Raw genomic sequence first — 114,129 nt, forward strand, 5'->3', positions numbered from 1 at the left:
GCCTTCCTGATCGAGTTCGAGGGCGCACATCTCGACGATCAATCCGCGGACGAGTTCGCCCGCGGATTGATCGACAGCCTGCTACCGGATTGATCGGGCAGGTTCCGACCCCTCTCCCCCGTGGCCGGAAGCCGCGCAGTCGTACCGGGTCGCTAGTCGAGCTTGCGCACGGCGCCCCTGTCGGCGGACTGGGCCAGGGCGGCATAGGCGCGCAGGGCGGTAGAGACAGGGCGCGCACGGTCGTGGGGACGGTAGCCGGTGCTGTTCTCCAGCCGGATGCGGCGAGCGGCGAGTTCGGCGTCCGGCACCTGGAGACGGAGCACGCGGCCCGGGATATCGATATGGACGGTGTCGCCGTCCTCGACCAGGGCCAGCGGTCCCCCCGCGGCCGCTTCCGGAGAGATATGGCCGATCGCCAGACCGGAACTGCCACCGGAAAAGCGGCCATCGGTGACGATTGCGACGGAACCAGCGAGGCCGCGACCCTTCAGATACGCGGTCGGATAGAGCATCTCCTGCATACCGGGGCCGCCGCGCGGGCCCTCGTAGCGGATCACCAGGACCGAGCCCGGGACCACTCGGCCGGAAAGGATCGCTTCGCTCGCCTCCTCCTGCGATTGCGTCACCACCGCCGAGCCGGTGAAGACGGCCATATCGCCGGGCACTCCGGCCGATTTGACCACAGCGCCGGCGGGAGCGACGTTGCCACGCAGCACCGCCAGGCCACCGTCGGTGGAGTACGCGTGCGCGGCATCGCGGATGCAGCCACGCGCCGCATCGAGATCCAGCGACTGCCAGTGCGCCGACTGAGAGAAGGCCGACGCGGAACGGGCACCACCGGGCGCGGCGTGGAAGAGCTCCACGGCCGGCCCGGCCGGCGATGCGCCCCGCACATCCCACCCGTCGAGCCACTCCTTCAGCGACTCGGCGTGCACCGCGTGAACATCGTTGTGTAACAACCCGGCTCGGTTCAGCTCGCCCAGGATCGCCGGGATGCCGCCGGCGCGGTGGACGTCCTCCATCAGATAGGTGCTGCTCGGGGCGACCTTGCACAGACAGGGGACCTCGCGGGAGCGGGCCTCGATATCGGCGAGGGTGTAGTCGAGCCGGGCCTCGTGGGCGGCGGCGAGCAGATGCAGGACGGTGTTGGTGGAGCCGCCCATCGCCAGATCCAGGGTCATGGCATTGTCGAAGGCCGCGCGGGAGGCGATCGCGCGGGGCAGCACGGAGAAATCGTCCTTGCGGTAGTAACGATCGGCCAGGTCCATCACCGCACGTCCGGCGGCCTCGTAGAGGGATCGGCGGGCGGTGTGGGTGGCAAGGATGGTGCCGTTGCCCGGCAGGGCCAGGCCGAGGGCTTCCAGCAGACAGTTCATCGAGTTGGCGGTGAACATACCCGCGCAGGAGCCGCACGTCGGGCAGGCCGCCTCCTCGATGCGGGCGATATCGGCGTCGGAGACAGTCGGATCCACCGCGTCGGCCATGGTGGTCACGAGGTCGAGGCCGGCACGGACCGTGCCGTCCCCGAGCACCGTCCGGCCGCCTTCCATCGGGCCACCGGAGACGAATACCGTCGGGATGTCGAGACGAAGGGCTGCCATCAGCATCCCCGGAGTGATCTTGTCGCAATTGGAGATACAGACCAGGGCGTCGGCGCAGTGGGCCTGCACCATGTACTCGATCGAGTCGGCGATCAGGTCCCGGGAGGGCAGCGAGTAGAGCATCCCGCCGTGCCCCATCGCGATACCGTCGTCGATGGCGATCGTATTGAACTCCCGCGCGATTCCACCCGCCTGCCGGATCGCCGCGCTCACGACGCGTCCCACCGGCTGCAGATGGGTGTGTCCCGGCACGAACTCGGTGAAACTGTTGGCCACGGCTACTACGGGTTTGGTGCCGATATCCGCCGACGGGACCCCGGAGGCCCGCATCAATGCGCGGGCTCCGGCCATATTCCGCCCGTGGGTGACCGTACGAGATCTCAGTTGTGGCATGCCCTCGATACTCACCGGGAACCGCCGCGCGGCGAAGACGGCCGTAGTACTAGCACTTCCACCACCAGCACTACCCTGAACGGATGGACACGGCGGCACAACGACGCGCGGAACTGGGCGGATTCCTGCGCGCGCGGCGCGCTCGGCTGGATCCCACCGAGGTCGGTCTGCCGCCGGCGGGGCCCCGGCGCCGCGGCGGGCTACGCCGGGAAGAGGTCGCCACCCTCTCCGGAGTGAGCGCCACCTGGTACACCTGGCTGGAACAGGGCCGTGAGATCCAGCCGTCCCGGCAGGTCCTGTCCGCGCTGGCCCGGACACTGCGGATGACCGCGACCGAAACCACCTACATCCTCTCGCTGGCGGGGTACGCGCAGCTCCCCGCCGACGCCGACCCGGTCGCGCCGGCGGCGCCGGCCCATGTGCAACGACTGCTCGACGCGCTCACCGGGTTCCCGGCCTACGCCGTCGCGCCGGACTGGACGATCACCGGCTGGAACGCGGCATACGCCGACCTGTACCCCAATGTCGCCGGGGTCGCACCCGCCGAACGCAATCTGCTGCGGCTGGTGTTCACCGACCCGTACGTCCGGGACCTGCTGCCCGACTGGGAGGACACCAGCCGCCGGTTCCTCGCCGAGTTTCGCGCCGAGGCCGGGCCCCGCCTCGGGGATCTGGCCCGTTCGCCGATCATCCAGGAGCTACTGGGAGCGAGCCCGCACTTCCGTGAGGGCTGGCGCAGTCACCACATCGAGGGCTTCGCCTCGCGCACGCGGGTCTTCCGGCATCCGGCACGCGGGCTGCTGCGCTACGAGCACCATCGCCTGGCGCCCGCCGACCATCCGGATCTGCATCTGGTCGTCTACGTCCCGGTGGGGTGATCCCGGTGCGGGAATGCGCCGCCGCCGATCGTTCGGCCGATCAGTGCCGCGCGCGCGGATTCGGCCAGCCGGGCGGGCCGCTCGGTCAGCTCCGTCACATCGATATCCTGTTCGCCCATCACTCCGGCGCGGAAACGCGCGGCCACTCCCTCGGCGATGGCCGCCAGCCGCCACAGCGCGAACGCCTGGTAGTAGGCGAGGTCGTCGAGGGCCCGGCCGGTGGCGTCCGCGTAGCGGGACAGCACCGTGTCGATATCGAGGTAGCCCTCGGCGGGTTCGGGAGCCCAACCGAACGGTTCGGCCGAGGTCCAGGCCGCGGCGAGCCAGCCGATATCGGCCATCACATCGCCCACGGTCCACAGCTCCCAGTCCAGCACGGCCCGGACGGTGCCGTCGGGCCCGATCAGCAGGTTGCCCGGACGGAAGTCGCCGTGGGTGATCCCGGTCCAGCGCTCGTCCGGCATCCGCCGGGCGAGGAGGTCATGGACTTCCCGAAGAGGTCCGGGTACGGCGCCGCCGGCGGTGAGCTGACGGCGCCAGCGGCGCAGCTGGCGTTCCAGATAGCGACCGGGTCTGCGCAGCTCGGCCAGCGGCCCGGTGGTGGTGTCGACGGCGTGGACGGCGGCGAGCGTATCGATGATATGGCGGGAAGCGGCAGCGCGACTCTCCCGCGGGATCGCGGCGGCGGAGGCCGCGTCGTCGGGAACGACGCCGTCCACGTTCGCCATCACGTAGAAATCGGCGCCGGTCACGGCGTGGTCGGTGCAGCAGCCCAGTACCGGCGGAACGGGAACCGGACTGCCGGCGAGCAGCTCGAGGATCCGGAACTCACGGACGACATCGTGGGCGGAGGCCAGGACGTGTCCGGTGGGCGGTCGACGCAGTACCCAGCGGCCGCCGGACTCGTCGTGGACACGGTAGGTGAGATTGGACCGGCCGCCGGTGATCAGCGCGAACCGCAGGGGCGGCGCCACCGCGGGAACATGCTCGGCGAACCAGGCGGTGACCCGCTCGACATCGATACCGGCGGCGACGCTCGGGACCGCCGGGAGTTCACTTCCGTCCTCGCTCATCGCCCAGCCATCTCTTCGGGTTCGGCCACCGGTGCCGCACCACGGTCCGTCTCATCGCTGCCCAGTCTGCTACATATGAGACGTTTACCGCTAGTGCCCCATACTACGAACACGCACCGTTCGACAACGCGCCGAGTTACCGCAGGGAACCCGAACGTGCCGCGCCGGCCCTGGTCGAGGCCGTCCTCCAACCGGCGACGCGGGGAGAGCGGGTACCCGAGGGGCTCTCCGCCCACGCCGCCGGACACTACGACGACAAGGCCCTGGCCGCCCTCGGCGGGGCCGGCGACAGACCGGTGGCCTATGCGCCGGCCAGTGGCACGTTCCAGGCGTCGTACTCGTACACCCAGTCCCCGTTGCCGGCTGTTTTCAGCCATTCGTTGGACCGGGAGCCGCGCTGGATCCGGGCGGTCCGGTCCATCCGGGTGTGCTCGTACCCGGCCAGGGCGTCGGCCGCGCCGGCGTAGGTGTCCGACCCGAGGCAGCGCGCCAGCACCACCGCGTCTTCGATCGCCTGTCCCGCCCCCTGCGCCATGAACGGCATCATCGGATGACACGCGTCGCCGAGCAGTGTGACCGTGCCCGCGGTCCACGCCGGCAGTGGATCACGAACGTACAGGGCGGATTTCAGGACGTCGTCACAGGCGTCGAGCAGGGCGCGCGCCTCCGGGTGGAAGTCCCGGTACAGGTCGCGTAGTTCGTCGGCGCTGCCCGGGGTCGTCCACGACTCCTCGGTCCACTCGTCCTGCGCGCAGGTGGCGAAGATGAAGATGTCCTTGCCCTGACTCAGCGGGAACGTCACGATCTGGGTCGCGGCGTCCGGTCCCCACCATTTGGTGAAGCTGTCCAGATTCGGCACCGCGGCGACCGCCGCCGCCGGGACGACCGCGCGGAACGCCACGACACCGGTGAAGGTGGGGTGCTCCGGGCCGAACAGCGCGGTGCGGACCGCGGAATGGATACCGTCCGCGCCGATGATCACGTCGGCTCGGTGTACACCGCCGTCGGCGAAATGGACGGCTCCGTCGCGGATATCGACGACCTGCCGGCCCAGCGAGATGTTGTCCTTCGGCAGCGCCGATTCGAGGGCGGACATGAGGTCACCACGGTGCAGGGTGAGCTGCGGTGAGCCGTAGCGTGCCTCCGCCGACGAGCCCATCTCGAGCCGCGAGGTCTCCGCACCCGTATCCCAGGTCCGGCTGATCCGGAACTGCGGCCGGGCCGCCGAATCCCGCAGTGCCGAGCCCAGGCCGAGACCGTCCAGCGCCCGGACGGCATTCGGTGTGAGATTGATATCCGCGCCGACCCGGGCGAATCGGCTCGTCCGCTCGAAGACCTGCGCGTCGATGCCGATCTTCCGGAGCGCGAGGGCCGCGGTGAGACCGCCGATACCCGCCCCGCAGACGGCCACACTCGGTGCCTTGCTCATGATTCTTTCCTCAACTTTCGAGAGTGTGCGTGCGATCCGAACCGGCGGCGGATCAGGTGCCGCTGTGTGACCCGATGACCCCCTGGGCCTCGATCTCCACCTTCAGGCCGGGCTCCACGAGCGCCGACACCTCGACGAGCGTCGAGCACGGGAAGTCGCCGGAGAACATCTCGGCGCGCGCCCTGCCGACCACTGCCCGGTCGGCGATATCGGTCAGATAGACACGCAATACGAGGATGTCGTCCACGACGGCCCCGCACGCCTCGGTGAGCGCCCGGACCCGCCGGAACGCCTCCTTTGCCTGTAGGTAGGGGTCGGCGCCGCCGACGATCCCGCCGGGCCCGCCGGCATGCATTCCGGACAGGAAGAACTGATCGCCGTGCATCCTGGCGTTGCTGAACATGCCCGGCCGCGGGGCTTCCGCGACCGTTTCCGCCGCGACCCGCGTCATGCGCCGCGCCGCTCGTCGGATTCGCGGGTCAGCCGCTCGCGCACCGGCACGAAGTCGTAGGTCGGGTAGAAGTCGGTGTGGAACACACCCCACGCCCGCCGTTCCAGCTCGACATTCACGGCGGCGAGCTGCGCCACCGGCAGCCGCAGTGTCACGATCTGTCCCACGCCCATCGCCACCACCCAGGAGACGATTTCGCAGCCCGCGGGCGGAAAGTGCTGCCACCAGCCGGCGTCGTCGAGCCGGCCCTGGATCTGCTCCAGGTTCTGCGACTGGTCGTGCCGCAGGAACACTGTCAGCATCATGGTGTCGGTGGAATCCGCCCGGGCCGCGCTCATACCGGTTCGCCCGCCAGGATCGCGGCCTGTTTCCGCGCGTCCGCCCGGTAGATGCGGCGAATACGCGAGACACCGAGATCGTGCTGGTACAGGTGCTCCTCGTGATCGGCGTCGGCGGCCAGCGCCTCGAGCACCTCGCGGTCCTGTTCGAGCACCTCCCAGTGCCGGGCCTCGAGCCGGGTGCGGTAGAGGAAGCGCCACACCTCACGCTCCCAGCCGTCGACACGCCGGGTGCGCCAGTGGAAGATCGCGGAGTTGTCCGCGTCGATCGGGGTGGCCATACCGACGATGCCGAAGACGCCGCCGGGGCCGGCATTCGGCGCGTAGGGGATCTCCAGGTCGACGTAGTCCATGGAACCGCGCACGTACTCGACCCAGTCGAAGTTCACGCCGACCTGATCGGTCTTCTCGAAGAAGAAGCCGCGGTCGGTCTCGCGGATACGGAAGCGCGCCGAGGTATCGCCGCCGAACATCGAATGCGAATCGCGGTGCAGGAACGCACCGTGCATCGGATCGAGCACATTGTCCATGTAGAAACGCCAGGGCCCGGCCCATTCCGCGAAGTTCGGGAACCAGGACACGGCCTCGTCGGTGAGCCGGTCGGGCAGGACGAACGGCGTGGGTTCGGAATCCTGGGTCAGCGGCACGAACGCGAAGATGGTGTCGGCGGCCTCGACGACCCGCAACGACACCGTCGCCCGCTTACCCTCGAGCGTGCAGCCGGGCATACCCGGCACGGAGACGACGGTGCCGGTGCCGTCCACTTGGACACCGTGGTATTTGCAGGCCAGCCGGTCGCCGAGGTGCTGTCCCACCGACAGCGGTGCGCTGCGATGCGGGCAACGGTCCTCGAGCATATGGACGGTCCCCTGCGGATCCCGGAACAGCACCCAGTCGACGGACAGCCGGGTGACCTTCTTGGATTCCCCGGGCTTCACCATGCGTGAGGGCAGGATCGGATACCACCGGTCGCGCAGCCCGGTGGCGGCGATATCCGCGGCGGTCATCTCCTTGCGGACGCCGACTGCGCGCTTCTTCGAACCGCCGGTCGCGGTCGGGGCGGATGTGGTCGCGGTGGTCATCTCAGTCTCCCAGTCGTCGCATCTCGGCGCGGAAATTGTCCTCGGTCCAGGCCTGCCCGTCGGGCGCGTGCAGCCCCAGCTCGTTCAGTCCCGCGATCAGTCCGGGCAGATCGTGGGTGCCCCGGCCGAAAACTTCCATGATCGAGCCGGACAGTTTGGTCTCGTAGGGGCTGATCGGTTCGGGGTGGGTCTGATTGGGCTCGAGGTAGTGCTCGGTGGTGTCAGGCATGGGTTTTCTCCTGTTGCTGCGATGCCATGGCATCGAGACCTTCGGCGATGACGGTGAACGCGGTGAGCCATTCGTTGAACGAGGCGGCGCGTTCGCGGTGGGCCGGGATCGTGCCGCCGTCGATGACGACGAACACCCCGTTGTCGATACCACCGGCGATGCTCTGGGCCTGCGCGATATCCGCGCGCTCGTCGGGGACCGAGGCGATCACCAGGGTCGGGGCGGCCACCTGCGCCAGCAGTTCGCCGTACCCGGGAGCGTCCGGATCGACCTCCGGGTCGCCCAGCACGAGGCTGGTGACGAGCGCGGGGTACCGGGCGGCGAGGGCGATGGCGCCGTATGCGGTGGCGCCCGTGGCGAGGAGGTGTACGCGGTCGTGGCCGAGGGCCGTCACGCCGGCGGCGACTTCGTGCGCCCAGGCGTCGACGTGCTCCGGGTCGGCCGGGGGCGGCGCGGCGGACCGGTGCGCGATCGCGCCGAGCGTTTCGACCTGGTCGGCGAACCAGCGGGCCGGATCCGGGCCGGCGTGCAGGCACACCAGCGCGTGCGCCGGGGTGTCGTCGTCCCATTCGTTACCGGTCATCGGATCAGCCCTCCCGAACCGGGATGTGCACCGGTGGGGTGAAGGGGCCGGGCGGCGGTTCGACCGCGGCCACATCGACCTCGATGATGGCCGGGCCGCGGGTCGCCACCGCGTCCGCGAACGCCTTCTCGAAACGTCCCGGGCCCTGGACCAGGGTGTAGGGCATATCGAGGGCGGCCGCGAGCAGATCGAACCGGGGGGTGAACAGGTCGACACCGGACCGGTCGAAGCCGTTGGCCGCCTGCATGTTCCGCAGTACGCCGTAACCACCGTCGTTGAAGATCACCACGACGCACCAGGCGCCGCTGCCGGCGAGCGAGGCGAGTTCGCCGAGGTGTACGGCGAGACCGCCGTCCCCGGCGATCACGGCGGTCGGCACCTCGGGCCGGCCGAGCGCGGCGCCGATCCCCATGGCCAGCCCCTGCCCGATACCACCCCCGAGAGGGAAGATATTGGTCTCGCGTTCGTAGAAGGGCAGCAATCGGTTGCCCCACTGGCTGGAGGGGATGGTCACATCGCGGGCGACCACGGATTCGCGCGGCAGTACCGACCGCATCCCTTCGCAGATCTCCGCGTACCCGCCGATATAGGCGGTGAGCGCCGCGCGGACCGCCACCCTCGTGTCGGTGACCCGGCCGGACCACCCCGGGTTCACCGATGTGCTGGTCAGGCCGTCGTTGATCGCGGCGAGGGTCGTCGCGGCATCCCCCACGAGGCCGACCTTCGCCGGATAGATACGGCCGATGGCCGCCGGGTCCACATCGATCTGGATCTGCGTATCCGGTAGCCGCAGGTGGTAGCTCTTGGTCTCGTTGGAGCGGAAGTGGGTGCCGATCGACAGCAGCAGGTCGGCGTCCGCGAGCAGGGGCGCGACCTCCGGGGCCGTCGCGAAATTCCCGATCACGAGCGGGTCGTCCTCGGGCACGATGGCGCGCCCCGAGTTGCTGGTCAGCAGGCCGGCCCCGAGGGTGTGCAGCAGGGTGGCCAGCTCGGATTTCGCGCCGGCCGCTCCCCCGCCGACCCAGATCAGGGGACGCTCGGCCGCCGCCAGCAACGCGACGGCCTCCGCGATCGCGTCGCGCTCCGGTACCGGGACGTCGAAGACCGGTGGCTCGTCTCCGCGCTGATCCGCCGGGCGCGCCAGATATTGCAGGTCCGAGGGCCATTCCACGCTGGCCGGGCCCTGCGGAGCGGCCAGGATATGGGCGATGGCGGTCTCCAGATCCGCTTCGACGTTCTCCGCGCGTTCGATGGTCGCCGCATAGCGGGAGACGGCATCGAGCATCTGCAGCTGTTTGGGCACCTCGTGGATAACACCCCGGGTCGAGCCGCCGGAACCGAGGTACTCGCTCTCGATCTGGCCGGTCACATGCAGCACCCGGCTCCCCGCAGTCAGCGCTTCGAGCATCGAACCCGCGGCATTACCGGCGCCGGTTCCGGTGCTGGTGATCGCGACACCGATCTTTCCGGTCGCGCGCGCGTACCCGTCGGCGGCGTTGACCGCCGCCGCCTCGTGCCGCACCTCCACGAAGTTCAGCTCCCGCGCCACCGCTTCGACGAGCGGCAGATTGTGGATGCTGATCACGCCGAAGGCGGTGTCGATGCCGTGCCTGCGCATCACGGCGACGAGCACATCGCCGCCGGTGGGCTCCTTCGCGCCGGGGCTGTCGGTGGTCGTCATGGGTGTGTCCTCCGGAGAGATCTGGGAACGGCGGATCCGCCGGGCCGGGCTGATGGTCAGATGTAGCGGCCGACGCCACCACCGACATCGATGCTGGTGCCGGTGGTGTAGCCGCTCAGTGGCGAGAGCAGGGTGACGATCGGGAACGCGACCTCCTCGGCGGTGCCGAACCGGCCCAGCGCGATACCGCGGTCGGCGGCGATCTCGGCACTCCACGCGTCGTAGTCGAGTGCGGTCCCCGAGGTCTCGAACCGGCGGCGCCACTGGCCGGTATCGACGAGCCCGAGCAGCACCGAGTTCACCCGGGTGCCGTCCGCGGCGAGATCCTCGGCCATGGAGTGGGTGAGGTTGAGCAGCGCGGCCCGCGCGGCCGAGGTGACGGCCAGCCGGGGCTCCGGCTGCCGGGACAGGATCGCGTTGACATTGACGACGGCGCCGCGGTCCGCGGCGGCCAGCGCACTGCGTGCCGCGCGCACCAGATTCCAGGAGCCGAAGATCTTCAGGTCGAATTCCGCGCGGATCTGCTCGTCGGTGGTCTCCGCCAGCGGCGCCATCAGGGAGCGGCCGGCATTGCACACCAGCCCGTCGATACCGCCGAAACGCTCGGCGGCGGCGCCGATGAAGGCTTCGGCCGCGGCGCGGTCGGTGACATCGCAGGCCGCGAGGTGGACCGCGGCGGGATCGATATCGCCGATCGAATCGATCGCGGCGCGCAACCGGTCCAGATCGCGGGCACAGGCGGCGATCCGGGCGCCCTCGGCGAGGAGCATCCGGGTCGTCGCCAGTCCCACCCCGGAGCTCGCGCCGGTGACGACCACGGTGCGGCCGGTGAGTTGCAGATCCATCGAGGGTCGGTCTCCTTGTGCGGGGGAAGGTTGGGAAAGCCGGGCGGACGGTCAGTTCATGACGAATCCGCCGTCGACCACCAGGGTCTGGCCGGTCAGGTAGCTCGCCGCGTCCGAGAGCAGGAATTGCACCGTGCCCGCGACATCGTCGGGCGTCTGTTCGCGGTCCAGCACCTGGTTGTCGGCGTAGAGCCGATACCGCGACGCCGGTACCGTGGCGGTGGCCTCGACCCGGGTCAGGCCGGGGGCGACGGCATTGACCCGCAGCCCGTGCGGGCCTCCGTCGCGCGCCATCGTGCGGGTCATCGCCATGACCGCGCCCTTGGAGCCGACATAGTGCACCAGGCGTGGCGAGCCGTACAGGGCGGCGTCGGAGGCGATATTCACGATGGCGCCGTGGCCGCCACGTGCCAGCTGGGCGAAGAGATGTTTGCTGACCAGCCAGGTCCCGAACGCGTTGACGGTCATCACCTTCTGGAAGAACCCCTCATCGAGTTCCCAGAACGCGTCACCGCCGACACCGTCCGCGAGCGCCGCATTATTGACCAGCGCGTCCGCGCCACCCAGCGCCGCCACCCGGCTCGCGAGGGCCACCACCGAATCGCGGTCGGCGATATCGGTGACCACCGCGGTGACGTCGTAACCCTTGTCCCGCAGCGTCTTCTCGGCGCCTTCGGCCAGTTCGGCGCGCATCTCCGCGATGACGACCCGGTCACCCGCGGCGGACAGCCGCTCGGCGATCGCGAAACCCAGTCCCCGGCCGGCCCCGGTGACCACGACAAGTCTGCTCATTCGTCCAGTTCCTTCCAGAACCGCAGGATGTGCGCGGCCGTCTCGACCGGCTTCTCCTGCACTGCCGCATGCCCGGCGCCCAGGATCAGCCCGAAGCGGGCGCCGGGAATCGCGTCGGCCAGCAACCGGGATTCGTCGACGCCGGTGACGATGTCGTCCGCCCCGACCAGCACCAGCGTGGGTGCCGCCAGGGTGGCCAGGCTCGGCCCGGTATCGGTGCGGGCCATGAACTCGGCGGCGGCGGTGTAACCGGGCAGCCGGACCCGTGCCATATCGGATTCCACAGCGCGGGCGATCTCGTCACCGCAGGCGGGCGAGACCAGTCGTGGCGCGCGGGCCGCCGCGAACGCCGGGCCGCCGAGTTCACGCAACTCGCCGACACGTGCCCGCATCGCTTGCGCCCGCTCCGGGTGCACACCCGAGCCACGGGTGCTGTCGGCCAGGACGAGCGAACGGACCGATGCCGGATGCGCGGCGGCGACCGCGGTCGCGATCACCCCGCCCCACGACGTGCCGAGCAGATGTATCGGCCCGCCACCGAGCTCGGCGATCAGTTCGGCGACCACCGGCGCGTGGTCGTAGCCCGCGGTGGAGCCGTCCGCACCCGGCGCCGGATCGGCGGACCGCCCGTATCCCGGTGCGTCCCAGCAGTACGTGCGGTAGCCGTGCGCGCTCAGTACCTCGGCCAGCGCACCGCAGGCCGCGGCACTTCCGCCGATACCGTGCAGGAGCACCACCGGATCGCCCGTCCCGCGAACCTCGAGCGAGATCCCCCGCGCCGAAACCCATCGGGTCGCCCGGGCCGGCGCGGCCGTGCCGGTCACGGTTGCACCCGCCGCATCACTGTCCGCCGTAGAAGTAGTCGTCGATGCCCGGGGTGACCAGGTCGCGATGCCCGAGGTCGGGTACGCCGGCCATCGCCGCGCGGACCGTGGTCGTCGGCGGACCCGCCGTCCCCCACTGGTCGGAGAGTTCGGGCGTACGCTTCCAGGTCCGGCACAGCCAGCGGTCCTCGTCGATCTGGGCCACCTCGGAGGTGTATTCGCATACCAGCCCGGCCGGGTCGGTGAAGTACGAGAAGGTGTTGTCGCCCGGGCCGTGCCGGCCGGGACCCCACTGCGGGGCGATGCCGCTGCGTTTGAGACTGCCGAGCCCCCGCATGAAATGGTCGAGGCTCTCCATCTCGTAGGCCACGTGGTTGATCGACGGGAAGCCGGCCTGGTTCAGGGCGATGACGTGATGGTCGGAATTACAGCGCAGGAAGGTCATCTGGTGTTCGGACCAGTCCGAGATCCGCATACCGAGCACCTGGGTGTAGAAGTCGGCGGTGCGATCGATATCGCTGGTGTTGAGCACGACATGCGCGAGTTTGCGGGGGATCGCCCGGCGGCCGGCGGGTTCCTGCGCCGAGACGGCGAACGTATCGGCGGACAGTTCCAGGCAGCGGCCCTCCGGATCGACGAGTTGCAGACCGTAGCCGCCACCCGCGTCGTCGAGCGGACCGGGTTCGCGCAGGAGCGGGATGCCCAGCTTCTGCAGTGCGCGGGCCGCCTCGTCGACCTCACGCGGAGTCCCGAGCGCGAACGAGATCCGGTCCAGCGCGTTCCCGGCGCCGGCGCGCAGCTGCAGCACGTGGTGCTCACTGCCCGTGGCACGCAGCCAGAAGGTGTCACCGTCTTCGTCGACGGTGCTCAGCCCCCAGGCCTCGTGATAGAAGTCGCGCGAGCGGACCGGATCGGGCACGGTGACCGATACCGACCGCAACGCCCGCAGAGTACAGACCGGTGTTCCGGAGAATCGCATGATCGACCTTTCTGTCGAGGGTGGCCGGTTACAGGTCGAGGACGAGTTCGGCGGAGCGGCACCGGGAAACGCAGACGAACATGGTGCCGCCGGTCTGCTGTTCCTCGGGCGAGAGCAGGAAGTCGCGATGCTCGATGTCGCCCTTGACGACGCCGACCTCACAGGTCCCGCAGATACCTTCGGTGCATGAACTCTCCACCGGCACACCGGCGTTCTGCAGTGCGCTCAGAACCGAGACCTCCGGGCCGACCGGGATCCGGCGCCCGCTGCCGGCGAGGATCACGTCGAATGCCGTGTCCGCCCCGGTGGCGACCGGTTCGGGTGCCTTGAATCGCTCGATACGCAACTGTCCGGGATCCGGGAGCGCGTCCCGGCAGGCGGACATCAACGACTCGGGACCGCAACAGTAGGCGACGGCATCGGCGTCGATATCCCCGAGCAGCCCGGCGAGGTCGGGGAATCGACCCGCTGCCTCGTCGTCGGCGTGGATCGTCACGCGATCGGCGGGCAGGGAGTCGATCTCGTCGAGAAACGCCATCGTCGACCGGGATCGTCCGGTGTAGAGCAGCGTCCAATTCGCACCCGCACGGTGCAGGGTGCGCACCATCGAGAGGATCGGGGTGATACCGATCCCGCCCGCGACCAGGATGTGGCGGGCCGCGGTGTCGAGCGCGAAATTCTGGCGGGGCCCTTCGACCTCGAGCAGCCCACCGACCGGCAGGAGGGCGTGGAGATGGGTGCTGCCGCCCCGCGAATCCGGTGTGCGCAGCACCGCCACCGTCCAGCGCGACCGGTCCGCCGGGTCCGAGCAGAGCGAATACTCCCGGACGAGCCCGTTCGGCAGATGCAGCGCGAGATGCGCGCCGGGTTCCCAGGCGGGCAGCTCCGCACCGGACGGGTCGACAAAGGTCATGCTGATGACGCCGTCGGCTTCCCAGGTCTTCTGCTGGACGCGCAGCGTCCGCCTCATCGGCTCGTCCATCGGGCTCTCCTCGTACTTCTTCCGGCTCGGATCAGCGGGTGACGCCGAACATTTCGGAGCTGGGCGGGTAGGTGGGCAGCTGCGGCTTGGGGGTGCCGATGATGACGCAGAACAGCGCGTCGGAATCGGAGACGTTCGCGAGGCTGCGCGGCACCCCGGCGGGGACTCGGATCAGGTCGCGGTAGCCGAGCGTGCGCACCGCCTTCTTCGTCCCGTCCTCGACATCGTGCACGGCGACCTCGATCTCGCCCTCGAGCACGTAGAAGACCTCTTCGACGTCGTGATGGGTGTGCTCGGGGCCGACCGCGCCCGCGGGCAGGCGCATATTGGAGAAGGTGAAGTGGTCGGCCTTGATGATGTTGTTGTCGGTGTCGTGATTGCCGGTGGCACCCGAGCCGATGTAGCGGATCTGTGCCCGCTTGAACCGGTCGCCGCCCTTGGCCGCCTGGAACCCGAGCGTGTCCCAGTCCTCGTAGCGGGTGTCGGCGGCGGCGATGCAGGAGTCGATCAGGGCGTCGAGATCGACGCCGGTCTTTTCGGTGCTGGACATGATGTGTGCCTTCCTCTGGGGGTGATCCGTGGGACGCGGGTGCGTCACCCGCGGTGGGCGATGGCCTCGATCTCGACCGTCGCGCCGTAGGGCAGCGCAGCGACCTCGACGAACGACCGCGCTGGGCGCGGTTCGGCGAACACCGCCTCGTAGTGCCGGTTCGCCTCGTCACGCAGGGCGACGTCGGTGACGAAATAGGTGGTCTTCACGACGTGCTCGAGCGTCATATCGATGGTCGAGAGCCGCTCGCTCAGCCGCGCCATCGCGGCTTCGAGGGCTTCCCGGCGGCCGGGGACCGCGACCCCGTCCGCATCGACCGACAGTGCGCCGGAGACGAATCCGAAGCCGGCGATACCGAAGGCCGGGCTATAGGGATGAGCGCTCATGGTGCTCCCTTCTCACAGACCTGCCCAGGGCAGCGGCTGCCCGGACACGTCGAGGTAGATGCTCTTCTGGTTCATATAGGACCGGATTCCGTCGCGGCCCTTCTCGGTCCCGATACCGCTGTCCTTCAGCCCGCTGAAGGGGGTCGAGATGCTGAACTGTTTGTAGGTGTTGATCCACACCGTTCCGGCCTGCACGGCACGGGCCGTGCGCCAGGCGCGCCGGTAGTCGGAGGTCCAGATTCCGCAGGCCAGGCCGAACACCGTGTCGTCGGCCTGGGCGACGACATCGGCCTCGTCCTCGAACGGGAGCACGACGGCGACGGGCCCGAAGATCTCCTCCTGGCAGATCGTCGCGCTGTTCGGGACACCGGTGAGCACGGTGGGCAGGTAGTAGGCGCCCGTGGCGAGGGCGGGATCGGCGGGGACCGCGCCGCCGCACAGCACCGTCGCACCCGCGCGCACCGCGTCGTCGACCATCGCCGCGACCCCGTCCCGATGTTCGTGGGAGACCATGGGCGCCACCTGGGTGCGCGGATCGGTACCCGGTCCCACCCGCAGTGCCGTGGTCGCCGCGACGAGCCGGTCGACGAACTCGTCGTACACCGCGCGCTGGACGAAGACCCGGGAACCCGCGATACAGCTCTGACCCGACGAGGAGAAGATGCCGTACAGGACCCCGGCGAGTGCCTGCTCGAGATCGGCGTCGGCGTAGACGATGGTGGGCGATTTCCCGCCGAGTTCGAGCGTGATCGGCATCAGCTTCTCCGCGGCGATATGTGCCAGCGCGCGACCCGTCCCGGTGCCACCGGTGAACGAGATCTTGCCGATGCCCGGATGCCGGGCGAGCGCGTCGCCGACGGTCCGGCCCGGGCCGGGCAGCACCGACAGCAGACCGGGCGGCAGACCTGCCTCCTCCGCCAGCCGGGCCAGCAACAGGGTCACCCACGGCGCCCATACCGGCGGTTTGGCGACCACCGCGTTGCCCGCGGCGAGAGCCGGGGCGATCTTCTGCGCATCCGAGGCGATCGGCGAATTCCACGGGGTGATGGCGCCGACGACGCCCATCGGTTCGTGGGTCGCGAAGGTGAGGAACGGACCCCGCCGGGGCGTGATCGCCTCTTCCATCGTCTCGAGCGCCGACGCCATGAACCGGAAGGTGCCGGCGGCGCTGCGCGCGAGTGCGCCGGTCTCGGCCAGCGTCTTTCCGGTGTCGACGGTTTGCAGGGCGGCGATGCGGTCGGCGTTGGCCTCGATCGCGGTGCCGATGCGGTACAGGACGGCCGCACGCTCGTGCGGTAGCAGTTCGGTCCAGCCGGAACTCGCGACGGCCCGCAGGCCGCCGTCGACGGCCAGGTCGACATCGTGTGCCACGGCGCCGTGCAGGCGGGCGAAGACCCGGCCGGTGGCCGGATCGACCGATTCGATGACCTTGCCCGAGCCGCGTACCCACCGGCCGGCCACGAAGATCTCGTCGGTCGTGTCGGGGACCGGTCCGGCCGCCCACGAACGGTCGAGGTCCGCGGTGTCGGCGGGCACGGTCCGGGGTTCCGGCCCGAAGGCGGAGGTCCCGCTCGCCGCCTGCGGCGAACGAGTGCTCGTGCTGCTCTGTAAGTCCATCGGAGTCTTCATCCGTTCCCTCTGTCGCAGCACTTGTCCGGGGCAGTCACAGCTCCGAATCCCTCCAGTAAAAGAGTCTGAGCTAAAAGATACTTTGCGTCAAGATGTCTGCGTGAAATTGTGGTGCCGGTCCGGCCCGGGCCTCTTCCAGATACTCGCCGTAGCGTCGAACGGGCCGGTCAGGCGATGAGATTCGGCGAGCCGGTCAGGTGCGCCAGCGTCCGCAGGATCGAGTACGGCACCACCGCGCTGGTACGCGGATTATCCGCGCTCGGCAGATTCTCGATCTTGATCGAGTACCTGCCGATCGGCCCCGAAGCCTCTATCTCGTGACAGGTCAGCTCGGCGTCCGGATCGGCGTACAACTCGACCGATACCGTCTCCCAATCGCTCACCGCGAAACTCACCGCGGCGGCGACATTGAGCGATTTCGGGAACAGCCGCGCCGCTTCGGCCGAGCTGCCCGCGAATACGCGCAGTCGCGTCGCGGTGGTACTGATCCGGTGCTGCTCCGCCGCGTCCATCCACGGTTGCACCAGCGACCGCGGCGATTTCGTCGACCGGACGAGCACGCGGTCGAACGGCGCCGCGTCGCGTGCGGCCGCGAGCAGGTCGAGACCGCCGACCGCACCGTGTGTACACACGACCCGACCCGGTCCACTACCCGCGACCTGTTGCGCGAACGCGGGATCCGACAGCGCGCCGACCGACGACACCAGCAGGTCGCACCCCGCATCGACCACTTGTCGCCCGACTTCCCAAACCGCCTCCTGCGAGGCGCATTCGACCACCACATCCGCGATCTCGAGCGCGTCCGCGAGCGAGAGCGCGGGCGCCGGGAGGTCCTCGACCGGAGACCGATTGACGATCCCGACCAGCTCGGCGCCGGGCACATCGCCGCGGCCGAGCCGATCGGCCACAACCGCGCCGATACTCCCGTAACCGAGCACGCACACCCGCACCGGTTCCCGGCCTTCGAGCACCGCGGTGGTGCGGCGCGCGCCGTTGTACCCCGAAGTCATGGCGCTCCCTTGGAAAGAGTTACATTCGGCCGGCGGAGACTGCGCCGTAGGCGGAGGTATCGCCTCATAGCGCCCCCTCGGAATCGATCGGCTGCGGACGGCAGAGACCGCAGCGTACACGGAGGTGTCGCCTCATCATGCCCCTTCCGAAACGGTTGTATGCGGACGGCGGAGGCCGCAGCGCAGGCGGAGATATCGCCTCATGACGCTTCCTCCGCTCCGCGCGCGGCAATCGCCGCGTAGACCCGTTGCGGTGACAGCGGCAGTTCGGTGAGCTGGACACCCACCGCATCGGCGACGGCCTGGGCGATGGCACTGGCGACGGGTAACATTCCACCCTCCCCCATACCTTTGCTGCCGAACGGTCCCGCGCCGTGGCCCTGCTCCTGCGTGATCGAGACGAACCGCTCGGGGATGTCCTCGGCGAGTGGCACCCGGTAGAGCAGCGCCTCGGCGTTGAGGAGTTCACCGTCCGGGTCGTACCGGAGTTCTTCGAACAACGCCTGTCCCAATCCGAATACCGCGGCCCCTTCGTCCTGACCACGGCACGCGATCTTGTTGATCACCTTGCCGGCGTCACCGCTGACCGCCAGTTGCAGTACCGTGATCCGGCCCGTCTCGGGGTCGACCTCCACTTCGGCGGCCGCCCAGCCGATCTCCCAGAACACACACGGTGCCTCGAGCGGCGCCCGGTGATCGTTACGCGCCTTGTAGAAACCGTCGGCGGAGAATTCGAACCCTGTGTTCCCGAAAACCTCCATGATCATCGGGAACAGATCGTGCACGGTCCCGTCGGGAGTGCGCACATGCCAGTCCACGAGCTCGAGCCCGGCGGGATCGACGGCGAGTTGCGTACCGGCCCAGTCGAGTACCTCGTCCCGGAGCTTCTCGGCCGCCGTCCGCACCGCCTGACCCATCACCGCCACACCCGACGACGCGTTGGTCCCCTGGTCGAACGGAGTGTTGTCGGTGTCGATACGCGCGTAGGCCACCCGCGCGGGATCGCAGCGCAGCACCTCGGCGACCAGTTGCGCCATCGCGGAGTGCCCGCCCTGACCCATCTCGGTGAGCGCGCAGTTGAGCAGGATGTCACCCCGCGTGGTGACCTTCACCCTGGCCATCGCCGGTTTGTTGATACCGCCGCCGTCCTTGACGCCGACCGAGACGCCCATCCCCCGGTTCCCGGTGCGGGCACGCCCGTGATAACCGATCGCGTCGGCCACCAGCCGCATCCCCGCCACCAGGTCGGAGTCGATCCCGGACTCGCCCGGCACGAACTCCTCCCCGAGCGCCTTGAGATTGCGTACCCGCAGTTCATACGGATCCAGGCCGAGGCGATCCGCGATCAGATCCACCTGCCGCTCACTGGCCCACGTCGCCTGGGTGCCACCGAAGCCCCGGTAGGCCCCGGCCGGCACGGTATTGGTGGTGACGACCTTGCACACCGAATCGATATGCTGCCAGCGGTATGCGCCGGGCATCCGGTAGCCGGCCTTCTCCGCGACCGCCGGACTGTGCTCGGCATAGGCGCCGCCGTTGAGCAGCACCGTCGACTGCCGTGCGACAAAGGTCCCGTCGGCACGCACACCCGATCTCACGATGAGCGTCGCCGCGTGCTGCGAGACCGTGAGGAACACCTCCTCGGTGGTCATACAGAACCGGACCGGACGTCCACCGCTGAGCTGGGAGAGCCGGATCGCGACCGGATCGGCCTTGGGCCCGTTCTTCGCGCCGAAACCGCCACCGATCAACGGGACGTGGACGCGGATCCGGTTCTCCGGCAGCCCGAAAACGCGCGCGAGTTCCTTACGCAGGTTGAACGGCGCCTGCGTGGAGGTCCACACCTCGATCTCGTCGGCGCTCGCCTCGGCGACGGTCACGAACGGTTCGAGATGCATATGGTTCATCCGCGAGAACTCGAAGGTGTCCTCGTAGATGTGGTCACACATCTCCCAGACGTCGGGCGAACCGGTGCGGTACCGGAACTCGTAGCTCACGTTCGGTTCGCTGCGCAACGACGCCGACGCGCCCTCCCCGTACTTCGGGATCACCCCGAACGGCTCGTCCGGATGGATGACCGGCGCCGATTCCGCGAGGGCCTCGTCGACGGTGAATGCCGCCGGCAGCACCTCGTACTCGACCCGGATCAGGTCCAGCGCCGCGAGCGCGGTGCGCTCGTCGACGGCCGCGACCGCGGCCACCACGTCACCGACGTACCGGACGACACCGGTCGCGACCACCGGCTGGTCCTTGACCATGGTCCCGTAGCACTGCAAACCGTCGATCTCGTCCTGGGTCACGATCGCGGTGACACCCGGCAGCGCCCGTGCGGCCGCCGTGTCGATGGAGACGATGCGGGCATGCGCGTGCGGACTGCGCAGCACCTTCGCGTGCAGCATGCCCGGGCGCACGATATCGGCCCCGTACACGGCCCGTCCGGTCACCTTCGCCGTCGCGTCCGCGCGCGGGCCGTCGCGGCCGACCACCCGGTGTTCCGGTGGTGCCGTCGGCAACTCCCGGATCCGGTACCCGCCGACCGTTTCCCCGCCGTCGACAAGGTGGGTACGCGCCTCGACCAGCGGGCCGGCGGCCGCCGACCGATCCGATACCGCTGTCATTCGCGATCCCCGTCCTGCGCGGCCGTCAGTTCCGCCGCGCGTTCGACGGACTCCATGATCATTTCGTAGCCGGTACAGCGGCAGGTGTTCGAACTGATCCATTCGCGAATGGTGCCGCGGTCCGGACAGGGTTCCCGGCGCAGCAGACCGGTGGTCAGCATCAGCATCCCGGAGGTGCAGAAACCACACTGGTAACCACCGCATTCCGCGAACGCGCGCTGCTGCGGCGAGAGGGTTCCGTCCAGGGCCGCCAGTCCCTCGACGGTCTCCACCGCGGCGCCGTCGACCGCGAACGCGAATGTCGAGCAGGAGGCGACCGGCACATCGTCGACGAGTACCGTGCAGGCTCCGCAGACACCGCGCTCACACGAACGCCGCACACCCCGGCAGCCGAAGTCGTCGCGCAACACATCGAGCAGGACCGCGCTGGAATCGATTCTGCAGTTGTGTTTCTCGCCGTTCAGGCTGAACTCTATCGAGGTGTCGAGCGCGCTCGGCGGAACTTCCGCGCCGGCCGGTCTCGTCTCGGCATCGGGATCACACATGCGGTTGGTCCTCACGCTGGGGAGTGGCAGCGGCTGCCTCGTGGAGCAGCCTGCGGGTCAGCACCGCGACGAGGTGCCTGCGGTACTCGGCGGACCCGGTGTAATCGCCGATATCGTCCGGGAGTTGCGCGGCGAGGGCCGCGGCGGTCGGCACCGCGTCGATACCGGCCGCCGACGTGGCCTCGGTGTCGACGCGCAGCGAGATACCGCGGCGGTACTCCGACCCCGCGGTGGCGTGGACGGACAGGGTGGCGCCGGCACCCCGCCGGATCGCGAGCGCGACCGTCGTGGTCGGGCGCATCGACCGCTCGTACCCGAACCACACCAGATCCGCGGTGGACACCTCGATACCGGTGAGCAGGGCGGTGGTGTCGTCGGTCCACAGGTCGCCGGGTGCGAGAGTGCGGTCGTCCGAAATCGACAAGCGGGCGTCGAGGGCGCCCAGCAGCAGCGGCATCTCGTAGCGATGGCGCCGGGCCATCAGATTCCCGCCGACCGTGCCGGTGTACCGGATCCGGACGGTGGCGATCCGCGACCATGCTGCCGCGAGTCCGGGGATCGCCGCCGCCACGGTCGCACTGGTCGCCCCCTCGTGATGAGTGACCATCGGCCCCAGGTGCAGGACACCGTCGTGGTGTGTAATCGCTTTCAGGCCGGCGACTTTCCGCAGCGATACCAGCGCCCCGGGCGTACAGCCCTCCCGGATCCTGGCGACGAGATCGCTGCATCCGGCACCGATCACCGCCTCCGGGTCGGCGGCGAGCACCGCCTCCACCTCGGCGACCGATTCGGGGCGGTACAGCCGGAACGGCGCGAGAGCCGATTGACTCTGCGCGACGATTCCGGATCCGTCGACCGTGGCCCGCATCAGTGCGCCTTGCTCGCAACCGAATCGCGCGGACCGTCGGCTGCCACGCCCTCACCGCGAAGCAGCCTTGTCACGTGCGAACGGATCTCGACGAATCGTGGATCCGTCTTGGTGGTGATGTGATCGCGTGGCCGCGGCAGATCGACCTCGATCGTCTCGGCCACGATGCTCGGCGGTTTCGACAGCACGATGATGTGATCGGCGAGGTAGACGCTCTCGTCGATATCGTGGGTGACCACCAGGACAGTGATCCCGAGCCGCGCCTGGATCGCCAGGAGCAGATCCTCGAGTTCGGCGCGGGTCTGGGCGTCGACCGAGGCGTACGGCTCGTCCATGAGCAGCAGTTTGGGATGGCTGGCCAGCGCCCGGGCGATGGCGACCCGCTGCTGCATACCGCCCGACATCTGCCAGGGGTAGAGCTTCTCCTTGCCCGACAGGCCGACCGCGTCGATGGCCTCCTGGACCCGGGCGGCGCGCTCCGGCCGCGGCAGCTGCTCGAGCGGGAAGGCGATGTTCTTGTCCACCCGCATCCACGGGAACAGCGAGCGCGCGTAGTCCTGGAACACCATGGCCAGGCCGTCGGGCACCCCGGACACCTGCCGGCCGTCGAAGGTGACCGCACCGGTCGTCGGCACATCGAGCCCGCTGATGATCCGCAGCAGGGTCGACTTGCCGCAGCCGGAGGGCCCGACGATCACGCTGACCTTTCCGGCCGGGGCGTCGGCGGTGATATCGCGGACCGCGAGATTGGTTCCGTAGGACTTCGAGATGCCGGTGAGGACCAGCTCCGCGGACGTGGTCGTCACATCTGTACTAGTCATTTTGCTGAGTCACTCCTCGGTGCCAGGCCAACGCCCGCCGTTCGGCGAATACGAAGATGAAGTTGAGTGCGACGCCCAGGGCGGCCAGCACGATCAGGACCGACCAGAATCCGGTGTAGTCGAAGTCGCGCTGTGACCGGATCAGGAGATAGCCGAGACCGTTCTCGGCCTTCTGCAGTTCGGAAATGATCATGATGATGAGCGACAGCGACATCGCGGTCCGCACACCGGCGAATATCTTGGGCCCGGCGCCGGGCAGGATGATCTGCGTCAGCACATTCCAGCGCGAGATCTTGAACACCGCGGCCGCCTGCATCCGGCCGGTTCCCACGCTCTGCACACCGTCGATCGTGTTGAACAGGATGGGCCAGACCACGGAGAACGCGATGAGGAAGATCTTCGGGCTGTCCCCCGTTCCGAACAGGAAGAAGAACACCCCCAGCAGGGCCGGGCTGGGCAGCGACCGCCCGAGATGGATAAGCGGCTGGAACAGGGCCGTGAGCACCGGAACGATACCCAGCGCGACCCCCAGCGCGACCCCGAGCACGACGGCCAGCAGTAGTCCCGCCATCGCACGGTAGACGCTGGGGAAGAAGTGGTCGAAGGTCGCGTCGCCGAGGAAGAACCGGCCGGCGTCGGCGCTGAAGAAGTCGGTGAAGACCCGCTCGAACGCCTCGAACGGCGGCGCCACGATCAGTGAGCCGACCTCCGACTGCGACAGACCCCACCACGCGGCGAGGATCAGCACCGGGACCAGCAACCGGATACCCGTATTGCCCAGCAGCGCCGCCAGGGAGCCGCGGGTGCGCGCGGCCGAGGCGAGTGCGGGAGACTTCGGACCCGGCCGCACGGCCGGCGCGGCGAGTCCCGTGTCGTCGGTCGATGCGACCATCACTGGGCCAGCCCCTTCTTCCAGGCGAACACCTTGTTGTCGAGGGCGGTGAAGACGGTGCTCACCGCCAGGCCGAGGACCCCGGCCACCAGTGTCGCGGCGTATACGGTGTCGAGATTGGTGGCGTTGGCGCTGTTGAGCAGGATGTAACCGCCGATCCCCTGCCCGTTGCCGATCAGCAGTTCCGCGCTGACGGCGACGATGAGCCCGATCGACGCGGCGATCCGGATCCCGGTGAACGCGAAGGGAAGTGCGCTGGGGATCTTGATCCGGCGCAGGATCGCGATCCCCGAGAGGCCGAAGGTCCGGGCCGTCTGCACGGCGGTGGCGTCGGTGGCGCGGACGCCGTACAGGGTGTTCAGCAGGATCGGCCACATACAGGCGAGCGCCACCGTGATCGAGAGCGGCAACATTCCCGAACCCAGCAGCAACACCAGCACCGGACCCAACGCGACCGACGGCAGGACCCGGAAGACCTCGACCGGGAGTTCGAACGCGAGGAACACCTTCGCGAAGGCGCCCATCAGGCCGCCGAGCACCATCCCGGCCACGGTCGCGATCAGCAGGCCGAGCATCCATTCGCGGAGGGTGAACCCGACCTCCTGCCAGAAGATCTGATCTCCGAACAGTGCACCGGTCTCCGCCAGCACCCGGCTCGGCACGGGCAACCCGGGCGTGGAGATCACTCCGGTCCGGATGACCACTTCGGTCAGCGCGGCCGTCCCGAGCACGCCCACGATTCCACAGGCGATCTGCTGTTTCCGGCCGAGCGGCTCACTGAGGAGATTCATCTCAGTCCTCGAGCGTGATGAGGTGCGGGGTGACGTCGAAGCCCTCGGGGATCCGCCCCTGGGCGGCGAGCATCTCGGCGACGGACTGCATCTTCGCCGGATCCATACTCGACGCGAAGATCGGCAGTGACATCGACTGGGCCACCTCCGCGGGGACCTTCGCGACACCGGGCAGCCAGCTGCGGAAATCGGCCTCGTGGGCGGAGATATCGGCCCCGGCGGCGTAGATCGCGCGCGCGAACGCCGCGGTGGTGTCCGGGTTCGCGTCCACGAAATCGTCACCCGCGACGAAGATCGACGCCGGCAGGGCATTGTTGGTGTCCGTCGTGAGGTCCGCGATCTCCCGCATCCCGGCGCCGCGCGCGGCCGAGGAGAACGGCTCGGGGGCGTATCCGACGTCGATCGATCCGGCCTGCACCCCGGGCAACATCTCCGGGAAGGGCACCTCGACGTACCGCGGTTCGATATCGACGCCCTGGTCGGCCGCGAGGTTGCCGATGGTGACATCGCCGATGTTGTTGGTGGTGTTCACGCCGACGGTCTTACCGTTGACATCGGCCAGCGATCGGATCGGCGAATCCGGCTTCACATACAGGATTCCGCTGCCGTCACCGAGGGAGGCCGTATGCGCGACGGTCGTGATCGGCGTCTTGCGGGACTGCGCGATCGCCGCGGAGATCGAGTTGGCGATGCTGAAGTCGAGTTCCCCCGAGGCGACCTTCTGGATACCGATGGGCCCGCCCTGGATCGGCTCGAGCGTTACCGTGAGCCCCTCCTTCTCGAAGTAGCCCTTCTCGTCCGCCCAGTACACCGCCGCATAGTCGGCCAGCGGCAGAACGCCCACCGAGACCTCGGTCTGCTCGAGTGTGCCGTCGGTGGCCGCGGCGGTGCGCTCGCCCGAACCGCTGCACGAGCTCAGAACCAAGGCGGAGCCGGCCAGCAGGGCCGCGGCCGCGAGGCGGATTGTCGTCATGAACGTCTCCTGTCGGGACGATGGTGGCGACCGGGCTGGATTCCACCGCGGTTGCCGAACATCTTGGCTGCAAGAGATTTGTACTTCCTTACCGCTAAGAGGTCAACGCCGGATGGCCGGGAATTCGATGATTAACAGGCGGTTAACCCCCTCGGAATCTGACGTCTCAAACGGAGAGATGCAGGTCACACCCCGGATTTCAGTGTGACGGCCCCCACAGAAGATGCCGGAAAGGTTTCGCGAAGACGCCCCCGAAAACGACGAACGCTCCCAGATCGTGAGATCCGGGAGCGTGCAGAGCGGGCGCTCAGGCGGTGCGATCGACCGCGGCGCCCTCCCCCGCCGGCAACGCGGCCATTCGCAGCGACCCCTCCAGCACCGTGAGCAACCCCGCCAGCTGAGCCTTCTGATGGGGGTCCAGGCCCACCAGCATGTGCGCGAGTTCGGCGAAGTGCGCATCGGCGACCCGGTCCACGAGATCGCGCCCCGCGTCGGACAGGGTCACATAGACCACCCGGGCATCCTCGGGGTCGCGCTCCCGCAGCACCAGCCCGGCCTCCTCCAGCCGGTTCACCCGCAGCGTCAGGCCACCCGTCGTGACGAGCGTCTGCTTCGCCAGCTCACCCGCCGTGCGCCGGAACTCCGGCTCCGCGCGGCGCAGGCACGCGAGGACATCGAACCCCGCCTCATTGGTGCCGAACTGCTCGAACACACCGTTGATCCGGGAGCGATAGAGCAGGAAGCTGCGATGCATGCGCCCGAAGATCTCCAGCGCGGAGACATCGAGTTCGGGCCGCGACTGGGCCCATTGCCGGATGATCTCGCCGACACCGTCCGAGTTTTCCGTCACTGCCTCTGCCACAACCCATCCCTCGTCGCCGACCGGCTTACCTTTGCGCAAAGGTACTGTACGATCTTTTCTATCATCCCACCAGCGCGGGACTCCGGCGATCGTCTCGCCGGGAAAGCTCGGTCGCCGAGTCGACGCGAACGCCGATAGCGGCCACCGGCCGCGAACCGCGTATCGGTCGACGGTACGCGGACCGGCACGACAAGGCAGAGGGTAGCCCGGATGCACGAGGTGCTGAACACAGTGGCCCGATGGCAGGCAGCCGGAATCGACTGCGCCCTGGTCACAATCGTCCGATCGGCGGGCTCGATTCCGCGGCCCGTCGGCACCGTCATGGCCGTCGCGCGAGACGGGACCGTCGTCGGCAGCATTTCGGGAGGCTGCATCGAGAGCGATGTCTTCCATCTCGCCACCGAGGTGATGACCACCGGACAAGCGACCGTCCGCCGGTACGCGGTCGACGATGCCGGCGCCGGATCTGTCGCGCTGATGTGTGGCGGCTCGATGGATGTCCTGGTCCAACGCGCGGGGCCGAGCGATATCCCCGGTCTCGCACTGGTCGCGGACAGCGTCGCGGCGGGCCGGCCGGTCGCGACGGCGACCGTCGTCTCCGAGGGCGCCCACCTGGGCAGGTCGATTGTCACCACCGGCACCGTCCGGTCGGGCACCTGCGGCGATCCGCTCCTGGACGCGGCCGTCGTCGCCCGGGCCACCCGGCACCTCGAGGCCGGCACGGTGACGACCGTACAGCTGGGCGAGTCCGGAGACTGCGCCGAAACCGCGCTGTCGGTATTGATCTCGTCCATCGCGCGGCCGCCGAGCATGCTGGTGTTCGGCGCGGTCGACTTCGCCCACGCGCTCGTCCGGGCGGCGAAACTCCTGGGGTACTCGGTGACACTGTGCGACGCCCGGCCGGTTTTCGCGACTCGCGAACGCTTCCCGGAAGCCGACGAAGTGGTCGTGATGTGGCCCCAGGACTACCTGAAGCAGGCGGCGATCACACCGTCCACCGCCATCTGCGTTCTCACCCACGATCCGCGCTTCGACGTGCCGGCCCTCGAGATCGCCCTACGTTCCGACGCGGGCTACGTGGGCGCCATGGGCAGCCGGCGGACACACACCGACCGGATGGAACGTCTCCGCGCCGCCGGGGTGACCGACGCCGAGCTGAGTAGGCTGTCCTCCCCGATAGGTCTGGATCTGGGCGCCGCGACACCGGAGGAGACCGCCGTCTCCATCCTCGCCGAGGTCATCGCCCTGCGCCGCGGCGGCAGCGGGGGCCGGCTCGGACGCAGCGCCGGACCGATCCACCCACCGGAGCCCGCCGAGACGAACCACCGAGATCTCCTCGACACAGCGTAGGAACCGCGGCCCGCCCACCTCGGCCGACCGGCCGAGTCACGCGTGCCGCCTATCACTCCGGGCGTCCGGGCCCGGCGAAGGCACCACGGAAGCAGATCAGCGCCGACGAGCGTCGCGAACGGCTTCTCGCCGCGTCGCTGCGGGTGCAGCGGGAGAGGATCGGCGCGGCGACCACCCGCGCCCGCTGCGACCTCGATGCCGCCCGGCCCGAAGTCTCCCCCGGCGTGACACCGGCGGACAACATCCGCACACTGCCGATCGGTGTAGATCAGAAGTACTCGGCGGCGACTCGATACAGTGCCGGGTGAGCGGTGGCGATCGTTCTCGCTTCGTCGGCCGAAGCGACGACCGTGGGATTCAGACCGGCGGCCTCACACGCTTCGGCGCTGTCCCAATGCGCGATATCGACGAGCTGGAACCGCGCGTCCGGCAGTATCGCCCGGTGCAGGCGGACATCGCGGAATCCGGGTGCGGTGCGCATGCGTGCCGCACGGGCACGCCACTGGTGAACGAATTCGTCGATCAGCTCGGCGGGGAGTTCGATGGCATTGACGAATGTGACGCCCTCGGTCGTCCGAGGTTCGTCTCCGTCATCGACCGGCGGCACCGCTGCGACCGGGGTGTCCCGAATCGTTCGCCCTCGATCGCTGCTACGGTTCGCCGTCCAGGCATCACCGCGACGTTCGTGCTCGAGCACCTCCTCGGCGAGCGCCGCGGTCTCGGCGCCGAACAGCCGCTCGACAAGCCACAGCCCGAGATCGATACCGGAGGTGACCCCGGCCGAGGTGACCAGATCGCCGTCGTCGACGACGCGACCGCCGACCACCACCGCCCCCTGCTGCCGGAGATCGTGCTCGGCGATGTGATGTGTCGTGCACCGTCGTCCGGTGGTGATCCCGGCCGCCGACAGCAGCAGCGTTCCGGTGCAGGTGGCCGCGAGGATCAGCCCCGGACGCCGGGCCGCGATCAACGCACCGGGCACAGCGCCGCGGCGGATCTGCTCCTGGACGGGAGACCCTTCGCCGTAGCCGCCGCCGGGCACCACGATCAGATCGGCGCGGCCCGGGGACCACGGGGTGCGGATGGTGATCTCGAGACCTGCCGCGGTGGTGACGGTGCCCGGACCGTCGACGGTGACGAAGCTGTGCTGCACCTCGCCGACCACGCCCAGCGCAGTGACGGGGCCGATGAAGTCCTGGTCTTCCACCCCGTCGTAGAGCACCGTATGTACACGAAGAGTCATCGAATCCTCCGGTAGGAGTTGCGGTTACCTCCTGAGTATCGCGGTGGACGGACGAGCCGAACAGTGGCTTGATCGCCACAGTTACGTAAGATCTGGCCATGCATTCTGTCGCTGTGCTGGCTGTTGACGGAGTCGTGGGTTTCGAACTGGCGATTCCGTGCCAGGTCTTCTCCCTCGCCCCCGGCTACCGCGTCCGCGTGTGTGCCCAACGGAAGAAGAACATGATCGCGACGGCCGCCGGGGAGGAAGTGTTCGCCTTCTCCTCGCGCTACGGCCTCGACGATGCGCTCGACGCCCAGACGGTGATCGTCCCGGGCGCCGACCCCGATGCGGTGCCCGACCCGCGCGTCCTGCGGGCTGTGCGGGCGGCGGCAGACCGTGGCGCCCGAGTGGCCTCGATCTGCACCGGAGCCTTCATCCTTGCGGCCGCGGGACTATTGGACGGCCGGAAGGCGACAACGCACTGGCTGCTCGCCGACCACCTCGCGGACCGATACCCGTCCGTGACGGTGGACCCGTCGGTCCTGTTCATCGACGACGGAACGATCCTGACCTCCGCGGGCGTCGCGGCGGGCCTGGATCTGTGCCTGCATCTGGTGCGCCGCGACCGGGGCGCGGCGGTGGCGGCCGACACGGCACGGCAGATCGTGATGCCACCCCAACGGGCGGGCGGGCAAGCACAATTCATGGCGCGGCCGGCGCCCGCCGCGCCATCCGACGACCTCGGCCCGACATTGCGGTGGATGCAGGACAACCTCGCCACACCGATATCCCTGGCCGACATCGCCACCAAGGCCTCGATGAGCACCCGCAGCCTGTCACGGCGATTCCGAGCCCATACCGGTACGACGCCTACGCAATGGCTGCTCGACCGCCGCCTCCACCGGGCCCGGGAACTACTCGAGACGACCACGCTCCCCATAGAGAGCATCGCCGCAACGGCAGGATTCGGATCGATCGAAACCTTCCGGTACCACTTCGTCCGGCACGTCGGCACCACTCCCGCGGCATACCGGTCGACATTCCGGACAGCGCCGACCGCATAGCCGGCAATCTCGGCACTCGATTTTTCCCGCTACCACTGGTCGCAAACTGTTGCCGGTGCGCCGCACCGGCCGAACACGGCGGCCGTGTTCGCAGCGTGCCGGGTTCGGACCGGCGCTCATCTCCGAGAAGGACACGATCTAGGCTCCCCATCATGATCGGTGATCTCGGCTTCCGCTGCTCGTGCTGCGGAGCGCACCACCCCGAATTGCCCATGAGCTACACGACCGACGCCCCCGCTGTATGGGACCCGGCTTTCGCTACCGCCGACGACTGCCTGCTCTCGTCGGACCAGTGCGTGATCCGCGCACAGCACTACTTCGTCAAAGGTCTGATCGAGATACCGGTCATCGACAGCGACGAAACATTTTCGTGGGCGGTCTGGGTGTCGCTCAGCAGCGAAAACTACTCCCGCGTGACAGACCTGTGGAACACCGCCGGCCGCGAAGCCGAGAAGCCCTACTTCGGCTGGCTCACCACCGACCTCTCGGTCTACTCGCCCACAACCCTCGATCTGAAGACCCGACTCCACACCCGCCCGGTCGGCGAGCGTCCCTTCATCGAGCTCGAACCCACCGACCACCCCCTCGCCGTCGAACAACGCACCGGCATAACCCGGGACCGGGTACGCGACATCGCCGAGGCGATGCTGCACACTCCGCACCACAGCAAACGGCAATGAGGGACGATGCGCGAGCGCAGCTACCCCCTCGGCCACCGGCACGCCTGAGTCGCCGGGCCCGGTACTTTCTCGAAGCACACGCGGTGCGTGTTCCCCACCAGGACCTCCGCCGCTGTCGGGACGTGTGGCTCGCGCACGGGATACCCGCGGCGGAGATCGACCGGGCCGTGGCCTTCCAGGACGCCTGGGGCGGCACCGCCCTCCCTCCGGCCCCCGCCTACGAGGGCGGCCCCCGCGTGCTGGACGCCGATGTTCCCGAGGCCGCCGCGGAGGGGTGGCGCTTTCGGGCCGGCGACTGCCGCGTGTCCATGGCCTACGGATTCGTGATCGGGCCCGGCGGCGAATTCGGAATCGATGCCGAGCGTTGGACCCCTCTGCATGCCGGCCCGCAGGGATGGGTGGAAGCCCTGGCACTGGCCCACCACGCCGGTCGCTGGGCCCGGACTGTCACAAAGATCACGGGCGACGCCGTCGAACAGCTGGATCTCGACGGCTTCGAACCGGTACCCGAAGTCCAGGGACTCACCGATACCTGGTGGCGCGGCGCGGATTCCCTCATCGCCATCTACGACGGTGAAGCCGTCGGCTTCGCCGCCCCGCACTGCCGGGAGGCACATATCTACGGCGGACTCGACGCGTGGGGCCTCGACGGCCACTGACTCGGGGCGATATCCGGCTACTCGGCGCCGCGAGAGGTGAAGTCGAAGGATCCGCCGTCGATACCCCAGGAGATGACCCGCTCGGGGTGAATTCGGATGATCGCACGTTCCTGGGTCGGGAACGGCGGTTCTTCGTCATCGAGCGCTTCGGCCGTGCCGCGCACCTCGATGCCGCGAATCACGTACGGGTCCAGCGAGACCTGCTGATCGATGACGAACGACACCCGGCTACCCGCCTCGATATTCCGGAACTTGCGACTGGCACGCATCCGCATGCCCCCGATGTCGATCGTGCCGTCGGTGTTCACCCGATAGCCGGTCGGGTTGTTCTGCACCACACCGTCGTGCGACACCGTCGCCAGCCGTCCGATCCCGGCCTCCGCGAGGAACTGCTGTTCATTACTGGTGAAGGACATGTCGATTACTCCTCGGTGAATCCGCTATGAGGTGTGCCCCGGCAATCAGCCGGATGTTGTCGGATGCGGGAAGGGCAAGCTGTTGCCTGCCACGACCCGCCCGTCGATGTTCCTAGCATCGCTAGGAACCAGAGCAAAGGTACCATTCGTTCGCTACCTTGTCTAGCGATGCTAGTTTTCAGAGGGCTTCCGCGAAGCGCTGCCGGCGGATCAGCGAGATAAAGGTGGAACCCGCCTGGATCCGCAAGGATCGACCCCTGGCGGCTATGTTGAGCGAAGGCCGGATGGCCGGATAGCGCTGGACAAGGGAACGCAATGAGAGCCGTCGTCTACCGCCGCTACGGCGGGCCTGAAGTGCTGTCGGCAGAAGAGACCGCGAAACCGGACCCCGGGCACGATCGAGTGCTCGTCCGGGTTCACGCCGTATCGATCAATCTGTCCGACTGGGAGTGCCTACAGGGCACACCGTTGTACGCCCGAATCGGCGGGCTGCGCAGGCCCGCAAGACAAGTGCTCGGGTCCGATATCGCAGGAGTCGTCGAATCCGTCGGCGCCGGTGTGACCCGGTTCCGGCCCGGCGATGCGGTGTACGGGGACAACCTCGGCCTCAAAGGCGGTTTCGCGGAGTACGCCGTGGCACCGGAGTCCGCCTTGGCCCCCAAACCCGATTCGCTGACCTTCGCCCAGGCCTCGACACTGCCGCAGGCGGGAGCGATCGCGCTGCAGGGCATCGCGGGCACCGGTCCCGGCGATTCGGTGCTGATCAACGGTGCGGGTGGAGGTTCGGGGTCCTTCGCCGTCCAACTCGCCAAACGGCTCGGCGCGCACGTGACCGGGGTCGACAACGGCGAGAAGCTCGACTACATGCGGTCCGTCGGTGCCGACGAGGTGATCGATTACCGCGACCAGGATTTCACCCGGGCCGGCACCTACGATCTGGTGCTCGACCTCGTCGCCCGGCGCTCTGTGTTCGCGTACCACCGGGCGCTCGCCCGGGGTGGCCGGTACCGCTGCGTCGGCGGAACCACAAGGACCCTGGTGAGGCTGTTGACTGCGGGAACCGTCGTGGGCGGGCTGACGGGCCGGCGAATGGGGGTGCTGGCGGTGAAGTCGGGGCCGGCGCACTTCACCCCACTCGCCGGCCTGTGTGCGGCCGGGGAAATCCGGATTCATATCGACCGCCGTTTCGCGCTCGACGAGACCCCCGAAGCGCTCGCATACGTCGGAGCCGGGCATTCGCTCGGCAAGGTCGTGATCGAGGTCATGTGATGACGTACACGTCCGGCCTCTGATCCGCTTCGAGTGCGGTTCGATCCCGATGATCAGCACTGCCCGGCCGGGTTTCGGTGTTCGAGCCTTCGAACTGTGTGGCGTACGGACCATTTGATTCGGCACCGCCTAAGGTCTCACTCGGTCCGCCCATCAGGGGCAGCTGAGTGGAGGGGTTCGAAGTATGAAGTTCGAGAAGACGACTGCCGCCGTTTTCATGACCATCTCGGCCATGGGTATCACCTCGGCAACCGCCCGTGCAGAGCCTGCCGTAACGAGCCAGCCGACCGCCGTGACCGTGGGGGACACCACTTCCGGTGTCGATCACGGGATCAACTACCGGATCACCGTTTCGCCGGTCGACGGGGTCGTTGTCACCACCGTCGAGAATGGCAGGTTCGGGCCGGCACAAAACGGTGCGGTGGTGCTCGAAGCCGGCGACGGAACGGCCGTGGCCGAAGTGCCGCAGTGGTACGCCGCGAACGGCCGTTGGATATCGATTGCGCAGCACATCAGTGCGGACGGCCACACCCTGACACTGACACCGGCCACGACAGCGGACGATAACGCGCGAGTGCAGGACATCAGCTCCTACAGCCGACTCGTGGAGCAGATCGACAAGAATCTGCCCGGCGTCGTCGGCGGTGCCATCGTGGGCGGCATCCTCGGGGCATGTCTGTTCCTGATCTGGGGAGTCAGCATTCCTGTGGGTGTGCTGGTCGGTGGGACAGTCGGCGGATACGTCATGGGCGGCCCGGAGTTCCTCGACGCGGTACAGGCGTTCGCCACCGGCCGGCCGTGATCACGGGCAGGTGAAACAACGGCCGACCGGACGCTCGCCCGATCTCGGCCGGATCCTGCCGCACGTCACGGATTCGAACCGGTCGGCGCCATGACGCACCATCGACTACCCGGACCCGCGACACCGCGCGCCTGGAGCCGACGGCGAGCGCCCGGACCCTGTGTAGGGCTTGTCGGGTCAGATTGTCAGCGGCGCGGATTCGGGAAACTCCACCGGCAGTGCGGTCAGCGCACGCTGGAAAGGCCCGGGGCGCCAGGTGAGCTCCTCGGCCGGTACGGCGAGACGCAGTTCGGGTAGCGCGTCGAGCAGCTGGTCGATGGCCTCCTGCGCCACCAGGTAGGCCACCTCTTTCGCCGGGCACATATGCGCTCCGATACTCCATGCGAGGTGGGCACGGTTGTCGGTGTACGCCCCGGTATCGATGGCCGGATCGTTGTTGCACGCGGCGAGGCTGATCATCACCGGCTGATGAGCGGGCAGCCAGACCCCGTCGATCAGCACCGGCTGGCGGGGGAAGGAGATCGCGTAGTTCGCCACCGGCGGGTCGGTGAACAGCACCTCGTCCACGGCGTCCCGGGTCGACAGGCTCCCGCCGAGGATGCCGCCCGCGAAACGCTCGTCGGTGAGTATCAGCCGCAGCGAATTGACGATCAGGTTCTGTAGCGGTTCGATCCCTGCGCCGAAGAAGCTGTAAACGTTGTGCAGCATCTCCTCGTCGTCGAGGTTCGCCGGGTCGTTCACCATCCGGGTGACGATGTCCTGACCGGGCTTGCTCTTCTTGAGGCTCACCAGATCGGCCATGGCCTGTTCCAACATGGCGTTGCCCTCGGCGGCGGCCGCTGTCGATCCTTCGATCATTGTGGCCATTCCTGCCGCCGCGCGTTGGCTGATGTCGGCCGGACAGCCCAGTATGTCGTTGAGGAGCGCGAAGGTCAGCGGGAACGCGTACTGCTCGATGAGTTCCGCCGAACCGGTGGTGCAGAAAGCGTTGATGAGCGGCACGGCGATCTTTTCCACTCGGCTGTGCAGCGAGTAGAGATCGACCCCGTTCACCCCGGCAACGGTTGCCTGCCGGTAACGGGCGTGCACAGGGCCGGAGTTCCGCACAGCCGACGGACGCCATTCCAGCAGGGGAAGAACGGGGCAATCGCGCGGGATATCTCGCTGCCAGATACGCGAATCCGCCGGGAAGTGCTCAGGATCGTTGAGGATGCGCACCGCGGTGTGGTAGCCGACGACGAGTGTCGCCGGGACGCCGGGAGCCAGCTCGACCGGCACCAACGCGCCGTACCGGCGGCGCATTTCGCGATAGGCGCGGTGCGGTGCCTGGGCGATCTCCTCGGCGTAGAACGGAACCCGGGGCCCGTCGGCGCTCTGGGGTGATCCGTGGATGAGCGGAAGTGCGGTGGACTGAGCGTCGGGCGGCGGCGGAAACAACTGTGTCACTCCATATGTGCAGACGGATGTGGCGCCCGGAGGCAGCTCTGCCGACGCCACCGGAACGCCCGAGGCGAGACTACTCGAGGGCGGCGCCCGATCCGAACCGACCGCCCGGCATCGACCACTTCGTATCCGATCTGCAATGCGCGGTTTCGTACTCGCCCACAGGTATTGCCGCAGGCTTGCCGTGCGTATTCGAACCGATCGTCGAACAGGCTCTCTTCGTCCCGCTCGCCCTCATCGGACAGCCACTGCCCGGCCGCCCGCCGGCACCGCGGGTTCGCCCGACGTCAGGGAGACACCGACGCTCGATTCACTCGGCCGCTGCGGGTTCACCGGCAATGTCCGGTCGCATGGCTTTGAGGAAAACCTCTACGAGGGCGTCGGCGTATTCGGTGGTCAGCGGGCCGGACCGGAGCAGCCATCGCTGATAGACAGGCGCGTAGAGCAATTCGAGGGCCAAATCGAGGTCGGCGTCGGCGTCGAGTTGTCCGGCTCGTTGCGCGCTGCGCAGCCGGTCCTTCTTGGCCTCGTCCACGGGACCGGCCAGCTTGGCGTGGTACTGGGCGGCGAGGACGGGATCGTTGATGATCTCGGTGTTGAGCGCGCGGATCGGTCCCTCGAACGCGGGATCGGCGAATTCGGCCACCGTCGCCCGCATCACGGTCCGGAGGTCGGCTTTCAGGTCGCCGGTGTCGGGCAGCGCCATGCTCTGGTCCGGCCCCTCTTCGCTCAGCGCCAGGAAGGCGTCCAGGACCACCGCGCCTTTCGAGGGCCACCAGCGGTAGATGGTCTGTTTGCCCACGCCGGCCCGGGCCGCGATGGCCTCGACGGACAGCTTCGTATATCCCAACTCGGAGACCAGCTCACGGGCCGCGGCGAGGATGGCCTGCCGGGAGCGCTCGCTGCGGCGCGCGGGGTCGGGTTGTTTGACCATTCTCAGAGCGTAACACCTAGACGAGACGATACGAGTCGTCTCGATATGGCGAAGGGCGCGACCTACCGCCCGGTCTCGTTACGGCGCATCGAACAAGAGGAGGCGAAGCCCACGTCGCAGCGGATCCCACCGACCTCACCTGCGTGCCGTCTGCGCTCACCGGTGAACCCATCCCTGGTATCCGGTTGCCGGGCGTCCATGCGGAGTGCTGAACTCCCCCGATGCTCCTGATCTGCGGGAACTGGGCAGGAAGTTGAGGCGCGCGGTCCATATGTACTCAGGGTACGGCGGCAACAGGGCGCAGGCAGCTGTCCGGGGGGTCGACGAGAAAGCAGGGTGCCACGCCCCGGGTGGGTCGATAGTCCCCGGGCACACCACCTTCCGCGATGGTCCGGGTGTACGTGCCGACAGCGTCGGTCGGGCGGCGAGTGAGGCCCGGGTCGGTGGTGGTGTCGACGGTGTAGAGGCCGAACCGGGGTCGGAAGCTCCCCCATTCGTAGTTGTCGGTGAGACTCCAATAGTTGTAGCCCATCACGTTCATACCGTCGGCCTTTGCGCGCTGGATCCAGTAGACGGTGTCCTGGAGATGGGCACTGCGAGTGAAACCATCGGCGCGTGGATGTCCGTTGTCGGTGGCCATACCGTTCTCGACGATGTAGAGAGGTTTACCCGGGAAGCGGTCGGCATAGTGCCGGAGGGCGAAGTAGATCCCTTCCGGACGGATCGGAAGCTCCCAGATCGACGGTCCGGGCGGGACGGCGGATCCGACGGCGCCGCCCAGGTACTCGATAATCGTCCGCGCCGCGTCGTAGCCCCAGTAGTAGTCGATTCCGACGTAGTCCAGGCGGGCGGCGATACGGTCGACGAGGGCGCCGTTGATCCGGTCCTCCGCGCCGGCGACGTAGCCGACATTGCTGGTCACCTGCGCATTCGGCCGGACGTGATGGATATGGTCGTAGATACTGTTGTGCGCCTGCGCGATCCGGTCCAGCATCTGCGGGGCGTCGGCGTTGCCGCGGCCGGACTCGTGGGCGATATAGGCGACGGGTTCGTTCACGGTGACCCACAGCGGGTCGCGGGCGGCATAGCGGTCGACGACGGCGCGCATATTCGCCAGCCAGTCCTCGACGATGGTCGGGCTGCGCCAGCCGCCCCGGTCGGCGATCCAACCCGGATACACCCAGTGGTCGAGGGTGATCATGGGTCGCATACCGGCCCGGGCAATGCTCGCGATCACCGCGTCGTAGAAGCGGAAAGCCTGCTCGTCCCAGACCCCCGGCGCCGGCTGCAGGCGTGCCCATTCGACCCCGATCCGGAATACCCGGACGCCCAGGTCCGCGGCGAGGCGGATATCGGATTCGAAGCGGTCGTAGAAATCCACCGAATTACCGAGGCGGTCATAGGCGGGGTTCGCCGCGATATACCGAGTCCAGTTGCTGTCGGGTGCATGGCCTTCGGCCTGGAACCCGGAGGATGCCACACCCCAGAGGAACCCGCCGTCCAATCGTGGTAGCCCGGCAGAAGGTTGCGGCGCGGCCGCGGCGTGCGCACAGAACAATACGGTCGAAACGAGAACCGTGAGCGAAGCTACCCAGTACCGACGGAGCCGTGGACGCATCGCCTCAGGGTAATGCCGGGGAGCACCGGCTCGGCACAGAAACGCCGATCCCGCGGACGATACCGGCGAGCGACGGGATGTCACAACACCATGGCCATCCGGCTTCCTCGTCTGGAGCTTCCCGCTCGAACCCACCCGGCGTCCCGGGACCCGGAGCCGGACAGCCAGGTCGGATACCCGCCCGTGCGAGGTACGCGCCCAAGCGTGGTGCGCCGCGGGCGGCCGGCGGCGGATCCCGTCCGGTCGCGCAGTGCGACGGGGCGCGGATACGATGATTCCGAAATCGGTTAGTACCAAGGCCTCTCCATACGGAGCCGAGACGGAGGATATGTGCCGGGGCCACCGTCACGTGGAGACCGTCGGCCATTGGTGGGGCGTGTGGCGGAGATGGGTGCGCTCACCGACGCGATGACGATCGCCGAGTGCGGTGGAACCGTGGCCGTGGCGCTGGCGGGCGAGCCCGGGATCGGCAAGACCCGGCTGCTGGAGGCCGCCTGCGAGATCGCCCGCGAACGTGGCCATCAGGTGCTGGTCGGGCGATCGACCGAACTCGAGCGGGAGATTCCCTACTCGGCGGTCTTCGAGGCACTCGACGACGCGGTGCGCTCGCTGTCCGAGTCGGAGCTGTGCACACTGGCGCCGGAGGATCTGACGGAACTGGGCCGACTTTTCCCGGCGCTGGCCCGGTCGCCCCTTCCTGCCTCGGTCGAGACGACGATCGAGCGGCGGCGCTGCCAGCGCAGCGTGCGATCGGTCCTGCAGCTGCTGGCGATGCGGGCACCGACCGTGCTGGCCTTCGACGATCTACAGTGGGCCGATCACGCCTCGCTCGAAGTCCTCGCCTATCTCCTCCGCGGCGCGGTGCCGAATTGCTTGGTGATCCTCACGCATCGGACCGCTCGACTCCCGGCTGTTCATGCCGGGGCCCTCAGCCGGGCGTCCCGCGACGGCGTGCTGTCCGCGTTGGCACTGGGCCCGCTGTCGCTCACGGAGACAGCCGAACTGCTGGGCGACAGAGTGCACAGCCATGCCCTGTCGAGTTTGCATCACGAATGCGGCGGAAATCCGTTCTACATGCAAGAACTCGCCCGTGCCGGGCGCCCCGGCGGGGAGACTGCCGGGCCCGGTCGGCCCGGGCACGGTCCCGAGGTTCCGCCGCTCGTCCAGGCGACCTTGGAGCAGGAAATCCGGGCGATGTCACCGGTAGCGCAGCGCTTGCTGCACGCCGCCGCGGTGGTCGGAGAGCCGTTCGACGTCGATCTGGCGGCGGAGATCGGCGCTCTCGGCCGCCGGGACACGGCGACAGCGATCGACGAACTGGTGTCGACACAGTTGGTACAGGCGACCCGAGTCAGCGGTCGGCTGGTGTTCCGGCATCCGCTGATTCGGCGCGCGGTCTACGAACAGATCGGCTACGGTTCGCGGCGCGAGGCGCACCATCGTGCCGCGGCGGTGCTGGCGGCGCGGGGCGCGGATCTATCGATCCGCGCTCACCATCTCGAACGCGGTAGCACCGTAGGCGACGAGGCGGCGATAGCGGTTCTGTCGGAAGCGGGAGCAGGGGCGGCGGCCCGTGCGCCGCTCAGTGCCGCACGCTGGTTCCGCGCGGCGTTGCGCTTGCTGCCCGCCGAAGCGACGAACGCGCGGAGACGCGAATTGGTGATCGCCCGCTCCGAGGCGCTGAACTCGTGCGGCCGATTGCGCGAAAGCCGGGAAGTGCTCGACCGCGCCCTCGCCGAATTCGCGGGCGACGCGCCTCGCGCGGACCGCGCGCGGATGATGGCGATGCTCGCGGTCACCGAGCAGGGATTGGGGCATCCGGCGGAAGGTCATCGTCTTCTGTCGGCTGCCTTGGAGCTGGTGGATCCGAACAGTGTCGAAGCGGCCTCGTATCGGCTGGAGCTGGCGAAAAGCCATATGGTCTGCGGTCGCTGGGGCGAGGCGATGGCAGTGGCGACCGAACTGATGCAGCTGGCGCGATCACGCACCGATCGCCGCCTCCACTTGCTCGCGACCGCGGCCAATGCGTACATGGCGACCACACAGTTGAATTTCCGGCTACAGCTGGGTCTGGACTACCTGGACGAGGCCGCGCGAAACCTGGGCACGCTCACCGACCGCGAGATCGCGCCCGAGTTGCTCAGCGGCTTCACCGATGTGACGTTCGCGGAGGTGAACTTCGAACGCTGGTCCGATGCCGTAGACCACGCCGATCGAGGGATCCGGATGTGCCGGGAGACAGGCTACGGCCGGCAGATGATCGACCTCCTGCACTTGCAGGCGGTGGCGCTGCTGTTGCAGGGAAGACTCGCCCGGGCTCTCGTGGTCATCGATGACGCCGTGGAGACAGCTCTGCTGTTGGATAATCCGCCGATGGTGGCCATGACGGAAGGGACCCGCTGCTGGGTGCTGTCCCTGCTCGGCCGCCATGAGGAAGCTCTCGCCCGAGGTGCGCACGCCGCCGAGATCGCGGCCGCGGCGCCACAGGGCGTCAATTCCCACCATCCGCCGTTGACGTACGGGGCAGCCTTGATCGCCGCGGGGGACCATGCGCGGGGGCGAGACCAGATCGCCACTCGCGGCGGATACGGACACCTCGACAAGGTGAGTCCGACAGCCCTGTCCTATTGGCTGCGCCATCTGGCCGACGCCGAATTGGAATTGGGAGATCTCGACGCCGCGGACAGGGTGGTACGGCGCATGGAGGCACTCTCCGCGGGTGCGCCGATGATGCCCATGCGCGCCGGCGACGCTCGATACGCGCGGGCGCGTATCGAACTCGAACGAGGTAGAACGCGGTCCGCGGCGAACCTCGCACGGGAAGCCGTGCGACAGTACGAGAAGAGCGGGACGCCGATCGATGCCGCGCAGGCCCGGGTGCTGTTGGGACGTATCCTCGCGAGCTACGGCGAGACCGCCACTGCCCGGCGCGAGCTCGATACCGCGCTGGCGGTGTCGAACGCACACGGAGCGGCCGATATGGCAGCCCGGGCCCGCGAAGCGCGCACCCGGCTCGACGAAACCTCTGCGGAGCCCGGCCACACACCCGTCTCCGCCTTCGACGGGCTCACCGGCCGGCAGCACGAGGTCGTCGGCCGGGTGGTCCGCGGACTGACGAACCGCCAGATCGCCGAGGAGTTGTTCGTCAGCGAGAAGACCGTCGAGGCGCACCTTTCCCGCTTGTACGCCAGACTGAACGTCTCCTCGCGTGCGGCGCTGGCCGCTTTTGCCGCTGTCGAGTACGCGCGACGGTCCTGACTTCCGACCGGCGCCACCCCGGACCACCGGCGCAGGCCGCACCCCGCTGCTCGGCCGAAACCCACCCGAGCCGTTCGCTGTTTCGCCGCAACGGTTCGCGGATACTTCGCGAGGCTCTCGCGGGCAACGCGACAGCCGGGACGGCCACCCGGTGTGGATTCCGCTGTTCGAGCCCGGCTCGGCCGTCGGCGAATGACCGCACCTTTCTTCGACGTATAGGGTTTCCCCTACTTGCTCGTATCGTCCGCTGTCGGCTTGAATATCGGTAAGGGAGTTTCTACTTCGGGAGTTTTCATGAGTACGGTTGCGCCGGAAACGGCGGCTAGAATTTTTGAGGCGTCGGCAGAAACTCTCGATACGGGTCACTGATATCGGGGTGAAGAAAACCCTCGGGGTGGTACCTACTACTCCGTCAGCGTCGGCATTTTTGTCTCGGCGAACTTCCGGTCCGGTGATAACTGCGGTTCCGGCAAACTGTGAGCCGTTTCCGCGCGCGCATTCCCGGAGGCGGCTGTCATCGAATTTCCGAATACTTCAGCGGAGGGTGTTGTGCGAAGTCATGCCGGGCGGCGCGCGCGGGAATTCATGGGACGGGAGGCGGAAATGCGCAAGATCGCGGACCTCTTGCGCGACGGTGTGCAGATGATCACCCTGATCGGCCCCGGCGGGGTGGGAAAGACCACGCTCGCCGAGTGGGCGCTGGATGAGCACTCCGGAGTGCCGAAGGCGGAGGTGTACTGGTCGCGGCTGGCCGATGTGGCTCGGGGCAGCGATATCGAAAGCGTGGCGGCGCACGTGCTGCGCTCGATACCGGGTGCCCCCTGCTCCGGGCCCCCGGCGGATGCGGAACTGGTACGGATACTGAGGGCGACCCCCGGCGAGCGGGTGGTGTTGGTACTGGACAGTTGCGAGCATGTCCTGACGGGGGTTTCGAGCCTGGTGGCGCAACTGATCGATTCCGTGCCCGCCTTGACGGTCATCGCGACAAGCAGGGAGAACGTGGGCTGGGTGGACGAGTACCTCGTGGCGGTTCCGCCGCTGTCCACTCCCGATGCGGTGGAGGTCCTGCGCAGGCGCGCCGAACGGATCGGACGCCCGCTGCGCGACGATCCCGCCGCACACAGTGTCGCGTCCCGCATATGCCATGCGGTGGACAACAATCCATTGTTCGTCCGCTTGGCGGCGGCCCGGCTCCAGCACCTGCCGCCGGCAGGTGTTTTGAACGAACTGACCGGCGCCGATGACGATAGGCGATTACGGTGGCCGCGTGGTCCCGTGGCGGGCACGGATCCGCGTCATCGGGGTATCCGCGACGCGATCGCCTGGTCTTATCAGCTCTGCGATATATCGGAGCGGGCACTGCTGGAACGGATGTCGGTGTTCGCGACCGGTGTCCCGGAGGCAGCGGAGGTCCCGAGGACAGTGGGCTTCGGGGTGGAGCCGGCGGCCGTCGCCGCTGTCTGTTCCGGCGACGGGGCACTCGCCGTGGACCAGGTGCCGGGGCTGCTGGAACGGTTGGCGGACAAGTCCCTGGTCGGCATGTGTATCACGGCCACCGCAGTGCGGTACCACCTGACCGGTAGCGTACGGCTGTTCGCGTGGGAGCGCCTGAACTCGGCGGGTCCGGAGCGAGCGAACCGGCTGCGTCGTCGACATCGCCGGTACTATCGCGACGGGTTGCGTGCCGTCCGGGACACCGGAAAGGGACCGGACGGGCGAGATGGAATGCCCTGGGTTCGTGCCGCCCTGGGCGAAATCATCAGCGCCGTCGAAACCGGTCTGTCCGCCGCGGCCGAGGCGATGGTCGGACTCGAGATCGCCACCACACTGCTGTCCGTGCTGTCTTCGGCGGAGAGGACGGCGGCGGATCTCGTGGCGGCCGCCTCCTGGGCGGAATCGACGTCGGCGCTGGCGGCGGGGGACTACGAGCTCGCCCGTGCATCGTTTCGGCAGTTCGCGCTGGACCACGCGCACCCCGGCGGTGAGTGCGCCGTGCCGGCGTTGCCGCCACCGCCGTGGTCCCGGTGGGACGAGCTCACTCCGGCCGAGACCGAGGTCGCCCTGCTGGCAGCGGCCGGTTGGGCCAATCGCGAGATCGCGGTGCGCCGCGGCGCCTCGGTCCGAACGGTCGACGCCCAGCTGGCCGCCGTCCGGCACAAGTTGATGATCGCCTCCCGGGGTGAGATCGCGCGGCATGTGCCCGGCGAGATCACGCCGCGGATGCGGCACGAATCCAGCACACGTCTGCGCGCGTGACCCACCCGGCGGCGCGGCTGCTTCCAGAATTCACCGATCGAGGAGTCGTGATGACTACTGCCATTGTGCCCGGAAAATCGCCACGGCGAGCGTGGCCACTCATAGGTCACGGCCTGCAGTTGCAGCGACGGCCGCTGGAATTTCTGGCCGAATTGCACGCGCTGCCCGAACCGGTCGTTCGCATCCGGCTCGGTCGCGACGAGGCCTATGTGGTGACGGCCCCTGAGCTCCTCGATTCCTTACTGCGCGGGAAGATCTCACAGCGCGTGGAGAAGGGCGCGTTCTTCGATGCCATGCGAGTAGTGCTCGGTGACGGAATCGTCGTCTCCGCCGAACCGAAACATATGCGTCATCGCCGGTTGATGGCACCGGGTTTCCATCGCGAGCGAGTCGCGGGATATATCGACATCATGGCCGACAGTACGGCGAGTATGGTCGATGCCTGGCACGCCGGGCAACGAATCGAACTGGACCGGGAACTGGGTGGGCTGGCCATGCGGATCGTGGCGCGGGCCCTGTTCTCCAGTGATATCGCCGAAGACCTGGTGCGTGAGTCGCTGCGGGCATTCCCGGTCATCGTCGCCGAACTGCCGAAACGGACGATGATGCCCTGGCTGGCCCGGCTGCCGCTGCGTAACCGCGCTTTCGACGCCGCAGTGCGGCGACTGATCACCGTCGTCGATCGCATCATCGCGGAGTACCGGGCCCATCAGGAGGATCACCACGATCTCGTCTCGATGCTCATCGCTGCCCGATTCGACGACGGCACCGGGCTCAGCGACCAGGAGATCCGGGACGAAGTCATGACGATGTTCGCGGCAGGTTACGAAACCGTCTCGAATACTCTGGCTTTCGCATTCCACGAACTCGGGCAGCGTCGGGATATCCTCGACCGTCTGGAGCGTGAAGTGTCCGAGGTCCTCGGTGACGGGCCGGTGCGCGCGGACAATATCCGTGATCTCGTCTTCACCGAAAAGGTCGTCACCGAAACGCTGCGCCGCTACTGTCCGCCCTGGCTCGGCATGCGGGAGACAACGGCGGAAATCGAACTCGGCGGCGTCGCAATCCCCGAGGGCGCAACGATCATCTACTCCAACTACGCGCTGCACAACGATCCGAACTATTTCGCGGACCCGGCGACCTTCGACCCGGATCGGTGGACCCCGGAATACCGCAAGAAGGTGACCCGCAGCGGGGCGTTCCAGCCTTTCGGCATAGGCAATCGCAATTGTATCGGCGAGCCTTTCGCCTGGCTGGAGGCGACGGCGATTCTGGCGACGGTGGTCGCCCGGGTCCGGCTGGAGCCGGTGCCCGGAGTGGCAGTGCGCGAGATCGCGGCGGCCACTGTACAGCTCGATCGGTTGCCGATGATCGCGCATCCGCATCAGTGCTGGATCAAGCCGCCCACCGGAGTGGGCGTGACGTGACCGGTTGCCGGGAGGGTCCGCGCGAGAGCCAGTCCGGTATCGACAAGCGATGACCGGCGCAGCGAGGCGACCGCGCCGATCGGCGTCCAGGTCGGCTCGACGGTTGCCCCGTTCGGTTCGGCTCGCAACCGACCGCGTGTGACGCGGACGCGGTAGAAGATCCCGACATTCTGATGCTCGACTCCCGCACGGGCAACGGCCGCGGGGATAACCCGGGAATCGACACCCAGCAGGCGTTCGACGACCCCCTCGTAACCGGTCTCCTCGGCGAGTTCCCGGGTCACCGCGCAGAAGGGGTCCTCCGCATGCTCGACCCGACCGCCTGGAAGCGTCCACGTGGGCTCGTCGCTTCCGGCCACATGCCGGGCAAGTAGCACCCGGCCCTGTTCGAGGCAGACGGCGTATGCCGCGATCCTGAAGCTCACCCGAGGGACTATATTTCGCCGTCCGGCCGCGCCGGTGACGATGAATCGCTGATCTATAGCGTTCCAGGGGTGGACACGGCCGGCACGATCGCCGACAGTTCGCGCCATTCTCGCAACGGCACAGTGGCCGGATCGGTGCCCACAACCTGCAGACAGACATGGTCGGCGCCCGCCGACAGATGTCGGCGCACACGTTTCTCGATCGCATTCAGATCGCCGTAGGCCATGATCGCGTCGACCAGCCGGCCGCTGGGACCGGCGATATCGTCGTCCCCGAAACCCAACCTGCGCAGATTCGCCGCCTGATGCGGGGCGCCGGACGCGTATGCGGCGACGTAGGACCGGGCAAGCTCACGAGCGCGGCCGATATCGGGGTCGAAGACGATCGGTTGCTCCATGCCGAGAAACGACTCCGGCCCCATCACTTCTCTGGCCCGAGCCGTATGTTCGACCGGAGCGAAGTAGGGGTGTGCTCCCCAGGTCCGCTGTGCCGCGAGTGCCAGCATCTTCGGCCCCAGAGCTCCTACCACCCGCCGAACCGGAAGAGCCGGGACCGGCCCGTGCGAGGGCACCGCATCCATCGCATCCAGATATCCACCCATCAAAGCCAAGGGCCGGCCGACGGAGGGGATCGTGACTCCACCGGCCGTGATCGGCCGGCCCCCGACGCGATGTCCTCCGAGCCCCAGGAGATAACGACCGGGGAAGGCTTCACCGAGCGCCCGCTCGGCCATGGCCATCGAGATCGGTTCCCGCAGTGCGACATTGGCGATTGCCGATGCCACCACGATCCTTCGGGTGGCCGACAGCAGCAACCATGCCTGCCCGATGGCGTCCCGGCCGAGCCCTTCGCCGTACCAGAGCGCACCGAAACCCAGTTCCTCGATCTCCGCGGCGGCATCGCGCACCGCGGCCGCCGGCTGCCGGTCGAAGGCCCACGTCCATATCCCGACGACACCTGGGTCCTGTTGCTTCATCCGATTCTCCAGAACTCATACCGGAGAGGTTCTCCAGTATTGTCCGGATGGGATATGGAGAACTTCTCCGGTTCACAAGAGGTAGGGATGAGATCGCACGCGCGGCGCAACTACGACCAGATCTTGCAGGCAGCGACCGTGGTGTTCGCCGACTCCGGCCCCGACGCATCCCTCAACGAGATCGCTCGCCGGGCGGGTGTGGGGCCGGGAACTCTGTACCGGCACTTCCCGAATCGCCAGTGTCTGCAGACTGCCGTGTTGAGCGAACGCATCGAGAAGCTGCGCGGGGAGGGCGCCGATCTCCTGCGCCTGCCCGACGCCGACCTCGCCCTGGTGCGATGGTTGTCTTTGCTACTACTGCACACTCGTAGCGATAAAGGGCTCGGAGCGGCGGCACTCACCGGCACGACCGATCAGAGCGCGCAGTGCCGGACAGCCATCGTGGATACCGCCGCCCACTTGGTCGCCCGCGCAAAGGACCGCGGCACAGTCCGAAACGACACCTCCGCCGACGACCTCGTACACCTGGTAGCCGGTATAGGCCTGGCCACCGAGCACCAGTCCGACTCCGCTCAGGCCGAACGCCTCCTCGGCACCGCACTCAGAGGAATCGGCATGTCGGAGATACCCGGCCAGGAATCGGGGAGCTCGGGGGCAGGAGCGGCTATCGGGCATCCCGCCTGCGGCTCAGCGTCTCGAGAGTCGCGGTGAGGTGCGCGATGTGGCGTGGGTCGCTCGACCGTAATTCCAGGAACTCGCGATCCTCGCCCGCCTCACGCAGCTGCGTCAGCCACGTGACCAGCGCGGCAGTGCCCGCGGGAGTCGAGACGAACAGGGTCCCGCCGCACGTCGGGTCGGCGAGCTGTGCGGTGTCTCCGGTGAGGATCTCGGCGAGCGCCAAAGCCGTCACGTCGTACAGATACTCGTCTTCGGTGGGATCGCCGCCGAGCAACCCCGCCGTGCGGACGGCGTTCACCAGTTCATCGGCCGTGACCTGGTCCCGGCCTTCGGAGATCTCCTCGATCAGGGCCAGCACTTCCAGACCCTCGTCGCTCTCCAGCGCCTTGACGCCCCATGCACCCACAGCCCTCACTCTAGCGACGGCCTCGAACGGTCATCCCCCGCGCACACCGCCGGCACCCGGTACGACACCCACGCAGGTTTCCTCCCGGCGAACACCGCGACCCCGCGCCACAAACGGCCCTCGGATCGGGAAGCGGCGGCGAACTATCGGTCATTGCGACGCGGGCGGGATGCTCTGCTCGTACCGGAAGACGTTGCGGGGGTCGTACTTCGCCTTGATCCTGCGCAGCCGCTCGAAACCCGGCCTCCCCCAATAGGCGGTTTCCCACTGCTGCATTCCGACATTCGGCACGTTGACGTAGGCGCCCTCCGCATACGGCCGCAATGCCTGACTGAACTCGGCGGTCCAGGCCTGGGCCTGCGAGGTCAGCGGGTCGTCGACGCCCGGCTGCGTTGAACGAGTTCCCCAGCCTGCGCCGATCTCGCCGTAGAAAAGCGCGTCGCGATGCGCGAACGCCGTGCCGCCTGGGGGCTCCCTCCGGATCGCCCCGCCGAAGGCATCGACGAAGTAGTTGCTCTGCTCTGTAGGAGCGTTTCGCATGAAGTCGCCGATGATGTCGATCGCCTTCTCCGGAAACCACTCTTTGACGAACTGCGAGAAGAACTTCCAGTTCGCGGGCTCTTGCTCGAGCGGGAGCTGGGCTCCCGCGAAGATATCGCCCCAGTTACCGACCTGCACCGTGACGTCGGGCGCGCCGGCCGACAGGATAGGAGCCAGCATCTCTGTCGCCTGTGCCGCTGTCCCCTCCACCAGCCACGCGGACAGCACGATTTGAGATTTGTGGATCTCGAGCTCCGATCCCAGACGGCTGTCGGCGGACGGTACCGTGCGCTGCCACGCCTCGAAGACCCCGCGCAGGTCACCAAGCCCGTCCCAGGTCGCCTGCACAGAGACGAGAGAGGCGAGCGGATGCACCTGGTAGGTGAGTTGTGTGACGACGCCGAAGTTACCGTTTCCCGCCCCGCGCAGCGCCCAGAGCAGGTCCGAGTGGTGCTCCGAGTCCGCGGTGATCACCTCGGCGCAGTCGTGACCCGACGGGATGACGACTTCGGCGGCCAGCAGGCTGTCGCAGGCCATGCCGAGCCAGCGATTGAGGGGTCCGAGGCCACCGCCGAGCGTCGCCCCGCATACGCTGACGCTGCCCTCACTTCCGGTCGTGACCGCGAGGTTCTGCTTCGCGAGCGTCGTCACCGCTTCCAACTGGGTCAGCCCGGCGCCGACCGTCACGATCCGAGCGCCGGGGTCGATCCGGACCGACTTCAACCGGCTGACGTCGATCACGATGCCGTTGTCGACGTTCGACCAGCCTTCGAGGGCGTGGCGGCCGCTGCGCACCCGCAACGCGACGTCGTGCTGCCGCGCCCAGGTGAGGGCGTTCACCACGTCCTGGGTTTCCTGTGCGAAGACGATGGCCAGCGGAAAGTGGGAGAAGAGCTGGTCCCAGCCGAGTCGCGCCTCCGTGTACGCCGCGTCGGCGGGGCGGATGATGCGGCCGGTCAACGTCGCGGGCGGGCATCCCGAGCCATTACCCGGGCGGCCCGCGACCACAACTCCCGGGGCGCTCGTGCCGGTAGCCTCCGGCGTGTCCGCGGCCGCGAGGCCCGCAACACCGATCGCTCCGACTCCGGCGGCGGCCGATGTCCTGAGCAGGTCACGGCGAGAAAGTTCGTTCAAGGTCGAATCCTCTCGTTCGGGCTACGCAGTGCCCGGTCGCCGAGGAATTCCCACCCGCCGGCCGCCGGGCAATCCTTTGTGGTCGACCCGCGACCTTCCGGCGATCGGTCGACGCACAGCACATGTTCCCGCAAGGACAACCACAGGTCGTTGCCATGAGGCCGGTAATCGGTCTCGGTACGGTAAACACATGCCGGATACCTCCGCCGTGTCTCGCGCCGGCCGTCCACGTGACGGCCGCGTAGACGCTGCTCTGCTCGCAGCCACCGCACAACTGATCGCCGAACGCGGTTACGGCGCACTCACCCTCCAGGCCGTCGCCGACGCGGCAGGGACGAGCAGGCCCGCGCTCTACCGCCGGTACAGCTCCCGTGCCGACCTCGTCGTCTCGGTACTGATCGAACGGTACGGACTACAACCCGGCGGCGAGGACCTCGGCGGGATCGAGGCGGAGTTGCTCGCGATTCAACAACATCAGCGTGAACTGTTCAACGACCCGGTGTTACGCCGGGCAGTGCCCGGGTTACTCGAAGAGCTCGGTCGTAGCCCGGAGGTCGCACGCCGGTTCCACGACCAGTTCCTACGACCGCGGCGGCTCTCGACAGCTACGATCCTGCATCGCGCGACCGCCCGAGGCGAAATAGCTCCCGGAGTCGATCCCGAATGGGTGTGTGACCTCATCACCGGGCCGATGCTCATGCGGGCGCTGGTACCCGGACTCGGACCGATCGACGAAGAGTTCGTGCAGTGCACGGTGCAGGCCGCGCTCAACGCTGTAGGCGTCCACAAGCGCTGATACTTCCGCGGTTGACCTGGTATTGCCGGCTCGCTAGATTTCATTACAGATTGAAACGTAATGGAAGGTGTTCTTTATGCGGGGCCGCGTCGATTTCCCCAATGGCGGTCCCCCTGCTCAGGTGGCTGTACAGGCAGGAAAGCCGAGCCGGCGCCCTGGGCCCGAACAGCTCGCACTGGTTCCCGATGGCCGCTGCGCATTCCGCGGCGGCCGATTCGACCGAGGATTGTCGGCTGACACTCACCGGGCAGTGACGAACCGGCTCCCACAGCGACCGGCGCGAGACGACTCCTCGACTCTGTCCGATCGCCACCGGGAAGCCGACGACCCGTCGAGAGGAAGGAAACGTTGGCCGCGTGCTGCACGGTCGTGACGAGGTAATCGAGCGGATCGCCACGCTCATCGAGGGCAGCCGAACAGGCCGGGGTGGCTCCCTACTGATCACCGGCGAGCCCGGCCAGGGCAAGACCACACTCTTGGACTACGCGGCGAACCTGGCAGACCACACCTGGATTATTCTGCGTGGCAGCGGAATCGAGCGTGAAGAAAACCTGGCCTACGCAGGGTTGCACCAGTTGCTGGCACCGATACCGGACACCGGAAGGGAAATACCGGAACCGGTTCATACCGCCTCGACGCCGATGGTCGGCGCCGAGGCGGTGCACCCGGACAACAACAGCCACCGGTTCGGCCTCGGAATACTCACGCTCTGGTCCGAGCTCGCCGCCGAACGCCCGGTGCTCTGCCTGATCGACGATGCCCAGTGGTGGGACCGGCCCTCGATCGATGCGCTGACGTTCGCCATGCGTCGGCTCACCACGCATCGGGTAGCCGTACTCATGACCGCGCGCACACCACACTGCGCCTCTGGAATACCCGAGATCGTGTTGCGGCCTCTCGACCGGGACGACTCGAGAGCGCTGCTGACCGAGCGGCTCCCCGGCCTACCGTCCGACACACGTGAACGAGTCCTCGACACCGCGGCCGGCAACCCCGCGGCGCTCCTCGAATTACCCGGTGCGAACAGCGATCTGCCGACGCTGGGTCCGTTGGCGCTGACCGATCGCCTCCAACGCGAGTACGAGCGCGATATCCTCACCCTTCCCGAGGACACTCGAATCGCCTTGCTGGTGGTCGCCGCTGATTGCAGTGGAAGCTTGATCGTCGCCATTCGTGTCCTCGCCGAATTCGGCTCGACCGCAGCGGCATTGGACGCGGCGGAACGGATCGGCGTGATCGGGATCTCGGAATATTCGATCACTTTCCGGCATCCACTCGAACGAGCGGCCGCCTACCGGATGGCCCCCTACAGTATGCGGCTGTTCGTCCACGCCACCATTGCGGCGAGTATCGACGATCCCGAGCTGAAGGCGTGGCACCTGGCTGCCGCCGCAACCTCACCCGATGAAGCCGCCGCGGCTGCTCTGGAAGCGGTAGCGGAGCGCGCACGGCGCAATACCGACTTCCGGTGTGCCGCCCTCGCCTCCGAACACGCGGGCCGCCTGTCGCCCGATCCGGAGAACCGTCACCGCCGGCTCTCGGCCGCCCTGGAAGCCAATATCGAGGCCGGACAGGGGCACCGCGCCCACGGCTTGGTAGCGGAAATCGCCTCGCACGACGGCGCTCCTGCGGACCTCGCGCGGCTGTCGGCGGCACGCGGTCGCATCCTGTCGGCCCAGGGTGACCCGCGGGGCGCGTACGACGCATTCACCGACGCTGCCGCACACCTGTCCGCTGCGGATCCGGATGCCGCGGCACGGATGTACGTCCACGCGGCGGGAGCTGCGTGGCCCGACCCGGATCCCGCCCGGGTGCTCACCGCTCGGGCTGCCCTCGCCGCCCTGGAGGCCGGCGCCGGACGCGACGCATATCTCGCCGTGCTGGACGGCCAGATATCCTGCAACGACGGTGCGGGAGACCGGGCACACGCGGTTCGTACCGTCCGCAGCGGCCTCCATCTCGGCCGGACTCGGTTCGCCGCGGATCACTCGATCCGGTTCATGCTCGCCGTGCAGGCGATCAGCGTGGGTGAGATCGACGAGGCTCGTACCGATCTGGTCGAGCTGCGAAACGCATGTCGTAAACACGGGATGGTGGGACGCCTCCCGATCGTCGGCATCGCTGTGGGCACTGCCGAAACGCTGCTCGGCCGCTTCCGGGAAGCCGAACGCGTACTCGTGGAGAGCCTGCGGATCGCCCGCGAGATCGACCAACCCGACCGGGCTGCCCGCACCGGCGCCGGCCTGGCAGTCCTCGCCGCGGTCCGGGGAGAACAGGAGCGCTGTCGAATGCTGGCAGAGGAGAACCTGCCCGGCGCGACCTCTCCCCTCGATACGAGCGGCTCCGTAACCGCCCGGTGGGCATTGGGCCTTCTCGAGCTGAGTTCCGGACGGCACGAGGGGGCAATGGCCCACTTCGAAGCGGCGGCCGACCATCGAGACCGGGCCATCGGCTGCTGGATTCCACTGCTCAGCGACCATGTCGAAGCGGCGGCCCGGTGCGATCCGATACTGGCCGAGGAACCGATGTCGCTTCTGGAGCGCTGGTCTGCCGCCAATTCCGCGCCCTGGATCGAAGCGCAACTGCTCCGCTGCCGCGGGCTACTCGAGCAAGATGAGGCCGCCTTCACACGTGCGCTTGCGCTGCATGCCGACGCGCACCGTTGGTTCGATCACGCCCGTACGGGCCTTCTCTACGGCGAATGGCTACGCCGGGAGCGCTCCACCTTGAAGGCGCGCGCCGTACTGCAGGCAGCAGAGAAAACTTTCGAGCGTCTCGGTGCCTCGCCGTGGGCGGGAAGGGCACGCACAGAACTACGCGCCGCCGGTCAAGGAACGGACTCGGCTCCGGTCGCCGCCGTGTCCGCCCGGTTGACTCCACAGGAACTGCAAGTGGTGCGCCTCGCCGCGGACGGGTCGACCAATCGGGAGATCGGCGCTCGATTGCGACTCAGCCCCAAAACGGTCTCCTATCACCTGTACCGGGCCTTTCCCAAACTCGGTGTCAGCAATCGACGAGCACTGTCTCGGTTGATACTCGACCTCGGCGATCCGTCGGACGTCTGAGGGCAGACCGGTCAACAGTCCGATGCGACCGATCACGCGACCGGGCGAATGACCGATACCGCGGCCGGAGAAGCCACCGTACCGTTATCGACGGACGCCACACCGCGGACGGGCGAAACGATTACGCCGGTCCCGTCGCGGTTGGGCCCCACCCGATCCGGGCAGTCTCGCCCTTCTTCCTCGGCGTCCCGCAGCCGGCTGTTCGCCGCACGGACAACGCGGGAACGCCCGGCCGTTCCAACAGAAAGGCACGCCATGCCCGTCCACACCGTCCCGCGGGGCGTCACCGCCGGAGCCGGCCTCGTCGAGCTCGCCCGAGAGTGCACCGGATCGACATCCATCCCGGATGCCCTGCGGGCGCACTTGACCCCCTCGGACGAACGTAAACGAGGAAACTTCAACTCCTTCATCGAGAACAAGGGCAATTTCAACTCCTTCATCGTGCCGACCGTCTGACCGGCGCGCGCAACCCTGTCCCGGCGCTTTCCCGGAGCGCCGGGACACCGGAAGCCGGAAACGACGAGGAAATCGCTATGACATCGAGTACGGAATCCCCGCAGTACTCGGCGGCGGAGGAATGGCCCGCCGGCGAGCGGAATGCCCGAGAGATCCGCGAAGTACAGCGGCAGGCCCTCCCGTTCACGCAGTTCGTCATGAAGATTCACAGTCGCTGCAACCTGGCCTGCGACTACTGCTACATGTACGAGATGTCGGACCAGAGCTGGAAGAGCCGGCCCAAGATCATGGCGGATCCGATCTTCGACCACGCCTGCCGGATGATCCGCGACCACGCCGCTCGCTTCGCGCTGCCCGTGGTGAGTCTCGTATTCCACGGGGGCGAACCGCTGCTGGTCGGGCATGCCACGCTGGATCGCTTCGCGCGCCGGGCCCGCGACATCCTCGAGCCGACCACCCGGGTCCGGCTCGGCATGCAGACCAACGGTGTCCTGATCGATACGGAATTCCTCGATATCTGCGCTCGCCACGACGTGGAGATCGGCGTCAGTCTCGACGGTGACGAGCGCGGGCACGACCGGCACCGGAAATACCGCCGGGGCGCCGGCAGCTACGCCGATGTCAGCGCGGGACTACGGCTGCTGACCGGCCCGGACTACCGGAGGCTGTACTCGGGACTGCTCTGCACGATCGATATCGACAACGATCCGCTCGACACCTACGAGGCACTGCTCGGTTTCGGCCCCCCGGCCCTCGATCTGCTCCTACCGCACGGCAACTGGTCCGCCCCGCCGCCGGCCCGGACCGCCGACCGGAGGCTGACGCCGTACGCCGACTGGCTCGTCGCGATCTTCGATCGCTGGTACGGCGCCCCCGTCGCCGAGACCCGTATCCGGCTCTTCGACGAGATCATCGAGCTGCTGATCGGCGGCACCGGCTCCTCCGAGTCGGTGGGCCTCGCACCGGTTCAGCTCGCCGTGGTCGAGACGGACGGCAGCCTGGAACAGGTCGATGCGCTGAAGTCCGCCTTCGCGGGCGCCGCCAGGCTCGAGGGCGGAACCGGCGGCAACGCGCTCGACCGAGCGATGGGCGAACCTGCGGTGATCGCACGGCAGATCGGTATCGAGGCGCTGGACTCGGGCTGCCGCGCCTGCCCGGTCCACCGAGTCTGCGGCGCAGGACACTACGCGCATCGCTACCGGGCCGGAAGTGGATTCCGGAATCCCTCGGTGTACTGCGCCGATCTCGAAAAATTGATCAGGCATATCGAGTCCCGGCTCCGGGCCGATCTGCAGGCCGCGGCGGGCCGATGAGCGGTTCCGGCATCTTCGGAAACCGGAATTTCGTCCTGCTGTGGTCGGGTAACGCGATATCGCTGATCGGGTTCCACGGTGTGCGCATCGCCTACCCGTTGCTGGCGCTGGCGATCACCGGCTCGGCGGCCCTCGCCGGTTGGGTCGGATTCGCGGTCTCCCTACCGGCCCTGATTTTCCAGATCCCGGCGGGGATCGCCGCCGACCGCTGTAACAGGCGGCTGGTCATGATCATCTGCCAGACGACGGGGCTCGCCGCGGCCTGTTCGGCCTGCCTGATCCTGGCATTCGATCCACCCGAACCGGGACTCCTGCTGATCATCGCCGCCTTCGTCGAAGGAACGGCCTTCGTTTTCTTCGGCATGAGTGAACTGGCGATGGTCCGGGATGTGGTGGACACCCCGCAGCGTCCGGCCGCGTTCGCACTGTTCGAGGCCGAACAGCCCATTGCGCTGGTGATCGGTCGAGCGGTCGGCGCGGCAATATACGGCAGCGCTCGGTGGATGCCTTTCGTCGCCGACGCCGTCACCTATCTGATCTGTCTGTGCACTCTGTCATCGATTCGGATCGACCCGACACGCCGGAACGACAGTTCGGCGGAGGCGGCGCCCGCAACCCTGCGGACGGGGGCTCACCTGGTTCTCAGCGAGCCCTTTCTGCGCAGTTCGACGGTCATCAGCGGTTTGTCGAATATGGTCATCCAGGTCGTCATCCTGCTGATCATCGTGGATATCGAACGATCCACGCGGCCGGTCTGGGTGGTCGGAGTCGTCCTGGGCGCCGCCGGGGTAGGCGGAATTATCGGCTCCGCTGTGGCGGCCTCCCTGGCTACCAGGTTCGGCGCACAGCAGCTGTATCGCTCGGCACTGTGGTGCTGGACCGCGTTGCTGGTTCCCATCGCCTTGTGTTCCCACCCGCTGGTCGTGGGCGCGGCGTGGTTCGGCGTCGGTGCGGTCGGCACCGTGGTGAACGTCGCCCTGACCCTTTTCCGAGTGGAACGAATTCCCGAAGAGGTGCTGGGCCGCGCAGTCGGCACAGTGTCGATGGTGACAGACGGGGCGGTCGCACTCGGCGCACTCACCGCCGGCTACCTGCTCACCGTGCTCGGTCCGGCCGCCACCGGATGGGTGCTGGTCGGAGCTATGTTCGGGCTCGCACTGGCCGGTTGTTCGACAGGGCGATCGCCCGACACACCCGCGGTTCCCGTCGGCGGGGCGATCGGCCGGCACCATACCCGTGGCCGACGTCGAGCTGCCGATGTGTTGTTTCTACCTATCCGGCGATTCTCGATTCGTCGGTGGTCAGCGGCTACGACGCAGCGGGATCGAGGGGTTCTCGCCGAGTGCGGTCGCGAACCACGCCACGGAACGCGTGGTGAGCCGGCGAGAACCCGGCCGGCCGCACCGGCCCGGGACTCGGAAGATCGAAGGCCGGCTCCGCGCGGTAGGGAGATCGGTGGAAAGGATTGCCGTCGGTCGCGGCAGAAGCTTTTCTGAGCCGGCCGGCACGAACAGGAACGGTGTCTGCGATGACCGAAGTACTGCCACTTGCCTACGGGTACCTGCGCGACGATCTACTCAGCGAATGCGGCGCGGCGGAAGGCATGCTACGAGCTGCCGCGAGCGCGCTCGGCTACGAGCTGGGCACGGTGTTCCACGAGCCGCGGCCGTGGAGCGCGGGGCTGCCGCCCGCGTTCGTCGATCTGCTCATGGAATGCCGACGGGCTGCCGCGATCGCGGTGATCACACCGCACGGCCATCTGTCGGAGACGGTATCCCGCCCCGTTCTGCAGACGGCCCTGGTAGCGCATGGCGAATTGGTCGTGCACGAGGTCGGTTCCTGATGCCGGCCGCCTGCCATGGCTGAGTCCCGGGTCCCGCCGGCTTCCGGGTCGGTCTGGCCGGTCGGTCATGCTCTGACGTTGCTGAGAGATCCGCTGGGATTCCTGTCGTCTCTGGCGAATGACGGCAGTGAGCTCGTGAAAATACGGATCGGTCCCGGGGCCGCCGTCGTGGTGTGCGACCCGGACCTCGCCGATCGAGTCCTTCGTGACGATCGCACTTTCGACAAGGGCGGCCCGCTGTTCGACACAGCACGGAAGGTCGTGGGTGACAACGTGATCACCTGTCCGCACCGTATGCATCGTCGGCAGCGGTCGTTGATCCGGCCGACGTTCGGCCGCGCACGACTCGCGGATTACGGCCGAGCGATGACGGCCGAGGCCGATGCCATGACCGCCGCCTGGAGCGACGGTGCGGTCGTGGATATGCTGGCCGAGACATTACGCCTGGCCACACACACTGTGATGGCGACCATGTTCTCCGGCGCACTGGCACCGCACGTCCGCGATCGAGCACTGGCCGATGTCACGGTTATCGTCCACGGGCTGTACCGGCAGATGCTGGCGCCGCCGCTGCTGAATCGGTTACCCACGCCCGGCAATCGCCGGTATGGGCGAGCGCACACACGTCTTCGCGAGTTGATGGCGGACATTGTCGCCGAGCGGCGGATCGACGGCACCGACCATGGCGACCTGGTATCGGCCATGCTCTCGGCCCGGCTCCCCACCGAAACAGCCGCACCCACCGACATCGGCAGCGGCATGACCGACAGTCAGATCTGCGATCAGCTCATGGCTTTCTTCATCGCCGGATCGGAGACCACCGCGAGCGCGCTCGCTTGGGCGTTGCATCTGCTCGTGGCCCATCCCGAGATCGAGGAACGTCTGCATCAGGAGACGGCCCGAGTCCTGGATGGCGCTCCGGCCCGCTACCGAGACCTGCCCGACCTGCCGCTGACGGGACACATCGTCACCGAAGCACTGCGGCTCTATCCACCCGGCTGGCTGTTCACCAGAACAGTCACCACCGATACTCGACTGGGCCGCTACGACCTGCCCGCCGGCACCTCTGTGGTGTACAGCCCCTATATTCTGCACCGTCGCAACGATCTCTATCGGAACCCGAATCGCTTCGATCCCGACCGATGGGACACCCCGCACCCGCCGATCCAGCGGAAGGGGTTCGTGGCATTCGGCGCCGGCCCGCGGCGATGCCCGGGCGAGGCCTTCGCGATCACAGAACTGTCACTGGCCCTGGCCACGATCGCCGGCCGGTGGCGGATTCGCCATCGGGTCGGCACCCACGCCCGTCCTGCGGTGGCGATGGCACTGCACCCCCGCGACCTGCGGATCCGCGTTCAGTCCGCCAGGTGTGGCGGTGCTCCGCCGTCGGCGGGAGGCCCTCGATGACGATTCTCGGACAGCCTGCTCCGCCGGGGATCTTCTGCCCGATCGAACCCGCGATTCATCCTGCGGTCGAGACGGTCGAAAACCGGTCGATCGAGTGGTTGAGGGCCGGCGAGTTCCTTGATGATCATCACCAGGGACGCGCACTGATCGCGACCAAATCGGCCGAGTTCATGGCGCGGATGGCACCTCACGGCTGTGCCGATCGACTGCAGATCGCTTCGGATTGGGCCTATTGGGGATTCGCATTCGACGATCGCTTCGACCGTGGCCCACTGTCGAAGGATCTCGGTGGGTTCGTGTCCTATGCCACCGAGATCGTCCGCGTGCTGGAGGCGCCGGGATCGGTGTTACGGGAGACCGATCCGCTGGTGAGCAGCCTCGTCGATATCTCGGCACGGTTCACCGCATGTGTCACACCCGTCCAGCATCGTCGATGGGTTCAGGCCCACCGCGCCTGGTTGTTCGGGGTCTGCGCGGAGATGAGTGCGACCACGACGCCGAGCGTGGACGAGTACCTCGCCATCCGGATCAACAACGCGGCAGGCGAAATCGTTACCGTCAGTACCGAACTGGTGAACGCGTACGAACCTCCGGCGGCGGAGTCGGAGCTACCCCGGGTCCGGGCACTCACCGAGATGGCACGTGTGCTCGCGGCCCTGGACAACGACCTGCACTCCCATCCCAAGACAGTGGCGTTGAACGAGACCAACCAACACGATCTGCTGACGGTGATCGCAGCGCGCCATGCCTGCGGGCCGGACGAGGCCATCGCACGAGCCGTGCGGTTGCGTGACCGGATCATGTGCCGGTTCCTCCGCGCAGGCACACGGACGAGTGGGCTGAGCACAGACACCCGTCGCTATCTCCAGGGCCTGCGGCATGTGGTCCGCGGCAACCTCGATTGGGCGCTCGACGTCGAACGTTACCGAGTCGACGGGCGATCGGTGGCCGACTGTTTCACCATCGACGACTCCCCTACCGATTCGTCACCCGATCCCCCGGGGATTTCGTCGATCGACTGGTGGTGGCAGGTATGACGCACTGTCCGGACAACCGGCTCGCGGCGTGTACTCGGGTATCGCCGACCACAGCGTTCTTTCGATTATCTCCGGGGCCTTGCTCCGCTAGGCTACCCGTGTGTCGGCAGGACGAACGTCTGTCAGCGGATTTCCGCCCGCGGCTGCCAGCGATTTCGTGGGCCGGGAGCGGGAGCTGGAAAAAATCGGGATGGCGTTGCTGGGCAGCACTCGCCTGGTGACCTTGATCGGTGCGGGCGGCATCGGAAAAACCCGATTGGCGACCGAGGCCGTCCAGCGCTTCCAACGGGCGCGGCGCGTCCCGGTGCACTGGGTGCGGCTGGCCGTACTGCCGCGGGGCGCGGAGGCGACAGCGGTGGAGGAACAGGTCGCGGGCTCGGTGGTCGAGGCCGATTTCTCCGGGAGGTCGGCATGGGATGCGGTACTGGACACGCTGCGCCGCCGCGACGCGGCCGGGCGGAACGCGCAGACGATCCTGGTCATGGACAACTGCGAACATGTGCTCGACGGTGCGGGCGCGGTGATCGCCGGCCTGCTCGACGCGGCACCCGGGCTCACCGTGCTGGCCACCAGCCGCGAGGCGATCGGGTGGGTCGACGAACAGCTGGTGCCGGTGCCCGCGCTGTCGCATGAGCAGGCGCTGGACTTGTTCCGTGCCCGCGCCGACCTCGTCGGGCATACCCTCGCCGATGAGGAAAGCGACCTGGCCGCCGCGATCTGCCGGCGGGTACACAATCATCCGCTCTATATCCGGCTGGCGGCCGCACGACTGTCGCGTCAGCCGCTGCCGATGATCCTGCGTGACCTCAGTGGTGAGGCGGGCGACCGGCGGTTGCAGTGGCAGAACGGACCCAGAGTCGGAGCGGACGTCCGGCATCGGGGCATCCGCGATGTCATCGCCTGGTCCTACGATCTCTGCCGGGACAAAGAACAGCTGTTGTTCGACCGCCTGTCGGTGTTCGCGGCCGGCTACGACATCGGCACCGACAGCGCCGACGCGGCCGGACAGGACGTCGGCGCCGAACTGGAAGCCATCGAAGCGGTCTGCGCCGACGACGACACCGGGCGCGCGGACGGATTGGCCCGCGCCGAGATCGAAGGCCTGCTGCTGCGGTTGGTGGATCAGTCCCTGGTGTCGATCCACCTGACCGAGACCACGGTGCGTTTTTCGATGGCCGAAACCATTCGGCTCTTCGCCCAGCAACGCCTACGAGACCACGGTGCGGAGGCCGACCGGCTGGCGCGCAGGCACCGCCGCTACTACCGCGACAAGGTGGCCGCGGCCCGAGCCGGCTGGTTCGGGCCCGACGAGCAGGCACTGCTCGATTGGGCGCGGGTGGCCTGGGACAATCTGCAGTCGGCCATGGAGAGCAGTATCGCCACGCCGGGCGAGGCGGCCGTCGGACTCGAGATCGCCGCCGGGCTCATCGCCTTGCGCATCCCGTTCTTCACCGGCTCGTTGCGGGAACCACGCCGGTGGGCCGAGCGCGCCCTCGCGGCGACCCGGGACCTCGACCCCGAGCCGGTGCCGCTGCAGGTCGGGGCGATGTCACTGATCGCCTGGATCAGCCTGTGCCAGGGGTTGCCCCGCGAGGCCGCACGGATGCTCGACGAATGCGTCGCCCGCTGCGTGCCCGACGCGGCGGACCGGGTGCGCTGGCGTGCGGAACCCGAGGTGGATCTCGGGCTCCCCGCCGCGGTCGAATTCGCCCGAGGTGCCGAGCTGATGCTGATCCGACGCGATCCGCGGGCGATCTCCGTCCTGGCCCGATCGCGGGCGCGTTTCACCGCCGAGGGAGACGAGGGCGCCGCCGCGATGAGTGAACTGTTCGAAGCGCTGGCCGCCGCCTTCTTCGGCACTGCCGAGGAAGCGCTGGAAACGTGCCGCACCCATCTCCGCAACGCCGAGCGCTCCGGTGCCCAGTGGGCGATCTGCTGGGCGAGGCTGGCCTGGGCGATCGCGTCGAGTAAGCACGGCGACACGGGTGAGGCGCTCACCCTGGGGCGCGCGACATTGTCCGATCAGCTCGCGATGCGCGACCGGTGGGGCGCGGTGTGGGCCGTACACATCCAGGCATGGACGCTGGCCCGCCTGGTCGACGCCGCCGGCGACGAGCCCTCCGCGGCCGCGACGGCCCGGGCACGCGATATCGCACGCCTGCTCGGCGGCGGGGCCACGCTCCGCGAGGGGCTCGGGGTGGATATCGCCCACCTCGGCCCGTTCGCCACCGAAACCGAACTCGCCGCGGACACCGCCCGGACAATACTGAAGGACGACGCCTTCACGGAGGCGGAGCGGGAGGGTGCGCTGTTGCGGCCGGAGTTCGGCGAAGTGGCGCAGCTGGCATTGGGCAACCTGTCCATGGACAGGTTGCCCGTCGAACATCCGGTCCGGCGCAGCCGCCCCTCACCGTGGCAGCAACTGTCGGCGGCCGAGCAGGAGGTCGCCATACTCGCCGCCGCGGGATGGACCAACACGGCCATCGCCGTCCGGCGCGGCAGCTCCTCCAAGACTGTCGACGCTCAAATGGCCTCCGTACTCCACAAATTGATGATCGGCTCCCGCGCGGCTATTCGCTCTCTCGTACCGGCCGATCGTCAGGACCGGGTGAACGAGGAAGCCGCACGGAAGCCACAGCGCGGCCGTTCGAATCCTCGTCTTCGCTGACCGGATGGAGATGGCCGCTCTGTCACGCGGGACTGCGCCCGGGCGCCGAAAGTCGTGACTGTGCTGCGATTCCAGCGGAAGCCACGCCTCCCGCAATCGGGTTCGGACGCATATGCCTTGCGCGGACGATGATTTCGCCTTCCTACTGCCTGTTCGTTGGTAGCATGCGTGCGGCGAACCGGCCACTACGTCGGCGGAAGACAAGGGGCGTTGATGGAAGTGGAGGACGTCCACCATTCGTACGGCAGGCGGTCGGTGTTGCGCGGCATCGACATCGCGCTGCCCGCCGGGGCGCTGGTAGGAATCGTCGGCGAGAACGGCGTCGGCAAATCGACATTGCTGAAGGTGCTCTCCGGAGAGTTGCGACCGGACCGCGGGGTGATCCGGCACCGTGGTCGGTTCGGTTACTGCCCCCAGCAGGTGGTGCTGAACGATGCGTTCACAGTTCGCCAGCACCTGGACTTCTTCGCCGCGGCCTACGCCGTCCCGGACCTGCGGCGGGCCGAGGAAACCATGGAAATCCTGCGCTTCTCCGAATATGCCGGTGAGCGGGTCGGCACGCTGAGCGGCGGCACCCGGCAGAAGCTCAACCTCACGCTCGCGGTCATGCACGATCCGCAGGTCCTGTTGCTCGACGAGCCGTATCAGGGTTTCGACTGGGAAACGTATCTGCGTTTCTGGGATCTGGTCGCGGAATTCCGGGACACCGGCCGGTCGGTGCTGGTCGTCTCGCATCTGGCGCACGACACCGACAGGCTGGATCAGGTGTGGCGGTTACACGAGGGCGCGCTCCGGAGCACACCGGAGACAGCCGGATGAGCGACGGTGTGCGGCTGTTCCTGATCGCCACGCGCTACGGCCTGGTCGAGCACGCGCGTAACCGGTTCGCCATGGTGCTGGTGGCCGTGTTCGTTCCCGTTCTGATCACGCTGGTGCGTGTGGCCGTCACGGATATCGAGGTACCGTTCCGGCTCCGGGACACCGGTCTCGTGCTGCGCGCCGATGGCAATGAGCTCGCCCAGATCAGCGGCGCCCTCACCGCGGTCTCGCTGATCATCGGGTTCATGATGTTCGCGGCGACTTTCAGCAGCGGAGCTTTCGACCGGCGTCTGTCGATGGCCGGATTTCCCCGGGTGGCACTGGCTCTGGCGAAAATTGCCTGCCTTGTCGTGGCCTCACTGGGGGTCTGCGCCTATGCCACCGCTGTCATCTGCTGCTACTGGTCGCCGCAACGGCCGGTCCAGCTCGCTGCGGCGCTGTTCTGCGCGGCGATGACCTACGGGGCGCTGGGTGTCGCTCTCGGCGCACTGCTGCGCCGCGAAGTGGAGGGCATGTTCGCCATAGCGATGATCAGCTGTTTCGACATGGCGGTGCAGAACCCCATCGCCAGCAGCGGCGCGGACAGCGAATTCGTCCGCTGGCTACCTTCCTACGGTGCGATGCAGGCCTCGACCGCGGCCGGTTTCTCCGACACCACGCAATTCGCGGGTTTCGCCGTGCAACTGGTCTGGTTCACCGCGAGCGCCCTCGCCGGACTGGTCGCCTTCCATCTGCGCACCCGCTCATCCCTCGGACCCACGCGGTGGATTCACCTCTCCGGATTCCGCCCCCTCGGACCGACGAAGTCCGGACAGCCGGCGAAACACTGAGCGCACATCCCGGGCTGCCCGCAATGGTGGACAGCCCGGGATGAAGCCTCTGCAGTGCCCGGCCGCGGGAGTTACAGCACCGCGGGAGCGGGTTCGGCGGCCCGGTAGTAGACCTCACGGCGCAAGCGTTCCAGGTCCGGCGCCGCGGAAATCACGGAATTCGACGTCGGCGTATACCTATCGCTCTCGCGTCCCCAGAGCCCCATTCTCGCCATACTTCCGTACATCTCCGCGTAGTCCTTCCCCTTGCCCGACAGGCCGGGAAGCACGCGGAAGAGGGTCGGCACGTAGCGAATCGCCGACTCGAACTGGGCGCGATGCTCGGCGACCTGGCGCCGCACCTGCTCGACGGCTTCGCCGCGGGTGCAGCCCGTCTCGTGACGGACCGCCCTGACCAGGTTGTAGGGGACTCGGTCGGCCTCGTCCTGTGCCAACCCCACCAGGTCGTTCTCCACGAAGGTCACCCAGAAGCCGAGTTCCTCGAGACGGCGGATGACGGGGTGGTTGCGCACTTTCACGGGCAGTTCCCGGTCGTGATACATCTCCATGACGGCGATGGCGGTTTCCAGTCCACTGGTCGACATCCGCAATGGCAGGTAGTCGGCGGTGGCGGGAATATAGCCGCCGATGCGATGGTGTGCTTCGCGTTCGGCGGCTTCGAACCATTCCTCGATGCCGTCGAGGAAACGCTCCTGCCAGCGGGCGGTGCGACCCTCGCGCAGGCGCGGCCACAAGCTCGCCCATGCTGCCGGAATCGCGCCGGACCGCCACGGCTCGTCCGGATCCTGGCGCAGTGTCGCCACCATGCCCCGCCGCAGCGCGGTCACATCTTCCGGATCGGTCAGCTGCGGATCCTCGAAGAGGTCGTCCCACATGAGGGCCAGCACGGCCATGCCGTAGGCGGTCTGTTCGCGGGCCGCGTCCGCCGCGGGGGCCAGAATTCGTGCCCGGCTCCGGATCGCTCCGGTCCATCGGTGGTAGTCGGCCTCGGCGGCAGAGGTAGCGAGGCCGGTATCGACCAACCAGCTCGTCAACCATTCCGCGACCCCCGGTGGGAGGTCGTCGACCGGAGCCTCCGGAGCCCGCGTCGGTGGTCGGGAGACCGCGAGGTGAGAAGGGCGCCGGTCGAGGATCGACCGGATGTAGGCGGTCATCGCTCGCCGGGCGTCCGCGGCAACGGGCAGGTCGGCGAGGCGACCGGCGGCCTCGTCGATGAATTGGCCGGCCACCGCCCGGGCTTCGTCGACCGCGCCGGAGGCGATGACCAGTTCCCGGGCCTGTGCGGCTTGCTCCGCCGTCATTCTGCCGCGGAGCAGGCGGGCCAGGTCCGTGTCGTGTGCGGCCGCGCGGATCACCGGAAGTGTGTAGATGCCCTCGGGCAGATCCGCATTGACGGGCTTGCCCATTTCCGCGGCGGTCGAGGTCAGATCGAGAATGTCGTCATACAGCTGGTAGGCCAGTCCGAAGTGCCGGCCGAACATCGCCAACGCCTCTTCTTCGTCCGCGGAGCGGCCGGCCTGCATCGCCCCCACCCGGCACGCCAGCGACAGCACCGCCGCCGTCTTACCGTCGATCGTGTCCAGATAGGACTGCTCGCTGCGGGAGGGCACGTAGAGGTCGGCGGCCTCGATCACCATGCCCGCGCACATCTGCTCGCCCGCGATCGTCGCCGCGAGAACCTCGCGCGAGCCGAGTTCGGCCAGCATGCGCAGGCCCGAGAACGTCACCGCGTCCCCACCCAGTACGGCCATATGCGATCCCCACACCGCGTTGGCACTGGGACGGCCGCGGCGCTGGGCCGCGTGATCGACGACATCGTCGTGGTAGAGCGACCCCAGATGCATCATCTCCACGGCGGCGGCGGCGCGCACCGCCCGGTCGGCCGCCGGTGTCTCCGGATCGGTGAGCAGGTAGTACGACAGTAGGGTCAGAGTCGGGCGGACCAGACGGCGCGAGGTGCCCGGCCCTTCGTCTGTGAGTGCGGTCAGTTCCGGTCTGCTCTCCAGTCGAACAGGTCCGAGAAGGTCGCGGACGCGGTCCAGATCCGCCTCCAGATGCGGGAAGACAGCCGAGTCGATTTCACGTGGCACGAGGGCACTCCTGACTTGCTGGATCGGACATCTACAAACACCGCCGGTCAGTCTGTCACCACCCACCCGCAAAGATGTTGGTATCGAACGACTTCGACGTTCACCGCACCTCGCCGACGACCACCACGCGGTGGTGGTGCGCACCGCGCTACGCGAACGACCGTCGGCCCGGCCACTCGTGTGCGGCCCGATACGTCCCCCGCTCGATAGGCACGGCCTCGCCGGCCGCGGAGAATGTTGTGATGCCGACAGCCGGACTGCGGGGGTCACAGTGTTTTCGCACTGGACCGGGGCCCGCAGCCGCCGCGGTGGGTGCGGGCCTGGCCCCGGCGAGAAAGCGGCGGACCCTTACTCGAAATTCCGAATCGCTCGGTCACCGAGTGGCCGGAGAGCCGAGCTGCCGCTCGGCCGCCGCCGCCGGCGTCGAACCGGCTCAGCCGGCAGTGGAGGCGCGCTCGACCAGATATGGGCGGAAACCGACGTGCTCCGGTTGCGCTCCCCCATCCTCCGCCGCGGCGACCAGCAGGTCGACGGCGACAGAGCCGATATCGGCCCGAGGTTGACGAATGGAGGTGAGCGGGACGACCGCGGACTGGGCGAAGTCGATATCGTCGTAGCCGACCAGCGCGATATCGCCGGGTACCTCGACACCGTGCAGTGTGAGGGCCTGCAGCACCCCGATCGCGAGCAGGTCGTTGACGCAGAACACGGCGTCGGGCCGGTCACCGGGGGGCCGGGCGGCGATACGCTCGCCGGCGGCGCGACCGGCGAGCACGGTCATGGCCGGGGTGTCGACGACAGTGAGCGTGACACCCGGGTGCTCGGCCGCGGCGCGGCGGGCGCCGGCGCGCCGATCCGCCACCTGCGTCAGCGAGGCCGGACCTCCGATCACGGCGATGTGCCGGCGGCCGCCGGCACAGAGGTGCCGCACGGCCAGCTCACCGCCGGCGATATCGTCCACGGCGACCGACGAGAACGGCGTGCCGTGCCCGTCACGGTCCACCAGTACCACCGGCACACCGCGGTTGTGCAAGGCGACGAGCCGGTGCTGATCCTCTCCGGACGGCGAGATGAGGAGCCCGAAAACTCGCTGCTCGTCGAAAGTTTCGAGGTAGCGACGTTCACGGTGCGGGTCGTCGTCGCTGGAGCCCAGCAGCACGACGAGGTCGTGTTCGGCGGCGCGCTGCTGCGCGGCGCGGGCCACGTCGGAGAAGAAGGGGTTGCCGATATCGAGCACCACCAGGCCGACGCAGCGGGAGCGGCCCGCCTTGAGCTGACGAGCCGCGTCGTTGCGGACGAAACCCAGGCGATCGATGGCGGCGAGAACCCGGTCGACGGTGGCGGGCGCGACCTTGTCGGGCGCGTTGAGCACATTGGAGACGGTGCCGACCGAGACCGACGCCGCGGCGGCGACCTCCCGCATGCTCACCACCGGCGCCGGCACCTCCTCTGTCCGCGCAGGCATCGCCGCGGCCTGCTCACCCTCGATCTTGGCCGGGTATCGGGCGCGGGGCAAGCCTGGTCAGCTGGGTCACATGCTGTGGTGTCAGTTCCTCCAGGCAGGTGACGCCGAGCAACCGCATGGTGCGCTCGACCTGGCCGGTGAGGATGTCCACCGCTCGGTTCACCCCGGCTTCGCCGCCGGCCATCAGGCCGTAGAGGTAGGCGCGGCCGATGAGGGTGAAACGGGCTCCGAGCGCTATCGCGGCCACGATATCGGCGCCGGACATGATGCCGGTATCGAGGACGATCTCGGTGTCACGCCCGAGTTCCCGGGCGACCTCGGGCAGCAGGTGGAACGGTACGGGTGCCCGGTCCAGTTGGCGGCCGCCGTGGTTGGAGAGCACGAGGCCGTCGACGCCGGTGTCCACCACCGCCCGGGCGTCGGCGAGGGTCTGGATGCCTTTGACGACCACCTTGCCGGGCCACTGGTCGCGGATCCACGCCAGGTCCTCGAAGTTCACCGTCGGGTCGAACATGGAGTCGAGCAGCTCTGCCACGGTGCCCGACCAGCGGTCCAGCGAGGCGAAGGCCAGCGGTTCGGTGGTGAGGAAGTCGATCCACCAGCGCGGCCGGGGCAATGCGTCGAGCACGGTGGACGGGGTGAGCGCGGGAGGGATCGACATTCCGTTGCGGGTGTCGCGCAGGCGGGCACCGGCGACGGGTACGTCCACCGTGACCAGCAGGGTGTCGAAGCCCGCGGCGGCGGCGCGCTCGACCAGCGCCATGGAGCGGTCGCGGTCCTTCCACATGTAGAGCTGGAACCAGTTACGGCCGTGCGGGTTCGCCGCGGCCACATCCTCGATGGAGGCGGTACCCATGGTGGAGAGCGAGAACGGGATCCCGGCGCGGCCCGCCACCCGGGCGCCCGCGTATTCGCCCTCGGTCTGCATCATCCGGGTGAAGCCGGTGGGGGCGATACCGAACGGCAGCGACACCGGTCCACCGAGGACTTCCCACCCGGTGGTGACCTTGGCGACGTCGCGCAGGATCGCCGGATGGAATTCGATATCGAGGAACGCCTGCCGCGCACGGTTCAGGGAGATCTCACCTTCCGCGGCGCCGTCGGTGTAGTCGAAGGCGGCGCGCGGGGTGCGCCTCTTGGCGATACGGCGGAGGTCCTCGATGGTGAGCGCGGCGTCGAGCCGCCGCTGCACGCCCATGCGCGGCTTCTTGAACTGCATCAGCGGCGCGAGGTCACGGGGTGTGGGTAGTTGTCGTTTCATCAGCCTGCTTTCCTGACGGGTTCGGTGCGTGGCTCGTACCGCTGCGGCGGGAACGCCGCGGTCACCTCGGCGCGCAGCGCGTCCACATCGCCGTGCAGCAGGCCGTGTGTGCGGGCCTGCACCAGAATATTTCCGAGCGAGGTCGCCTCGACGGGACCGGCCAGTACCGGGACACCGGCGTGCTCGGCCAGCAACCGGCACAGCAGCCGGTTGCGGGCGCCGCCGCCCACCAGGTGGATCGTGCGCACCGGAATGCCGGTCAGCTCCTCGGCGGTCCGCACTCCGGCGGCGAAGGCGGCGGCCAGGCTCTCCACGATGGCACGCACCATCGGGACGGGGCCGTCCGGCGCCGGAAGTGCCCGGGTCGTGTACCAGCCGGCGATCCGGGCGGGCATATCGCCGGGGGTGAGGAACATAGTGTCGTCCACGTCGAATACGGCCGCCGGGGCGGGGGCGTCGGCAGCCGCGGCGAGCAGTCGGGCGAGGTCCACTGTGGTATCGGTGCGCTGCCAGTGCCGGACCGACTCGCTGAGCAGCCATAAACCCATGACATTGCGCAGGTAGCGGGTGCGCCCGTCGAGTCCGGCCTCGTTGGTGAAGTTGGCTTCCCGTCCGGCCGCCGAGATCAGCGGCGCGGGCAGTTCCACACCGACCAGCCCCCAGGTGCCGCAGGAGATATAGGCGGCGGTGTCGGGCGTCATCGGTACCGCGGCCACGGCGGATGCCGTGTCGTGTGAGGCGACGGTGCTCAGCGTCAATGCCCGGTCCAGCCCGAAAGCCGCTGCTACTCCGGGTAGTACCGGGCCCAGCGTCGTGCCGGGCTCCACCACGTCCGGGAAGAGGTCCGGCAGCCCCAGCCGGGTCCGTAGCTCGTCGTCCCAGCGCCCGTCCAACCCGAGCAGTCCGGTGGTGGAGGCGTTGGTGCGTTCGGTGACCCGGACACCGGTCAGCCAGTAGCCCAGCAGGTCCGGGATGAGCAGGGCCTCGTCCGCGGACTCGAGTGCGCCCCGGAGTCGATCGGTGGCGAGCTGGTAGATCGTGGTGAAGGGCAGGAACTGCAGTCCGTTCCGGCGGTACAGTTCGTCCGGGTGCACGACCGCATGTACTGCCGCCATACCGGCGGCCGAACGCGTGTCGCGATAGTGGTAGGGCAGCCCGAGTGGCGCGCCGTGCCGGAGCAGACCGTAATCGATTGCCCACGAGTCGATCCCGGCGCCCAGCAGGCCCGGCTCCAGCCGGGCGGCCTCGGCAAGGCCGCGTCCGATATGCCGGTACAGACCGGGGAGATCCCAGTGCAGCGCCTCTCGATCGCCGTGCCACAGCGGCAGCGGGTCGTTGGCGAACCGGGCGACCTGCCGCATGGCGATGCGGCCGGGACCGACCCGGGCCAGCATGACCCGGCCGCTGGTGGCACCGAGATCGACGGCGGCGACCGCGCCGGTGGCGCTCATCGCAGAAACGCCGCGGCGACCCCGGCGTCGACCGGCACGTGCAGACCGGTGGTGTGCGAGAAATCCGGACTGCACAGCGCGAACGCGGCATTGGCGATGTGTTCGGGCAGCACTTCCCGCTTGAGCAGGGTGCGCTGGGCGTAGAAGGCGCCCAGTTCGGACTCCGCCACGCCGTACACGGCGGCACGCTGCGCACCCCAGCCGCCGGCGAAGATTCCGGAGCCGCGCACCACGCCGTCGGGGTTGATGCCGTTCACCTTGACGCCGTGCTCACCGAGTTCGGCGGCCAGCAGCCGCACCTGGTGCGCCTGATCGGCCTTGGCGGCGGAATAGGCGATATTGTTCGGCCCGGCGAAGACCGAGTTCTTCGACGAGATGTAGAGGATGTCGCCGCCCATGCGCTGATCGATCAGCGCCCGCGCCGCTGCCTTGGACACCAGGAACGAGCCCTTGGCCATGACGTCGTGCTGCAGGTCCCAGTCCGCCTCGGTGGTCTCCAGCAGCGATTTCGACAGCGAGAGACCGGCATTGTTGACCACCAGGTCCAGCCCGCCGAATGCCAGCACTGCCGCGTCCACCGCGGCCCGGACTTCTGCCTCATCGGTGACATCGGCGCCGATACCGACCGCCACATCGGCCGAACCGATCTCGGCCGCGACCTCGACGGCCTTCGCCGCGTCGCGGTCGGCGATCACCACGCAGGCGCCCTCCGCGGCCAGTCGCTGCGCGATGGCCTTGCCGATTCCGGACGCCGCGCCGGTGACCAGTGCGATCCTGGTGGCGAGGGGCTTGGGCGCCGGTCGCCGTGCCAGCTTGGCTTCCTCGAGTGCCCAGTACTCGATACGGAATTTCTCCGACTCGTCGATCGGCCGGTACCGGGACACCGACTCGGCGCCGCGCATCACATTGATCGCGTTCAGGTAGAACTCACCGGCCACCCGCGCGGTCTGCTTGTCCGAGCCGTAGCTGAACATGCCGACGCCCGGGATGAGCACGATCGCCGGGTCGGCACCGCGCATGGCCGGCGAATCCTGGTCGGCGTGTCGCTCGTAGTAGGCGCGGTACTCCGCCCGGTAGGTCTCGTGCAGCTCGGCGAGCCGCTGCGTGCACTGCTCGATCGAGGCATCGGCGGGCAGGTCCAGCACCAGCGGCGCGACCTTGGTGCGCAGGAAGTGATCCGGGCAGCTGGTACCCAGTGCGGCCAGTCGCGGATGCTCGGCGCGGGAGAGGAAGTCGAGCACCGGCGCGGTATCGGTGAAATGCCCGACCTGGCGGCGGTCGGTGGAGGCCAGCCCGCGCAGGAACGGCGCCAGCGCCGCCGCCTTCGCCCGGCGCCGCGACTCCGGCAGCGCCTCGTATCCGGGCAGCACCGGCCCGAACGGTTCCGCCTTCCCGTTCGCTGCCAGGAAGCGCTCGATGGTGTCGATGATCTCCCGCGAATGCGCCTCGGCCTCGTCGGAGGTATCGCCCCACGCGGTGATGCCGTGCCCGCCGAGGATCGTGCCGACGGCCTGGGGGTTGCGCCGGCGGATCTCGGCGATATCGAGGCCGAGCTGGAAACCGGGGCGCCGCCACGGCACCCACACCACCCGGTCGCCGAAGATCTTCTCGGTCAGCTCCGGGCCGTCCACGGCGGTGGCCAGCGCGATCCCGGAGTCGGGGTGCAGATGATCCACGTGCGCCGCCTCCACCAGGCCGTGCATGGCGGTGTCGATGGAGGGGGCGGCCCCGCCGCGGCCGTGCAGGGTGTAGTCGAACGCGGCGACCATCTCGTCCTCACGGTCCACACCCGGGTAGACGCCGGTCAGGGCACGCAGGCGATCCAGCCGCAGCACCGCCAGGCCGGCCTCGGTGAGTGTGCCGAGGTCGCCGCCGGAGCCCTTGACCCACATCAGCTCGACGGGCTCGCCGGTCACCGGGTCGGTGTCGGTGCCCTTGGCGGAGGTGTTGCCGCCCGCGTAGTTGGTGTTCTTCGGGTCGGCGCCGAGCCGGTTGGACCGGGCGACGAGTTCCGCGACCGTGGGGTGGGTCATGACAGAAATTTCCTCTTTCTGGTGGTCGGTGTGGTCAGGCGCCCCAGGAGGCGGCGGGCCCGGTGCGTTCGGCGGCGAGCCGCTGCTGCTGTCCGGACCGGGCGTAGGCGGCCATCGGGTCCTCCGGCAGGCCGCGCTCGGCGCGCCGCGCCGCCAGTCGCGGCCGGACATCGGTGTAGAAGGCGTCCATGAACAGGGCGTTGGCGCCGAGCACATCGCCGGACTCCTGCGCGGCGGTGAGCGCGTCGAGATCGACCAGCGCGGCCCGCGCGGTCATCTCCTCGACATTGAGCACCGAGCGGAGCTGGCCGGGGATCTTGTCCTCGATGTTGTGGCACTGGTCCAGCATCAGGGCCACCCCGTTCTCCGGCGCCAGTCCGCCGCCGCGCAGGACCTCGAACAGGATGCGGAACAGCTGGAACGGATCGGCGGCGCCGACGATGAGGTCGTCGTCGGCGTAGAAGCGGGAGTTGAAGTCGAACGATCCCAGCTTCCGCAGCCGCAGCAGCTGCGCCACGATGAACTCGATATTGGTGCCCGGCGCGTGATGGCCGGTGTCCAGGCAGACCACCGCCCGCTCCCCCAACGCGCTGACCTGGGCGTAGGCAGTACCCCAGTCCGGTACATCGGTCATGTACATGGCCGGCTCGAAGAATTTGTACTCGAGTACCAGCCGCTGGTCCGGGCCGACGTGTTGGTAGATGGTCGACAGCGATGCCGCGAGCCGGTCCTGGCGGCCCCGGATATCACCCTGTCCCGGGTAGTTGGTGCCGTCGGCGAGCCAGATCTTCAGGTCCCGGGAGCCGGTCTGCGCCATGACCTCCAGGCAGGCCAGGTGATGGTCGATCGCCTTCTGGCGGATCCGCTTGTCGGTGTGGGTCAGGCTGCCGAACTTGTAGTCGTCGTCCTGGAAGGTGTTGGAGTTGATCGTGCCCAGCCGCACGCCGAGGTCCGCGGCGTACCGGCCGAGTGCGGCATAGTCGTCGACCGTGTCCCACGGGATATGCAACGCCACGGCGGGCGCGAGACCGGTGAGCCGGTGCACGGTGGCCGCGTCGGCGATCTTCTCCTGGACTGTGCGGGCGGTGCCGGGAGTGCCGAACACTTTGAACCGGGTACCGGAATTGCCGAAGGCCCAGGAGGGCAGTTCGATCGCCAGGGAGTCCAGGGCGGTGTCGAGGGACACGGGCGATATTCCTTTCGCAATGGACGGGTTCGACATCTCAGCGGCCTCCCACCGGGGCACCTTCGAGACCGTGACCGAGCCCGGTCTCGGGGAGCATCCCGGCGCTCGCGGATCCGGCACCCGGGCTGCCGTAACGCTCCTCCTCGATCTCACGCAGCGTCTTCCCTTGCGTGCGCGGGGCGAAGATCGCGCCGATCGCGAGGGCCACGGTGAGCAGGCCGATCAGCAGCAGACCGACCACGGTGAGCCCGGTGGCGGCGAGCATGGTCGGGAAGAAGTAACTCAGCAGGCCGGTCGCCGAGCGCACCACGAGGAACATGAAACCCTGCGCGCTGGCGCGGTAGGGAGTGGCGAAGAGTTCGCTGGTCCACAGGCTGTAGAAGGCCTGCGCACCGATACCGCTGGAGACGCCCCACAAGACCGCGAAGATCAGCAGCGTCGGCATCCCGGCGTCGGTGAAGAACACCAGTACGCACCAGGCCAGCACACCGAGCGCCGCGCCGATCACATACAGCAGCCGCTGGGAGATCCGGTCGGCGTAGGCCATGAACCCGAAGTAGGTCGCCGCGACGGTGCAGCCCCACACCAGCACCTGCAGCAGGTTCTGCTGAACCGCGCTGTGTACCCCCGCGCTGTCGTAGACCCGCGGCATGAAGATACCGGCCTGACCGGCGACGGTGTTCCAGAAACCGTAGATGCCCATCAGCACGAGCAAGGCGGTGATATTGATCCGGCGCGAGAAGAGCCCCCGCAACCCCTGTCCGCCGGTGGCCGACCGCACCGGCGCCACCGCACCGGATCCCGCTTCGTCCTGCCAGATCTTGGATTCGGTCAGACCCTGCCGGATCCACCAGACCACCGCCGCCACCACGAACAGGTGCAGGAAGATCAACCGTGACCCGAGCAACCCCATCGGCGCCAGCGCGGCGGCCAGGGCGAAACCGACCAACGGCCCGACCGACCAGGCGAGCTGCGCAGTGCCGACATGGCGGGCACGGTCGGTGGTGGGCGCCTGCTCGGCGATATAGGTCCAAGAGGCCGGCACCCCCGCACCCACCGCGATACCGGTGATCACGAAGGCGGCCAGGAGCATCCCGAAGTTCATCGCGAACGTCGCGAGCAGCACTCCCGCCATGTACACCAGCAGGTCGTAGGTGTAGATCGCCTTACGTCCGAAGCGGTCGCACAGCGGTCCGCCGATACCCGCGCCGATCGCCGCGCCGAAGGCATTGGCACTCAATGCGGCCAGCAGTCCGACGGCGAAATTACTGATGCCGAACGCGTCCTGCCAGAAGGTCAGGCTCGTGGCGATGGCGATGATGGAACCCGCCTCGATGTAATTGGACATCGCGACGGATATCGTCGCTTTCCACCCGGTGGTGGTTCGTGCGCCTACCTTCATGGTCTTCCTCGGGGTCTAGCAGGGTTCTCAGGGGGAAGTCGGGGCGAGCCGTCGGCTCAGTCCAGGTGGAAGTACTCGGTGAGGCGGTGCATCGTCTGGTCCGGCCGCGCACCCGGCTCCCCCGGCACGACCGCGGGCGCCTGAAAGTATTCGGCCATCGTCGCCTGCCAGCGCGTATTGACCTCGGTGGCCGCCATCGCGGCCTGGGCCCGCGCGAAGTCCGGCGTCTCCAGGTAGCCCACGACCAGGCCGTCTTCCGGCCGGAGGAACAGCGAGTAGTTCGTCCAACCCGCCGCTCGCAGCGCATCCAGCATGTCCGGCCACACCGTGGCGTGGGCGGCCAGATAGTCGTCGGTCCGTTCCGGACGCAAGGTCAGCAGGAAACAGACTCGTTCGATGGTATCGGGCATCGGGGTTCCGCCTCATCGTTGAAACGTTTCAATATGTGATCGGAGCCACCGTACGGCCTGATTGGTGACGCAGTCAACCCCCGCCCGTAACCGATCGGCATTCGAGAACGCGCTGCTTCCGTGCGCCGCCGGGGCGGCTCCCGGGCTCCCCGCACCGGACGCCTTCGCCCGAGCGGAGTGACCTCGCCGATGCGCCCGTCGCCGTCGATGATCGGCGACCCGGCCTCAGCGGAGGACGCCGGCGATCTCGCGGGCGGTGACTTTGGCGAGGTCGACGAAGAATGGAACCCGCTCGTCGATCATCAGCTCGACAGGCCCGCGCAGCCCGAGGGCGAACCGGACCTGTCCCGACTCGTCACCTATCGGCACACCGATGGTCCGGAATCCGTGCACGAGCTCTTCGTCGTTGAACGCGTAGCCGCGTTCCCGGGTATGAGCGAGTTCCTTGCCGAGCTGCACCGGCCCGGTGATCGATCGTGCGGTGCCACGGTCGTACGGCAACCGGGTCAACTCGTCCGCCCCGGTCTGCGCCCAGGCCAAGAGCACCTTGCCGAGTGCGCTGGCATGGAGGGGAAGCCGGAGGCCTTGTAGTTCATGGCCGTCCGCCTCGCGCCAGCTGCTGGTTCCCAGCAGCACGGCATCGTTACCGTGCCGCGCGGCGATGGACGCTTTGGCGCCCGTGATCCTCGCCAGCTCCTCGAGGTGCGGTTCCGCGAGGTGGATGCGGTGCTGCCGATAGGCGATCCGACCGTATTCGGCCAGCGCGGTCCCCAATCGGTACCGGCTGGGCGAGTCCATCTTGTCGAGGAAGCCTGCCTCGACAAGCGCGGAGAGCAGGCGATGGGTAGTGCTCACCGGCAGGTCCAGCCGCCGGGCGATCTCGGAGACACCGAGGTCTTCGCCGTTGCGGAAGCAGGCGAGGACGGCCAGCGCGCGCGTGACGGACTGGAGTTGGCCGGTGGCCGAGGATCTGGGCTCCACATGGTGAAGCTAGCACGGACGGCGAGCATTTCGGCCTTCAAATTTTCCGTATCGTGGAAAATATTGGTTCACCCGCATCAAATATTGAATGCCCGTCGTGGCCCATATCCGGGTATTTTCGCGCCATTTCTGCACACTGTGGCGAACAAACATATGCCCGGTTCCCGAGTCAAGCTTTCCGGTCAACGGAAAGGTAAGGGTGGGCACCTGCCTGGCTCCCGCATAGCTTCCTCGAGTACCAACCCTCACCCGACCAGGAGCCGATTCCGATGCGTCCCCACCGCCGAACACCTCGAGTGCGCGCCGCTCTCGCGATCCTCCCCGTCGTTGCGCTGGTTGCCGCCGCGTGTGGCTCCGGCGGAGCGGGGTCGGACGATCCCGGAGCGGGCGGCGCACCCACCTTCGTCCTCAAGGTCACCGACGAAGGCAATTCCGGTCCGCTCGCCGTCGCCAAGCGAGACGGTACTTTCGATGAAGCGCTCGCTCCGCTGGGTGCCAGGATCGAGTGGGTCAACGCTCCGCCTTCGTTCAGCGCGAACCTCAAGTTGTTCAACGCCGGCGAGCTCGATGTCTCCGGTGGCGCCTACAGCCCGGTCGTCGGCGCGCTCTCCAAGGATGTCGGCGTGCGGATCATCGCGGTCGCCGACCCGGTGGATCAGGATCAGGCCGGCATCATCGCCTCGCCGGACTCGGGGATCCGGGAGGTGAAAGACCTCGTCGGTAAGCGAATCGCGGTCAATCCGGCGGGCAAGGGTGAATACATCACACTGAAGGCATTGGAGCAGTCCGGGATTCCGTTCGACCGGGTCGAACGGGTTCCGCTGCAGATATCGGACGCCGCCTCCGCCTTCTCCACCGGGCAGGTCGACGCGTGGGCATCGTTCAATGATCCGTACGCGGAAGCCAAGGCCCGCGGAGCCGTCGAGATCGCGACCGAGGCCACCGTCGGCTCGACGGACAATACGATCGTCGCGTTCCGCACCGAGGTGCTCGACGAGCGGCCCGACGTCGCCGCGAAGTATCTCGAGACGTTGCGGCATCTGGTCGAACGTCAGCGGGCCGACCCCGAGGACTTCGAGAACGTGTTCGAGAAGGCCGGACCGCGAGCGCTGTCCGGTGCACGGCTCGAGCGCGCGATCGACCTCGGGCGGCGGGCGTCGGTGCCGCACTATCCGACCGCCGAGGACGCAGCCGACCTGCAGGGAGTGGCGGATCTGTTCTACGAGAACGGTGTGATCACCCGGGCCGTCACCGCGGCGGACGTCTTCTACCCGCTCGAGGAAAAGCTCGCCGCCGCCGGTAACCGGCCCGCGCCGACCACAGGGAAATGAGATGGCCGTCGTGACGACGCCGCGTGCGCAGGGCGGAGCCGGGCAGCGCTTGGGGGAACCCGACCTCGAGGTGCCGCGGTACCGGGGCGGCCGACGCCGGCCCCGGTGGGTGTCGATCCCCCTGCGTTTTCTCGTGCCCGCCCTGCTCGTCGCGGTGTGGTGGATCGGTTCGGCGGCCGGTGTGATCCCCGAAGAGATCCTGGCCGGGCCACCGAAGGTATGGACGGCTTTCGCGGAGTTGTACGAGACGGGACAGCTCGTCGACTTCTCGATCGCCTCGTTCAATCGTGCCGCTCTCGGCGTGTTGTTCGGGGTCGCGGCCGGGTTGATCCTCGGTGTCCTGTCCGGGTTGTCGAGCCTCGGTGAGGAACTCGTGGACTCGACCATGCAGATCAACCGAGCGGTTCCGTTCCTCGCATTGGTCCCCCTTTTCATCGCCTGGTTCGGTATCGACGAGACGTTCAAGGTGCTGCTGATCGCATTCGCCACGGTCGGGCCCATGTACGCCTACACCTATCTCGGCGTCCGCAATGTCGACCGCAAGATGGTCGAAGCGGCGCGGAGCTTCGGATCGAGGGGCCCGCGCCTGGTGTTCGAGGTGATCCTCCCCTCGGCGCTGCCCGGGGTACTGATGGCACTCCGGATATGCCTGTCCATTGCGATCACCGGCCTGATCGCGGCCGAGCAGGTGGGAACCCGGGAAGGGATCGGCTATCTGGTGACCCTCGCCCAGGAGTACAACCGCACCGATTACATGGTGCTCTGCGTAGTGCTGTACGCGGTACTGGGCCTGGTCTTCGACGGAGTGGTCCGGATCATCGAACGGTTCGCGATGCCGTGGCGCGGACAGGTGGCTACCCGATGAGCCCCGAAGCACCCTTGCCTCCGCTGTCCACTCGCACCCAGAGCCCGGCGTCGGCCACCGCCCGCAGAGCAGGTGAACCGGTGGCGGTGTCGATCGCGGGCCTGCACAAGAAGTTCGGTGCCACCACCGTTCTCGACGGGATCGACCTGGAGATCCGCCGGGGCGAGTTCGTCGTCCTGCTCGGTCCGTCCGGAACCGGGAAGACCACCCTGCTGCGGCTGCTGACCGGTCTCGAGAAACCGGACGGGGGACAGGTTCTCGTCCCGGCACGCCGGACGACCGTCTACCAGGAGCCGCGGCTGATCCCGTCGAAACGGGTTCTCGGCAACGTCACGATCGGTCAGCGCCGCACCGCCGAGACCAAGGAGCGCGCTGCCCGCGCGCTGGCCGAGGTCAACCTCGAGGGCAAGGCGCGCCAGTGGCCGGCGACTCTGTCGGGTGGCGAGGCACAGCGGGTGGCGCTGGCCCGGGCCCTGGTTCGCGAACCGGAACTGCTGCTGCTCGACGAGCCGTTCGCGGCGCTCGACGCGCTCACCCGGCTCCAGATGCAGGATCTGGTGGGCGACCTCGTCGCGCGGCACCGGCCGGCGGTGCTCCTGGTGACCCACGACGTCGACGAAGCGGTCCGGCTGGCCGACCGGGTACTGATCCTCAACGAAGGCCGGTTCGCCGTCGATATCGATATCGACCTCGCCCGCCCCCGGGACCGCACCGATCCGGAGTCCCTGCGCTACCGCGCGGCATTCCTGGCCGAGCTGGGTGTCGGCCGCACCCCTTCCCCCACGACGACCTGAAGGAGCACCCGATGACCGCTGCCGCCGACCCTGTTCTCGACACTCTCTGGTACACGCGATGCCCCGTGCCCACCGCGAGCGGCTTGGCCCACAGTCTCGGCTGGCTGGGCGAGACCGCCGCCGCGGCCGGAATCGGTCTGGGAGTGTTGCAGGATGCCGGTCCCGAACTGGCGCCACGGCACTTCGACCATCAGCTGCTGGGCCTGATCCGCGAGGGCGGCAATGTGCCCGCCCTCGCGGCGCGGGCCGAGGGTTCGCCCACCAGACTGATCGGCCTGACCTGGATCGACGAGGCTCAAGCGATCCTGGTGGCACCCGATTCACCCGTTTCCGGGCCGGGTGATCTGGCCGGGCTGCGGATCGCGGTCCCGGCCTGGGCGCAGGACCGGGCACGCAGTTTCCCCCGGGCGATGGCTCTGCACGGGTTCGCGGGTGCGCTCGCACTCGGTGGGCTCACCTTCGCCGACGTCCGGCCCGTCGAGGTCGCGGTCGAGCGCGACCCGCAGGTACGGGGCGAAAAATCAACGGGTCGCAGAATCACCGCCTGGGGTGTGGAAGCGCTGCTCGCCGGGGATGTCGATGCGATCTATGTCAAGGGCGCCCGCGCTCAGGAGGTCGCCCGTGAACACGGCCTGCGTACCGCGGTCGATCTGGATACCACCGAATCGAAGCGCTCGCGCGTCAACAATGGCACCCCGCGCCCGATCACCGTGCACGCGGATCTGCTGGAGTCGCGCCCCGATCTGGTGGTCGGGTTCCTCACGCAGACACTGCGGGCCGCGAACTGGGCCGCCGGCAACCTGGACGAGGTCCGCGCCGTACTGGCCCGGGAGACCTTCTCCGGCGCGGCGGGCGTCCAGGCCGCATACGGCGACACTTTCCACCGCGGCCTGCACCCGACGCTGTCCGACGAGCGGATCGAACTGCTCGACGTGCAGAAACAGTTCCTCTACACCCACGGCTTCCTCGCCACGGACTTCGATCTCGCCTCATGGGTCGCCCCGGAACCGCTGCAGCAGGCGAGCGCCCGGCTCGCCGCCGAAAGCGAGGCATCGTCGTGACCGAGTTCCGGTGGGAGCTTCCGGTGCGCGGGGACGGCCGCCATGTCGGTTCCGTCTCCGCGCACCGCGGCGGATTCGACTTCCTCGACCAGGTCGTCCTCGCCGCCGAACTGTCCGGCCTCGACGGTGTCGTCGCTCCCTACGACCCGGAGGGTGAGGAATCGTGGGTGGTCGCCGGCTCCGCCCTGCGGCAGACTCGGCACCTGCGGGTCGGCGTCGAATTCCATCCCGCGTTCGGGACCCCCGTGTACGCGGCCAAGCTGTCGGCCACCCTGCAACGACTCTCGAACGGCCGGCTCGACTGGCGGTTGCGCGTCGAAACCGACGCCGGCGACGCCGCGGCTCGCGGTGATGGGGTCACCGGCGCCGACCGTTACCGGCGGGCAGCCGAATTCCTCACCGTCGCACGGGGCGTGTGGAACGAGGAGCAGGTGTTGCCCGGACGGTTCGGGGGTACCGGGTTCGAATTCGCCGGCGAATACTACGACGTCATCGATGGCGGATTTCGTGGCATCCTGTCGGGTCTGCCATTTCCCCGCGTCCACCTGTCCGGCAATTCGGCCGAGGCGATCGAACTGTCGGCCGAGCACGGTGACGTGCACGTATTCACCGAGATAGTGGACGGCGTCGATGATGCGGTGGCGTCCTTGCGGGATGCGGCGAGCAGATCCGGGCGCACCGTGCGTGCGGGACTCGCCGTGCCTGTCATCGCCCGGGAGAACGAGGACGAGGCGTGGGCGCGCGTCCTGCGCCAGTGGCGCGAGGTGCATCCGGAGGCGGACGACGCCGAGGTCCGGGCACTCGCACTCGACGGCTTCCGCTGGCCGGGCTTCGACCGCATCGGTTACCCCCGGTCGATCGGCCTGGTCGGTAGTTACGACCAGGTGGCGCAGGCACTCTCGGACTACCGCACGCGCGGTATCGAGATATTCGAACTGACCGGGCATCCGCACATCGAGGAACTGCACCGGGCCGGAGAGCACCTGCTGCACCTCGCCGACCCGGCCGGCCGCACTCTCGCAGGACAGGAGAACCACGCGTGAGCACGGACTTCTACTGGCGCATCGGGATGGAGGGCGACCATGCGTCGTTGCGCACGCCACGCCGCTACAACCGGGGGCATGCCGGTGGCCTAGGGCCGGGCAATATCGCGCCCGCGATCCGGGGCGGCAGAGTGGACGGATACAGCTATATCGACCATATGGCCGCGGTGGTGAAGGCGTCGGAGTCCGCGGGCTTCGTCGGTGGGCTGTTGCCCTCCTTCCCGATCACCGAGGACCCGTGGGCCACCGCGTCCGCCCTCGCCCGGGAGAGCGAGACCTACCGCTTCATGGTGGCGTTCCAGCCCGGGTTCCTGCACCCGGTGCAGGCCGCCCGGATGTCGGCGAGCCTGCAGCGCGCCACCGGGGGACGCCTGGTCTACAACATCATCAGCGGCGGCGGTGGAGCACCGCAGTTGTGGTGGGGCGACAAGGTCGCGCACGACGACCGCTATGCGCGTACCTCGGAGTTCCTCGACGTCCTGCGCGGAGTATGGGACGGCACGCCGTTCGACTACGCGGGGCGGTTCTTCCGGACCGAGGGCGCGGCACTGCCGCCTCTACTGGCGGGTCAGCCGTTCCCGGAGGTGTACTTCTCCGGGTCGTCCGAGGCCGCCGTGGACGCCGCGGGCCGGCACTCCGACTACTACCTGTCCTGGCTCGAACCGTTCGACGACCTGCGGGCGAAATTCGACGGGGTCCGCGCACATTCCGAGAAGTCCGGTCGCACACCGAAGTTCGCGGTCCGCATCGATATCGTTGCCCGGCATACCGAAGAGGCGGCGTGGACGGAGATCGAGAAGGGGTGGGCGTCCGTCGACCGGGCGGCAGCCGACCGGGCCGCCCAGGGCGACTCCGTCGGTGCCGCCCGGATCAAAGGCTGGGTGCCGCAACATATCACCGGTTACCGCGACCTCGAAGTCCAGCCCAATGTGTGGTGCGGGTTCAGCCTCATCCGCGGCGGCCCGGCGTTCGGGCTCGTGGGCAGCTACGAGCAGATCGCCGAACGCCTCGACCGATTGATCGGTCTCGGCGTGGACGCGTTCATCCTCGCCGGCAATCCCCACCTCGAAGAGGCCTACCGCGTGGGCGAAGAAGTGCTGCCGCTCCTCCGGCGCACCACTCCCACCCCGGTGCGCACCCTTTCCACCCGATAGGAGAATCATCATGACCGGCACCGAAACTCGCGTCACCCCCGCCGTCGAGGCTTTCGTCGACGACGCTCGCCGCGCTGCCGACACCGCTTTCCGCGTGTTCCGCGAGACCGGGACCGTTTCCGCCAACGGCACCGTGAACTTCGTCGAGCGGGTCCCCGGCGAAGAACTGGCGGTCGCGCTCAACGAACCCGGACCCTGGGCGCAGGACCGGAGCGCGAAGCCGATCCTCGCGTCGTTCGACGGCGAGGTGCTGGCCGGCGACGGTCCCGCCGGATTCGTCACCGGTTACGCCAGGGTGTTCCGCACACACCCCGAGATCACTTCGATCGTGCACGTGCACACGCCCTGGCTGGGCGGATGGGCCCAGACCCACCGGACCCTGCGCATCAAGTACGCGGCCTCGCAGCGCCTGACCCTCTCCCGCGATATCCCCGCACATATCGACCGCAGCCAGGCACCCGGCGACTTCATTCTCGACCGCCTCGTCGACGACCCGGACCTCGTCGCGATCTTCGAGGCCAACGGCGGGGTCAACGTGATCGGCCGGTCGGGCCTGCTCGACCTCGCCAAATTCGTGGTCCTGCTCGAAGAGGGCGCCCGGTACCAGGCGCTCGGTGAACTCGTCGGCGGCGCTGTCGACTTCGATCCGACGAACCTCGTGGCCCAGTGGGGACGCAGTGGACTACTCGACGAAGCCCGCCGCCGCGGTCTCGTCTGACATTCGGCCGGCAAAGGAGCCCTCTCATGACCATTCGTATCGGCTACTTCCCGAACAACAACTCCTTGTTCGTGCTGCGCCACAACGGCCTGCTCGAACCCCACCTCCGTGATGTCGAGTGGGTGGACCTCCGCGAACTCCCGGCCCCGCCTCGGGCCGATCCCCGTACCGGGCTGCCGACACTGCACTCGGACTGGTTGTTCGCCGAAGGCGGGTACGACTTCATCGGCACCGGGTTCACCCCGCCGATCACCGGCTTGGGGCAGGGACGCGACCTGGTGTACGTCGGGATCTCCGGCCCGCGCGTCGAGAACGGGCGATTGGTGAGCCTGGCGAAATCCAGTATCCGCACCGTCGCCGACCTGCCCGGTAAGCGGGTCGGGATCGCACACGGTTCGTGGCAGACAACGCTGGCCCTGCTGGCGCTCGACCGTGCGGGTAAACGCTGGTCCGATATCGTCCCGGTCGATATCGACGTGAACGACGGGGGCACGGCCCTGTTGCGCGGCGATATCGACGCGTGGGTCGGTGCCTACCCGGCGCTGGCGGAGGTCGAAGCCACCGCGCAGGTACACACGCTCGTCGACACCGACGGTCTCTTCAGCCACCCGTCGTTGTGGTTCGTCCGACGCGAGTTCGCCGACAATCATCGCCCGGAACTCGAAGCCATCATCACGGCCCTGCAGGAATCGGATGCGTGGATCGTCGCCAACCCGCGCGAAGCGGCGCGGTTCTTCGTCGATGATGCACAGCGGCGCGGCGGTACCGCCGATCTCGATCGCTGGGAGGCGGCGTTGCGCGGACGCCCCTTCGGGATCGGCCCGGTCACCGATGAATTCCTCGACGAGCAACAGCGTTCGGCAGACCTCTTGCACGCCAACGGTCTTCTCCCCCGAACGGTCGATGTCCGCGCCGCGGTCCTGCCGTGGATCGGAAAGGTCGTCGCGGCCGGTGGTCCGGTCACCGCGGGCTGAGGCTCGGCCGGTCACCACCCGAGCAAGGGAGGCAGAGCAGCCGTGGGTGGTTGCCGGAATCCTTCGGCTTCCACCCCGGCGAGCTGCCGGTGCAATCGTGCGTGCCCGAGCTCGGTGGACTCAGAGAACTAGTAGCCCTTCGGGGACCGGTTGGTCGCTGCCCGGCGTTCGGCCTCCTTGGCCTGGACCCGTTCGTCCTCGGCACGCACCGCGGCAAAGCTTTCGCGTTCGCGGATCAGCCACTCCGGCGGATCCGCGAGGAAAGCGGCGATCTCGTCGGCGGTGAGCGAATCGGACACTCCCGCCCGGGTCAGGCCACTGTTGGAGACACCGAGCTTACGGGCCACGATGTCGCGCGGGAACGGTCCGGTGCGGCGCAGCTCGGTGAGCCACTGCGGCGGGTTCGTCCGGAGCTCGTCCAGCTCGGTCCGGGAAATCGGGTTGTTCCGGAACTGTTCGGGAGCCGCCGGAAGATAGATGCCGAGCTTGTTCGCCGCCGTCAGCGGCTTCATCATCTGCGGTTTCTTGTCCAGGCTCACCGGAACAGGGTATCGGGCCGCCGAGCCGGTCCGGACTCCGCGGTGCCATACGCTTGCCGGTATGAGCCGGTTCCCCTCGATCGATGTGCAGCGCCTGCGCTGGTTCGCCGCAGTCGCGGAGGAGCTGCACTTCGCCCGCGCCGCGAAGGCATTGCACATCTCCCGCCAGAAGCTCAGCCACACGGTCATCGATCTGGAGACCGAGCTCGGCACGAAGCTGTTCGTACCGGGGGCACAGCCGACCCGGCTGACCGATGCGGGCCAGGAGCTGCTGCGGGAGGCGCGCGACAGCATCGCGCGTTCCGAGGAGGAGGCGGGCACCGCGGCGGACACTGCCCCGGCCACGCTGCGGGTCGGGTTCGTGCCCGGCGTCACCGTCACCAAATGGGAGCGGATCTGGGGGCGGCGGTTCCCGGATACCCCCCTGGAGTTGGTCGCGGTGGCCCAGGCCGACCAGGAACCGGCGCTGCGCGAGGGCCGGGTCGACATGTGCTTCGTCCGGTTGCCGATCGACCGCGGCGATCTGAACGCGATCCCGCTCTACCGTGAGTTGCCCGTCGTCGTGGTACCCAAGGACCACGAGATTTCGCTGCTCGACGAGGTCGGCATGGCCGATCTCGCGGGCGAGCGCCTACAGGACACCGCCGATATCGACGCCGCCGGAGCCGCCATCGAACTGGTCGCCGCCGGAGTCGGCGTCGCCATCGTGCCGCATTCGATCGCCCGCCTGCACCACCGGCGCGACGTCGTCTACCGCACGGTGACCGATACCGACGACACCGGAATCGCCCTGGTCTGGCCGTCGGCCCGGACCACCGATCTGGTCGAGGAGTTCATCGGCGTAGTGCGCGGCCGCTCGGAACACAGCTCCCGCTCCCCCGCCGCCGGAAAAGGCACCGAACCAGAACCGCGGAAGCCGCACGCTCCGGCGAAACGACCCCGCCCCGCGCGGAAACCGGTGCCTTCCAGGAAGAAGCCGGCGCGGGGGCGCAAACGCTAGCGCTCCGCAGATCGAACAACCAGGACCAGGGAAGCCGCCACACGCGATCGGACCGACACATGCCCCGCACTGCGGAAAGGTGACTAGGCCGAACCCGGGTGGGCATGCTCCGGGAAATCGGCACGGCGGCCGACCGCGGCCCAACGCCGGGCTTCTTCGTCGCGTTCGGCGCCGGCGGCCAACGCCTGTTCCACCGCGCCGCCGCCCAGCAGCAGCCGTCGCGGCGGCTCGGCGGCGCCGACCACATCGACGATGATGTCCGCCGCCCGGGCGGGGTCGCCGGGCTGCTTCCCGTCGGTCGCGCGACGCATATCGTGTATCCGTCCCACGGTCTCGCGATACTCCGGGCCCGGCTCGCGCATCCGCATGGACGAGCCCTGCCAGTCGGTGCGGAACGCACCGGGTTCCACGATGACCACCTTCACCCCGAACGGCTGCACTTCGGCGGCCAGCACCTCGGAGAACCCCTCCACCGCGAACTTCGCTGTTTGATACGCCCCCATGCCCGGCGTTCCGCCGACCCGGCCGCCGACGGACGAGAACTGGACGAAGACACCCGAGCGCTGGGCACGCAGGACCGGCAGGGCCGCGCGGGTCACGTTGACGACCCCGAACAGGTTAACCTCGATCTGGGCGCGGAAATCGTCGAGGTCCATCTCCTCGATCGCGGCGCTGTCGGCGTAGCCGGCGTTGTTGACGACCACGTCGATCCGCCCGAATTCGGCGACGGCGAATTCGACGGCGGCCGCGGCCGCGGCCGCATCGGTGACATCGAGCGCGAAGGCCCGGGCTCGACCGTCACTGCGGTCGACAACCGCCCGCAGTTGTTCCGGGTGTCGTGCCGTCGCAACAACGCGGTCCCCGTGGGCGAGCGCCGCGCGGACCAGTTCCGCGCCGAACCCCCTCGAGCTGCCGGTCACGAGCCAAACCTTCGAAGTATCGGACATTTCCTGTGCTCCTTTTCGGGCGGAATTGCATGTCGTGGGGCCCGTCCGCGCTCGGACGGCGACGCCGATGTTCCCGGCACCGGACCAGGGGAATACCGATCCATACGATCCGGTACCGGGTTGTCGGGCGTCTTCGATGTGCTGCTGATACGGCGGGTCGTCACCACCCGTGGGCTGAACGATCCCGGACGAGCGGGGGGCGCCACAGGTGTTCATCGGCGTTGATCGCGATAGGTCTCGAGCAGACGCAGCCAGATCTCGCTGATACTCGGGAACGACGGGACGGCGTGCCAGAGACGATCGATCGGTATCTCGCCCACGATCGCGACGGTCGCCGAGTGTAGTAGATCGGCCACACCAGGACCGGCGAATGTCGCACCGACGATCACGCGACGATCCGGGTCGATCAGGATCCGCGCGTGCCCTCGATAGTCCGGGAGGTACTGCAGGGCGCCCGCGACGCGGCCGATGTCGTAGTCGACCACGTCGACCGGCCGCCCCGCCCGTTCCGCCTCCTCGGTCGTGAGGCCGACGGCGGCAACCTCCGGGTCCGCGAAGACGACCTGTGGAACCGCCACCAGATCGGCGGTACCCAGATGCCTGCCCCACGGATCGGAATCCAGCGCGCTACCGCGGGCCCGGCCGGCGATGACGGCGCCCGCGATCCGCGCCTGATATTTGCCCTGGTGGGTAAGCAACCCCCGGCGGTTGACGTCGCCCACCGCGTACAGCCATTCCCCGGCGACCGCCGGCACGGTGAAGGTGTCGTCGGTGTGGAGCCACTGCCCCGGGATCAACCCGACGCTCTCCAGTCCGATGTCCTCGGTGCGGGGGTCGCGCCCGGTCGCGAGCAGTAGTTCATCGGCGACGATTCGGCTGCCGTCGGCGAGGGTGAGATGCACGGTGTCGTCCGGCCCGCCCGCGCGTTCGGCGTGCGTGACGGTGGTGCCGAACCGGAGCTCGGCGCCCGCTCCACGCAGCCGCTCGGCGACCAGTTCGGCGGCGAACGGTTCGACGCGTGGAAGCAGCCTGCTTTCCCGTGCGATGAGCGTGACCCGTGAGCCGAGCGCCTGCCATGCCGTGGCCATCTCCGTGGCGACCGCTCCCGCGCCGAGCACGGCCAGCCGGGACGGCACGGTGCGGGCGCTGGTGGCTTCCCGGCTCGTCCAGGGGCGCAGCGAGTCCAGCCCCGGCAGCGGCGGCAGCGCGGCGCGGCTGCCGGTGCACACGACCACCGCGTGCCGCGCGCTCAGCTGCACGGCCGGCCCGTCGGGTGTTTCCACCGTGACCCGCCGCTCGGCGGTGATCCGGCCGTGCCCACGGAACAGGGTGATACCCGCGGACTTCAGCCAGGCGACCTGATCGTGATCGTCCCAGTCGGCGGACATCCGATCCCGGTATGCCAGGACAGCCCCGGCGTCGATCGGCCGGGCGAGTGCCGCGCCGACCCCGGGCATCCGCGCGGCCTCGGTGTAGAGCAGTGCCGGTCGCAGCATTGCCTTGCTGGGTTCGCAGGCCCAATAAGAACACTCGCCGCCGACCAGTTCGGATTCGACGATCACCGTACGCAGTCCGGCGGCGCTCGTCCGGTCGGCGACGTTTTCGCCCGCCGGTCCCGCCCCCAGGACCACGACGTCGTAGATTTCGGAAAGGGTGCCGGCCATCGTGATCTCGTCTCTCGCGGTGTCGAACATGATGTCGAATCGGTGGTCAGCGGCCGGGGAGCCGCCGGGTGACTTCCTGCAGGAACCAGCTGTTGCCGTCGGGGTCGGCAAAGGCGGCGAACGAGCCGTAACTGGCCCGCTGCGGATGCACACCGGCCGAGCGGTGCGCGGTGCCCGCGTGATGGAATACGCCGGAATCGTCGTGGAACGGGCCCCGCACCTCGACGCCGCGTTCGCGCAGATCGGCCACCGCCCGCTCGATATCGGCGACGACCAGATGCAACCCCTGCAGTGATCCCGGCGCCGCGGTGGTCACGCCGGTGCCGAAGAGGATCGAGCAACCCGAACCCGGCGGGGTCAGGTGGACGACGCGATATTCCTCGTCGGCGGTGTGGTCGACATCGAGCCGGAATCCGACACAGTCGGCGTAGAACCGTTTCGCGCGATCGACGTCGGCGACAGGCACAACGACGACTTCGAGCTTCATTTCCATGATCTGGTTTCCTGTTCGTGTGGTTTCGATAAGCGCCCGGCGGGAGATCGACCCCACGGGACGCCGGGAGCCACCGACTGCGCGACGGCGACTCCGTATGTGCTCGGGCGAGCGGGTGCCGGCCGCCGTCGAAGAAGGCGGCCAGTTCGGCGACCGGGCCGATGGAGAACTCCTCGTCGTAGAGGTTGACGTGGCCGGCGCCGTCGACCCGATTCGGAGGGAGCGGGTGTCACACAGCGCGCAAGGGGCCGGCGAAGGATTTGCGTAGCGAGGACGGGCCGATCAGGGGCAGCAGCGCAGCCAGGATCCGGCTCTTCAGCGTTTTCGGGGTCCGGGTCAGCTCGACCTCGACGCGGGAGCCCGCGCCCTCCGGCACGGCGCGGAAGATCCAGCCGCCGCCCGCGCCGAAGAGCTTGGAGTCCAGGGTGCGGATGGTGACGGCGGTGCCCGCCGGATCCCATTCGTAGCGGGCGCGCTCCCACGCGGCCGCGGTGCCTTCGGTGACTTCGGCCCAGGTCTCGCCGCGGTCGTGCAGTGTGAAGTGTTCGGTATCGATGGTCGGCCACGCTTCGGGACGGGTGGGCCCGAAGTCGGTGAGGACTCTCCGCACCTCGGTGGGGCTCAGGGTGGACTGCAGATGGAAACGGATCGTGGTCATGGTGCTACTCCTCGATATCTGAAGCGGTGGCCGGGCCGGCCGCCGGTAGGGCGGCGATTCCGTCTCGGCGGTTTCGGGCTACCTGTCGAGCATTGCCGCGCGGGGTGTGGCGGCGAATCCGTCGGATGACGCTGCGGTGACGTATCCCGGGTGTATCCCGCGCACCGCGACCGGTCGGGCAGAGCGTCGCCGGTGTGCGCCGCCGAGCAATCAGAGGTGGCCGGCGTCGATGATCGCGCGGGCGAAGGGCCGCGGCGTCTCCTGCGGCACGTTGTGCCCGATCCCCTCCAGCACTCGGTGCTCGTATGGGCCGGTGAACCTGGCCCGGTAGGCTGCCCCGTCCTTGGTGGCGCCGTCGAAATCGCTGGCGACGGTGACGGTGGGCACGGTGATCGCGGGGGCGGCGGCGAGCTGCCGTTCGTAGCCGTCGTACTGCGGTTCACCCGGCGCCAGGCCCAGTCGCCAACGGTAGTTGTGGACGACGATATCGACGTGGTCCGGGTTGTCGAACGCGGTGGCGCTGCGATCGTATGTGGCGTCGTCGAAATCCCATGCGGGGGACGCGGTGTGCCAGATCAGCTTGTTGAACTCGTGCCGGTTGCGGCTGTAGCCGAGCCGGCCGCGTTCGGTGGCGAAGTAGTACTGGTACCACCAACCGAGTTCGGCCTGCGGCGGCAGCGGCTGCTGGCCGTTGCGGACGGTGCGGTCGGAGAGAAATGTGGTCGGCCCGTAGCCGCGCAGGTAGGGCACGATCACCCGATATCCCTCGCTCGCAAGTAGGGGGCCCACGTCGGCGTAGCTGTGCGGGTCGTAGGGCCAGCCGTGCAGCAACAGCACGGGAACGCCGGTGGCGGGCCCGTACTCGATGTATCCGACATTCAGCAGCCCGGCCCGGACGTGTTGCACCGGGGGCAGGCCGGTCACGGCCCCCGATCCCACCCGCAGCGCGGCACCCGGCACGGTGGCCGCCGGCACGGACTCCTCGGCCGAGCAGGCGCCGAGCGAGGTCACCGCGACCCCGGCCGCGCCCACCGCGAGGGCTCCGCCGAACAGTCGTCGTCTGCTGATGGCCATCACAACTCCCTCGTCGAACACACGATTCGTGACCGCATCCGGCCACATCGATGACGCTAGGGAGTACAGGTGCGGCGCCGCGTCCGTCGGATGACGTAATCGGTGACGGTATGCGCGGCGATGACCCGGTCACCGTCGCGCGAACTCACACGGTGCCGGGTGCGGCCGGCAGCACGGCGGCCAGTTCGGTGCGGGAGCTGACACCGAGTTTCGGGAAGATGCGGTGCAGGTGGGTGCTGACGGTGCGATGCGAGAGGTAGAGTCGCTGCCCGATCTCACGATTGGTCAGCCCCTGGGCGGCCAGCCGGGCGATGGCCAGTTCGTGCGGGGTGAGCCGTTCGCCGATATCGGGGTCCCGGTCCGGGCTCGCCTCGCCGGCCCCCCGCAACTCCAGGCGCGCCCGTTCGCTCCACGCGGTGAAACCGAGCGCGTCGAAGGTTTCCCTGGCGGTGCGCAGCGGGTTCCGGGAGTCCACCACGCGCCGCTGCCGGCGCAGCCATTCGCCGTAGGCCAGGTGCGCTCGCGCACGTTCGGCCGGCCACCCGGTGAGGTCGGCCGCCAGCACCTCGGCGAATCGGTCGCCGGCGGTCTCGCCGGCGAGCAGGGCGCGGGCGTAGCGCAGTCCGATGTGCAGGGCCGGTGAGTCGGTACGTGCCGCGGCAGGCGTCACGGCGTCCAGCAGGTTCCGCAGCGCCTCGGTGCGGCCGGAGCGGACCGCCGCGTCCGCGAGGTCGGCGAGGAAGTACGCGCGCAGCGCCGGGGTGTGGGCCGGATCGGCAGGATCGTGCATGCGGGCGAGGTCGGCGTAGGCGTCGTCGGCGCGGCCCTCGCCGAGCGCTGCCAGCCCGCGGGCAAGCGCGACCGTCGCCAGCACCGGACGCGCACCGGAAGCCAGTCCGAGACGCTCCGCGTCCGCGGTCAGCATCGCGGTCCGCGGGTTGTTCCCGCGCAGGGCGGCGATCTCGGCCTGTACAGCGACGGCCAGCCCACCCATGAACGGTTGGCCGGTCTCCTCGGCGAGAGCCGCGGCCTCGGCCGCGATCGGCTCGGCGGTGATCACATCGCCGAGCCGGGTCAGGCACCATGCCTGGACCGCCAGCGCGCGGGGCAGCAGCCCCAGTTGTCCCGTGGCGCGCAGCCCGGGCGCGGCCGCGGCGGCGTAGCGGGCGGCCAGGTCGAAGGCACCGACCTGGAGTGCGGCGCTACCGAGGAACCGGTCGACCTCGGGGTCGCGCCCGGTGGCCGAGATCTGTCCACGCAGATATCCGAGAACGGTCGTACCGCATTCGACCGGCGCGACATAGGCGGTGATCGCGACCCGGCGGGGATCGTCGTGGGCCACCGGCAGACCGTCCACGACAGCGAGCAGGGCGCGCCGCACCTCGGGGCCCGGTTCGGACCAGAAGCACCGCATGGCCGCGCCCCACAGAATGCGCAGCGCCGCGTCATCGTATCCGTCGGCGGCGACCCGCGCCGCCAGCGCCGCCAGGTCTCCGATGCGGGAAGGGTCTTCGCGTACGCCGTCGTCGAATCCACTGAGCAGCCGGTGCGCCGTGGCGTCCTGGGGTGCGGTCAGGTCCAGGGTGCGCGCCGTGCGCACCAGGCGTTCGGCGGTAGCTCTGCTCCCCGAATCCACCGCCAGCTCGGCGGCGCGCAGCAGCCGGTCCACGCGATGCCCGGCGGAGCCGACGACAGCGGCCCGTTCCAGTGCCGCGGCCGCGGCGCCCCGGTGCCGGGCGCGGCCCGCGACCTCTTCCAGTTCTCGGGCGACCTCCTCGTCCTGACCCGCCACGCCTGCCGCGCGCTGCCAGGCCCGGCGGTCCGGGGCGTCGCGCAGAATCTCGGCGAGCGCCCGGTGCGCGCGCCCGCGCTCTTCGGCGGTGGCCGTGGCGGCGAGCGCGGACCGGATGAGCGGATGCCGGAAGACCACCGTGCCGGAGGCGAGGTCGATCAACCGCGCCTCGACCGCCGGCGCCAGGACATCGGGCGCGAGGTCGCGGCCCAGCAGCAGCGCGGTCGCGGCGAGGATCTCGCTGCGGGCACCGCCGTCGTCGAGCGCCGCGACGAGCAACGCTGTCGCGGCGGGCCCGGGCAGGGCCTGTGCCCTGGCCGCGAAGGCACGGCGCAGCCGGTCGGTCATCGGCAGCGTCGCCGGGAGCTCGGCGAGGTCGGCCGCCGACGCCGCCAGTTCGGTCAGTGCCAGCGGGTTGCCGTCCGCCTCCGCCAGTACCCGTTCCCGTACCGTCGCGGACAGCCGCGGCGCGGCCACACCGAGCAGCGCGGTCGCGTGCGCGGCCGACAACGCGGTGAGACGCATCGGAGTCAGCCCGGCGGCGGCGAGCGGTGACGCGGCACCGTCGCGTACGGTCGCCAGCACGGTGATCGGTTCAGTGTGGATGCGACGGGCGAGGAAGGCAAGCACCTCGGCGCTGGCGGTGTCCAGCCAGTGCACATCCTCGGCGACGACGAGCAGCGCCTGCTCGGCGGCGGCGTCGGACAACAGGGTGAGCGCGGCCAATCCGACCAGCTGCACGCTCGGCTCACCCTCGGCATCGGACAGACCGAAAGCGCGTGCGAGCGCGTCGTATTGGCGGGCGGGCAGCCCCGCGAACCCGGCGCGCAGCGGATACAACAGCCGGTGCAGCCCGGCATAACCGAAGTGCTGCTCGGCTTCACTTCCCGCGGTCCGCAGCACCCGCGCCGACGCCGCCGCCGCGACCGTCTCCTCGACCATCGCCGACTTTCCGATTCCGGGTTCGCCCTCGATCAGTACGCCGGTGTGGTCCCACGGATCGAAGAGGAGTGCGGCGAGTTCCTTGCGCTCGGTGTCTCGTCCGAACAGCGACATCGTGCGGCACTCCTGTTCCGGTCCGCGGCGGTGGACCCGTCCGCGACCCTACTCGAGCGAACCGGTAGCCCGGACCCGGCATACACCGTGTCCGCCGGCGGCCTCGCACGTCACCCGCCTGTCCGGTCGGGCAGGACGCCGCCGGGCACCACAGCCGGGGCAGCCATGGCCGCCGTGCCGGAAACCTGTGCACGGGGTGTCGTGGCTGCCGCCTTCCGCACCATCCTCGTGTTGCCGAAGGTAACGAGGCGAACCGTCCCGCCGATTGCCTTTCCGAGGTGCCGGGACAGGCACACTCACCTTCCGGGACAACGAGTTTCGGACCATTGCTGCAAGGAGATCGATTCACGATGACACCACTTCACGGCTCACCGCGAGCGATTCGCTTCGCCGTCGGCGCGGCTGCCCTCGGAATCATCGCGAGTGCGACGACCCTGGCAGCACCACCGGCCTCGGCCACGGTCACCGGCATCGGCATCGCGCCCTCGTTCACTCTCGGCACCCACCGCTACGGAACGACCTGCACCTACACCGTGCGGGTGACGGTCGACGACAACACCAAACCGGTGTACTTCTTCGAGGAGGGCCAGGGCCCCACCGGCTTCGCCCAGGCGATGCCCTCCGGCGGCGAGGCACAGGCGAGCTGGATACCGTCCAGACCGGATATCGGCTATATCTATGCCGTCCAGCCGGACGCGTGGCCGGAGACCCGGCAGGTGGTCGACGTCGGTACCGGCATCAATTTCGGTTCCGCTTGCGTCGCGCTCTGAATCGCGGCCGCAGAACTACTTCGGCCGGTCGTCGACCGGCCGAAGTAGTCGCGTGCTGAACACCTCGTCCGGCCGGTGCCGTGGTCCGTGCACCGAACGGCTCATGTCACGGCGGTGTAGGTGATGTGCAGATCACGCAATCCCCGCAGGAGGAACGTCGGTTCGTAGTGGTAACTGCGATTTTCCGGCGAGCCGTGCCTGCTGTCGTCGATGGCGAGGTCACGCAGACGGTCCAGCATCCTATTCACGGTGACCTGGCCCTCGGTGCGGGCCAGCGGTGCACCGGCACAGGTGTGGATGCCCCGGCCGAAGGCGATGTGCTCGCGGGCGTTGCGGCGATCGACCCGGAATTCATCGGGGTTCTCGAATTTGCGCGGGTCCCGGTTGGCGGCGCCGATGCACAACATCACCACCGTGCCGGCGGGGATATCGACCCCACCCAGTTGCGTGCTCTTACGGGCGAGCCGGAAGTCGACCTTGGTGGGGCTTTCGATACGGAGCGATTCTTCGATCAGCGGACCGACCAGACTGCGGTCCGCGCGGACCAGTTGCTGGAGCTCGGGTCGTTCGGCGAGCACCCGGACTGCGGAACTGAGCAGTTTGGTGACGGTCTCCTGTCCGGCCGCGAAGAGAAAGGTCGCCGGGCGCACGATATCGATGATTTCGGGTACCGATCCGTCGGGGTAGGTCGTGGACGCGAGTATTCCCAGAATGTCCTCGCGCGGTGAGGCGCGACGTTCGGCGATGTACTCACCGAAGGTTTCCTCCAGCCATTCCAAGGGATTGCTTCCCACCGGCTCATGGTCCAGGGCCCCTACCCTGGTGCCGGGGTCCTTGTGGCCGGCCAGCCGGGCGCGGAATTTGTCCCGGTCGGCGTCGGGAACGCCGAGCAGGTCGGCGATGACGAGTGTGGCGAACGGCTTCGCGTAGTCGTCGAGGAACTCACAGCGGTCGCCCGTGAGGATCTCGTCGAGTTGGCGATCGGCCAGCCGCCACATGTACTCCTCGTTCTCCTTGAGCCTCTTCGGGGTCAGCAGCCGGCTCAACAAGGTACGGGTGCGGGTGTGCTCCGGGGGGTCCATGGTCACCATGTGCTCGAAGATCGGGAACTGGTGCCTATGTGCCTCGATCTGCGCGCCGATGTCGTCGCCGACGGGGACGAACGGCAGTGGAGGAAACGGTCCGCCGATCGCGACGCAGGCGGAGAAGGCATCGGTATTCCGGAATGCCTCGTTGGCTTCCTGGTAGCCGGTGACCGCCACAACTCCGTAGTGCGGTTCCCGGAACACCGGGTTCCGGCTACGCAGATAGGCCAGATATTCGTAGGGGTCCTGGGCGACCAGTGCATCGGAGAAGTAGTCGACAGACGCCGGATCGGTCATTGTCAGCCTTTCGTGACACGGGGCGGCGGGCCGATCCGTCGCTCCCCGCGAGATCTACCAAGACACCGCTGGTTTGATCGATCGATCAGAAGTAGTGAGCGGTTCATGAGTACCATGACCCGCAGGCCGGGGTCAAGAAGGCAAATGACCCGGAGCTCGCACCCCGGGCCGCGCGACCCAGCCTTGAAAACCCCCGACATTGCCCAGCTCAGGCGCTACCATCACGCAACACAGCGGCGACCCGGCCGATGAGCACACACCCATGGACATCACTGCCCGCCGCCACGATCAGGCAGTCGCACTCCCGGACGAGCCATTGACAGCAGCCCGCACCCAGTGCACGATTTGATCGATCGGTCAAACTATCGAATACGGTTGGATATCGGGCGTTCCCCCGCCCGAACGCGAGGAACGAGGTGCTTCATGGTCGGTCGAGTCGAAGGCAAGGTCGCCTTCATCACAGGTGCGGCACGGGGCCAGGGACGTAGCCACGCGGTGCGGTTGGCGCAGGAGGGCGCAGACATCATCGCGGTCGATGTGTGCAAACCGGTCAGTGGCACCGACCAGATTCCGCCGTCCACACCGGACGACCTCGCCGAAACCGCCGACCTGGTGAAAGGATTGGGTAGACGGATCGTCACCGCGCAGGTCGACGTCCGCGACTTCGACGCCTTGCACGCCGCGGTCGGTAGCGGGGTCGAGCAGTTGGGCCGGCTGGATATCGTTGTCGCCAACGCCGGTATCGGCAACGGCGGCGAGACCTTGGACCAGCTCGGCGAGCAGGACTGGAACACGATGATCGACATCAACCTCTCCGGTGTCTGGAAGACCGTGAAAGCCGCTGTCCCCCCTCTGCTGTCCGGAGGCGCGGGCGGATCCATCATCTTGACGAGCTCGGTGGGTGGACTGAAGGCCTATCCGCATACGGGCCACTACATCGCCGCCAAGCACGGTGTAGTGGGACTGATGCGGACATTCGCGGTCGAATTGGGCCGGCATTCGATCCGGGTCAACTCGGTGCATCCGACCAATGTGAATACACCGATGTTCATGAACGAGGGCACCATGAAAATGTTCCGCCCCGATCTGGAAAATCCGGGTGTGGCGGACTTCGAGCCGGTCGCACAGTTCATGCATGTACTGCCGGTCGGCTGGGTCGAACCGGTGGACATCAGCAACGCGGTACTGTTCCTCGCCTCCGACGAAGCCCGCTACGTCACCGGACTGCCCATGACCGTCGACGCGGGCAGCACACTGAAATAGCCGGCGGCCCGCCGAATGATCCCGGCGGGCCCTCCCACCACGCGGTGAGTTCGGCCGAGCCGATCATCGGCCGAGTGCACCGGTAGCCGGTCCCACAGCAGCGGAATGGCCGGCCGACCGGCGGTGGCCGGCGGGCCGGGCGTCGCGATACGCCCGGCCCGCAGCGAGACGTGCCGACGCGGAGTCCGGATCGACCCACCGGCTCCCGCGCGATGGACGGCCATCCGGTCGCCGGCCTCTGGGCGTTCGCCGGCCCTGATCGGCCGTGGTTCAGCCCATACCGATCCGAATGTTCTTCACCTGCATGAACTCGTAGAGGCCGTCGAGGCCGCCGGTGCGGCCGAAGCCGCTGTGTTTGTATCCGCCGTAGGGCCCCTGCGGGGAGATATCGCTGACCTGGTTGATCCATATGGACCCGGCGTGCAGTGACCGCGCGACACGGTGCGCGCGGGCTAGATCTGTGGTCTGGATGAAGGCATTGAGACCATAGGGGCTGTCATTGGCGGTTCCGACCGCTTCCGCCTCGTCGGCGAATTTCATCACCGACACCACGGGACCGAAGGTTTCGGTCCGCGCCAGATCCGACCGGTTGTCGACGTTGCCGAATACCGTGGGTTCGATGTAATAGCCGGCGGCGAGATCGCCGCCCATCCGTTTTCCGCCGGTGAGCAGTTCCCCGGCGCCGGTCGACACGGCCCGATCGATCACGCCGAGGATTCGTTCGGCATCCGTCGCACTCACCACCGGGCCGAATATCACCGATGGGTCGAACGGGTGGCCGACGCGCGCGGATTCGACGGCGGCAACGAACTTTTCCAGGAAAGAATCGTAGACGGATTCGTGCACCAGTACGCGGCTGGCGCAGGCACAACTCTGCCCGGACTGGACGAGGGGACCCTGATACGCCGACAACTGCGCGGCGGCATCGAGATCCGCGTCGCCGAATACGATATTGGCGGACTTGCCGCCCAGCTCGGCGACCACAGGCACGAGATTCTCCGCGGCGGCCGCGAGGACCTTGCGCGCGGTCACCCCGCCGCCGGTGAAGTGGATCTTGCGGATGCCGCCGTGCCGCACCAGCGCATCACCGCCCTCCGCTTCGGCCGGCACCACATTGACCAGCCCCGGTGGCAGCCCCACCTCGGTGCACAACTCACCGAACCGCAACGCCGCATACGGCGCCGATACCGAGGGCTTGAAGACGACGGCGTTGCCGGCGGCCAATGCTGGAGCCACACACGAGGCGGCCACGACCAGCGCGCCGTTCCACGGGGCGATGACTCCGACTACGCCGTAGGGTTCGCGTTCGATCAGGTTGAGGTCGAACGATCCGGCGGCCGGGGTACTGAGGCCGTGGGGCTTGTCGACGTAACCGGCGAAGTGGCGCAGGAAGCGTTCGAGGAGCAGTGTGTTGATCGCCAATGAGACCGGTACCCCGTAGTCGTGCACATTCAGCCGGGAGAACTCGGCCATCCGCTCGTGCACGGCGTCGGCGAGATCGATCAGCAGGTCGCGACGACGATCCGCCGTGAACGACATCCATTCGCGCTGCGCAATTCGGCTCGACTCGACCGCGCGGTCGATCTCGTCGGCCCCGGCGAGCTGGACTGTGCCGTTCGGGCGTCCGGTGCCCGGGAATATGTGCACGCGGGCGCCGCCGGAGGACCGATCGATCCGGTCGCCGCCGATCAACAGCGAGCCCGTCAGATCGGCTGTCGAAGGTTCGAGATCGTCTGTGGTGGAGGCCATCGGTGCTCCTAGGAGGTCGTGGCGTCTTCTGTACGCCATTCGTGCAGGACACGGGCCTTCTGCTCGTCGATCACCCGACTCAGGTGTGTCGCCTTGGGCAACCCGGAGTAGGCGGCGAAGTGCAGTGCCAGCTCATCCATTTCCGCGAAGGACACATCCCGGCTCTTCAGGGCGGCGTAGACATGGGAGAGGATCGGAATCGGCGCGTCCTGAAACCCGACACAGGCGACCGTGATCAATCTGCGCTCTTTCCTGCTCAGACCCGGGCGCAGCCACATTTCACCGAAGACGAAATTGAGAATGCCGGCCCCTTGATACGGATTGTCGCGATCCGGGGCGAACGGCATGCAATTGACATCCTTGAAGGACTGCACGCCTCGTGCCAGGCGTGCTTCCGGATCGCTCGGTGTCGCCAGCGGCAGCAGCGGTTCGGGTGCGGGAACGAGGAGTTCACGCTCCCGGTGGATCCGTTCCCACTGCTGGTCCACGACCATATTGAAACGTGAGGCCTTCGGCCATCCAGCGTAGACCGCGAAATGCAGGACGGCTTCGCGGATTTCGATGATCGAGATATCACCGCTGTTCAATGCCGCGTACACGTGCTCGATCAACGGTTGTTCGGCGTCGGAATCGGCGACACACGACAGCGTGACGAACCGCCGATCCCGACGGCTCAGCACCGGCCGGGTCCAGACCTCGGCGAAGACGAAGTCGATCAGGCCGTTGGCCGTTGTCGGGCTCGAATCCCCGGGGGGCGCGAAGGTCATTACTTCGGCGAACTCACGCCGGCCTCGTTCCGACCGCCGCGCGGCAGTTGCCGCAGCCGTACCGGTGGTTTCCATATCCGTCGCTTTCATCTGAGGGTGACTCCGGCATCGACCTTGAACTCCATCCCGGTCACGTGCCGGGCTTCATCGGAGATCAGGTACAGCACGGCGTTACTGATATCGATGGCCTCGGTCATCACCACCGGCAACGCGTTACCGAACAACGGGGCCAGATCCGGGCGCTTCTCGGAGAGGAGACCGAACAGTGACTCCGGTGACATACCGGTGGCCACACCGGTCGGATGCACCGTATTGACCCGGACATTCTGCGCGGCCAGCTCATTCGCCAGCGCACGGCTCATTCCGACCACACCGTGCTTGGACGCGGTGTACGGAATGTGCAGGGGTGTCCCCTTCAAGCCCGCCGCCGAACTGATGTTCACAATGCTGCCACCGCGGTCGGCCAGGTGCGGAAGCGCAGCGGCGCAGGTGTTCCACGTCCCGATCAGATTGATGTCGACCACCGTCCGCCACTGCTCGGAGGTGGTCGTATCCCAGGTCGCGGCCGTCAGGACCCCCGCATTGCAGACCGCGCCGTCCAGCCCGCCGAGTTCCGCCACGGCGTCGTCGACTGCCGTCGACAGTGCGACCTCGTCGCGTATATCGACGACTGCGGTGACAGCGCGGCGACCGTGTTTCTCGACCAGCCGCGCGGTTTCGGCCAGGTCTTCCGGTGTCGACAAGGGATATTCGAGTTGCGGCAGAGACCGGCAGATATCGATCAGAACGAGGTCGGCGCCTTCTTCCGCCAGGCGTACCGCATGGCTACGGCCCATCCCGCGCGCGGCGCCGGTGACCAGCACCCGCTTACCGGCCGCCCGGCCGGGCGGTCGTGAGTTCTCGATCATCGCGTCCTCACAATTTGTTGCAGAAGCCGGCATCGACGGGCATGGCCACGCCGGTGATGTACTTGGCCTCGTCCGAGGCCAGAAATGCGATCGCCGCGCTGATGTCCTGCGGTTCCAACATCGCGACCGGCATCGGGTTCATCAGGTGCGGGCCACCGTCGGGATTGTCGGCCGCCCACTCCATCATCTGGGGATTGACCGCCATCATGGTGTTCACCGCCGTCGGGTGCACTGTGTTGACGCGAATACTGTGGGCCGCAAGGTTATTGGCCAGGCACCGCATGATCCCCACGATGCCGTGCTTGGACGCCGCGTACCCGAGCCCGCCACCGTCGAGGCCACCCATACCGACCAGGCCTGCCGTGGAACTGGTGAAGACAATGCAGCCGCCGCGGCCGCCGGCGATCAGATGGGGAACTGCCGCGCGCGCGGTGTGGAACGCACCGGAGAGATTCACGCCGATCACATCGGCCCACTGTTCGAGTTCGGTTTCGATGGGGACCTCTTCCAGCGACAGCGGCGCGATGCCCGCGTTCGCGCAGACGATATCCAGTCGCCCGAACTCGGCAACGCCGGTATCGAGAGCGTCGCGGAGCCGGGGGAAGTCGCGCACATCCACTACCGAGCCGAACATCCGGCGGCCTGTCGCCTCGACGAGTGCCACCGTTTCCGCGAGTTCCTCCCTGCCTGCCATGGGGTAGCTGGTGGACGCGATGTCGGCGCAGATGTCCACGCCGATTATGTCCGCGCCCTCGGCCGCCAGCCGGACCGCGTGACTGCGCCCCTGCCCTCGTGCTACGCCGGTGATGAAGGCGACTTTGCCATCCAACGAACCCATCGATCCTCGCTTCGGTGCCGAGCAGATCCGCGCGTCATCTCGGTGGCCTCACGAGGAGAGCGCGGCAATATGCGGACAAAAAACTATGGTTGAACTGTGGTAATTTGATTACCACTAAGCGAGAATAACAGTTCCATGTTCGAGAGGGAAGGAATCGGTCGGATTGACTGAACAGCGCGAGGCCATCAGGGACTCGGCACTCGGGCAGGGCGAGCAACGCATCCGCGAAGCCGTCATCGCCCTGCTCGAGACCGACGGCTACGACGCGATACAGGTGCGGGAGGTGGCCCGGCATGCCCGGGTATCGCTCGCCAAGATCTACAAACTGCACGGCACCCGCGACGAACTCATCCTGGCCGCGCTGGACTGGTGGATGCGAGAGAACCGCTACGCGGGATTGGCCGGCTACACAACACATCCCGGCGAGTCGTTGCATACCGCCCTGATGCGTGTACTACGCCCGATCTTCGAACCGTGGGAGCGCCACCCCGGTCTCCTCGTCGCATACTTCCGCGCCCGCGCCGCAGCGGGCGGCGAGGCGTTGATCAGCCGCGGACTCGAGGCCGTCGTTCCCCCCGCGATGGCAGCGCTGGCCGACATCGACGCCGAGTTCATCCAGGACCTGGATACGATCCTCACCAGCCTGGTGTACGGGCTCCTGGGACGCGTCGCCGGCGGCGAAATCGAGGTGACGGCAATCGTGCCCGCGGTCGACCGCGCCGTCTACTGGATGGCCACCGGCTACGAAGCCGGCCGCGGACATCGATAATGGCGCGAACGCTCTGACCGGCAGCTATACCGCTTCTCTTAGGTTAGGTTTACTTGTGCTAGCGTGCACCTGCTTCCTCGACACAGGTTGTGCATGTCGGCCCACCGTGATCGCTCGAGGCGACACCCGTACCCGACAAGACGAAAGCTGTGGCGAAGGTGAAGATTTCCGTGGGCCGGATCGGTCTCGTGGCCGTCACCGCTGTGCTGGCGAGCGCGCTCGTCGCCTGTGGGCAATCCGAGCAAGTCGACGATGCCGGTGCCGTATCCACCGGAGAGGGCAGTACCACTTACCCCCTGGTTCTCGACAACTGCGGCGAAACGGTCACCGTCGACGCGGCACCGCAACGGGTTGTCTCGCTGGATCAGGGATCGACCGAGATCCTGCTGTCACTCGGCCTCGGCGACCGCGTGGTGGGGACCGCATCGTGGACGGATCCCATTCGCGAGAATCTGGCGGTGGCGAACGAATCGGTTCCCCGGCTCGCCGACAACGCACCGACCTACGAGGTCGTGCTGGGTGCCGATCCCGATTTCGTCACGGCCTCGTTCGGCCGCCACTTCAAGCAGGGCGGCGTCGCAGAGCGCGCCCGGTTCGCCGAGACCGGGATCGAGTCGTATCTGTCGCCGACCGACTGTGAGAACGGCGTGAGCATCAACGGTGGCGGGAAGCGCGCCACACCGCTGACGATGGACGCGCTGTATCAAGAAATCCGTGAGCTCGCCGCCGTCTTCGATGTGAACGAGCGGGGCGCACAACTCATCGACGAGCTGCGGGGCCGCGAGACCGCGGCGCTCGCCGGTATCGAGAAGTCGAACGTATCGATGGGGTTCTGGTTCGCCGATACGAAGAGCCCGTACGTGGCCGGCGGTCTGGGTTCGGCGAATCTGCTCGCCACCACGGTCGGTGCCACCAACGTGTTCGCGGACCTGACCGACGACTGGCCCGCCGTCGGCTGGGAGACCGTCGTGGAACGCAACCCGGATGTTCTCGTCCTCGGCGACCTCCTGCGCGCCCGCTTCCCCGGTGACCTGCTCGCCGACAAGATCGCCTTCCTCGAATCCGATCCCGTGACGCGGAACCTCGACGCCGTGCGCAACAAGCGGTACATCGCGCTGCACGGTGCGGAGATGAACCCGTCCATCCGGGCCGTCGACGGACTCGAAAAAGTAGCCGCCGGCCTTCGCGACCTGCGGGTGCCGAACTGACCGCCACCCGCGACCGCGCCGATACCGCCGCCCCCGGACCGATTCGGGGGCGGCAGTGGGTCGCCGGGTCGCTGATCGTGGTCGGCGGGGTCGTCGCGCTCACCCTCTCGGTTCTCGTCGCGGTCACCCTGGGCCCGGCGGAGATCTCGGCGGTGAATGTCCGTGACATCCTGGCCGATCATCTCGGTCTCGCCGATATTCCGGTGCGGCCAGCGAAGAACGCGATCGTATGGGAGGAACGGCTCCCGCGTGCGCTGGTGGCTGCCGCGTGCGGCGCCGGGCTCGGAATCTGCGGCGCGATCATGCAGTCGCTGCTGCGCAACCCGCTCGCGGACCCGTTCGTCCTGGGCATCTCGTCGGGCGCGTCGACCGGTGCCGTGATCGTGGGAGTCCTCGGCATCGGCGGCGCCGCGCTCGGTCTGTCCGGCGGGGCGTTCATCGGGGCACTGGTCGCGTTCGGGCTGGTCCTGCTGCTCGCCCGCCTGGCCGGCGGCAGCAACGACCGCGTCATCCTCGCGGGTGTGGCCAGTACGCAGCTGTTCTCGGCGCTGACCTCGTTCGTCATCTTCGCGTTCGCGGACTCCGACGAGACCCGCGGTGTGATGTTCTGGCTGCTCGGATCGCTCGAAGGCGTCCGCTGGGACGATGTCAGGCTGTGCGCGGTGGTGGTGCTCCTCGGGACGGCGGTGTGCCTGTACTTCGCGCACGCCCTGGATGCGTTCGCCTTCGGTGACGATGTCGCGGCCTCGCTCGGCATCTCGGTCGGGAAGATCCGGCTCATGCTCCTGGTGGTCACCGCGGTCATCACCGCGACCCTGGTCAGCGTCGCCGGTGCGATCGGGTTCGTCGGGCTCGTGCTCCCGCACGCGGCGCGGTTTCTGCTGGGGCCGCGACACAGCCGGTTGATTCCCGCGACGGCCTTGCTGGGGGCGGTCTTCATGGTGTGGGTGGATGCCGTCTCCCGCGTCGCCTTCGCGCCCACCCCACTGCCGGTGGGCGTCGGCACCGCACTGGTCGGTGTGCCCGCGTTCATCGTCATCCTGTCGCGCCGGAGGAGGAAACAGTGACTTTGCACGCGGCTGCCGTCACCTGGAACCGCGGCGGTGCGCTCGTCGTCGATGGAGTCACTGTGACGATGGCGCCGGGTGAGACCCTGGGGCTGCTCGGCCCGAACGGGTCCGGGAAATCGTCCCTGCTGCACCTGCTCAACGGTGTCGTGCGCCCGACCGCGGGCGTCGTGACCCTCGACGGCGACGACCTGTCCACCCTGCGCCGCAAGGAGGTCGCGCGCGCGGTGGCCGTCGTGAGCCAGCACGCCGACACCGACCTCGACATCACGGTCGGCGACGTCGTGCGCCTGGGACGCATCCCGCACCGCACAACTTTCGGCGGCAACCCGGCCGCCGACGAGGCCGCGGTGACGGCCGCGCTCGAGCACACCGGCCTCACCTCGAAAGCGAACCGGCTCTGGCACCGGCTCTCCGGCGGGGAGAAACAACGCGTCCAGATCGCCCGTGCCCTGGCTCAGGAGCCGCGAGAGCTCCTGCTGGACGAGCCGACCAATCACCTGGACATCCATCACCAGTTGGAGTTGCTGGCGCTGGTCACTCGGCTGCCTGTCACCAGCGTGATAGCCCTGCACGACCTCAATCTCGCCGCCATGTTCTGCGATACGGTGATCGTCTTGAAGGAGGGCCGGGTCGTGGCCGGCGGGAAGCCCGCCGAAGTGTTGACCTCCGAACTGATCGCCCAGGTGTACAACGTCCGTGCCGAAGTCGTCGTCGACGAGTCGAAGGGGCGGCTGTCGATCCTGTTCGAACCGGGTCCGGTTGCCGTCGCCGCGCGCTGACGACCGGCAGGCCTCGGCGGTGGCGGGTACGACAGCACGGACTCGCCGGCCGCGTGGCCCGCGGTGGTCGCTGCTGACCGGCCTGGCGGCTGCGACCCCGACGGTCCGGCTGCTCGTTCTGACGCAACTCGCGTTCAATATCGGATTCTTCATGGTGTTGCCGTACCTGTCGGTGCACCTGACGGAGGATCTCGGTCTGCGGGCGGCGTTCGTCGGCGTGGTACTCGGGCTCCGCACCTTCTCCCAGCAGGGCCTGTTCTTCATCGGCGGTTCGCTCGCGGACCGGTGGGGCGTGAAGCCGGTGGTCCTCGCCGGATGTGTGTGCCGGATCCTCGGCTTCGTCGGGTTGGCCTTCGCCGGGTCGGTGCCCGGGATCGTGGTGGCGACCATCCTGACCGGGTTCGCCGGCGCGCTGTTCTCGCCGGCTGTCGAGTCCGCCCTCGCCGTCGCCGCGGGGAGCGCCGAAAACGGTGGCGGGTCCCGGACGGATGCCTTCGCACTGTTCGCGGTCTGCGGTCAGATCGGCGCGTTCGCCGGCCCGCTGCTCGGATCGTTGCTGCTGGCGGTCGACTTCTCCGTCGCGTGCCTGGTCGCGGCGGGCCTCTTCGTCGCGATCCTGGTCGTCCATCTGCGCCGGCTTCCCGCGCACCCCGGAGCCCACGCCGCCGACGGGTGGCTCGACGGCTGGCGGGAAGTGGTCGCGAACAGGACCTTCCTCCTCTTCGCCGTGGCGATGAGCTCCCAGCTGGTGGCCTACAACCAGCTGTATCTGCTGTTGCCCCTGGAGATCGAACGCGCGTGGGGGTCACAGGCCCCGCTGGGCTGGTATTTCGCTCTGGCGTCGGTATTCGTCGTCCTCGCCCAACTACCGATCACGCGACGGGTGCGCACCGCCGCGGCCCTGCCCGCGGGACTGACCGTGATGGCCGCCGCCTTCGTCGTGATGGCTCTCCTCGCACCGGCGCAACTCCATGGTCTGCCCGCGCTGATCCCCGCCGCCGCGTTCGCCCTGCTCCTGGCCCTCGGACAGATGATCACCCTGCCCGTCGCCCGAGATCTGGTGCCGCGTCTCGCCGCCGAGCGCCGCCTCGGATCGTATTACGGGCTCCTCGCCTCCATCGGCGGACTCGGTGTACTGGTCGGCTCGGGGATCATCGGCGCCCTGATCGACGCGATGCCGGCCACCACCGGCTGGGGACTCGCCGCGCCGTGGTGCGCGGTCGCCCTGGCTCTCCTCGGGAGCGCGCTGTTCCTGGAATTGCGGCTGCGCTCACGTAGCGCCGGACCGGAGGCGACGGCTATCGAGTCAGCAGGGTGATGCCGGCGGCGACGATCCACGCGATCCAGCCGAGCCATCCCACCAGGCCGATCAGCGCGAGACGGCTTGTCCCTTCGGCATTGTGCGAACTCGCCGAGGAGGCGAGGAAGAGCAGCGCGGCGGCGGCGAAGCCGAGCCACTGCTGCCACGGCGGCAGGAAACCGGTCTCGGCGGCGGCGATACCGAATCCCAGCAGCGCGATCGCCAGGAAGACCTGATTGAAGCCGAACAGCACATTGTGCAGGGCCCACAGGCCGGAGGTCGACGCGTGGTCACGGGCGGACGCGGCGAGCCCGAACCGCAATGCCTCCACACAGCTGAAGGTGACGTTCTGCATCAGGACACCACCGAATCCCAGCAGCAACCACATGGTGGGCGCCGCCGGAGATTCCCACATCGCCGCCACCATCCCCGCGGCGAAAAGCGTGGTGCACAGCCAGGTCAACGGGGCCAGCACCGAGGGGCGTTTCAACGCGTCACCGACCGCGGCCAGCGCGTCCACCACTTCGTCCATACCCTGACCCGACATCGGTAGCGGCAGCCGGGCGCGCACGTAGGCGATATTGACCAGCACGGCCGTGAGCACGAATCCGATTCCGCCCAGGCCCGCTGCGTTCGACTCGATCACAGTGCCGACCTCCTATATTGATTTTAAGTGTATTATTTTGAATATAAGTAGCGGAAGATCGGAGACGCAAGTGAGCACTTCACCACCTCGCCGCGGCTACGACTCGCTGCGTCGGCAAGCGCAAGCCCAACAAACGCGGGCGGAGATCGCCGACGCGGCCCGGCGCCTGTTCGTCACGCAGGGCTGGGGGCCGACGACCGTGCGGGAAGTGGCCCAGCAGGCCGGAGTGTCGGTGCCGACGGTCTATGCCGCGTACGGGAACAAGACCGGACTGGTATGGGCCCTGATAGAGGCGGCCGACCTACCGGCCGATCCGGCCCGGCTGCTGGGCGAGCTGGAGTCGGCGGCGGATCCCGCGCGGCAACTCGCCGCGATGGCCGGCTACGACCGCAGGCTCTTCGAACGCTCCGGTGACCTCATCGGCCTGATCCGCGAGGCCGGGCGGACCGAGCCCGACCTCGCCACCCTCTACGCACAGGTCCGCCGGGCCGCCGACCGTATCCGCGAGGAGGTGTTCTCGAGCTGGCCCGCGGGCACACTCCGCGCCGAGATGGACCTGACCACCGCCGTCGACACCTACGCCGCGCTGTGCAATATCGACGTCTACACCGTGCTCACCGGCGAACGCGGCTGGTCACCGGAACGCGTCGAGCAGTGGTGGGGTCACGTGCTCATCCGCCAACTGCTCGACCGGTGACCGCGCGCACTGCCGCTCGGATCATCACCGGCCCGCTATCCCAAAGGTTCGGGACATGTCGATATCACGCACGGGGACAGTGCCGAGGCGTGCACCGCGGCCGGACTCGTCGCGAGATCACCATCTCGGTCGCCACCGCGCGGACGAGTGCCGACGCGCCCGGCCGGTACCGGGTCGTCGCCGAGTACATCACGTGGCCGAGGACTGCTGCGCGATGAAGAAATCACCCAGGGCGCGAGCGATCCGGCCGGGGGCACTCTCGGTGGGGATATGGTCGGCTCCGGGAATGCGGACGAGCCCGGTATGCGGGATCTCCGCGGCGAACTTCTCGGCATAGTGGATGCTTTCGAACCGGTCGTCCTCACCCCAGACCAGCAACTTGGGTGTCCGGCAACGTCGCAGCAGGGGTACGAGGTCGAGGGTGTAGCGGTTGTCGGCCGCGCCCGCCAGTGCCAGCCAGGAGCGCCGGACCCGCGGGTCGGTCCATGGCTCCACATACTCGGTGATCAGTTCTTCGGTGGCGGCATTCGCGAGCGCCGACGCCACGGCCTGCCGACGGGCGTCCAGCAACTCGTCGGCGGTCGTGGCCGCGGCCACCGCCGGGTCCCGGAATCGCGCGACATGTGGTGCGGGCCAGGAGTCGTAGAGGACCGAGTTGACCAGCGCGAGCCCGGACACGTCCAGTCCGTCGTGGGCCAGGAGATGCTGGGCGACGGCGCCGCCGATGTCGTGGCCGCCCAGAGCGATCGGCCCGGTGATCCCCATCGCGGAGACGAATCGCCGCACCCATCCCGCCAGCGCGGGCACTGTGGCGGTGTCCGTGGTGAGTTCGCCTCCCGATCGCCCCAGACCGGGGAGGTCGACCGCGAGGGGCCGCAGGCCGGCCGCCGCGAGGCCGTCCAGTACCGGGAGCCACACCCGGCTCCAGTACGTTCCGTGGAGTAGCAGGACGGTGGGCCCGTCCTGCTCCACCGTCAGGTAGCCGGCCGCTGCACCATCGACCTGTATTGCGGCCCGCCGTACGCGCGGTGGATCGGTTGCGCTCATGGCTCCAGCGTGACCCGGCGGGCGCCCACCGGACTAGAGTCCGGAAAGACATCATCGGGTACATTCCTGCCACCGCCCGAAACCTCCCCGAAGATCACCGATTGAACACGCGACCTCCGGGTACGTCGCAGATATCCACCAGAACCGAACATTCGGAGGTTGATATCGTGGCCGAGAAGCAGACTGGCCCCCGGGAAGGACTGGAAGGCGTCGTCGAAGGCGTGAAGGGCAAGGCCAAGGAAGTGGGCGGCACGCTCCTCGGCAACCAGGACCTACGCGACGAGGGCATCGCCCAGCAGGACAAGGCCGAGGCGCAGCGTGAGGTCGCGGAGAAGGAAGCCGAAGCCGAGAAGGCACGCTCCGAAGCCGATGTACAGGAAGCACGGCAGCGGTCACATCAGGGGCGGTAGCAGCGGTTGCACCGGCGGTGTCCCGGGCGCCTTCCACACGGCGCGCCGGCCACCGAGCACCTGACGGCGGCCGCCCGGAGAAGTCCGGGCGGCCGCCGTTGTCCGGTCGTCGTCGCAGCGATTCCGATCAGGTATTCCGAAGCGATTCGCGAGGGCCGCCCGGAAGTCTGGCTCGCCTCCTCCCGGTCGAGCGGCTACGGATGCGGGTGGGCTCCGAACAGCTGCCACATCCGATTCAGCATCTCGGTACGCCGCGTACCCGTCGGCCAGGCATGGCTGCCGCCGTTGTAGACGCGCCACAACACCCGGGTACCGGACGCGCAGTCCCAGCGCTTCGAATCCTTGATATCGGTCCCGCCGTCGGGTTGCTCGTTCTGGCAGGGACGGTTTTCCCAACTCCAGTACACGACATGGCTGTAGGCGACGGGCTCGACCACCGTGGTGTCGTTCGCCGACGCGAACACACCCCAGGAGACCGCCCGCGCCGGGTCACAACCCGTCGGCGGGGGTGCGGGCGCGTAGACCGCGCCCGACGCGATGAGTCCCGGCTCCGTACAGGCAACGCGGGACGCCATCTGGCCGCCGTTGGAATGGCCCGACAGATGGATACGTTTCGGGTCCACGCAGTATTTCGCGCGCACATCGGCCACCACCTTCTGGATATGGGTGATGTCGTAGGCGCCCGCACCGGCGTCCCAGCCCCAGCCCGGGCTCTCCGGTTTGCTACCGCGCGGATAGACCACGATCGCCTTCCGCTGATCGGCGATCGCATTCCAGCCCGACGCGGAGGCGATGTTCTCCGGGGTGCTGTAGCCACCGTGGACGACGACCACGAGCGGTGCCCCACCGGCGGGTATCCCGGCGGGAACGTGCACGAGGTAGTACCGGCCGTCGAAGCCGTCGACCTTCAGGTTGCCGCCGGTCGGGGTGGTGGAACACGCGACGGCCGCGCCGCCCGGATCTTCGGGGAACTCTTCGTGGGCAGCGGCGGAAGCTGTTGCGGATACCACGAGCGACAGGGCCGCGCAGGACGCGGCGAAGAGCGCGGCCCAGCGTTTCGAAAGGGAGGACGCCACGGAAACTCCTTGCGTGCGAACGTACTTCCTGCTCGCACACTACTCAGGAGCACATGGATCCGCGCCGGAATCGGCCGGCTCGAGCCGAGCCGAGCTGTCGTACCCGGGATGCCGGAACGCCACGGGCAGGCCACGGCGGGACGAGCCCGGTTCGGTCACCGCGAGCGGCGGCCGGCCCGCCCGCGGCGAAGGTCCGGCCCCGACCGGAGACCGGACCTTCGCTACTCAGCGGCGGACGCGCCGCCAGCTCCAGGACCGGCCTCCGGCCCCGGCACGCGCACCCGTACCGAATCCCGCCAGGTGCAGGGCGATCAGCAATAGCCCCACGGTGACGAGGGTGCCACCGGTGATGGAGTCACCGAGGCTGGCATCCGTCAGATCGAATAGGAGTGCGAGACCGAACGCGACGGCGGCGGCAATGGCGAGCATGAGAACCTCCTGATGTTCCACCGGAATCGACGACACCCGAGCGGGTTCGCCGAGTTCCTATGTCGCACATACCCGCAAAACGCCCCGGCACACGGTGGGTGCCGGAATCACCCGGTGCCTGCTACACGGTGGGCTCGTCCACTCCGAAACGGGCCGCCAGGTCGTCCCGCTGCCGCCGGAGGAATTCCGCGTCCACCACCGCTCCGTGTCCGGGCACGTACACCGCGTCCGCGCCACCCAGCTCGAGCAACCGGTCGAGCGCGGCGGGCCACTGCGTCCCGAAGGCGTCGGGACCGGCCTGCGGCTCGCCCGACTCTTCGACGAGGTCACCGCAGAACACCACGGTGGGATCGCCGGGCACCACGACCGCGAGATCGTGCCCGGTATGCCCGGGGCCGATTCGGATCAGCAGAATATCGCGACCGACGCCGCGCCTCAGCGCGGTCACGTCCCTGACGTACTCGCCGGGCCGGACGAGCGCGTCGGCGGCCGCCCGGGCCGCCGCCGGGTCGAGCCCGTTGTGCACGGCGTCGGCATACAACTCCGCCCGCCCTTCCCGGTACAGCGCCTGCGCGCCGGCTGCGGCGAAGATCGGTGCGGGGCCGAACGCCGCCGCGCCGAAGACATGGTCGAAGTGATGATGGGTCAACGCGATACCGGTGACGGCCCGGCCCGCCAACCGCTGCACCCGGTCCCGCACCCGGGCGCCCTCCTCGAGACTCGACCCGGTATCGACCACGAACGCGAAGTCCTCCCCCACGATCAATCCGGCCGTGCAGTCCCATACCGGCAACCGGCAGCGGCCCACTCCCTCGGCGAGCCGCTCCCACCCCAACTCTTCCCACGTCACCGTCATACCGAAACGCTAGCGGCCGGCCCCGCCGCGGAGAACGCGACGAGCAGCGCGGCCCGACCCCGGGTGTGAGCGAGCACTCGAGCGGAAAGACCATCCAGTCTTTATAACATTCCAAATGGACTGTTAATGTGGGAGGAATGAGCGAAGCAGTGGAAACCGCGCCCGGCCGGGCGGGCCGCCGGGAATGGGCGGCGCTGGCCGCGCTGGTCAGCGTGGTGCTGTTGCTCGCCATCGACGGAACCGTGCTCTATCTCGCGGTACCGGCGCTGACCGCCGATATCCGGCCGAGCGCGACACAACTCCTGTGGATCGGCGATATCTACGGATTCGTGCTGGCCGGGCTGCTCATCACCATGGGCAATCTCGCCGACCGGATCGGGCGCAAACGTCTCCTGCTGATCGGCGCGGGCGCGTTCGGCGCCGCGTCCGTCCTCGCCGCACTGGCGCCGAACGCCGAAACCCTCATTGCCGCGCGGGCGCTGCTCGGGGTGGCCGGGGCGACGCTGATGCCATCGACTCTGTCCATCGTGCGTGCCGTGTTCACCGATCCGCGGCAGCGGACGACGGCGATCGCCGTATGGTCGGCCGGCGCCACCGCCGGCGCGGCGGCCGGACCGCTGGTCGGCGGTCTGCTGCTCGAGCATTTCTGGTGGGGTTCGGTGTTCCTCATCAATGTGCCGGTCATGGCCATCGTCCTGGTGGCGGGCGCGCTCCTGTTACCGGAATCCCGCGGCGCCGGCGCGCATGCGGTGGACTGGCTGTCCTCGGTGCTGTCCATCGTCGCCATCGTGCCGCTGGTCTACGCGGTGAAACACTGGGCCGGAACCGGGCTCGATCCGACGGTTGCGGTGGCGGCGCTGATCGGGGTGGCCGGTGGCCTGCTCTTCCTGCGCAGACAGTCGCGGCTGACCCTTCCGCTGGTGGATATCTCACTGTTCCGGATGCCCGCGTTCAGCGGTGCTGCGCTCTCCACCGCACTGTCGATCTTCGCGTTTCTCGGGCTGCTGTTCTTCTTCTCCCAGTACCTGCAACTCGTCCGCGGGTACGGCCCGCTGCAGGCCGGGCTGGCCGAACTGCCGACGACGCTGGCTTCCCTGGCCGTGATCGCCGTGGTCGGCGTACTGGTGGCCCGGTTCGGAGCCGGGCGGACGATCGGCGGCGCGTTGCTGGTGGCCGCCATCGGTCTGGCCGGGATCGGCTGGGCGGCCACCTCGTCCGGTTTCTGGGGTCTCGGTATCGCGCTGGCGGTCCTGGGTCTCGGTGTCGGCGTGGCCATGACGCTGTCCACGGACGCGGTGGTCACCGCGGTGCCGAAGGAACGGGCGGGCGCCGCCTCGTCCATCGCCGAGACCGCTTACGAAATGGGCGGCGCACTGGGTATCGCGGTACTGGGTTCGATCCAGCTGGCGCGGTACCGCGCGAACCTGGAACTCGGACCCGGCACCGACCCGGGTGCGGCCGCCGCGGCCCGGGACTCGCTCGCGGGCGCGGCGGGGGTCGCGGGTGATTCCGATATCTTCACCCGTGCGGCACACGCCTTCACCACCGCGCTGCAGTCCACGTCGTATCTCGCGGCGGCCCTGCTCGTGGTCGCGGGCGTGCTGGCCTGGCGCGTCATCCCGTCGCACCGGCCCACCGCGGACAAGGAGCAGGTGCAGCATGAGCCGGTCTGACCAGGGCCTCACCCGAGACAAGGAACGCACCCGGCTGGCCGTGCTGGAGGCCGCGGAACGAATGTTCGCCGAACGCGGCGGCCGGGTGAGCCTGAGTGATATCGCCGCGGCCGCCGGCGTCACGAAAGGCGGCCTCATGCACCACTTCCCGAACCGGGACGCATTGCTGGCCGGGGTCACCGCACATCTGATCGCGAAAGTGTGGGCCGAGATACACGAGTGCATCGACCTGTCCGAGAACCGGCCCGGGAAGTTCACTCGCGGCTACGTCCGCGCACTGACCAGCGGTAGCGAATCGGTCGCGCGGGCGTTCAGCCCGACCGGCCTGGTCGTGACTCTGGGTACGGTCTCCGGCCTCGAGGGACTCTTTGCCGACGACGCGCGGCGGCTGGACGAGGCGTTCGCCGCCGACGGTCTCGCACCCGGCACGACGGCGGTGATCCGCTTCGCGGCCGAGGGGCTGGCCACCGCGGTCAACAGTCCCTATCTCACCGCCGACCGCCTCGAATCGGCACGCACCGAACTGCTCGCCATGACCGAGACCGCGGCACCGGACAACGAGTGAACCCGCCGCGCGCGTAGCACCCGCGAAGGGTTCATCGGGACGATCGGGGGGCGAGCCGATACCAGCGCAGCGGTAGGGGCACCCCGGCCCTCGGCCGTCCGAGCGCGGCACAGCGGTCGTAACGTACCCGGGTATGACTGATCTGCGGGCCGCTGAGCGCAGCGGCGGGCCGGCACTGCGCGGACGGGCGGTCGGGATCGCCGCGGCGGCCGGGCTCGCCGCCGCGATGGGTGTGGGGCGCTTCGTGTTCACGCCGTTGCTGCCCATCATGACCGCTTCGGCGGGGATCAGCGCCGGCGACGGCGCGGTGATCGCGACCGGCAACTATGCCGGCTACCTGTTCGGCGCGGTGTTGCTGACCCGGCGACCGCAACTGAGCCTGCGCTCGACGTTCCTGGCGTGGTCGGTGGTGCTCGTCGCCAGTGAGGCCGGGATGGCGGCGACCGCGCAGGTGGCCGTGGCGACCGGGCTCCGGTTCCTGGCCGGGGCGGCCAGCGCGGCCCTCTTCATCGCCTGTGCGGCCACGGTGGCACACCACCGCCAGGAGGGTGCCTCGCCGGGCGTGGCGTTCGCGGGGGTCGGTCTCGGGATCGCGATCTCCGGTGTCTACACCCTGCTCGCGGCACCGCATCTGTCGTGGCAGGGTCTGTGGCTCGGGTCGGCGGTGCTCACCGCGCTGCTGCTCGCTCCGGCCTGGTTACTGGATATCCGCTCCGAATCCGGGCCGGCCGACAGCGCGGGCGATACCGTGATGGACACGGGGCGTACCGGTACCGGGCAGGCGCGGCGGGCGTGGCGGCTGCTCCTGGGGTCGTACTTCGCCGAAGGAGTCGGCTACATCATCATCGGCACCTTCCTGGTGGCCGCGGTGGCCGGAACCGGGAGTTCGTCGGCGGGCGCATCGGTGTGGACGCTCGTCGGATTGGCCGCGGCGCCCGCCACCCTGGCCTGGCACCGCATCGCGCGCCGGATCGGGTCCGGGCCCGCGCTGGTCACGGCTCTCGCGGTGCAGGCCGCGGGCGCCGCGGTCGCGGCGGCGTCGGACAGCGTGGCCGCCGCGGCGGTCGCCGCGGTCGCGTTCGGGGCCACATTCATGGGCGTGGTGGTACTCACCCTCGACTACGCCCGCCGGCTGCACATCCCGCGCGCCGCGGCCACGCTGACCGCGGTCTACGCGATCGGGCAGGTGCTGGGTCCGCTGCTCGTGGTCCCGGTCGTCGGCCGCTCCTTCGCCACCGCGTTCACCGTCGCGGCGGTGGTCATCGCGATATCGGCGATACTGGCGTTCGCCGCCGCCCGGGCCCGACGCGCTGCCCGATAGGATGCCCGCCGGTCGGCGGTACTGCGGGCACGAGTTGTCGTCTCGCGATCAGAGCCCGCGGCCGGTGCGCTGCTGGAGTTCGTCGATCAGCTGTGACGCCTGCGCCTTGGTCAGCCCCTCCGGCACCTGCTGCCCGGCCTCCTGCGCCAGGGTGTGCAGATAGGACTCCTGCGGGCCGGTCATCGGTTCGTCACCGGTGGTCCACTGGTCGCGGTCCTTTTCCGGCTGCTGCTGCAGCATTACCGCTCCTCTCCACGGCAGAAC

106 protein-coding genes (1 of these 106 cut by a window edge) are annotated in these 114,129 nt (G+C 68.4%); 44 read left to right on the forward strand and 62 right to left on the reverse strand.

Annotated elements, in window-relative coordinates:
* On the forward strand, positions 1 to 93 hold the end of the coding sequence (locus tag IG75_RS0109070; RefSeq protein WP_051714426.1) for a TetR/AcrR family transcriptional regulator. The gene continues 528 nt to the left of window position 1, outside the view; 93 of the gene's 621 nt are visible here — the last part of the coding sequence; its start codon lies off the left edge, out of view; the stop codon is at positions 91 to 93.
* A 59-nt stretch (positions 94 to 152) separates the two neighbouring features.
* On the opposite strand, the gene ilvD is transcribed toward IG75_RS0109070, so the two are convergent.
* On the reverse strand, positions 153 to 1,994 hold the full coding sequence (gene ilvD / locus IG75_RS0109075) for a dihydroxy-acid dehydratase (RefSeq protein WP_030520739.1): 1,842 nt from the start codon (positions 1,992 to 1,994) through the stop codon (positions 153 to 155).
* Positions 1,995 to 2,077: 83 nt separating this feature from the next.
* Here ilvD and IG75_RS0109080 point away from each other — a divergent pair, with 83 nt between their 5' ends.
* Positions 2,078 to 2,872 (forward strand): helix-turn-helix transcriptional regulator, encoded by a 795-nt coding sequence (locus IG75_RS0109080; protein WP_030520740.1) that lies wholly within the window; start codon positions 2,078 to 2,080, stop codon positions 2,870 to 2,872.
* On the opposite strand, the gene IG75_RS0109085 is transcribed toward IG75_RS0109080, so the two are convergent.
* From IG75_RS0109085 to IG75_RS0109205, 25 genes are all read right to left on the reverse strand, one after another.
* Positions 2,854 to 3,945 carry a phosphotransferase family protein gene (locus tag IG75_RS0109085; RefSeq protein WP_051714427.1) on the reverse strand — a complete coding sequence of 364 codons (1,092 nt, stop codon included), beginning with the start codon at positions 3,943 to 3,945 and terminating at the stop codon, positions 2,854 to 2,856. The genes IG75_RS0109080 and IG75_RS0109085 overlap by 19 nt on opposite strands.
* 301 nt (positions 3,946 to 4,246) lie before the next feature.
* Complete coding sequence (locus tag IG75_RS0109090; protein ID WP_030520742.1) at positions 4,247 to 5,374, reverse strand: FAD-dependent monooxygenase; 1,128 nt, start codon at positions 5,372 to 5,374, stop codon at positions 4,247 to 4,249.
* A 52-nt stretch (positions 5,375 to 5,426) separates the two neighbouring features.
* On the reverse strand, positions 5,427 to 5,825 hold the full coding sequence (locus IG75_RS0109095; RefSeq protein ID WP_030520743.1) for a RidA family protein: 399 nt from the start codon (positions 5,823 to 5,825) through the stop codon (positions 5,427 to 5,429).
* Positions 5,822 to 6,163 carry a hypothetical protein gene (locus IG75_RS0109100; protein ID WP_030520744.1) on the reverse strand — a complete coding sequence of 114 codons (342 nt, stop codon included), beginning with the start codon at positions 6,161 to 6,163 and terminating at the stop codon, positions 5,822 to 5,824. Before IG75_RS0109100 ends, IG75_RS0109095 begins: the two co-directional genes overlap by 4 nt.
* On the reverse strand, positions 6,160 to 7,245 hold the full coding sequence (locus tag IG75_RS0109105; protein ID WP_030520745.1) for a Rieske 2Fe-2S domain-containing protein: 1,086 nt from the start codon (positions 7,243 to 7,245) through the stop codon (positions 6,160 to 6,162). The genes IG75_RS0109100 and IG75_RS0109105 overlap by 4 nt, the downstream gene beginning before the upstream one ends.
* Before the next feature lies 1 nt (position 7,246).
* The gene (locus IG75_RS0109110; protein WP_030520746.1) at positions 7,247 to 7,474 is read right to left on the reverse strand and encodes a recombinase-like helix-turn-helix domain-containing protein; all 228 of its coding nucleotides are present in this window, start codon (positions 7,472 to 7,474) and stop codon (positions 7,247 to 7,249) included.
* A complete protein-coding gene (locus IG75_RS0109115; protein ID WP_036513229.1) occupies positions 7,467 to 8,057 on the reverse strand; it encodes an alpha/beta fold hydrolase in 591 nt (196 codons plus the stop codon). The genes IG75_RS0109110 and IG75_RS0109115 overlap by 8 nt, the downstream gene beginning before the upstream one ends.
* Positions 8,058 to 8,061: 4 nt before the next feature.
* Positions 8,062 to 9,738: a thiamine pyrophosphate-binding protein gene (locus IG75_RS0109120; protein ID WP_030520748.1), complete on the reverse strand. Its 1,677-nt coding sequence runs from the start codon at positions 9,736 to 9,738 to the stop codon at positions 8,062 to 8,064.
* A 56-nt stretch (positions 9,739 to 9,794) separates the two neighbouring features.
* Positions 9,795 to 10,583 (reverse strand): SDR family oxidoreductase, encoded by a 789-nt coding sequence (locus IG75_RS0109125; RefSeq protein WP_030520749.1) that lies wholly within the window; start codon positions 10,581 to 10,583, stop codon positions 9,795 to 9,797.
* Between the two features lie 51 nt (positions 10,584 to 10,634).
* A complete protein-coding gene (locus IG75_RS0109130; protein WP_030520750.1) occupies positions 10,635 to 11,375 on the reverse strand; it encodes an SDR family oxidoreductase in 741 nt (246 codons plus the stop codon).
* The gene (locus IG75_RS0109135; protein ID WP_051714428.1) at positions 11,372 to 12,199 is read right to left on the reverse strand and encodes an alpha/beta fold hydrolase; all 828 of its coding nucleotides are present in this window, start codon (positions 12,197 to 12,199) and stop codon (positions 11,372 to 11,374) included. The genes IG75_RS0109130 and IG75_RS0109135 overlap by 4 nt, the downstream gene beginning before the upstream one ends.
* A gap of 16 nt (positions 12,200 to 12,215) precedes the next feature.
* Positions 12,216 to 13,178: a VOC family protein gene (locus IG75_RS0109140; protein ID WP_030520752.1), complete on the reverse strand. Its 963-nt coding sequence runs from the start codon at positions 13,176 to 13,178 to the stop codon at positions 12,216 to 12,218.
* Positions 13,179 to 13,206: 28 nt separating this feature from the next.
* Positions 13,207 to 14,160 (reverse strand): PDR/VanB family oxidoreductase, encoded by a 954-nt coding sequence (locus IG75_RS0109145; RefSeq protein ID WP_030520753.1) that lies wholly within the window; start codon positions 14,158 to 14,160, stop codon positions 13,207 to 13,209.
* A 31-nt stretch (positions 14,161 to 14,191) separates the two neighbouring features.
* Positions 14,192 to 14,710, reverse strand: coding sequence for a cupin domain-containing protein (locus IG75_RS0109150; RefSeq protein WP_030520754.1), 519 nt, complete (start codon positions 14,708 to 14,710; stop codon positions 14,192 to 14,194).
* A 44-nt stretch (positions 14,711 to 14,754) separates the two neighbouring features.
* A complete protein-coding gene (locus IG75_RS0109155) occupies positions 14,755 to 15,096 on the reverse strand; it encodes a RidA family protein (protein ID WP_030520755.1) in 342 nt (113 codons plus the stop codon).
* 12 nt (positions 15,097 to 15,108) lie between these two features.
* On the reverse strand, positions 15,109 to 16,713 hold the full coding sequence (locus IG75_RS0109160; RefSeq protein WP_081876809.1) for an aldehyde dehydrogenase: 1,605 nt from the start codon (positions 16,711 to 16,713) through the stop codon (positions 15,109 to 15,111).
* Between the two features lie 179 nt (positions 16,714 to 16,892).
* Complete coding sequence (locus tag IG75_RS0109165) at positions 16,893 to 17,735, reverse strand: aspartate dehydrogenase domain-containing protein (protein ID WP_030520757.1); 843 nt, start codon at positions 17,733 to 17,735, stop codon at positions 16,893 to 16,895.
* A gap of 200 nt (positions 17,736 to 17,935) precedes the next feature.
* Positions 17,936 to 20,353: a xanthine dehydrogenase family protein molybdopterin-binding subunit gene (locus tag IG75_RS0109170; RefSeq protein ID WP_081876765.1), complete on the reverse strand. Its 2,418-nt coding sequence runs from the start codon at positions 20,351 to 20,353 to the stop codon at positions 17,936 to 17,938.
* Positions 20,350 to 20,898 (reverse strand): (2Fe-2S)-binding protein, encoded by a 549-nt coding sequence (locus IG75_RS0109175; protein WP_030520759.1) that lies wholly within the window; start codon positions 20,896 to 20,898, stop codon positions 20,350 to 20,352. The genes IG75_RS0109170 and IG75_RS0109175 overlap by 4 nt, the downstream gene beginning before the upstream one ends.
* Entirely contained in the window at positions 20,891 to 21,766 is an 876-nt protein-coding gene (locus tag IG75_RS0109180) for an FAD binding domain-containing protein (protein ID WP_030520760.1), read from the reverse strand. Before IG75_RS0109180 ends, IG75_RS0109175 begins: the two co-directional genes overlap by 8 nt.
* Positions 21,766 to 22,587 carry an ABC transporter ATP-binding protein gene (locus IG75_RS0109185; protein WP_051714429.1) on the reverse strand — a complete coding sequence of 274 codons (822 nt, stop codon included), beginning with the start codon at positions 22,585 to 22,587 and terminating at the stop codon, positions 21,766 to 21,768. Before IG75_RS0109185 ends, IG75_RS0109180 begins: the two co-directional genes overlap by 1 nt.
* Positions 22,580 to 23,479 (reverse strand): ABC transporter permease, encoded by a 900-nt coding sequence (locus IG75_RS0109190; RefSeq protein ID WP_051714430.1) that lies wholly within the window; start codon positions 23,477 to 23,479, stop codon positions 22,580 to 22,582. Before IG75_RS0109190 ends, IG75_RS0109185 begins: the two co-directional genes overlap by 8 nt.
* Positions 23,479 to 24,270: an ABC transporter permease gene (locus IG75_RS0109195; protein WP_030520763.1), complete on the reverse strand. Its 792-nt coding sequence runs from the start codon at positions 24,268 to 24,270 to the stop codon at positions 23,479 to 23,481. The genes IG75_RS0109190 and IG75_RS0109195 overlap by 1 nt, the downstream gene beginning before the upstream one ends.
* Position 24,271: 1 nt before the next feature.
* Positions 24,272 to 25,243, reverse strand: coding sequence for an ABC transporter substrate-binding protein (locus tag IG75_RS0109200; RefSeq protein ID WP_030520764.1), 972 nt, complete (start codon positions 25,241 to 25,243; stop codon positions 24,272 to 24,274).
* A 307-nt stretch (positions 25,244 to 25,550) separates the two neighbouring features.
* Positions 25,551 to 26,105, reverse strand: a complete 555-nt coding sequence (locus IG75_RS0109205; RefSeq protein WP_156058792.1) for a MarR family winged helix-turn-helix transcriptional regulator — start codon at positions 26,103 to 26,105, stop codon at positions 25,551 to 25,553.
* A 210-nt stretch (positions 26,106 to 26,315) separates the two neighbouring features.
* Between IG75_RS0109205 and IG75_RS0109210 the strand changes: the two genes are divergently transcribed.
* Positions 26,316 to 27,455, forward strand: coding sequence for an XdhC family protein (locus IG75_RS0109210; RefSeq protein ID WP_030520766.1), 1,140 nt, complete (start codon positions 26,316 to 26,318; stop codon positions 27,453 to 27,455).
* A 268-nt stretch (positions 27,456 to 27,723) separates the two neighbouring features.
* Here the strand turns inward: IG75_RS0109210 and IG75_RS39820 are convergent, their stop codons facing one another.
* Positions 27,724 to 28,698: a DJ-1/PfpI family protein gene (locus tag IG75_RS39820; protein ID WP_210436792.1), complete on the reverse strand. Its 975-nt coding sequence runs from the start codon at positions 28,696 to 28,698 to the stop codon at positions 27,724 to 27,726.
* 98 nt (positions 28,699 to 28,796) lie between these two features.
* Here IG75_RS39820 and IG75_RS0109220 point away from each other — a divergent pair, with 98 nt between their 5' ends.
* The 3 genes from IG75_RS0109220 to IG75_RS0109230 all read left to right on the forward strand — a co-directional run bounded on the left by IG75_RS0109220 (position 28,797) and on the right by IG75_RS0109230 (position 31,083).
* The gene (locus tag IG75_RS0109220) at positions 28,797 to 29,744 is read left to right on the forward strand and encodes a GlxA family transcriptional regulator (RefSeq protein WP_030520768.1); all 948 of its coding nucleotides are present in this window, start codon (positions 28,797 to 28,799) and stop codon (positions 29,742 to 29,744) included.
* Positions 29,745 to 29,896: 152 nt separating this feature from the next.
* Positions 29,897 to 30,424 carry a DUF2199 domain-containing protein gene (locus IG75_RS0109225; protein WP_081876766.1) on the forward strand — a complete coding sequence of 176 codons (528 nt, stop codon included), beginning with the start codon at positions 29,897 to 29,899 and terminating at the stop codon, positions 30,422 to 30,424.
* 83 nt (positions 30,425 to 30,507) lie between these two features.
* Positions 30,508 to 31,083: a hypothetical protein gene (locus tag IG75_RS0109230; RefSeq protein WP_210436793.1), complete on the forward strand. Its 576-nt coding sequence runs from the start codon at positions 30,508 to 30,510 to the stop codon at positions 31,081 to 31,083.
* Positions 31,084 to 31,100: 17 nt separating this feature from the next.
* Here IG75_RS0109230 and IG75_RS0109235 read toward each other — a convergent pair whose 3' ends face one another.
* A complete protein-coding gene (locus IG75_RS0109235; protein ID WP_030520771.1) occupies positions 31,101 to 31,499 on the reverse strand; it encodes a PPOX class F420-dependent oxidoreductase in 399 nt (132 codons plus the stop codon).
* Between the two features lie 315 nt (positions 31,500 to 31,814).
* Between IG75_RS0109235 and IG75_RS0109240 the strand changes: the two genes are divergently transcribed.
* Both IG75_RS0109240 and IG75_RS0109245 read left to right on the forward strand, forming a co-directional pair.
* Positions 31,815 to 32,768 carry an NAD(P)-dependent alcohol dehydrogenase gene (locus IG75_RS0109240; RefSeq protein WP_030520772.1) on the forward strand — a complete coding sequence of 318 codons (954 nt, stop codon included), beginning with the start codon at positions 31,815 to 31,817 and terminating at the stop codon, positions 32,766 to 32,768.
* A gap of 184 nt (positions 32,769 to 32,952) precedes the next feature.
* Complete coding sequence (locus IG75_RS0109245; protein WP_030520773.1) at positions 32,953 to 33,570, forward strand: DUF8020 domain-containing protein; 618 nt, start codon at positions 32,953 to 32,955, stop codon at positions 33,568 to 33,570.
* Between the two features lie 177 nt (positions 33,571 to 33,747).
* Here IG75_RS0109245 and IG75_RS0109250 read toward each other — a convergent pair whose 3' ends face one another.
* The 3 genes from IG75_RS0109250 to IG75_RS0109260 all read right to left on the reverse strand — a co-directional run bounded on the left by IG75_RS0109250 (position 33,748) and on the right by IG75_RS0109260 (position 37,565).
* The gene (locus tag IG75_RS0109250; protein WP_030520774.1) at positions 33,748 to 35,007 is read right to left on the reverse strand and encodes a cytochrome P450 family protein; all 1,260 of its coding nucleotides are present in this window, start codon (positions 35,005 to 35,007) and stop codon (positions 33,748 to 33,750) included.
* Between the two features lie 316 nt (positions 35,008 to 35,323).
* Positions 35,324 to 35,947, reverse strand: coding sequence for a TetR/AcrR family transcriptional regulator (locus IG75_RS0109255; protein ID WP_030520775.1), 624 nt, complete (start codon positions 35,945 to 35,947; stop codon positions 35,324 to 35,326).
* A gap of 277 nt (positions 35,948 to 36,224) precedes the next feature.
* A complete protein-coding gene (locus tag IG75_RS0109260; protein ID WP_030520776.1) occupies positions 36,225 to 37,565 on the reverse strand; it encodes a family 1 glycosylhydrolase in 1,341 nt (446 codons plus the stop codon).
* 369 nt (positions 37,566 to 37,934) lie between these two features.
* Between IG75_RS0109260 and IG75_RS0109265 the strand changes: the two genes are divergently transcribed.
* The 3 genes from IG75_RS0109265 to IG75_RS0109275 all read left to right on the forward strand — a co-directional run bounded on the left by IG75_RS0109265 (position 37,935) and on the right by IG75_RS0109275 (position 44,506).
* Positions 37,935 to 40,823: a helix-turn-helix transcriptional regulator gene (locus IG75_RS0109265; protein ID WP_281181653.1), complete on the forward strand. Its 2,889-nt coding sequence runs from the start codon at positions 37,935 to 37,937 to the stop codon at positions 40,821 to 40,823.
* Positions 40,824 to 41,426: 603 nt separating this feature from the next.
* On the forward strand, positions 41,427 to 43,079 hold the full coding sequence (locus IG75_RS0109270) for an ATP-binding protein (protein WP_162183782.1): 1,653 nt from the start codon (positions 41,427 to 41,429) through the stop codon (positions 43,077 to 43,079).
* A 50-nt stretch (positions 43,080 to 43,129) separates the two neighbouring features.
* Positions 43,130 to 44,506, forward strand: a complete 1,377-nt coding sequence (locus IG75_RS0109275; protein WP_081876767.1) for a cytochrome P450 — start codon at positions 43,130 to 43,132, stop codon at positions 44,504 to 44,506.
* Here the strand turns inward: IG75_RS0109275 and IG75_RS0109280 are convergent.
* Both IG75_RS0109280 and IG75_RS0109285 read right to left on the reverse strand, forming a co-directional pair.
* Complete coding sequence (locus IG75_RS0109280; RefSeq protein WP_030520780.1) at positions 44,464 to 44,931, reverse strand: NUDIX hydrolase; 468 nt, start codon at positions 44,929 to 44,931, stop codon at positions 44,464 to 44,466. The genes IG75_RS0109275 and IG75_RS0109280 overlap by 43 nt on opposite strands.
* Positions 44,932 to 44,984: 53 nt before the next feature.
* A complete protein-coding gene (locus IG75_RS0109285) occupies positions 44,985 to 45,908 on the reverse strand; it encodes a TIGR03620 family F420-dependent LLM class oxidoreductase (RefSeq protein ID WP_030520781.1) in 924 nt (307 codons plus the stop codon).
* Between the two features lie 87 nt (positions 45,909 to 45,995).
* Here IG75_RS0109285 and IG75_RS0109290 point away from each other — a divergent pair, with 87 nt between their 5' ends.
* Positions 45,996 to 46,619 carry a TetR/AcrR family transcriptional regulator gene (locus IG75_RS0109290; protein WP_210436794.1) on the forward strand — a complete coding sequence of 208 codons (624 nt, stop codon included), beginning with the start codon at positions 45,996 to 45,998 and terminating at the stop codon, positions 46,617 to 46,619.
* On the opposite strand, the gene IG75_RS37265 is transcribed toward IG75_RS0109290, so the two are convergent.
* Both IG75_RS37265 and IG75_RS0109300 read right to left on the reverse strand, forming a co-directional pair.
* Positions 46,573 to 46,992, reverse strand: a complete 420-nt coding sequence (locus IG75_RS37265) for a hypothetical protein (RefSeq protein ID WP_051714432.1) — start codon at positions 46,990 to 46,992, stop codon at positions 46,573 to 46,575. The two genes, IG75_RS0109290 and IG75_RS37265, sit on opposite strands and share 47 nt — an antisense overlap.
* 150 nt (positions 46,993 to 47,142) lie before the next feature.
* Positions 47,143 to 48,666, reverse strand: coding sequence for an FAD-binding oxidoreductase (locus tag IG75_RS0109300; protein WP_030520784.1), 1,524 nt, complete (start codon positions 48,664 to 48,666; stop codon positions 47,143 to 47,145).
* A gap of 190 nt (positions 48,667 to 48,856) precedes the next feature.
* Here IG75_RS0109300 and IG75_RS0109305 point away from each other — a divergent pair, with 190 nt between their 5' ends.
* From IG75_RS0109305 to IG75_RS0109360, 11 genes are all read left to right on the forward strand, one after another.
* Positions 48,857 to 49,462 carry a TetR/AcrR family transcriptional regulator gene (locus IG75_RS0109305; protein WP_051714433.1) on the forward strand — a complete coding sequence of 202 codons (606 nt, stop codon included), beginning with the start codon at positions 48,857 to 48,859 and terminating at the stop codon, positions 49,460 to 49,462.
* 356 nt (positions 49,463 to 49,818) lie between these two features.
* On the forward strand, positions 49,819 to 52,527 hold the full coding sequence (locus IG75_RS0109315) for an AAA family ATPase (protein ID WP_030520786.1): 2,709 nt from the start codon (positions 49,819 to 49,821) through the stop codon (positions 52,525 to 52,527).
* A 255-nt stretch (positions 52,528 to 52,782) separates the two neighbouring features.
* Positions 52,783 to 52,983 carry a hypothetical protein gene (locus tag IG75_RS0109320; RefSeq protein WP_030520787.1) on the forward strand — a complete coding sequence of 67 codons (201 nt, stop codon included), beginning with the start codon at positions 52,783 to 52,785 and terminating at the stop codon, positions 52,981 to 52,983.
* A gap of 77 nt (positions 52,984 to 53,060) precedes the next feature.
* On the forward strand, positions 53,061 to 54,296 hold the full coding sequence (locus IG75_RS0109325) for an FxsB family cyclophane-forming radical SAM/SPASM peptide maturase (RefSeq protein ID WP_051714434.1): 1,236 nt from the start codon (positions 53,061 to 53,063) through the stop codon (positions 54,294 to 54,296).
* Positions 54,293 to 55,792 (forward strand): MFS transporter, encoded by a 1,500-nt coding sequence (locus tag IG75_RS0109330; RefSeq protein WP_030520789.1) that lies wholly within the window; start codon positions 54,293 to 54,295, stop codon positions 55,790 to 55,792. Before IG75_RS0109325 ends, IG75_RS0109330 begins: the two co-directional genes overlap by 4 nt.
* A gap of 32 nt (positions 55,793 to 55,824) precedes the next feature.
* Positions 55,825 to 56,139: a hypothetical protein gene (locus tag IG75_RS0109335; protein ID WP_030520790.1), complete on the forward strand. Its 315-nt coding sequence runs from the start codon at positions 55,825 to 55,827 to the stop codon at positions 56,137 to 56,139.
* Positions 56,140 to 56,154: 15 nt separating this feature from the next.
* Entirely contained in the window at positions 56,155 to 57,546 is a 1,392-nt protein-coding gene (locus IG75_RS0109340) for a cytochrome P450 (protein WP_051714435.1), read from the forward strand.
* On the forward strand, positions 57,543 to 58,583 hold the full coding sequence (locus IG75_RS0109345) for a terpene synthase family protein (RefSeq protein ID WP_051714436.1): 1,041 nt from the start codon (positions 57,543 to 57,545) through the stop codon (positions 58,581 to 58,583). Before IG75_RS0109340 ends, IG75_RS0109345 begins: the two co-directional genes overlap by 4 nt.
* A gap of 100 nt (positions 58,584 to 58,683) precedes the next feature.
* Positions 58,684 to 61,251 (forward strand): helix-turn-helix transcriptional regulator, encoded by a 2,568-nt coding sequence (locus tag IG75_RS0109350; RefSeq protein ID WP_156058794.1) that lies wholly within the window; start codon positions 58,684 to 58,686, stop codon positions 61,249 to 61,251.
* Positions 61,252 to 61,464: 213 nt separating this feature from the next.
* Positions 61,465 to 62,070: an ABC transporter ATP-binding protein gene (locus IG75_RS0109355; protein ID WP_030520794.1), complete on the forward strand. Its 606-nt coding sequence runs from the start codon at positions 61,465 to 61,467 to the stop codon at positions 62,068 to 62,070.
* Positions 62,067 to 62,900, forward strand: a complete 834-nt coding sequence (locus IG75_RS0109360) for an ABC transporter permease (protein ID WP_036513237.1) — start codon at positions 62,067 to 62,069, stop codon at positions 62,898 to 62,900. The genes IG75_RS0109355 and IG75_RS0109360 overlap by 4 nt, the downstream gene beginning before the upstream one ends.
* Before the next feature lie 71 nt (positions 62,901 to 62,971).
* On the opposite strand, the gene IG75_RS0109365 is transcribed toward IG75_RS0109360, so the two are convergent.
* The 9 genes from IG75_RS0109365 to IG75_RS0109405 form a co-directional block, all read right to left on the reverse strand.
* The gene (locus tag IG75_RS0109365) at positions 62,972 to 65,056 is read right to left on the reverse strand and encodes a polyprenyl synthetase family protein (RefSeq protein WP_210436795.1); all 2,085 of its coding nucleotides are present in this window, start codon (positions 65,054 to 65,056) and stop codon (positions 62,972 to 62,974) included.
* Positions 65,057 to 65,423: 367 nt separating this feature from the next.
* On the reverse strand, positions 65,424 to 66,413 hold the full coding sequence (locus IG75_RS0109370) for a LacI family DNA-binding transcriptional regulator (RefSeq protein ID WP_030520797.1): 990 nt from the start codon (positions 66,411 to 66,413) through the stop codon (positions 65,424 to 65,426).
* 55 nt (positions 66,414 to 66,468) lie between these two features.
* Positions 66,469 to 67,716, reverse strand: a complete 1,248-nt coding sequence (locus IG75_RS0109375; RefSeq protein ID WP_030520798.1) for an alpha-hydroxy acid oxidase — start codon at positions 67,714 to 67,716, stop codon at positions 66,469 to 66,471.
* Positions 67,716 to 69,167, reverse strand: a complete 1,452-nt coding sequence (locus IG75_RS0109380; protein WP_030520799.1) for a rhamnulokinase — start codon at positions 69,165 to 69,167, stop codon at positions 67,716 to 67,718. The genes IG75_RS0109375 and IG75_RS0109380 overlap by 1 nt, the downstream gene beginning before the upstream one ends.
* A complete protein-coding gene (locus IG75_RS0109385; RefSeq protein ID WP_030520800.1) occupies positions 69,164 to 71,200 on the reverse strand; it encodes a bifunctional rhamnulose-1-phosphate aldolase/short-chain dehydrogenase in 2,037 nt (678 codons plus the stop codon). Before IG75_RS0109385 ends, IG75_RS0109380 begins: the two co-directional genes overlap by 4 nt.
* Before the next feature lie 34 nt (positions 71,201 to 71,234).
* The gene (rhaI, locus tag IG75_RS0109390) at positions 71,235 to 72,422 is read right to left on the reverse strand and encodes an L-rhamnose isomerase (protein WP_051714437.1); all 1,188 of its coding nucleotides are present in this window, start codon (positions 72,420 to 72,422) and stop codon (positions 71,235 to 71,237) included.
* 1 nt (position 72,423) lies between these two features.
* Positions 72,424 to 73,788 (reverse strand): MFS transporter, encoded by a 1,365-nt coding sequence (locus IG75_RS0109395; protein WP_051714438.1) that lies wholly within the window; start codon positions 73,786 to 73,788, stop codon positions 72,424 to 72,426.
* A gap of 56 nt (positions 73,789 to 73,844) precedes the next feature.
* Positions 73,845 to 74,198, reverse strand: coding sequence for an L-rhamnose mutarotase (locus IG75_RS0109400; RefSeq protein WP_030520803.1), 354 nt, complete (start codon positions 74,196 to 74,198; stop codon positions 73,845 to 73,847).
* A 225-nt stretch (positions 74,199 to 74,423) separates the two neighbouring features.
* Positions 74,424 to 75,179: an IclR family transcriptional regulator gene (locus IG75_RS0109405; protein ID WP_030520804.1), complete on the reverse strand. Its 756-nt coding sequence runs from the start codon at positions 75,177 to 75,179 to the stop codon at positions 74,424 to 74,426.
* A gap of 269 nt (positions 75,180 to 75,448) precedes the next feature.
* Between IG75_RS0109405 and IG75_RS0109410 the strand changes: the two genes are divergently transcribed.
* The 8 genes from IG75_RS0109410 to IG75_RS0109445 are packed head-to-tail and all read left to right on the forward strand — an operon-like array spanning position 75,449 to position 83,119.
* Positions 75,449 to 76,510 (forward strand): NrtA/SsuA/CpmA family ABC transporter substrate-binding protein, encoded by a 1,062-nt coding sequence (locus IG75_RS0109410; RefSeq protein ID WP_030520805.1) that lies wholly within the window; start codon positions 75,449 to 75,451, stop codon positions 76,508 to 76,510.
* Between the two features lies 1 nt (position 76,511).
* The gene (locus tag IG75_RS0109415; protein ID WP_030520806.1) at positions 76,512 to 77,375 is read left to right on the forward strand and encodes an ABC transporter permease; all 864 of its coding nucleotides are present in this window, start codon (positions 76,512 to 76,514) and stop codon (positions 77,373 to 77,375) included.
* Positions 77,372 to 78,169: an ABC transporter ATP-binding protein gene (locus tag IG75_RS0109420; RefSeq protein WP_030520807.1), complete on the forward strand. Its 798-nt coding sequence runs from the start codon at positions 77,372 to 77,374 to the stop codon at positions 78,167 to 78,169. The genes IG75_RS0109415 and IG75_RS0109420 overlap by 4 nt, the downstream gene beginning before the upstream one ends.
* Before the next feature lie 11 nt (positions 78,170 to 78,180).
* A complete protein-coding gene (locus IG75_RS0109425; protein ID WP_030520808.1) occupies positions 78,181 to 79,230 on the forward strand; it encodes an ABC transporter substrate-binding protein in 1,050 nt (349 codons plus the stop codon).
* On the forward strand, positions 79,227 to 80,273 hold the full coding sequence (locus tag IG75_RS0109430; RefSeq protein WP_030520809.1) for an LLM class flavin-dependent oxidoreductase: 1,047 nt from the start codon (positions 79,227 to 79,229) through the stop codon (positions 80,271 to 80,273). The genes IG75_RS0109425 and IG75_RS0109430 overlap by 4 nt, the downstream gene beginning before the upstream one ends.
* A complete protein-coding gene (locus tag IG75_RS0109435; RefSeq protein WP_030520810.1) occupies positions 80,270 to 81,427 on the forward strand; it encodes an LLM class flavin-dependent oxidoreductase in 1,158 nt (385 codons plus the stop codon). The genes IG75_RS0109430 and IG75_RS0109435 overlap by 4 nt, the downstream gene beginning before the upstream one ends.
* 10 nt (positions 81,428 to 81,437) lie before the next feature.
* Positions 81,438 to 82,145: a class II aldolase/adducin family protein gene (locus IG75_RS0109440; protein ID WP_030520811.1), complete on the forward strand. Its 708-nt coding sequence runs from the start codon at positions 81,438 to 81,440 to the stop codon at positions 82,143 to 82,145.
* Positions 82,146 to 82,171: 26 nt separating this feature from the next.
* Positions 82,172 to 83,119, forward strand: coding sequence for an ABC transporter substrate-binding protein (locus tag IG75_RS0109445; RefSeq protein ID WP_030520812.1), 948 nt, complete (start codon positions 82,172 to 82,174; stop codon positions 83,117 to 83,119).
* A gap of 128 nt (positions 83,120 to 83,247) precedes the next feature.
* On the opposite strand, the gene IG75_RS0109450 is transcribed toward IG75_RS0109445, so the two are convergent.
* Entirely contained in the window at positions 83,248 to 83,658 is a 411-nt protein-coding gene (locus IG75_RS0109450; RefSeq protein ID WP_030520813.1) for a DUF5997 family protein, read from the reverse strand.
* 61 nt (positions 83,659 to 83,719) lie between these two features.
* Here IG75_RS0109450 and IG75_RS0109455 point away from each other — a divergent pair, with 61 nt between their 5' ends.
* Entirely contained in the window at positions 83,720 to 84,658 is a 939-nt protein-coding gene (locus IG75_RS0109455; RefSeq protein ID WP_030520814.1) for a LysR family transcriptional regulator, read from the forward strand.
* An 83-nt stretch (positions 84,659 to 84,741) separates the two neighbouring features.
* On the opposite strand, the gene IG75_RS0109460 is transcribed toward IG75_RS0109455, so the two are convergent.
* From IG75_RS0109460 to IG75_RS0109485, 6 genes are all read right to left on the reverse strand, one after another.
* Complete coding sequence (locus IG75_RS0109460) at positions 84,742 to 85,605, reverse strand: oxidoreductase (RefSeq protein ID WP_030520815.1); 864 nt, start codon at positions 85,603 to 85,605, stop codon at positions 84,742 to 84,744.
* A gap of 212 nt (positions 85,606 to 85,817) precedes the next feature.
* Positions 85,818 to 87,299: a dihydrolipoyl dehydrogenase family protein gene (locus IG75_RS0109465; protein ID WP_245713387.1), complete on the reverse strand. Its 1,482-nt coding sequence runs from the start codon at positions 87,297 to 87,299 to the stop codon at positions 85,818 to 85,820.
* A 16-nt stretch (positions 87,300 to 87,315) separates the two neighbouring features.
* Positions 87,316 to 87,762, reverse strand: coding sequence for a VOC family protein (locus IG75_RS0109470; protein ID WP_030520817.1), 447 nt, complete (start codon positions 87,760 to 87,762; stop codon positions 87,316 to 87,318).
* 229 nt (positions 87,763 to 87,991) lie between these two features.
* Entirely contained in the window at positions 87,992 to 88,420 is a 429-nt protein-coding gene (locus IG75_RS0109475; protein ID WP_030520818.1) for a hypothetical protein, read from the reverse strand.
* Between the two features lie 210 nt (positions 88,421 to 88,630).
* Complete coding sequence (locus tag IG75_RS0109480) at positions 88,631 to 89,494, reverse strand: alpha/beta fold hydrolase (protein WP_030520819.1); 864 nt, start codon at positions 89,492 to 89,494, stop codon at positions 88,631 to 88,633.
* A 145-nt stretch (positions 89,495 to 89,639) separates the two neighbouring features.
* Entirely contained in the window at positions 89,640 to 92,342 is a 2,703-nt protein-coding gene (locus tag IG75_RS0109485; RefSeq protein ID WP_030520820.1) for a LuxR family transcriptional regulator, read from the reverse strand.
* A 350-nt stretch (positions 92,343 to 92,692) separates the two neighbouring features.
* On the opposite strand from IG75_RS0109485, the gene IG75_RS37270 reads away from it, so the two are divergent.
* Positions 92,693 to 93,112: a hypothetical protein gene (locus tag IG75_RS37270; protein WP_051714439.1), complete on the forward strand. Its 420-nt coding sequence runs from the start codon at positions 92,693 to 92,695 to the stop codon at positions 93,110 to 93,112.
* 101 nt (positions 93,113 to 93,213) lie between these two features.
* Here IG75_RS37270 and IG75_RS0109495 read toward each other — a convergent pair whose 3' ends face one another.
* A complete protein-coding gene (locus IG75_RS0109495; protein WP_030520822.1) occupies positions 93,214 to 94,494 on the reverse strand; it encodes a cytochrome P450 in 1,281 nt (426 codons plus the stop codon).
* Between the two features lie 423 nt (positions 94,495 to 94,917).
* Between IG75_RS0109495 and IG75_RS0109500 the strand changes: the two genes are divergently transcribed.
* Positions 94,918 to 95,757, forward strand: coding sequence for a mycofactocin-coupled SDR family oxidoreductase (locus tag IG75_RS0109500; RefSeq protein ID WP_030520823.1), 840 nt, complete (start codon positions 94,918 to 94,920; stop codon positions 95,755 to 95,757).
* A gap of 270 nt (positions 95,758 to 96,027) precedes the next feature.
* Here IG75_RS0109500 and IG75_RS0109505 read toward each other — a convergent pair whose 3' ends face one another.
* From IG75_RS0109505 to IG75_RS0109520, 4 genes are read right to left on the reverse strand one after another with little or no spacing between them, the layout of a single operon-like run.
* A complete protein-coding gene (locus tag IG75_RS0109505; RefSeq protein ID WP_030520824.1) occupies positions 96,028 to 97,506 on the reverse strand; it encodes an aldehyde dehydrogenase family protein in 1,479 nt (492 codons plus the stop codon).
* 8 nt (positions 97,507 to 97,514) lie between these two features.
* The gene (locus tag IG75_RS0109510) at positions 97,515 to 98,363 is read right to left on the reverse strand and encodes a carboxymuconolactone decarboxylase family protein (protein WP_245713386.1); all 849 of its coding nucleotides are present in this window, start codon (positions 98,361 to 98,363) and stop codon (positions 97,515 to 97,517) included.
* Entirely contained in the window at positions 98,360 to 99,181 is an 822-nt protein-coding gene (locus IG75_RS0109515; protein WP_030520826.1) for a mycofactocin-coupled SDR family oxidoreductase, read from the reverse strand. The genes IG75_RS0109510 and IG75_RS0109515 overlap by 4 nt, the downstream gene beginning before the upstream one ends.
* Before the next feature lie 7 nt (positions 99,182 to 99,188).
* Positions 99,189 to 100,019, reverse strand: a complete 831-nt coding sequence (locus IG75_RS0109520) for a mycofactocin-coupled SDR family oxidoreductase (RefSeq protein ID WP_030520827.1) — start codon at positions 100,017 to 100,019, stop codon at positions 99,189 to 99,191.
* Between the two features lie 163 nt (positions 100,020 to 100,182).
* Between IG75_RS0109520 and IG75_RS0109525 the strand changes: the two genes are divergently transcribed.
* From IG75_RS0109525 to IG75_RS0109545, 5 genes are all read left to right on the forward strand, one after another.
* Positions 100,183 to 100,788: a TetR family transcriptional regulator gene (locus IG75_RS0109525; RefSeq protein WP_245713385.1), complete on the forward strand. Its 606-nt coding sequence runs from the start codon at positions 100,183 to 100,185 to the stop codon at positions 100,786 to 100,788.
* 158 nt (positions 100,789 to 100,946) lie between these two features.
* A complete protein-coding gene (locus IG75_RS0109530) occupies positions 100,947 to 101,996 on the forward strand; it encodes an ABC transporter substrate-binding protein (RefSeq protein ID WP_030520829.1) in 1,050 nt (349 codons plus the stop codon).
* A 77-nt stretch (positions 101,997 to 102,073) separates the two neighbouring features.
* The gene (locus tag IG75_RS0109535) at positions 102,074 to 103,063 is read left to right on the forward strand and encodes a FecCD family ABC transporter permease (RefSeq protein WP_307688943.1); all 990 of its coding nucleotides are present in this window, start codon (positions 102,074 to 102,076) and stop codon (positions 103,061 to 103,063) included.
* Entirely contained in the window at positions 103,060 to 103,845 is a 786-nt protein-coding gene (locus IG75_RS0109540) for an ABC transporter ATP-binding protein (protein WP_030520831.1), read from the forward strand. The genes IG75_RS0109535 and IG75_RS0109540 overlap by 4 nt, the downstream gene beginning before the upstream one ends.
* Positions 103,846 to 103,864: 19 nt before the next feature.
* Positions 103,865 to 105,163 (forward strand): MFS transporter, encoded by a 1,299-nt coding sequence (locus IG75_RS0109545; RefSeq protein WP_051714506.1) that lies wholly within the window; start codon positions 103,865 to 103,867, stop codon positions 105,161 to 105,163.
* Here IG75_RS0109545 and IG75_RS36195 read toward each other — a convergent pair.
* Complete coding sequence (locus IG75_RS36195; RefSeq protein ID WP_051714441.1) at positions 105,144 to 105,791, reverse strand: hypothetical protein; 648 nt, start codon at positions 105,789 to 105,791, stop codon at positions 105,144 to 105,146. The two genes, IG75_RS0109545 and IG75_RS36195, sit on opposite strands and share 20 nt — an antisense overlap.
* A 70-nt stretch (positions 105,792 to 105,861) precedes the next feature.
* On the opposite strand from IG75_RS36195, the gene IG75_RS0109555 reads away from it, so the two are divergent.
* The gene (locus tag IG75_RS0109555) at positions 105,862 to 106,488 is read left to right on the forward strand and encodes a TetR/AcrR family transcriptional regulator (protein ID WP_030520834.1); all 627 of its coding nucleotides are present in this window, start codon (positions 105,862 to 105,864) and stop codon (positions 106,486 to 106,488) included.
* A gap of 189 nt (positions 106,489 to 106,677) precedes the next feature.
* On the opposite strand, the gene IG75_RS0109560 is transcribed toward IG75_RS0109555, so the two are convergent.
* Positions 106,678 to 107,535, reverse strand: coding sequence for an alpha/beta fold hydrolase (locus tag IG75_RS0109560; RefSeq protein ID WP_030520835.1), 858 nt, complete (start codon positions 107,533 to 107,535; stop codon positions 106,678 to 106,680).
* A 167-nt stretch (positions 107,536 to 107,702) separates the two neighbouring features.
* Between IG75_RS0109560 and mbp1 the strand changes: the two genes are divergently transcribed.
* Complete coding sequence (gene mbp1 / locus IG75_RS0109565; protein WP_030520836.1) at positions 107,703 to 107,945, forward strand: microaggregate-binding protein 1; 243 nt, start codon at positions 107,703 to 107,705, stop codon at positions 107,943 to 107,945.
* 194 nt (positions 107,946 to 108,139) lie between these two features.
* Here mbp1 and IG75_RS37275 read toward each other — a convergent pair whose 3' ends face one another.
* The 3 genes from IG75_RS37275 to IG75_RS0109580 all read right to left on the reverse strand — a co-directional run bounded on the left by IG75_RS37275 (position 108,140) and on the right by IG75_RS0109580 (position 110,306).
* Positions 108,140 to 109,021 (reverse strand): CE1 family esterase, encoded by an 882-nt coding sequence (locus IG75_RS37275; protein ID WP_051714442.1) that lies wholly within the window; start codon positions 109,019 to 109,021, stop codon positions 108,140 to 108,142.
* A 225-nt stretch (positions 109,022 to 109,246) separates the two neighbouring features.
* Positions 109,247 to 109,450, reverse strand: coding sequence for a hypothetical protein (locus IG75_RS0109575; protein ID WP_030520838.1), 204 nt, complete (start codon positions 109,448 to 109,450; stop codon positions 109,247 to 109,249).
* A 121-nt stretch (positions 109,451 to 109,571) separates the two neighbouring features.
* On the reverse strand, positions 109,572 to 110,306 hold the full coding sequence (locus IG75_RS0109580; protein WP_030520839.1) for an MBL fold metallo-hydrolase: 735 nt from the start codon (positions 110,304 to 110,306) through the stop codon (positions 109,572 to 109,574).
* A 137-nt stretch (positions 110,307 to 110,443) separates the two neighbouring features.
* Here IG75_RS0109580 and IG75_RS0109585 point away from each other — a divergent pair, with 137 nt between their 5' ends.
* From IG75_RS0109585 to IG75_RS0109595, 3 genes are all read left to right on the forward strand, one after another.
* Positions 110,444 to 111,979, forward strand: a complete 1,536-nt coding sequence (locus IG75_RS0109585) for an MFS transporter (RefSeq protein WP_030520840.1) — start codon at positions 110,444 to 110,446, stop codon at positions 111,977 to 111,979.
* Positions 111,966 to 112,544 carry a TetR/AcrR family transcriptional regulator gene (locus IG75_RS0109590; RefSeq protein WP_030520841.1) on the forward strand — a complete coding sequence of 193 codons (579 nt, stop codon included), beginning with the start codon at positions 111,966 to 111,968 and terminating at the stop codon, positions 112,542 to 112,544. The genes IG75_RS0109585 and IG75_RS0109590 overlap by 14 nt, the downstream gene beginning before the upstream one ends.
* Positions 112,545 to 112,677: 133 nt before the next feature.
* Positions 112,678 to 113,865, forward strand: a complete 1,188-nt coding sequence (locus tag IG75_RS0109595) for a YbfB/YjiJ family MFS transporter (RefSeq protein ID WP_030520842.1) — start codon at positions 112,678 to 112,680, stop codon at positions 113,863 to 113,865.
* A 48-nt stretch (positions 113,866 to 113,913) separates the two neighbouring features.
* Here IG75_RS0109595 and IG75_RS0109600 read toward each other — a convergent pair whose 3' ends face one another.
* Positions 113,914 to 114,105 (reverse strand): DUF3072 domain-containing protein, encoded by a 192-nt coding sequence (locus tag IG75_RS0109600; RefSeq protein WP_030520843.1) that lies wholly within the window; start codon positions 114,103 to 114,105, stop codon positions 113,914 to 113,916.
* Positions 114,106 to 114,129 lie beyond the last annotated feature (24 nt).

Source organism: Nocardia rhamnosiphila NBRC 108938, from assembly GCF_000720425.1.
GTDB classification, from domain to species: domain Bacteria; phylum Actinomycetota; class Actinomycetes; order Mycobacteriales; family Mycobacteriaceae; genus Nocardia; species Nocardia rhamnosiphila.

Excerpts from the sequence above, each read along its gene's own strand:
- IG75_RS0109480 (WP_030520819.1), bottom strand. The coding sequence starts at position 89,494 with ATGGCCATCAGCAGACGACGACTGTTCGGCGGAGCCCTCGCGGTGGGC.
- IG75_RS0109080 (WP_030520740.1), top strand. The coding sequence starts at position 2,078 with ATGGACACGGCGGCACAACGACGCGCGGAACTGGGCGGATTCCTGCGC.
- IG75_RS0109180 (WP_030520760.1), bottom strand. The coding sequence starts at position 21,766 with ATGCGGGCCACGGTCGACGGATCCGGAATCGTCGCGCAGAGTCAATCG.
- IG75_RS0109085 (WP_051714427.1), bottom strand. The coding sequence starts at position 3,945 with ATGAGCGAGGACGGAAGTGAACTCCCGGCGGTCCCGAGCGTCGCCGCC.
- IG75_RS0109460 (WP_030520815.1), bottom strand. The coding sequence starts at position 85,605 with ATGTCCGATACTTCGAAGGTTTGGCTCGTGACCGGCAGCTCGAGGGGG.
- IG75_RS0109245 (WP_030520773.1), top strand. The coding sequence starts at position 32,953 with ATGAAGTTCGAGAAGACGACTGCCGCCGTTTTCATGACCATCTCGGCC.
- IG75_RS0109110 (WP_030520746.1), bottom strand. The coding sequence starts at position 7,474 with ATGCCTGACACCACCGAGCACTACCTCGAGCCCAATCAGACCCACCCC.
- IG75_RS0109495 (WP_030520822.1), bottom strand. The coding sequence starts at position 94,494 with ATGACCGATCCGGCGTCTGTCGACTACTTCTCCGATGCACTGGTCGCC.
- IG75_RS0109505 (WP_030520824.1), bottom strand. The coding sequence starts at position 97,506 with ATGGCCTCCACCACAGACGATCTCGAACCTTCGACAGCCGATCTGACG.
- IG75_RS0109290 (WP_210436794.1), top strand. The coding sequence starts at position 45,996 with ATGAGATCGCACGCGCGGCGCAACTACGACCAGATCTTGCAGGCAGCG.
- IG75_RS37270 (WP_051714439.1), top strand. The coding sequence starts at position 92,693 with ATGACACCACTTCACGGCTCACCGCGAGCGATTCGCTTCGCCGTCGGC.
- ilvD (WP_030520739.1), bottom strand. The coding sequence starts at position 1,994 with ATGCCACAACTGAGATCTCGTACGGTCACCCACGGGCGGAATATGGCC.
- IG75_RS0109235 (WP_030520771.1), bottom strand. The coding sequence starts at position 31,499 with ATGTCCTTCACCAGTAATGAACAGCAGTTCCTCGCGGAGGCCGGGATC.
- IG75_RS0109335 (WP_030520790.1), top strand. The coding sequence starts at position 55,825 with ATGACCGAAGTACTGCCACTTGCCTACGGGTACCTGCGCGACGATCTA.
- IG75_RS0109255 (WP_030520775.1), bottom strand. The coding sequence starts at position 35,947 with ATGGTCAAACAACCCGACCCCGCGCGCCGCAGCGAGCGCTCCCGGCAG.
- IG75_RS0109475 (WP_030520818.1), bottom strand. The coding sequence starts at position 88,420 with ATGACCACGATCCGTTTCCATCTGCAGTCCACCCTGAGCCCCACCGAG.
- IG75_RS0109600 (WP_030520843.1), bottom strand. The coding sequence starts at position 114,105 with ATGCTGCAGCAGCAGCCGGAAAAGGACCGCGACCAGTGGACCACCGGT.
- IG75_RS0109325 (WP_051714434.1), top strand. The coding sequence starts at position 53,061 with ATGACATCGAGTACGGAATCCCCGCAGTACTCGGCGGCGGAGGAATGG.
- IG75_RS0109415 (WP_030520806.1), top strand. The coding sequence starts at position 76,512 with ATGGCCGTCGTGACGACGCCGCGTGCGCAGGGCGGAGCCGGGCAGCGC.
- IG75_RS0109330 (WP_030520789.1), top strand. The coding sequence starts at position 54,293 with ATGAGCGGTTCCGGCATCTTCGGAAACCGGAATTTCGTCCTGCTGTGG.
- IG75_RS0109400 (WP_030520803.1), bottom strand. The coding sequence starts at position 74,198 with ATGCCCGATACCATCGAACGAGTCTGTTTCCTGCTGACCTTGCGTCCG.
- IG75_RS0109515 (WP_030520826.1), bottom strand. The coding sequence starts at position 99,181 with ATGATCGAGAACTCACGACCGCCCGGCCGGGCGGCCGGTAAGCGGGTG.
- IG75_RS0109170 (WP_081876765.1), bottom strand. The coding sequence starts at position 20,353 with ATGACAGCGGTATCGGATCGGTCGGCGGCCGCCGGCCCGCTGGTCGAG.
- IG75_RS0109150 (WP_030520754.1), bottom strand. The coding sequence starts at position 14,710 with ATGTCCAGCACCGAAAAGACCGGCGTCGATCTCGACGCCCTGATCGAC.
- IG75_RS0109370 (WP_030520797.1), bottom strand. The coding sequence starts at position 66,413 with ATGCGGGAGGTCGCCGCCGCGGCGTCGGTCTCGGTCGGCACCGTCTCC.
- IG75_RS0109345 (WP_051714436.1), top strand. The coding sequence starts at position 57,543 with ATGACGATTCTCGGACAGCCTGCTCCGCCGGGGATCTTCTGCCCGATC.
- IG75_RS0109100 (WP_030520744.1), bottom strand. The coding sequence starts at position 6,163 with ATGAGCGCGGCCCGGGCGGATTCCACCGACACCATGATGCTGACAGTG.
- IG75_RS0109240 (WP_030520772.1), top strand. The coding sequence starts at position 31,815 with ATGAGAGCCGTCGTCTACCGCCGCTACGGCGGGCCTGAAGTGCTGTCG.
- IG75_RS0109195 (WP_030520763.1), bottom strand. The coding sequence starts at position 24,270 with ATGAATCTCCTCAGTGAGCCGCTCGGCCGGAAACAGCAGATCGCCTGT.
- IG75_RS0109375 (WP_030520798.1), bottom strand. The coding sequence starts at position 67,716 with ATGAAACGACAACTACCCACACCCCGTGACCTCGCGCCGCTGATGCAG.
- IG75_RS0109360 (WP_036513237.1), top strand. The coding sequence starts at position 62,067 with ATGAGCGACGGTGTGCGGCTGTTCCTGATCGCCACGCGCTACGGCCTG.
- IG75_RS0109175 (WP_030520759.1), bottom strand. The coding sequence starts at position 20,898 with ATGTGTGATCCCGATGCCGAGACGAGACCGGCCGGCGCGGAAGTTCCG.
- IG75_RS0109125 (WP_030520749.1), bottom strand. The coding sequence starts at position 10,583 with ATGGATCTGCAACTCACCGGCCGCACCGTGGTCGTCACCGGCGCGAGC.
- IG75_RS0109440 (WP_030520811.1), top strand. The coding sequence starts at position 81,438 with ATGACCGGCACCGAAACTCGCGTCACCCCCGCCGTCGAGGCTTTCGTC.
- IG75_RS0109485 (WP_030520820.1), bottom strand. The coding sequence starts at position 92,342 with ATGTCGCTGTTCGGACGAGACACCGAGCGCAAGGAACTCGCCGCACTC.
- IG75_RS0109140 (WP_030520752.1), bottom strand. The coding sequence starts at position 13,178 with ATGCGATTCTCCGGAACACCGGTCTGTACTCTGCGGGCGTTGCGGTCG.
- IG75_RS0109105 (WP_030520745.1), bottom strand. The coding sequence starts at position 7,245 with ATGACCACCGCGACCACATCCGCCCCGACCGCGACCGGCGGTTCGAAG.
- IG75_RS0109190 (WP_051714430.1), bottom strand. The coding sequence starts at position 23,479 with ATGGTCGCATCGACCGACGACACGGGACTCGCCGCGCCGGCCGTGCGG.
- IG75_RS0109445 (WP_030520812.1), top strand. The coding sequence starts at position 82,172 with ATGACCATTCGTATCGGCTACTTCCCGAACAACAACTCCTTGTTCGTG.
- IG75_RS0109425 (WP_030520808.1), top strand. The coding sequence starts at position 78,181 with ATGACCGCTGCCGCCGACCCTGTTCTCGACACTCTCTGGTACACGCGA.
- IG75_RS0109185 (WP_051714429.1), bottom strand. The coding sequence starts at position 22,587 with ATGACTAGTACAGATGTGACGACCACGTCCGCGGAGCTGGTCCTCACC.
- IG75_RS0109120 (WP_030520748.1), bottom strand. The coding sequence starts at position 9,738 with ATGACGACCACCGACAGCCCCGGCGCGAAGGAGCCCACCGGCGGCGAT.
- IG75_RS0109455 (WP_030520814.1), top strand. The coding sequence starts at position 83,720 with ATGAGCCGGTTCCCCTCGATCGATGTGCAGCGCCTGCGCTGGTTCGCC.
- IG75_RS0109210 (WP_030520766.1), top strand. The coding sequence starts at position 26,316 with ATGCACGAGGTGCTGAACACAGTGGCCCGATGGCAGGCAGCCGGAATC.
- IG75_RS0109500 (WP_030520823.1), top strand. The coding sequence starts at position 94,918 with ATGGTCGGTCGAGTCGAAGGCAAGGTCGCCTTCATCACAGGTGCGGCA.
- IG75_RS0109520 (WP_030520827.1), bottom strand. The coding sequence starts at position 100,019 with ATGGGTTCGTTGGATGGCAAAGTCGCCTTCATCACCGGCGTAGCACGA.
- IG75_RS0109410 (WP_030520805.1), top strand. The coding sequence starts at position 75,449 with ATGCGTCCCCACCGCCGAACACCTCGAGTGCGCGCCGCTCTCGCGATC.
- IG75_RS0109560 (WP_030520835.1), bottom strand. The coding sequence starts at position 107,535 with ATGAGCGCAACCGATCCACCGCGCGTACGGCGGGCCGCAATACAGGTC.
- IG75_RS0109260 (WP_030520776.1), bottom strand. The coding sequence starts at position 37,565 with ATGCGTCCACGGCTCCGTCGGTACTGGGTAGCTTCGCTCACGGTTCTC.
- IG75_RS0109270 (WP_162183782.1), top strand. The coding sequence starts at position 41,427 with ATGCGCAAGATCGCGGACCTCTTGCGCGACGGTGTGCAGATGATCACC.
- IG75_RS0109320 (WP_030520787.1), top strand. The coding sequence starts at position 52,783 with ATGCCCGTCCACACCGTCCCGCGGGGCGTCACCGCCGGAGCCGGCCTC.
- IG75_RS0109585 (WP_030520840.1), top strand. The coding sequence starts at position 110,444 with ATGAGCGAAGCAGTGGAAACCGCGCCCGGCCGGGCGGGCCGCCGGGAA.
- IG75_RS0109130 (WP_030520750.1), bottom strand. The coding sequence starts at position 11,375 with ATGAGCAGACTTGTCGTGGTCACCGGGGCCGGCCGGGGACTGGGTTTC.
- IG75_RS0109305 (WP_051714433.1), top strand. The coding sequence starts at position 48,857 with ATGCCGGATACCTCCGCCGTGTCTCGCGCCGGCCGTCCACGTGACGGC.
- IG75_RS0109285 (WP_030520781.1), bottom strand. The coding sequence starts at position 45,908 with ATGAAGCAACAGGACCCAGGTGTCGTCGGGATATGGACGTGGGCCTTC.
- IG75_RS0109095 (WP_030520743.1), bottom strand. The coding sequence starts at position 5,825 with ATGACGCGGGTCGCGGCGGAAACGGTCGCGGAAGCCCCGCGGCCGGGC.
- IG75_RS0109355 (WP_030520794.1), top strand. The coding sequence starts at position 61,465 with ATGGAAGTGGAGGACGTCCACCATTCGTACGGCAGGCGGTCGGTGTTG.
- IG75_RS0109200 (WP_030520764.1), bottom strand. The coding sequence starts at position 25,243 with ATGACGACAATCCGCCTCGCGGCCGCGGCCCTGCTGGCCGGCTCCGCC.
- IG75_RS0109385 (WP_030520800.1), bottom strand. The coding sequence starts at position 71,200 with ATGACCCACCCCACGGTCGCGGAACTCGTCGCCCGGTCCAACCGGCTC.
- IG75_RS0109380 (WP_030520799.1), bottom strand. The coding sequence starts at position 69,167 with ATGAGCGCCACCGGCGCGGTCGCCGCCGTCGATCTCGGTGCCACCAGC.
- IG75_RS0109160 (WP_081876809.1), bottom strand. The coding sequence starts at position 16,713 with ATGGACTTACAGAGCAGCACGAGCACTCGTTCGCCGCAGGCGGCGAGC.
- IG75_RS0109595 (WP_030520842.1), top strand. The coding sequence starts at position 112,678 with ATGACTGATCTGCGGGCCGCTGAGCGCAGCGGCGGGCCGGCACTGCGC.
- rhaI (WP_051714437.1), bottom strand. The coding sequence starts at position 72,422 with ATGTCGAACCCGTCCATTGCGAAAGGAATATCGCCCGTGTCCCTCGAC.
- IG75_RS0109575 (WP_030520838.1), bottom strand. The coding sequence starts at position 109,450 with ATGCTCGCCATTGCCGCCGCCGTCGCGTTCGGTCTCGCACTCCTATTC.
- IG75_RS0109165 (WP_030520757.1), bottom strand. The coding sequence starts at position 17,735 with ATGACTTCGGGGTACAACGGCGCGCGCCGCACCACCGCGGTGCTCGAA.
- IG75_RS0109220 (WP_030520768.1), top strand. The coding sequence starts at position 28,797 with ATGCATTCTGTCGCTGTGCTGGCTGTTGACGGAGTCGTGGGTTTCGAA.
- IG75_RS39820 (WP_210436792.1), bottom strand. The coding sequence starts at position 28,698 with ATGACTCTTCGTGTACATACGGTGCTCTACGACGGGGTGGAAGACCAG.
- IG75_RS0109395 (WP_051714438.1), bottom strand. The coding sequence starts at position 73,788 with ATGAAGGTAGGCGCACGAACCACCACCGGGTGGAAAGCGACGATATCC.
- IG75_RS0109155 (WP_030520755.1), bottom strand. The coding sequence starts at position 15,096 with ATGAGCGCTCATCCCTATAGCCCGGCCTTCGGTATCGCCGGCTTCGGA.
- IG75_RS0109115 (WP_036513229.1), bottom strand. The coding sequence starts at position 8,057 with ATGACCGGTAACGAATGGGACGACGACACCCCGGCGCACGCGCTGGTG.
- IG75_RS0109275 (WP_081876767.1), top strand. The coding sequence starts at position 43,130 with ATGACTACTGCCATTGTGCCCGGAAAATCGCCACGGCGAGCGTGGCCA.
- IG75_RS0109340 (WP_051714435.1), top strand. The coding sequence starts at position 56,155 with ATGGCTGAGTCCCGGGTCCCGCCGGCTTCCGGGTCGGTCTGGCCGGTC.
- IG75_RS0109225 (WP_081876766.1), top strand. The coding sequence starts at position 29,897 with ATGATCGGTGATCTCGGCTTCCGCTGCTCGTGCTGCGGAGCGCACCAC.
- IG75_RS0109145 (WP_030520753.1), bottom strand. The coding sequence starts at position 14,160 with ATGGACGAGCCGATGAGGCGGACGCTGCGCGTCCAGCAGAAGACCTGG.
- IG75_RS0109580 (WP_030520839.1), bottom strand. The coding sequence starts at position 110,306 with ATGACGGTGACGTGGGAAGAGTTGGGGTGGGAGCGGCTCGCCGAGGGA.
- IG75_RS0109510 (WP_245713386.1), bottom strand. The coding sequence starts at position 98,363 with ATGAAAGCGACGGATATGGAAACCACCGGTACGGCTGCGGCAACTGCC.
- IG75_RS0109465 (WP_245713387.1), bottom strand. The coding sequence starts at position 87,299 with ATGTTCGACACCGCGAGAGACGAGATCACGATGGCCGGCACCCTTTCC.
- IG75_RS0109470 (WP_030520817.1), bottom strand. The coding sequence starts at position 87,762 with ATGGAAATGAAGCTCGAAGTCGTCGTTGTGCCTGTCGCCGACGTCGAT.
- IG75_RS0109420 (WP_030520807.1), top strand. The coding sequence starts at position 77,372 with ATGAGCCCCGAAGCACCCTTGCCTCCGCTGTCCACTCGCACCCAGAGC.
- IG75_RS0109590 (WP_030520841.1), top strand. The coding sequence starts at position 111,966 with ATGAGCCGGTCTGACCAGGGCCTCACCCGAGACAAGGAACGCACCCGG.
- IG75_RS0109090 (WP_030520742.1), bottom strand. The coding sequence starts at position 5,374 with ATGAGCAAGGCACCGAGTGTGGCCGTCTGCGGGGCGGGTATCGGCGGT.